Source organism: Novosphingobium sp. HNCC26BN242, assembly GCF_057180525.1.
The window spans coordinates 169,751-282,609 of record NZ_JBXUGM010000002.1 but is presented as its reverse complement, the minus strand read 5'-3'; the positions used below and the strand labels follow the sequence as shown (position 1 = coordinate 282,609).

Below are 112,859 nucleotides of genomic sequence, written 5' to 3'. Positions count from 1 at the left end.
CGTGTCATCGGGCGTGGCCATGCCGGTGGGGTTGAAGAAGTCCTCATACTGCCGAATGCGCTGGCGGCGCGCCGCATCACTTTCCCCCTTGGGCGCGATGCACCATGTGCGCATTTCGGTAAGGCCGGGGCCAAGCGGGCGGATCACGCGCAACTGGCTCGATGCGTTTTCCGCCACTTGCAGGTTGGGAAAGATCGTCAGGTTGCGCATATTGAACATCCAGTCGCGCTTGCCCTCACCGTGCCGCTGCGCCAGCACGGCAGCGCTTTCATAGAGCGGGATCGTGGGCGTGATGCCGAAGACGCCCCAGTTCAGCACGTGGCCGTTGGGAAACGAATAGCTGCCCCCGCCGATGCCTTGCGTCTCTTCCTTCCAGTAGTCGCTGTTCTCCCAGACAGAGGCGACCACCTCGCCGCTCGTCTCCTGCTGCCGCCGCTCCAGCACACGGATGTAGGACGGGTGCGCCGAGGTGAAGTGATAGGCGTCCGAACAGTTTTCCAACTGCAGCTTCCAGTTGGCCTGATAGGTGAACGTCACCTGCCCCGGCACCAGTTCGGCACCCTCCTCGCTCTGGTCTGCTACCAGATCGAGCAGCTTGGCCGCCTCGCCCAGATAGTTGGCCAGCGGCGGCACATCGGCAGACAGACTGCCGAACAGGAACCCGCGATAGTTTTCGAAGCACGGCACCGCAGCCAGCCCATGGTCCTGCTGGTCGAACGCGGCGCTGTAACACCCCGCCTTCTGCCACTTCACTGCCTTGCTGCGGCCCGCGCTGTCAAAGCTCCAGCTGTGATAAGGGCACACGTGCAGCCGCGCATTGCCCGCCTGCGTCTGCGCCAGCCGCGCGCCTTTGTGCGGGCAGGAATTGACGAAAGCGCGTAACTCGCCCTCGCCATCCCGCTGCACCAGAATGGGCACGCGCCCGGCAAATGTGGTGAAGAAATCGTGGAGGGCAGGGGCCTGTGCCTCCAGCCCCAGAAACACCCACCCACCTTCAAAAATCCGCGCCATCTCCGCCTCGAACACCTGTTCGTCTGTAAAGATCGCGCGGTTGACGCGGAAAATGCCCTCATCGGGCCTGTCGTCGACATAGGCCTTCACATCGATGCTCATGCCACCACCGCTTCCACCAGCGTTGGCCCGTCAGCGGCGAACGACCACTGTAGCGCGGCATCCAGCGATGCGGCATCCTCCGCCCGGCGTCCCACCACGCCATGCCCCGTCGCCAGCGCGCAGAAATCGAGTTCGGGGAACTGCGTGCCGACAAGGCTTTGCATCCCGAAGTGCCGACCGAAGCTGTGCAGGGCCTCGTACCGCCCGTTCTTCAGGATCACGAAGCTGACCGGCAGCCCCAGTTGCGCCGCCGCGTGCAGGCCCTGAATGGCATACATCGCCGATCCATCGCCCAGCACCGCCACCACCTTCTCATCGCGCCGAGCCAGCGCCATGCCAACCGCTGCAGGAAGTCCGTGCCCCAGCCCGCCGCTCGCCGTCGTATAAAATGTATCGCGCCCGATGATGGGCAAAAGGTCGTGCATCGCCCCCCGGCTCGAAGGCGCTTCTTCAACGATGATCGCGCCATGGGGGCGCAGCGTGGCAATCTGCTGCAGCACATAGGCATCGGTCATCACGCTGCCATCAAGCCGCGCCGGACGCGGGCAGGGCGCTGGGGCAATGCGCTCCACCGCCGGAGCCGGACCTTCCAGCAGCATGGCCAGTGCCGCATCGCAATTCGCCACGATGGCCGTGCCTGCCGGTGCCCATGCGGCGTGGACATGATTGTCACCGATCAGCCAGACTTCGGCATGTTCCGGCATGTGCGGCCCAGCTCCCTCCACGTGGTACAGGTTCATCGGTCCGCCCAGCGCCAGCACGAAGTCATGGGGCGAGAGCGCCGCAACAATCGCCTCACGCCCGGCCGTCAGAAAGCCTGCAAACAGTGGGTGGTCTTCAGGAAAGCTGCACCGCGCAGACATCGGCGCAACCCACACCGCCGCCTTGTGCCGCTCGGCCAGCGCAATCACCGCATCCCACGCCCCGTCGCGCGCCACGCCTGCCCCCACCACAATCGCGGGCGCACAAGCCTTGGCCAGCGCCGCGCTGCAGTCGTCAATCGCTGCGCGCTCAGGTACCCGCTGCGCATGGATGCGCCGCGCGGGGTGCGGATCACATGGCTGGTCCCAATCATCAATCGGGATGGAAACGAACGTCGGCCCATAGGGCGGCTCCATCGCCACGTGATAGGCGCGCGCGATGGCAGCTGGCACGTCCTGCGCGCGGGCTGGTTCGCAAGCCCACTTCACGAAAGGCCGGGGGAATTCGGTGGGCCGCTCGGCAAACAGGAACGGCTCATAGGGCAGGATCGAACGCGCCTGCTGCCCGGCGGTCACCACCAGTGGTGTCTGGTTCTTCCACGCAGTAAACAGGTTGCCCAGCGCATGACCCGCCCCCGCAGAGCTGTGCAGGTTGACCAGCGCGGCATTGCGCGTCCCTTGCGCAAAGCCATCGGCCATGCCCAGCACTACGCTTTCCTGAAGCCCCATTACATAGCGGAAGTCCTCAGGAAAGTCCCGGAACATCGGCAGTTCGGTCGATCCCGGATTGCCGAAAATCGTGGTCATGCCTAGCTCGCGCAGCAGCGCAACGGTGGCGTGGCGGACGGTCGGCATAGGTTCTCCCAAGTGTGTGCGCCGATTCCGGCGTCAGTCTGGCCTTCAGTGTGATGTTATGCTGCAATAGATGCAATTGCATATCCGGCTGAAAGCCATACACATATTGCATGGATCTGGACGAACGCCAGTTGCGCGCATTCCTCGCTGTGGCCGAAACCGGCAGCCTCGGCCGGGCCGCAACGCTGGTGCATCTCACCCAGCCCTCGCTCAGCCGCGTGATCCAGCGGATGGAGCAGGGTCTTGGCCATCCCCTGTTCGAACGGCAGAGCAAAGGCATGACGCTGACCGCTGCGGGCGAAGCGCTGTTGCCGCACGCGCGCCTGCTCCAGTCCGAAATGCTCGCTGCCCGCGCTGAGCTTGATGCCTTGCGCGGCCTGCGCCGGGGCACGGTGCGGGTTGGTGCAGTCGCTGCGGTGATGCGAACCTTGGTGGCCCAATCGCTAGGCAGGCTGCTGCAGGAGTTTCCGCAACTCACCGCCGAAGCGATAGAGGCGGTGGACGGCGAGCTGGGCGATGCGCTGACCGGACGGCGCATCGATCTTGCCGTTACCGCCAGCGAGCTTGATCCAGCAGGCGTCGAACTTATCGGCACATGCAATTACACCGACGATTTCGCGGTGTTCTGCGCCCGCACGCATACCTTGCCTCAGCAGCCCACGCTGGATGAACTCGCCGCGCAAGGTTGGGTCATGCCGGGCCGGGCCATGACCCCGCGCATCCAGTTCGAGACGGTTTGCGCGGGCTTAGGGTTGCCGCCCCCGGTGATCGCGGTGGAAACGTCCTCCGTCGAAACCATGATCGCCGTCAGCGCCAACAGTGACCTGCTGTGCTGGCTGCCCCAACCCCTGCTGGCTGCGCATCTGGCCAATGCCACCATGCGCAAGCTGGACGTGCCCGCCATGGAGCGGACGCGCCGCTTCCTGTTGTTCCGCAGGCGGTCCGGCCTGCTGCCGCGCGCTGCGCGCCAGTTTCTTCAGTTTTTTCCGCTGCAGCAAACCGCTGATCGGGGGAGTTGACGGCCGCCACAAATTGCAAGGACACTCGCGCACACACGTGAGAGGACTTGCGACATGGCAAAAGTGGTGGTTGTCGGTGCCGGAGCAATGGGGTGCCTGTTTGCGGCGCGATTGGCACTGGGCGGGCAGGATGTGATCGTGGTCGATGTCAGCGCGGATCGGCTGGACCTGATTAGCCGCGAAGGCATTCACTTGCACGACGATGACGGCAATCATGTGGCCCATGTCAGCGCGGCTTTGGCTGAGGATGTAACGGGTCCGGCCGATCTGGTCATCCTGATGACCAAGGGCATGCACAGCGCCTCCGCAATCCGGTCGGTTGCGCATCTAAACGATGGCCACTGTCTTGCGTTGACCTTGCAGAACGGCCTCGGCAATGTGGAAGCCATCGCTGATGTCTTTGAAGGCGAACGAATTCTATGGGGCGTCACCGATTTCCCGGCCGACCTTGAAGGCCCCAATCGCGTCGCGTCGCACGGGCAAGGGCACATTTGGCTGGGCGGCACGAATGAAGCGGCGCATGGCCATGCCGATGCCGTCGCCGCCCTGCTCAATGCCGGAGGGCTCAACGCTGCAGCCGAAGCGCAAGTGCAATCCGCTGTCTGGGAAAAGGTCGCCTTCAATGCCGCGCTCAATGCGCTTTCGACCATCACCGGCCTGCCTGTCGGCGGGCTCGACAGTGCCGAAGGACGCCGCATCGCCGCCCAAGTGATCGACGAAGCCATTGTCACTGCCACGGCGCTCGGCATCGCGATCGACCGCGACAGGCTTATGGCAAAGACAGATTTTGCCCTTGCCAATCATCGCACGCACAAACCGTCGATGCTGCAAGATCGCCTGGCGGGCCGTCTGACCGAGATCGAATCGATCAACGGCGCGATAGAGAAGCTCGCTGCAAAAGCAGGCGTGGAAGTCCCGACCATCCGTCTGCTGGCTGACCTTGTAAGAATGGGCGAACCGCTCTTATAGTCGGTCGCAGCAGGTTGGTATGAAATCCTCCGTCCGAGTTCCAGCTCAATGTTCGGCCACAGGGAGGATATGACGTTACTGATTGGGGAAAATGTATCGGATTTCCATATACTTGTTCTCGCCCAGTTGACCGGCTTTAATGAGATTGGTTTCGCAGAAGACCGGCTCGCCTGCGTTCCCCTAGGCACAGCGGATAGCCAAATATTCGCCAACAGAGCCTGTTGCGAACTCGATACAATAGCCACCCGATTGCGCGGCATATGCAATCATGGGCATGCCACTGGTATGAAATTCTGCGTATTTGCTTTCGTAACAGTGCTGATAGCCCCGTTGAGCAGCAGCCGCGCCGTCAGGCACGGCGAGGCCCCAAAAGGCTTCCGAAGCAGCGAACCCAGTCTTGCCAATCGACATTGGTGGGTCGCCTTTCCTGTTCCCGATGCGCGTTGTTGGGGTGCGCTCCAGTGGATTGATTTTGACCTTCGAGTCCCGCTGGTCGCGCTGTCGCGTTCGAATGTCAAAATCATAAAATCCAATAGGATCATATATTTTCTAGTGGTTCTTATGATTCTGACATTTGCGCCAACCCATCCCAACAGGGATGCAAATGTCAGAATCGAACCACTAGTGTAACAGTTTGAGGCTTTTGCGCGGTCCGCAAGTTGTCTGCGTCGATCAGCACCCGATGCGTTTCGTCACACAATTCTTTATGGCGATAGTGTCGTCAGATGCGGCTGGCGAAGTAGTCTGTGATGACTGTCTCGGTCATGCCGATACCGCGAAGGCAGAACCACGTGGCTTGACGGACAAGGTCGTCACTCTCGACACCATAGGGCTGCGCTGCTGGTGGCAGTGCGCCGATGGCCGCAATCATGGTGCCGACATGTTCAATGAACATTGCTGCAGCTGGTACGTCAAGCGCCTTACCGACAAGCCCGCCGTCAGCCCGGGCCGAAGCATAAGCCGCGTCCATCGAAGCTGCATTGCGGCGCTGGGACCGGCGGTAGATCAGGCTTGCATACGAACCGTCCCCAGCAAGACTCGCGAGCGTCATTCGGTGCGAATCATGGCGTTCAGGATCCTGTGCGTCGGTGACACTGGCTGCGATGAAAGTGTGTATGGCCTCTGCCAATCCCATCGAGCCAACCGCATGAATGCCCTGTTCCTGCCATCGCTCATCTTGTTCAAGGAACACCTGCCTAAGCACCGCGCGATAGAGCGACAGCTTACTTGGAAAATGACGATAAACCAGCGCCTCGGAGATATTCGCCTCGCGCGCGATCTGCAGGGTTTTTGCGCCATCATAGCCATGCCGTGAAAACACGCGCCGCGCCGCTGCAACGATTTGGGTGCGGCGTTCGGTGCCGGGTATGCGCGTCCTTGCCATGAATACTCACTCACTTTTACGAAACGGTCTGTCAACCGCGCAAAAGCAAGCCTTTGTGGACGAACCAGCGTACAAGCTTCACTTACTACCGGCTATTTATGGCCTGAATTGCTTGGGTGCGACACGCTGTTCTGTCGTCATCTGCGCCGCATATGAAAGCACGGTTCGGTCGTGCTTATGGCCAGCGTGTTACGCGCACAGCCCATAAGCACTGTGCCCACTTGCTTAGCATGGGATGGGGGGCCATGCCCGGTCGTGTCGCGATCACCGCAGGCCACAGTTCTTCCTCTCGCAACCGCTACGCGGCGGGCCGGATTGGGCGCAGCGCAGCGTTGCTCGTCAGTCTCAATGCCTCTGCATTGCTCCTTCCTGGTGCCTCGCCCTGATCCCAATTCGGCTCCGTTACGGTGGCGCGGATTGGTCGGAAAGCGCTCTCACTGAAATGTTGCGGCTGAAGGCTGGCCCGGCCCGCTGATGAGAGTTCAGGCAGCCATCTGCTCTTCGGGTTCAGGCGGAAAGATCGACGGCTGTCCGGGATCGTAAACACGTGTCAGAAGCCCGATGAACGCCGGGTCAGTAAGCGGATCGTTGGGCATTTGAAACGCTTCGCCACGCTTGCGCAGATCCGATACCATGATATCGAAAATCATCTGGTGCGTCAGGTCATCGGTATGATCCAGCCCGCGCTTCAATTCGGCCATGTCCATGTAGATATCCGCGCCCCAGTGGACGAGGAAGCGGAACTCTTCTTCCGGGATTTTCTGAATCACTTGCCCGTCAGTTGTGATCTGCCAACCACCTGCATTATCAGGATCGGCTTCCATCAGCGAATTGATAGCAAGCCCTTCCGGGCGGCGCATCGCGGCAGGACCGTTGGTCTGCGCGGTGTGATACATCTTCTCGTTCTCAACTACCACGGCGCGGCCCCACATCGGGGCTTGGATCTGCTGCGGTGCCTGGCGCGGGCCATCTGGCCAGTATGTAAAACCGCCTCCGGTGCGGCCTTTGTAATACCATGTGATCACCTGCGCTTTCTTGGCGCGCCAGTGTTCGAACAGGCCCGATTTGACCATGGTGTTCATGAGCCAGATCGGTGTGTCGCTCATCGAAACGCCGCGAAAGCGTGTGGCATCAACGTGCGGGCTGCCACCGCCTGAACATGGTCCCTGAATATTGAACAGCATGTTCTCTGCGGTAGCATACTTTGCGCCCCAGTAATTGCGCACAAGAGCCAGGAAGTTGCTGTTGAGGAAGCAGTCCTCGATCTCAGGATAAAATGGCGTCGCACCAATGCCGAAATAGCCCCGAAATACCGGCGAGAGGAACATATCCCAAGTAGGTATGAAACCTTCAGGGATCGAACCAGACGTAGTGGCGACGACTTCTTCCGGCGATTTGAAATGCTGTGCCAAGATCAATGACCAAGGACCATTGCGCCGCACGACGTCAAGCATCCGGGCGTGCTGATCGGGCGTGTAGGCATTCTCGATCACGCGCGGCGGAGCAATCGGACGGAACGTGGAATCGGCTGTCATGGCATCTCTCCGATGGGCACGCGCGACAGATTCGCCGCACCAGCAAATTTTGTATGTGTTTGCTTACTTATCGATGTCTTGGGCGTCAATGCCGTTCTGTTTCGCTGGGATTGGCACTGCCGCATGCGACAGCGCGCTGGAAATCCTTTAGGGTCTGGTCGTCGAGCTAACGTGATCGCCTCGTCAGGGAGCCTATCGCCGCGGCAGCAGAACTTCACTGCATCGCGCACGAGGTTTTCAGCGGGGCATCATACAGAGACCGTTCAACACCGTTCCGACATTTGCCATGAACAGCGAGGTGTTTTTGACCGAGATGTCACGGCCAACGTTCTCGCCGTCTGCCCGCGCACTTTGATGCGGGCAGGATCGTTCAGCCCATTTTGATCAGTCGATCAAACGATAGCTGCCCGGCTCGGGACGGCGCGTGGCATTGAAAAAGTCCACCAGCCGCCAAGGCCAGGACATGAAGACGCGGCCCTTCGAATTGTTATAGTACGAATTGGCACGAGGGTGCGTCCAGATCATCTTGGGCATACGTTCATCGACCTTGCGGTTCCAGGCGTCAAAGGCGTCTTGCTCCACCACTATGGCGCGTGCGCCGGATTCGGTGATCCGGTCGAGCGCCTCGATGATCCAGTTGACCTGCGCTTCAGAGATCAGGTTCTGGCCGGCGGCGTGGTTGGGCGCGCTGTTGGGGCCGACGGTGTGGAAATAGTTGGGATACCCCGGCACGCACATGCCCAGATAGCTGCGCGCGTCTTCGGTGCCCCATTCCGCGCCCAGATCGCGCCCGCCTTCACCCTTGATTTCAAGATTGCCGACCATCTGCGAGACATTAAAGCCCGTAGCGCAGATGATGACATCGCATTCGAAGACCGAACCGTCGGCCGCTTCGATCCCACCGGGCAGGACGCGCGCAATGGCCTGATCTTCGAGGTGGACATTGGGCCTGGCCAGCGCATCGTACCAGCCATTGTCAAGGATGATGCGCTTGGAGAAGATCGGGAAATCCGGCGTCAACTTCTCGATCAGGTCGGGCCGGTCGGCAAAGCGCTGCTGCATGTAAGATAGCGCATATTGCCGGGTCATCTCGTTGCCCTCGGACACGGCGAGCATGTTTTCAGACCAGGCAGGGTCCTTTACTACATTGGCGTACAAGCCATCAGCCGCTGCCCAATAGACACGGAACCTGAACCATTCCTTGAAGGCAGGAATGTGCGCCAACGCCCACTTCATTCCTTCGCTCACCTCATTGGCGATTTCTGGATTGTTGATGACCCAGTGTTTGGTCCGTTGATAGACGGTCAGCGCGGCAACGTCGGGTGCGATCGCGCCGCATAGTTGAGCAGAACTGGCACCAGTGCCAATTACGGCCACGCGCTTGCCCTTGATATCCAGATCAACAGGGTAGGCGGCGGTGTGGACGACCGGACCAGTGAAGTTTGCAAGGCCGGCTATGTCCGGCATTTTCGGGCGGTTAACCGGCCCGTGACCATTGATCACGGCATTGACGACCAGTGCCTCTGTGGAGCCATTGGCATTGCGCACGGTGACCGTCCACAGGCAGGTAGATTCGTCCCAGACCAGTGATTGCACTGTGGTGTTGAAACGCATGTCGCGGCGCAGGTCATGCTTATCGGCCACACCGGTCATGTAGCGCTGCATATCGGCACCATGTGGGTGATAGTGCCGCCAGTCCGGCCAGATTTCCCAACTGAAGCTGTAGAAATGGCTGGGCGTATCCACCCCGACGCCCGGATAGCGGTTTTCGTACCAGGTGCCGCCAACATCGGCATTCTTTTCGATCACAATGAAATCGTAGCCCGCCTCGCGCAGTTTGGTGGCGGCGGCCATCCCAGTCATCCCGGCACCGATTACCAGAATCTTGAAATCCTGCTTCGGGGCAGGGCGGTCTGGTAGCTTGCTGCGGTCGATCCACGGTCGAAAGCCGCACTGGTCATAGACCAACTCGACGAATTCATCGTCGACCCGCTCGCCGACGGAGACCGACATGATCCGCTGAACAAGTGCGTCAGGCGCTGTGTTACGTGCCAGTCCTTCGCCCGTGGTGAGCAAATGGCGCAGCTTTAGGCGCAATTCGTCGGCCAGGCTCTCAGGGATCTCGGTAGGTGGATAAGAATAGGCCGGTCGGATGTATTCAGCGAATTGTTCAAGAAAGTGGGCATCATGCGAAAGATAGGTATAGGCCGCAAGCAGAGTAGGTACATTGGCTTCATCAAGCGCACGGGCCAGTTCAGGCCCCGCGGCCGGCGGAGAGAACTCAATGCGGTCTGCAGCAAAAATCGAAGCCATTGCGGCGGTCTCCCGGTTAATTATAAGTGGGCACTTACATTATAAGTTTCGCGGAGGAAAGGCCTGCCAGACGAACAATACCGATTGCCGTCGGTTGAAGGTTGAGGCTTACCAAGCAAAAGTCTTAGAATCGTAGAACGCGGACGGCAGGAGCAATGGCCATTGGCGCCGCTACGGGCCGGGATGTTCTGCGGTTAAGTGGTCGAGCCCGATGGGCGCCTCCCTGGTGGTTCTTATGATTCTGACATTCGAACGCGAGTGCGCGGCCAGCGGGACTCGCCTGCGGGACTCGCCAGCAGGACTCGAATGTCAAAAGCAATCCACTAGCGCTTGCAAACGTGGACACTGCAGTGATGCGCGACAAAAATGCATCAAAGCATCAAAGCGATGCAGACGCGGCCTTATCGAACGAAGGCAGCGGAAAGTTATTGATGATCAGCACAAAATCAGTTGACCGGACCTATCATATAGTTGGCCATTGCCAACTTCAGGATGTGGTAATGACCGTCAATGTCATCTGGCTCCAAATGAACGTCACGGCGTCACGAGAGTTTGGTGCAGGACTGAAGTTCAATTGGTAAGCGACATAACTTCATCGCAAGATCAGGGGCTTTTTCAATGCAGCCCCTTTTGCGTGAGCTGCGCCCGATCGTGCCCCTGCTGCAGCGCTGCCACGGTTCGTCACGCTGAAGCTGGTCGCTGACCCAGATGGTTCGGGAGCACGCCGGGCAGATGCTTGATTGCCCGACGTGCGTTTGAACAACGCTTTATGCTTCGCGGATCGCAAGATGGCGCCTGAAGAAGCCAGCCATCAGATCAATTGCTTCGCGCGACTCCGGCATGGCCACACTGAACCAGAAACCGTGTGGCATTGCTTCGAATACGTGCAGTTCTGCCTCGCGCCCCGCTTTGTGAAGGGCGCGATGAAACATTGCAGCTGAACTCAGTACGGCATCACGCGTGCCAGTGACTAGCAGTGTCGGCGGAAAATCGGAAAGGTCCCCCTTGATCGGGGCCAGCAGCGGATTATTGCGATCAGCGTCACCGACAAATGCGCCACGCTCACTTTGTGGATCGTCAAGTTTCGCGCCAATGTGCCCGTAAAATCCTGAAAGCGTTAAATAATTGTAGGTATCGCCTAGTTGCGTGACATCGCCACCAGCGGTGAATACGCCGCAAGCCACTGGCAGCGGCAGGCCTTCGTGCTTGAAGCGCATGATTGCCATCGCGGTCAGAAATCCGCCCGCTGATGTGCCAAACACGATAATGTCAGCGGCAGAATGGGTCTTGAGCGCATCGCGATAGACCGCAACGATATCGTCCACCGCAGCAGGGAAAGGGTGCTCGGGTGCCAGCCGATAGTCGACGGCAATTACCTCGCAACCGGTCTCAGCCGCAATCGGGACTGCTTCAACCAAGGCATCGGACCCCATTACAAAGCCGCCGCCATGCAAGTTGATCAGCAGTTTGTCAGCATGGCGCACGCCACCCTTGGGCGTAATCCGATGGCATCGCACGCCCTCAATCGCGGTTTCCATCACATCACAAGGAAAAACCTCAAGCGCTTGCTGGTTCAGCCATTCGAACATTGGGGCCAACGGTTCGCGCATCAGCCACATAGGCACTGGCGGCGCATCTTGGGGCATCTGCTGGTTCGGATCAAAGCGCAGGTAGGCTTTGGCCTCCTCGCTGATGGTATCAGGCACGTCGAGCTTGACCCGTCCGATATCCACCACGCCATTTTCGACATTGTAACTACGCATGATATTCACGCCCTTTCAGAGATCCCCAAGCTCATATTGTCTGTGCCTATCTTGATATCGTGGACATCAATTTCTAAGACTGAACAGCTTGCTATTGCGCAATTAGTGCGGGATATTTTTACGATAATCAAGAATGGCTGTCGGCGTTATTGCGGGCCTTGCGAAGCCACAGGGCTTGAGGGTAACGCTTTGGCGATTTTTGCGACCGAAAGAATGGGAGAATATCAACATGACTGCACTTTCCAGCTTTACCAAGCTGATCTGCCGCGATGAAGAAGCAATGGCCGCTTACTATATCGCGGTTTACGGATACGGCGTGGTTCAACGCGTGGCGGGCGAAAGCGATGGCCAGCCATTCCGAGAGGTTATTCTGGCACCGGGCGGCGACTGGGCGCGCGGCTCATTGGTTATGTTCAATTTTACAGAACGCGATGCTCCGCGCGACCAGCAGGTGATTCTTGGCTTTGTTGTGGAAGATCTGGACGCCTTGGTCGCAACGATTACCGCAAACGGCGGCAAGATGGTCGGCCCCATCCGCGAAGAAGCTGAGCACGGCATACGCGTCGTTTTTTCGACCGACCCCGAGGGCGCTCTTTGTGAAAACGTCCAGATGCTAGTGCACTAAGCTACCCGCGCAAGGGGCGTTGACTCTATTATCGCTTGATAGTTAGTGAGCACTTATTTTGAGGCGCGGCCAGTATCTGGCAGCGCCTCTGACTTCATCGGAGAACTGGCCAATGGCACGCGATAACGACGTTTTTGCAGGTGGTGTTGCCGTCATTACAGGGGCCGGATCGGGCATTGGCGCGGGTCTGGCAAGGCGTGCAGGCGCACTTGGGATGACCGTGGTTGTCACCGATATCAACGAGACCGCAGCAGCCGAAACTGTCTGCGCAATCCAAGCCGCGGGCGGCAAGGCGGAGGCAGAAAAGGTTGATGTCTCCTTGCCCGAAGAATTGGACCGTCTGGCCGATCTGGTGTTCTCCCGCCACGGTGAAGTGCGGCTCCTGATTAACAACGCAGGCATCGAAACGGTTGGCTATACTTGGGAAGTGCCAACAGCGCGCTGGGAAGCCACGCTCAACATCAACGTCCACGGCGTTATCCACGGCGTGCGCGCCTTCGTGCCGCGCATCATCGCCAGTGGCAAGGAAGCTTGGATCGGCAATCTCTCCTCGGTCGGCGCGTTCGGGCAGATGCCGGGGCAGACCGCCTATACCGTGACTAAACATGCCGTGCAGGCGTTCAGCGAATGCCTCTACCTCGAAATGGAACTGAAGAACCTGCCGATCCATGTCTCGGCCATCGTGCCGGGCATGATGCGCACCAACATCTTCAATGCCGAAGCGGGCGAGGGCGAACCGGATAACGCCGCAAACCACCGTCGTGCTATGTTCGATATGATGCGCGACTACGGCATGGATCTCGATGAAGGTTGCCGACTGTTCCTTGAACAGATGGCCGAAAACAAGTTCTGGGTGCACAGCCAGCCCGAGATGAGCGAGCAGATCATCGGTGGACGGGTGCGGTTCCTGCAGGAACAAGTTCCGCCCATCATGCCCGACCTTGCCCGTCAGATCGCGGTTACCTGATCCGGCAGGAGAGGGACTGCACATCGGAGGCAAAGGGCGAGCGCAGTGACAACGGAGGAAGCCGCTTGTCCGCAGCGCATGCTTCGGTACCTCTTACCCAGTCCCGGCGGCATCGCGCAGGCTGCGATGTCACGATGTGCGGCAGTTCCACCCCGGCGTTTCTGCACGCCCATTCAAGCAGCGCCGCATAGCCTTTCGTCGCAAATTTGGGCACTGCCCCATCGAATTAGTGCCCGTCGATGTAGTTTGCGCCTTTCAGTACAACGTCTCTGCAATCACGCCGGCTTTGGCCAGGCGATGGATTTCATCCTGAGTCAGTCCCAACTTCTCTTTCAGAACCGCAAAAGTGTCTTCGCCCGAACGTGGAGGCGCATGGCGATAGGTCGCAGGCGAGGCCGAAAGCTGGGCCGGGAAGCCAAGCACCTTCACCGCTGTTCCGTCCGAACGCTCCATATCGTGGACAAGCCCGCGCGCCTTGATCTGTGGGTGTTCGAGCACGTCTGGAATCTCGTTCACTTTGCCACCGGGCAGCTTGGCTGCTTCCATAGCCGTGATCAGTTCATCCGATTTCCAGCGGGCGATAGCGGGCCGCATTTCGGCGAGCAGGGCTTCCCGGTTCACGCTGCGTCCCGCGCTGATGGCAAAGCGCTCATCATCGGCAAGCGCGGGTAGCCCGATCAATGCCATAAACGCCCGGAACTGGCGATCATTGCCCAGCGCCACAAGGATGCTGCCGTCGGAGCAGGCGAAATCCTGATAGGGCACAGTGTTGGGATGCTGGTTGCCCAACCGGCGCGGCACCATGCCGCCGTTCATCCAGTTCGAAGCCTGATTGGCCAGCAGCGCCACTTGCGTATCCAGCAGCGCAAGATCGATGCGCTGGCCTTCGCCCGTCGCGTGGCGATGGTTGAGCGCAGCCAGAACCGAGATCGATGCGTAAAGCCCGGTCGTAAGATCGCTGATCGGAATGCCGACCTTCATCGGCCCGCCGCCCGGTTCACCATCGGGCAGGCCGGTAACGCTCATCAATCCGCTCATGCCCTGCACAAGGAAATCATAACCGCCGTTGTCGCGCAGCGGGCCGGTCTGGCCGAAGCCGGTGATCGACAGGTAAATCAGGTCCGGCTTGATCGCGCGCAAGGAATCATAGTCCAGCCCGTACTTGACCAGCCCGCCCACGCGGAAATTCTCGATCACGATGTCCGCCTCAGCCACAAACTTGCGGATCAGCGCTGCGCCTTCGGGATCGGCCATGTTGATCGCCACCGAACGCTTGTTGCGGTTGGCGCAGAGGTAATAGGCCGAATCCCGGCTGCCATCGTCAAGGAACGGCGGCCCCCACTTGCGCGTGTCATCGCCTTGTCCTGGCTGCTCGATCTTGATCACTTCCGCGCCAAGATCACCCAGCACCTGCGAACACCACGGCCCTGCCAGCACGCGCGACAGGTCGAGCACCTTTATCCCGGTGAGCGGCCCGGTTGCGCCCGTTTCGCTCATTGGTCCTTGAACTCCGGCGCACGCTTTTCAAGGAAAGCGTCGATTGCTTCCTGGTGGTCCTGCGTGTGGTGTGCCAGCGCCTGATAAGCGGCGGACAGTTCCAGCAGCGGCGCCAGCTTCATGTCCTGCCCTTCGCGCAGCAGGCGCTTGGCCATGCGCGTGGCGTGGCCGGGGTTGGCGGCGATGGACTGCGCCACCTCGATTGCGCGCGGCAGCACCAGTTCAGGCGCGACGACTTCGCTGACAAGGCCATATTCCAGCGCCTTGGCCGCATCGATGGTATCGCCGGTCAGCGTCATCAGGCTGGCACGCGCCATGCCGATCACGCGCGGCAGCAACCATGCGCCGCCGTCGCCGGGCACGATGCCGAGCTTCACGAAGCTTTCGGCAAACAACGCCTTTTCCGATGCCACGCGAATATCGGCCATGCATGCAAGGTCAAGCCCCGCGCCGATGGCGGGACCGTTGACTGCCGCCACAACCGGCACTTCCAGTTCATAGAGCGCCGACGGGATCAACTGGATGCCGGTGCGATAGGCATTGCGCAGGGCGAACGGCGCGCCTCCGAACATGCCGGTCTTTTCCTGCATGTGCTTGACGTTGCCGCCCGCACAGAACGCCTTGCCCGCGCCGGTCATCACGACGGCTCGCACGCTCATGTCGCGCGTCGTGCGCGCGCAGAAATCGGCGATTTCCTCGCTATGTGCAGTTTCGGAAATGGCGTTGCGCGTGTCGGGGCGGTTGAGCGTGACGATCACGACGGGACCATCGCGTTCGATCAGCAGGAATGGGGTTTCGGCCATGGGCGCTTCCTCTGCGGTTATCGGGCTTTCTTGGATGAAACCGCTAGGGCAGACAGCCTGAAAGGGCTAATATTGATTTCTCCGCTTTCGATAGTGAGTGAATATCATGGACCTGCGCCAGCTTCGCTATTTCAGCGCGCTTGCCGAAACGCTGAACTTTCATCGCGCGGCAGAGCGCCTGCACATTTCGCAGCCGCCGCTGACCGTGGCGATCCGCAAGCTGGAGGAAGACCTCGGCGTCGCCTTGTTTGACCGCGATCCGCGCGGCGTGCGGTTGACAGCAGCCGGGCAGGCCGCGCTTGGCCCTGCGCGTGAGGCACTTGCAGCGGCAGAGCAAGTGCGTGAAGCAGTGCGCCAGGGTGCTGCAGGACTGCGCGGACGCCTATCAGTGGGCTTCATCGGCTCGGCCATTGGCGATCTGCTCCCTCGCATCGTCTCGCCCTTTCGCCTCGCCTTTCCACAGGTCGAATTGGCGCTTGAAGAGATGAACAGCGTTGAAATTGTCCGCGCCATTGCCGCGCGCCGTCTGGACATAGGGCTGGTTCGCCTGCCTGTGATGGATTCCAGCCCGGCCGCTATCGACGTGATAGAACGCGATGTGCTGGTCGCGGCGCTGCCGAAAGAAGACGTGCTTGCCCGCCGCAAAGCCATCCCGCTCAGCGCACTCGCGGATCGCTCCTTCATTATCTACAGCCCGGTCAGCGTACTGCACGCAACGATCCGGCTCGCCTGCCATCGCGCGGGATTTACGCCGTCCGTTGCGCAGGAGGCCGTGCAGGTGCAAACCATCCTTAGCCTTGTCCAAGCTGGGCTTGGCGTCGCGCTGATCCCTGCGCGCAGCGCCCGCTTTGCAGGGGCGGGGGTGCGCATCGTGACGCTCGATGATCCGGTGCCGATCGCAATGGGCATCGCCCGCGCTGGCGATGCCTCGGCTCTCGCTATGAATTTCGTCGCCACCGCGCTCAGCAGTTGTGACGGTTGATACTCAAAAGCTATCAAAAGAGACAAATTAAATATTTGAATCGGACGAGCCAAGCGCGCATCGCTCCACAAGTGAAAGGCAGGACATGCAGCCCGCCACCGGGAAAGGAGCCTGTCCCCCGTGTTCGATACCTTTACGCTTGCCCCCCTGCCGGCCGAGGACGAAGCCCTGCGACCCGCCATCCGCGCCTTTGTTGAGCGCCACATCGCGTCCATGCCACTCGATCGTCGTGCCCGCTCATGGCAAGGCTTCAGCGCTGATTTCAGCCGCGCACTGGGCGAGGCCGGGTTCCTGGGCCTTACCCTGCCCAAGGCCTATGGCGGGCACGAACAAGGCCCCTTCGCCCGCTTCGTCGTGGTCGAGGAATTGCTGAGCGCCGGTGCCCCCGTCGCCGCACACTGGATCGCCGACCGGCAAAGCGCGCCGCTGCTCCTGAACTTCGGCACAGAGGCACAGCGCCAGAAGCACATCCCCGCCATCTGCCGGGGCGAGCAGATATTCTGCATCGGCATGAGCGAACCGGGCGCTGGATCGGACCTTGCTGGCGTGCGCACCCGCGCTGACCGCACGGAGAACGGCTGGGTGGTCAATGGCCAGAAGATCTGGACCACCAATGCGATGCATTCGGACTACATGATCGCGTTGATCCGCACCTCGGGCACGTCGGCCGACCGTCAATCGGGCCTCTCGCAGCTGATCATCGATCTCAAAGCGCCCGGCGTCACCGTGCGGCCCATCGTCGATCTGACAGGCGACGCCCACTTTGCCGAAGTGTTCTTCGAAAACGTGGAACTGGGCGAAGACGCGCTGGTCGGCCAGGAGGGTGAGGGCTGGAAGCAGGTCGTCGCCGAACTCGCTTTCGAACGCTCCGGGCCGGAGCGCATCTATTCCAGCGTCGTGCTGCTCGATGCCTGGATCAGGCACATGCAGGCCGCAGGGCGCAACGATGCTGCGGCACTCGTTGGCCGCCTTACGGCAGAACTGGTCACGCTGCGCGCCATGTCCATTGCCTGCACGGCGCGGCTCGTGGCAGGCGAAAGCCCTGTCGTTGAGGCCAGCATCGTCAAGGATCGTGGCACTGGCTTCGAACAGGAACTGCCCGTGGTCATTGCCGATGATCTCGCCGCCCATCCTGATGAGCCAGTCAGCGAAGACCTCTATCGCACGCTGCTCTACGTTACCCATATCGCGCCCAGCTTCAGCCTGCGCGGCGGCACGCGCGAGATCCTGCGCGGGATCATCGCGCGCGGCATGGGCCTGCGGTGAAGGAAACAGAAATGGACATGAACGAACTTCTCGAACCCTTCATCCGTATGCTCGATGCGGCAGCGCCCGCTGCGGTCGTGCGCGCCATCGAAGCAGCCCAATCCGCCGCGCCGCTGTGGCAGGAATTCGCCGAATCCGGCTTCCTCGATGCGTTGGTGGCCGAAGAACACGGCGGTGCCGGTCTTTCGCTGGCCGATATCCAGCCACTGATCGAAGCGCTGGGCGCACGCGCCGTGCCGCTTCCGGTGGCCGAAACGATGGTCGCTCGCGCGCTGCTGGCACAAGCTGGTGTTGTCGCTCCCGAAGGACCGATCGTGCTCGTCACATCGCTGGCACAACCCGTGCCATGCGGGCTCGTGGCCGATCATGCGCTCGTCGATACCGGCGAAGCGCTGGTTCTGTGTGGCATCGCGGATATGTCACCCACCTCCACCGGCGTCGTCCATTCGCTTGCCGCGCGCCTGTCCGGCACGCCCCAAGGCACCACATTGCCACGTCCGGCCGCTGGGCTTCGCGCCATCGCCGCCGTGCTGCGCGCCAGCCTGATCGCCGGAGCCGCCGCGCGCCTGTGTGATGTGACCACGGCCTATGCCTCCGAACGTGTCCAGTTCGGCAAGCCCATTGGCCGTCAGCAGGCGCTCCAGCAGATGCTTGCGCTGATGGCTGAAGACATGATCGCCTGCCGCATCGCCGCACAGCTTGGCACCGCGCAAGGGATCGAAGTGCCGATGGCGGTTGCCGCCACGGCCAAGATCACAACGTCGTCCGCCGTCCCGCGTATCGCCGCCAGTGCCCATGCGGTGCACGGTGCCATCGGCATCAGCGAGGAATATGATCTGCAATTGCTGACCCGCCGCCTGCACGAATGGCGTATGGCCGATGGCTCGGAAGGGTACTGGTCACAGGTTCTCGGGTCCGCCCGGCTGGCTGGTGCGGAAAACAGCGTCGATTGGGTACGCCAATCTGTCTTTGCCTGAACTTGCAGCCGCGCCATTCACGGCGCGGCTGTTTTGGAGTCAGAGCTTGTCGGATAAGCGGTTTGGCCCCGTCACAGGACGGGTCTTACGACCGCCGGGCAGTTGCCGATCTTGTCATCTGACTCTAGCCCGAGATCGTATAGCCGCCGTCCACGGCCAGCGTCTGTCCGGTGATCCAGCTTGCTGCCGGACTGGCGAGGAAAGCGATCGCCTGCGCGATGTCATCCGGTTCACCCAATCGGCCCAGCGGTGTGCGGGCCAATGTGGGTGCGGTCCAAGCTTCTTGAGCGAATGTGCCTGCGGTCATGCCGCTGCGCGTAAGGCCCGCCGCCACCGCATTGGCGCGCACTCCGCGCTGCCCCCAGTGTGCCGCCATTGTACGGGTCAGGCCCACCAACCCGGTCTTGGCCGCGCCATATCCGGGCACGATGGGTATGCCGAAGAAACTGCTCATCGATGCAATGCTGATCACCGATCCGCCACCGGGCATATCGCTCGCCGCCAACAGATCGACTGTGCGCCGCGCCATGCGGAATGCGCCGTTCAGCAGCATGGCCACCGCGCGGTCAAACACATCGGGCTCCCATTCATCCAGTCCCAGCGAAGGTAATGCGATCCCGGCATTGTTCACCAGCACATCGAGCCGGGGCAGGGCGGCGGCCACCGCATCGATCTGCGCCTTGTCCTCGATCTCGAGCTGCAGGTAGCGATAGCCTGTCAGATCAGCATCGTATTCCCCGGCACAGCCGCGCGTGCCGGTGATCGTCACTACCGCTCCGGCATCGCGGAACAGCGCCGCACTGGCTGCGCCGATGCCGCTGGTGCCGCCGGTGACGAGGACGTGCGCGCCTGAAAAGTCGTGGCGAAGTCCCATTGTCATACCGCCTCCACGTCAACCCAGCGCTGCTGCGCATTCGAAAGACGCGCCGCATCAAGGATCGCCTGATTGGCCGCAGCATCACGGAAATCGCCTGCGCGATCCGGCAGCGGCGGGGCGTCGCCAGCAATCTTTGCGCTGATCTGGCCGAACAGTTTGGCATAAGGCGCGACATCGAAGCCCTGGCTGTGCCAACGGTCCATCTCGGTCTGCACCAGCTCGCTGATCGGGAAAGGCTCAGGCGCGGGGTTGACCAGTTCGGGCGGCATTTCCACCATGCGCGCGCCGTTTGTGTCCTGCACCCACACCTGCTCCGGCTCGCCGAAGGCTGCGCCCGATTGGATCCACGCCGCGCCGGTTGTTCCGGCCACTTTGGTGGACATCACGAACGGGCCGGGGAAGCACAAGGCCGCCTCCAGCAGCCCCATGCAGCCCGAAGCGGTGCGGAATTGCAGCGTGTAGTAATCGTCCGAAGTCTGAGTCGGTCGCCCCGGTGACAGCTTGCGCAGCACAGCGCTGACCGCCGCAAACTCGCCCACCGTCACCCGTGCCTGATCAATCATGTGCGTGCCGAATGCGCCAAGGAAGCCGCCCCCTTGCGCTGCATCCAGCCACCAGTCGGCCAGCGGCTCGTCTGCATCGCCTCCCGGCTGCTGGTAGATACGGTGGAACATCACCGGATCGCCAATCGCGCCCGATTGCACCACCCGTGTCAGCAGCGCCTGCGCTGAATCAAAACGGAATTCCGCGCCAAGCGCATGGACGACGCCAGCAGCTTCAGCCGCGGCCAGCATCTCGCGCGCCTGTGCCAGATCGCGGGCAAAGGGCTTTTCGCACATCACCGCACGACCTGCCGCAATGGCCTGCATCACCGGGGTATAGTGCGCGTGTGGAGGGGTCGCCACGGTGACAATCTTGATTGCGGGGTCATTCGCCAGCAGCCCCGCCAGATCGTTCGACGCCACCGGAATGCCCAGCGGGGCGCTACGCGCGCGGGTTTTTTCCAGATCGCGGCCCACGATGGCGCGCACTTCAAACCCCGCATCACGCAAGGCGCGCACATGGGTGAACAGGCCGAAGCCGGTGCCGACGACGACCGCGCCGATAGGAGTGCTGCTCATGCTGTGTCTCTCGCCTTGGCCAGAACGGCGCGCGCGGCGCTTGCCCAATCCTGCGCGACCTGCGCGATGGACTGGTCATTCTGACGTGTGTTGAAAACTTCGACGCCGAAGGGCGCGGTCGATCCGATCCGGTCGAGCGTCTGGATCAGCCCCACCAGATCGAACGCGCCTTCACCCGGCAGCAGGCGCGCGGTCATCAGTTCGGTCCACAAGTTCGCGCTGGCTTGCGCAGGCGCATCGCACAGTTGCACTGCATGGATGCGCTCGCCGGGAATGGCCGCGAGTTCTGCCAGCATTGATCCGCTACGGAACAGGTGCCACGCATCGATCGTCAAGCCACCGTTGTCGCGCCCTGCCTCGCGGACGATCCCCCATGCTTCGGTTAGTGTGCGAATGCCGCCCACGGGGATGAATTCTATATGCGCACGCAGGCCGTGTTCGGCGGCCATGTCGCATAGTTTGGCAAAGCCTTCCGCCGCATCATCGAGCGGCGCGGGCGTGGGCGAAAGGTCAATCGCGGCCACTGAACGCGCGCCGATCCGCGCAGCGGTGGCAATCACGCGCTCGGGCGTCAGGCCGCGCAAAAGTTGCGCCAAGTCGCTGTCATCGCCGCTGCGCTGGCGCTCTATCCAGCATGCGGTGCAGTCGATCTCGGCCACTGTCAGGCCCGCATCGGCAATCCGCATGACCAGATCGGCGGCGCTGTGGCCCTGTTCTTCGGCGGCCCAGACATCACTCGGTTGGAGCGCGATGGCGGAAAAACCGGCCGTAGCGGCAGGCGCAAGGCGTTCCAGCAGCGGCACGTGCGCCAGCGGTGCCGGGCAGAGGGAAAGGGCATTGTGCATGGCCATCAATCGACAAACTGACCGGTCAGCACAGCTTTTGCGGGATCGAGCGCGGCGAGGCCCTGCGTTTCCAGATCAGCCAGCGGCAATCGCCACAAAGTGACTGGCGCGGTGGCCTCGGTCAGCACAAAGCGCAGACCCCAGATGCCGCGTTCGTGGCCATAGCTGTTGATCCAGTTGCCGCCCGCGCCAGGATCACGCTCGGAAATCACTACGCGCACCCGGCCATCCGCTTCGGCGGCGTGGCGGTAGTTGCTGATCCAGCCATTGCCGTCCTCGAACGTGTCGAGGTTTTCCTGCCAGACGTTGCACAGCTGGAAGTTCCAGTATTCGCACGGCGGTGGCGTGAATTCGAGCACCAGTGCCTCATCCAGCTCCTTCTCCCAGCCGCCGAAAGCCATGTGGCGATCCGGCACGCCACCGTTGGAAAGATACTGCGCGCGGCTGTAATCCAGCCGGTTGAGCTTGGCCGAAAAGTTGCCCTGCGTGCCCTGCCACCAGTTGCGCACCAGTTCGGCATATCCCAACACGGCCTGCCCGGTCCATGCGAGGTTGTCTGCGATCAGCGAGGGCGTGACAGGTTCGGGCGGTGCGTTGTCCGCGCGCGCTATGGTCATGGCCGGGGCCTGTTCGTTTGTACGGTCGGACCAGACGAGGCGGATCAGGATGCAGTTGGTTGCGGGCGTCAGCTTCAGCCAGTTGCGCCCGCTACCGGGGTCGTTCTGCGACAGCACGACCTCGAACGTCCCATCATCGGCAAACGTCAACTGCCCTGAATGCAGAAAGCCGGTGGTCTTCAGGTTCGAAGGATCGAACGCCTTCAGCCCAGCAATGCCCTGCGCCGCCCAGTCCTGAGCACCCGGTGCATCAGGCGCAGGGCAGGTGCACAGTGCCATCACAAAATAGGGGAGTGTGCCGTGTGTGCCGGTGATCACATAATCGCGCGCCTCATCAAACTGGCACATCAGGTGATCCTGATCGACCGTCTGCACATTGATCGATTGCCGCCACACCATATCGCGCAGACGCGGGCGGGTGGGTTCGGCGTTCTCGATCAGGCGCTCCATGCTCGACCGGGCAAGGCGCGACATGAAGCGATACCATTCGGCGCGGTCCAGATCGGACAGCGGACCGTCAAAGCTCTCGATATGGCGGCCTGCCACTTTCAGCGTATCGCAAAAATCATCCCACGCCTGTCCAGAAAGCAGGCGTTCGCGCGCGGTGTCGTGCGCTGTCATCGTCAATTCTCCTGCTTCACGTGAAAGCGCTCGTAATAGAAGGCAAACCGCTGCCGCAGCGCGGCCACGTCCACTCCGAACACGCCTTCCAGATCGTAGACGACCTTGCCGTGCGCATGGCGCGGGTTCTCGGACAGGTATCCCAGCAGCTTGGCTTCGGTCTCAGGCGGCAGGTCCAGCCCGGCCAGCGCATAGACCTGTCGCGCTACGCCTTCCTGATCGCCCATGTATTCGTGGAACAGCACATCCAGCGACTGGTCCGGCCCGAAGGCATCGCGCTGCTCCACACATTCGCGCAGCAACCGCTCGATCCGGCCAGACCACAACGTAGCCAGCGCAGGCGGATCAACGGGATTGCGCCGCGTGCGGTCAGAATAGCCCAGCATTGTGGTGAGCGAGCGCAGCACGTCCACCGGATCACGGTGCGTGATGATCATGGTGGCGTCTGGGAATACCGCCTTGATCGCGGCGAGGTTTTCCATGTGCTGCGGCGATTTGAGCAGCCAGCGCCGCCGCCCTTGCTCACCGCGCTGCCACGCCAGCACCTGCAGCACCTTCTTTTCATAGGCGTAGGATGCAGTGCGATCATGCGTGAGGTAATGGTCGGTCCAGCGCGGCAGGCGTGCGGAAAACTCCCAGTTGTAGCAGTTCATGTCCATGAACAGCAGTTCGTTGTCCTCATGGATATCGTGCGCGGTCATCTCGTGCATCGCGGCCATGTGCGGCACCAGCGCGCCAAACGCGCCCCAATATGCGGCTGAGCGCGCAATGCGGGGGTCTTCTGCGCCCGGCGGAACCGCAGCGGACGGCACCGGCTCTTCCGATTCCCACAGCGTCAGCGCATTGAGTCGGTCATCGCGCGAAAGCCAGTTGACCAGATGTGTGGTGCCCGAACGCGGCAGCCCGGCGATGAATATCGGGCGATTGATGGGAATGTTGAGGATTTCGGGATGGCGCCCGATCAGATCCTCGATCCGCAGCCGGTTGGCCATGGCCCGCACCGCCTGCCGCAGCACGAAAACCTGCCCCCCGCGCGTCAGCCCCTCGTCCTCGTAAAGCGCTTCGAGGATCACCCCGAGCCGCGTTCGGAAACCGGTATCCTCTCCGAAGTTCGAGAGGCCGGTTTGCGCCATCGCTTGCGTCAGCACTTCGTCGGCGCTTATCGGGCAGGGGAAATCGGCAGGCCCTGCGCGCCATGCGGCAAGCGCGGGTGTCACCACCGGATCGGCCATGTCGTCGATTTCGATAAGTCTGGTCATGAGGCCTCCGGGAACGTGAGCATGACCTTGGCCGCGCGCGCGCCGTCGGCGGCCACGGCAAGCGCCTCGTGGAATCGGGAAAAGTCGAAGCTGTGGCTGATCAGCGCAGAAAGGTCCTGCGTCCTTTGCGCCAGCATCGCGATGGCCTCGCCGAACTCTGCAGCGCGGTTATCGGCGATCGAGCCTGCCACGGTGATCTCGTTGGCCATCATCCGCCACAGGTCGAGCGCCATCGGCTTGTGATGCAGCGCGATCACCGCGATCCTTGCGCGGTACTTCGCTACCGCCACAACTTTCGCTAGTGCGCCAGCCGAGCCTGCGCAATCGACGAACAGGTCAGTCTTGACGAAGGGACTGCCGAACCGCTCGCCCCGCCCGTGGAACTGCGCGAGCGCATCGGTCAGCGGCTCGTCGGCAACATTAACCGCAAGGCCTGCGCCCAGAGCGCGCGCCCGATCGAGCCGCTCAGGCACCCGGTCGAAGATTGCTATGTCCTTCGCGCCCAGATGCTGCGCCATGACCAGGGTGCACAGGCCGATGGGGCCTGCGCCGAGAATGGCGATCTTGTCCAAGGCACAAGCCCCGCCCACGCGCAACCCATGCAGGCCTACGGACAGTGGCTCTGCCAGCGCGGCATGGGCAAACGACAAGTGGTCAGGCAGCACAAACAGCGTCTCGCCGATTTCGGCTCCGGCCACGCGGATAAATGGTGCCATCGCCCCATCCGGCCCGCCGCCGCCGATGTAGGCGCGATCAGGATTGACCGCGACGCGCAGTCCCGGCGCAATGCCCTGCACATCGCTGCCCACTGACACCACGGTGCCGGCAAATTCGTGGCCGATCGGCAGAGGTGCGGCCAGAGGCTCAACGCCGCCAAGTCCGCCTTGCTCAATGTAGCCAAGATCACTGCCGCAAATACCACATGCGCCAATTCGCACCAGCGCATCGCCGGGGCCCACAGACGGCATCGGAACACTGTCTAAGCGCACGTCACCTGCACCATGCACGCGGGCGAGTTCGAGTGTGTCTGGCACGTCCAGCCGCGCGGTCATCCGCCTTGCCTCTCCACATTGCCCATCGGAATCGTGGGCCATGAGGAAAATTATACTACAAGGTATATTTAGCAAGTGCTATTTACGTAGCGCGCCTGCATGGGCACACACTGGGGCATGCACATGGGCAAACAGGGGCTGTGAAGGGAACACCGATGCATGACGCGGCAATGGGGCCGGGGCCTAATTCGCCAGCAGCCCGTGGGCGACCATCAGCCGAAGCCACCCGTATCAGGATGGCGCATCTTCTCTCAGTGGCACGCGGCATCTTCGTGAAGCGGGGCTATCGTGCCACAACGATGGACGAGGTTGCAGCTGCTACCGGGATTACGAAGCGCACACTCTATGCCTGGCATGCAGATAAGGAGTCGCTGTTTCGGGCCTGTGTCATGCTGGGGGCGGAGCGCTTTCCCCGGCTCAGTCCGCAACCCGGTGTCGATGCCACCACAGGGCTTGAACGGTACGTCGTGGAATTGCACACTGAACTGGTCCGCGAGGACAGTTACGGGATGGGAGCGCTGTTCCTGCGTGAGGCGGGTGATTATCCCGAGCTCGCCGGTTCCATCCAGCGCGGGCATTTCGATTTCCTGATCAATCCGCTGGCCGCGTTCCTGCGCAAACATGCGCTCGAAGAGGAGCAGAGTGTCGAGCGTACCATGCTGTTCGTGGCCATGGCGCTGATGCCTTTGCACAATACGATGCTCGTGGGCTTGCCGCTGCCGGGCGTTGATCAGATTGCGGCCCACGCGCGACGATGCGTTGCGATTTTCTTGAACGGAAGTGCGGCCAAAAGCGCATAGGCATTGCGCATCCCAACTGCGCCCCAGTGATGGCATGGCGGCGACACGGATTGCGGCGCGAAGACGCTGCGCCCCAAAGGCGATAATCTCGCTGACATGTCGAAAGAAAACTGGAGCGGGCGAAGGGATTCAAACCCTCGACCCCAACCTTGGCAAAATATTTCAGCCCCGTTTTTCGAACTTTCTCAAGTGCGATTGTCTCCGTTCATGATCCCCGCGAAACGCTTAAATCTGGAGACAAAGCACCCTCCTGAAATCTTTGTCCCCAAATGCAGGGTCAAATATGCCGTCAGCGAAGTTGAACAAGCGCAATGTGGACGCATTCGCGCCGCCTAAAGATAAACAGGCCGTCCTGTGGGACAGCGAAATTCGGGGTTTCGGCTTGCGGGCGCTTCCGTCGGGGCTCAGGACCTTCATCGTTCAGTATCGGAACATCGATGGGATCAAGCGGCGCATCAATTTTGGCCGCTACGATGGCTCGGCGCGCTGGCGTGCTGCCAATTCGGGTGGCGGCTACTAGATACAGATAGCCGCCAGTCAACCCGAGAGAAAACCATGTCCGACCTCGCTTCAAGGCAGTCGTCAAATTTTTCCGGCTTTAACAAGCCTGCGTTGAGCCTCCAGTTGGTCGACTCTGTTTGGATCAAACCCTTTAGTGGTTTGATTCTAACATTCGAACGCGAGAGCGCTGCCAGCGGGACTTGAATGTCAAAATCAATCCACTAGCCAGCGTGGAAGCTTCAGCTTTTCGACGTCCACAGCTACGTTGTCCTTGTCTATCTGTTGGCCATGACAACGCCGACTTTAAGAAATGACCAATATTCAAGACAAGATCCCGACGGCATCCTCCACGCGTTTCGAGCCTGCATCGGCTGAACATCCGGCTCCACTTCAGTTGTTGTCGACGGTCAATTTGGCACAAAGGCTCAATTGCTCAACAGTTGACTCGCTTTCAGGCCACTGTATGCCGACGAGATCAACGAGGAATACACGGTTTGCATGTGCGGGCCTGATGAAGGAAGGCGAACTGGAATGCGTACAGGGGAGGTGCTCGTTCTTACCACACGGCTTCGTAGGCTGACTTTGGCATTGGTGGCACTGGGTCTTGGTGCCTCGTTCGCCGATTATTCTTCACGAAGTTTGTTGGTGTTGCCTGAACAACCCAGGGCCGCCTTTGCGAGCGTGACAGAGCCCACTGGCACGTCCTATAGCGCTGGTTACCTTGTTGAAGCCGTCCCGGTGAATGCCACTGCCGTGCGACGAGCAAGGCGCTTGATCTCTGATACGAGTTCGCAGACCGCGCGAGTAGGCATACCGCTTAGCGCTGAGCCGTTATCAGCGGTCAGTGATATTGTAATTTCTGGTGCAGGCGCACCGATTCCCGAAATACGGTCGTTTCAGCCTCTGCCAGCAATTCCTTCAAACGTAGAGCCTGGAGCTTTTGCCGGCATAAACGGCAACCTTGGAACCGGAACCTCTCCCGAAACCCCACCTCCGGCCGTGCCTGAACCTCCGGCTTGGATCCTGGGCTTGTCCGGATTGGCCTTCGCGGCCGCCTTCAGGTATCGGACCAAGTTGACTGGCGGCCGCCGCGCCAAAGGCCTTGCCTGATCGGAATTGCCTTCTGGTCAGAATGAACGACGCTGGATGGTTAGTTTGTCCCCGTCGATCTCAATCCGGCCGAGTTGTGAGAGAGTGTTTAAGCCCATCAGCGCGATGGCTTGATCGTTTTCTTGTATAGCTACAGGAACGTCGGTCAACGCCATGCCTGCTGTCTCCAGTTTCGGCACATTGGCAAGCGTGACGTCTTGCATACCACCTACCGTCGTAACTTGCGCTTTTCCCTTGGCGGCAAGGCCGATGCGCGCTGCGGCAGACCGGGGCAGGATCAGCATATTTGTTCCGGTGTCGATCAGGAACGTAACCGAGACTCTGCCAATTCTGGCGGGGAGGTAAAAGAAGCCGTCAGCGCTTCTCGCCACTTCAATAACGCCTCCAACGCCTTCAACATTGTCAGAAATTCTGGCACCGTGTAAGATCCCAGATCCTTCCGTGCGACCATGTGCCACGTCGCTTGCTTGCGGGGCCAAGGTTGCACCTGCAGTCAAGACCGCGAGGGCCAAGGCGAATAAGGACGGGACGCTCGACATACTGTGCGAATGCCAGATGCCGGTTGTAGAAGCGTGCCGGATTATGATTAATGGGGCGGTAGGAACTGGCGCTAAAGAAGTGGTCTATGCGAAGTCAGGCGTTTGCATCAGGCGTTTGCGTCAGGCAGTTGCGGCGCATGACAGCCCGAAATCAGTTAAGTCAGGCCCCCCTTAGCTCCGAAATGGAACGACTGCTCCCTTGCTGTTGTCGGCCCATGCCTTGATCTGTCGGTCGAGCACCCGGTACCAGTGCAATTGTGCAAGACCCATTGCAATCAAGACCAGTGCGGCCAGTAAGAGGATGCGGGAGGTCTGGACATAAGGCATGCGCGCGCTTTCCAACGAAGCAACAAGCAGAACCGCGTTGTCCGAAACCCGAAACCCGGCATCCCGGTATAGTTGCAGCAGCGGTCCCGGGACTGGAACAGGGGCCGTGCTGCCCGTCAGCCTGATAGTGCGCGATGGCAAAGGCTTTTTCGTCTCTACTTCCAAGAAAAAGGCAATGGCCTCGTTCGGTGCGGATTGTAGTGGTGCGACATTGACTGTGCGGCTGAAGAACAACGAATTACTCTGATATCGCGCGACTCTGTCCAACCGCAACATGACTTCATCGAGCGCCATACGCTGCACAGTTGAGGGCTCGCTTGCGTCCGCTGCAAGATATTGCTGCATTGTCGGCACGAGTTGGATCGAATAGCCGTAGGCCAAGATGGCACATGCCACCATAATAATCGCAGCACCAACCGCAAAAAACTCACGATATGCCAACTTTGCCCGCATGAGCAAGGCCATGGGCTCAGCCTTCAGAAGTTGTTCCGTCCGAGACTTGGTTGACCGCTTAATCAGAACTATAACTAGCGGTGCTATTACTAGCATTACCGTGATGGCAATTGTTGCTGTGGAGTGGAATGTCCCGAAAGTATCGTATTGCCATTCTGCCAGCAGAGCCATGAGCCCATTGTAGCGGTAAAGTTGCCAAGACAGGCCGATTGAAACGACGACGGCAAGCAGGATTGCAACCGTCACGATCGTGTGTGTCCGCACTCCCTGACCCGCTCTGGCGGAATTGCCTTTGTTTGTCATTCCTGTCCCCTCACCTTGTCTGCCAGCTGTTATGCGCCTGGCCCCATGCCTTGTTCGTACTTTACCGCTCCCCTTGCGTGGCTCGCTTCGAGCAGTGAGCGTACTTGCTGATCGATCTGATCTTCAACCCACAAGGCCCGTGCCTGTTCTTCGTCGTCCTGGGGAGACAAGGGGGCCGGGCTTCTTGCAGCAATTCGGTACGGAACATCGTCAATCGTTACCGTCTTCCCTGGGATCGAAAGAATGTCCCAGTAAGTTTTGTCAAGTTGCGCGGTATCGATGAGCTTTTCTCCACTGTCGCCCAGCGGGGTTTCGGTCGGTACAAGCGTGATCAACTCTCGCTTCGCAAACAGCCACGGCCGTTGTTCGGCAAATCGGAAAAGGTCTTTCAGTCCGGGGCGCGGCAGCTTTCGAGCCATCCTGCGTTTGAGAGCGTCAACCAGCAATTCTTCCCGGGCTTTACGAAAATCAGCCAAGTAGCCCGGGTCGGCATCAACATTTTGCTTGTGTGCATTAGCTACCAACAGCTTTCTGTCGATGACCTTCTGCAAAACATCCTGGGTGGCGTCACCGAATTGTCGCTGCTCTGCGAGCAGGTCACGCCTCGTGACTTCAACGCCTTCCACTGTGGCCAAAACTTGGTCGTCAACGGCATTGGGATTGCATGCGGCCACCAAAAGGCCTGCCACAGGTGCAAAGAGTCGCAACCTCATTTCAAATGCGAGCCTCATCCTTCGCATGCTTTATGCCCCGAACACAAAGTTGGCTGCCCCGACTGTCATGCCTGATGCAAATTCCCGGGCGAAACTGCACAATTCATCCACCGCCCGCTCGCCTTCAAGTTCAGTGGTTGAAAGCCGGACCAGCAGCCCATCGGCTAGAGTGCCTGATAGGAAACTTCCGACGATCTTGGAACGGACCTGCCATTGCGTTTGCGGGAAGGAATCGCCGACCCTTGACCAGTAAAGCACAGTCTCTGTCCGCCTGCCGCGCTTCGCTATCAGGATGCGCGCAGGCACTGCTTTGCCAACAAGAATCAGATCGAAGTCAGCGATACTGATGATGGTAAATCCCGAAGAAGGATAGCATATTTGGGGGCTGTGTAACTGCAACGCATAGTCCTGAACAGCGCCATATGCCACAAGGCAGTAGAGTGAGCGACCTGCCGAGTTGCGATAGCCTTTCAGGATCTGCGCATTGTAAGTGGCGCTTTCGAGGCTGCTTTTCAGCGGCAGGATGAAATCGGAAAGCTCCACGTTCTCCCAACCCTTGACATGCTCCAGCGCCGCCTCGGTAAGCGCCAGACCACGCGTCGAGACAAGCCGTCTGTTCGGGCGAGTTAACGCGACCGCCCCGGTTCCTGTAGCAAGTGCTAAAGCCAGAATCAGATGCCTGCGATCGATCGGCTTCATTTCACTACTCTCAATGCAACTGAGATCGCCTTGTCGACTGTCAGGCTGAGCATTATGGCGAGAATGAAGCTGAACAGTCCTGACAAAGGATGGACGACAGAATGCAGCACCGTAGTTCCCTGACTATGAACTGCGATCGCCAACAGCGCCACGCGCAAAACATTGGCCAGAAATGCAATTGGTAGAGCTAAGACTAGCAGATAACCGATCCGGAACGGCTCGCTTCGGTGGACCCATCTGGCATATATGATCGTCACTGCAATAAGGCTCACCGTCGAACTCAGACCGGAACAGGCAAGCTCAACGGACATCTCGTACTGGTCAATGAACAACATGTTGTCACTATACGCTGCTTCCAATCCCGCGAATTGCAGCAACTCAGTCGCAATCCTCGCCAGGGCCGCACCCAACCATGCACCACCGGAATACGTCAGACTGTAAGGCAGTGGCACGACGAGTAGAAGATAAAGCAACGGGAACCAAAGCTTGCGTAGGACCCTTAAGCCATGGAGCCAGTAAATTCCCGAAACCAATACGATCCAGGCGGCAGCTACCGCAAGTGCAGTGAAGGCAATTCCGATGGCGATGGTGTAAAGTACACAGCCCAAAGTACAAAAAAGGGCAAAAGCGTAACCATTTCCCTCCTCTTCATACCGCTGATGCAACCGAATCTCATACCATAGCACGCCGAGGCCCATCATCAGCGTCAAGGGCCCTATACTGCCAGACTCCGTCTGCCAGGCAGTGCTGGCAAGAAGAGCAAGCATGGGAACGGTCCATGTCAAGGCCGAGACAAGCAAAATTGCCGCGGCGACAAGTCCTGGATGCGCTAAGCTGCTTTGAGACGATTGCTTAAGCGATTGCACAAGAATCTTCTACGCTCAACACAGTCCAAGTTCAATCCTGCCTGCAACCATGATTGGAGTGGAGCGTTAAAGCCGGTTGCGCACGGTTCTTCAGACCGCTTCGATCGTGCTTATCCTGGCGTTGAAACCTGGGGCGGGCAATGTGGATTCTGGGTTTGCTCCACGCTCATTGAATTAGAAGATTCCGCGTAGGGCGCGCCATTATTTCATCCGCCAGCGCGATCGCTGCCTTCCCGTAAAAGCTGGTCGTCACGAGTCATGGCCACAGCATCAACACGGCGATCCAGCATGGTTCATGTAGTTTGGATCTTATGACCAGCTTTCTCTAATATGCTCACCAGCGGAACGTCACGCGTTATTGTCCTACGGGCCATCTATACCAAGTTGCGAACTACATTTGCTTTTGGACGCTCGGCATTTGAGTCGCAGTGACTGGACATGTGAATCAAAACTGACCATCCACATCCTTCTCGCTGATCGACCGCTTCCGGCTAGATATGACGATCAACGCAGCCAATCTGAGCGACCGGGTCTGGTCGCGTGCTGTCTGAAGCGGACCGCAGCATCGTGGGACATTCCGTCTGATCTCTATTTCTATCGGCATTGGCTGGGGGCGCCGAAACCGGTCAGTCATGAAGTGGCGCCTATGTTTGTGACGAAGACCGGATTTGGGCCAATTGCCCACGCCATACTGAGCCACGCCACGCCACGCCACGCACCCGTGACCGTTGCTATTCGTCTTAAGGTAGTTTTGGGTTGTTGGGGCGCTTGCCGCGTTGGTATAAACGCTACGCCTTATCAACAACGCCCTGCTCTCGTCTGAATATCGCCAAGGCCAAGTCCCGTGCGGTCCGTGCCGCTCCCATCAAGGTGGCCGAACCCGGCCCGGTCCAATCGCCGAAACCTGCCAGCCAAAGCCGTGGCTCTTTGACGGAGCGATGGGCTTCAACCAGCACACGTCCGTCAGGCTCCAGGACATCAAGGGGGCCTAGATAATCCAGTGCGGGACGAAAGCCGGTACACCAGATTACGGCGTCAATGGCCATTTCCGAACCGTCTGCCCAGATGACACCGGTGCCGGTCATTCGATCAAATGGCCGCACAGATACCAAATCACCCCGCTCTCTTGCTGCTTTTACGGGCGGGACTTGGACAATATCACCAATGCCGCCAACGGGCGTGCTCTGGGGACCTGCTTTCATTCGCGCGACGGCGCGTTCGAACAGGACGCGGCCATCAACATCTTCGGGCAGGAACAACGGGTCTTGCGTGGTAACCCACAACGCCCGCGCCACCGGTGCAACTTCGGCCATGATCTGTGCGCCGCTGTTGCCGCCACCAACCACCAGCACGGTTTGGCCGGCAAAATCGTCAGGGCTGATATATTGTGCGGAATGGATCTGGGTGCCCTTGAACACATCGCGACCCACGATGTCGGGAATGTGCGGCTTGGACCATGTTCCTGTCGCACCTACGACTGCGCGTGCCGCAAATCGGCCTGTATCGGTCACAAGCTCCAGATGGTCATCTAAGCGCTCGACCGATTGCACCTGCACAGGTCGCTTGATTGGAAGGTCATAGCGCGCTTCATAGCGGGTCAGGTAATCGAGGACGTCGTCACGCGTGGGATAGCCCTCGTGCTGCGTGGGCGGCATCAACCATCCGGGCAGCGAACTGTAGCCAGCAGGGGAAAACAGCCGCAGCGAGTCCCACCCGTGTCGCCAAGCACCGCCGGGGCCGTGTTCAGCATCAAGGATCAAGAAATCCGCTTTGGCCCGACGCAGATAATAGCCAAGCGCCAGCGCCATCTGGCCTCCGCCGACGATAACGATGTCGTGCGATTCCATCGCTTATGCCTGAAGCCCTTGGGTAAGATTGTCTTGCTTGGCCAGTCGGCCTGCCTGAACCACTTTGTCTTCAATCATGATGCCTGAGGTTGATGCTGTGCCCGAGGTGGCGACCTTTGCATGATCGCTGATTTTTTTGATGGTGATTTCCAGTCCGAGCGTGCTGGCTCCAGCGTTCCCCACCTTTTCGCCACCGTCAGACAGCTTGCGACCCGTGCCGAGCACATCATTGATTTTCATGGTGTTATCTTTCCACATGACATTGAAAGGTTGCACACAAAGTCCACGGCGTGGATCGTGCATCTGATGCAATCTCGGCGATGAACCACTACCAGACCTCCCCAGCACTTGAAACAATCGGCGTTTCCGCTGTTTCTGTGCTCTGACCGGTCTACACAACGCCAGTTGCACAACGTGCCATACGAAAGGCAGTTTCAAGCGTTACACCTGTTATCACTGCCATGAGCGTCAGTGCGCGCAAATATGTGCCGAGCATCTGGAAAAAGGTATCAGGAACATCGACAACTGCAGCTCCTGCCATCGCAGCGCTTCTGAATATGATGACGGCCAAGGCTTAGGCGGCGGGTGTGGTGATGATTGATGTCCATAGCCGCACCGGCCTTAGTGCAGAGGCGGCACAGGCCAAGCTGGCAGCGGACGGTCCGAACGAATTGCCACGCGTGGGTCGGCGTTCGGTATGGCGCATTGCATTGGAGGTGGTGCGCGAGCCTATGCTGGCGTTGTTGCTGGTGGGCGGCATAGCTTATCTGCTGTTGGGTGATCTGGCCGAAGCGCTGATTCTGCTCGGCTTTGCCAGCTTTTCGATCATCGTTACCGTGGTGCAGGAAACGCGCACCGAACATGTGCTTGAAGCCTTGCGCGATTTGTCGGCCCCGCGCGCATTGGTGATCCGCGGTGGGTCGCATGTGCGCATTGCTGGCCGCGAGGTGGTTTGTGATGACCTGCTGGTGCTTGAACAGGGTGACCGGATCGCAGCCGATGCGCTGTTGATCGAAGCGACCGAGCTTGAGGCTGATGAATCGCTGTTGACGGGTGAATCGCTGCCAGTGGGCAAAGTGGCGTCTGCTGTCGAAACTGTGGATGAGGCTGCGCGTCCGGGCGGGGAGGGGTTACCTTACGTTTTTTCCGGTGCCCTGATAACCCGCGGCACCGGCATTGCGCGTGTTGTGGCCACGGGTCCGCGCAGCGAGATTGGCAAGATCGGACAATCGCTGGCGGCCCTTGATACCGAAGCCCCGCGTCTGCGGACCGAGACGATGCGGATTGTGCGCTGGTGTGCGATTGGCGGCGGTGCGGTCGCTTTAACCGTTGTGCTTTTATACGGCTTGTTGCGCGGTGGCTGGATCGAAGCCATCCTGGCAGGCATCGCTATCGGCATGTCGATGTTGCCCGAGGAGTTTCCGGTTGTCCTGACCGTGTTCCTTGCCATGGGCGCCTGGCGAATTGGCAAAGTGGGTGTGCTGACGCGGCGTGCATCAGCGATCGAAACGCTGGGTTCGGCAACCGTGCTGTGCACGGACAAAACAGGCACTCTGACCGAAAACCGGATGTCGCTAAGCAAAATATGGCTGCCTTCTGGCGAGACGTTCGAAATGGCAGCGGGCGTCGCTGTGCCCGATGCATTCCAGCCGCTTATCCAGACAGCGGCCCTTGCCAGCGCACCCGATCCCACTGATCCGATGGACATTGCGCTCCACGCAGCACGCGGGGCGGTGCCATCACCGGAATCGCCACAGGGCAGGCTGGTCCATGCCTATGGCCTTAGTCCCGATCTGTTGGCGATGTCGAACGTGTGGGAGATGGACGGCGCTTTGCAGATTGCGGCCAAGGGTGCGCCGGAGGCAATCGCAGAGTTGTGCAAACTGGAGCCTGCAGCATTCGCTGCAATGCGCGCCGCGGTCGATGCGATGGCGGTGCGCGGCATTCGCGTGCTGGCGGTTGCAAGAGCTGTTGCTAATGACCGGAACTGGCCGGATACCCAAACCGGCTTTGCCTATGAATTGGCAGGGTTGGTCGGTCTAGCTGATCCCTTGCGCGCCAGCGTGCTTGCAGCAGTGGCAGAGTGCCGTAGCGCTGGCATTCGGGTGGTGATGATAACCGGCGACTATGCTGCGACTGCGCGTTCTATCGCGACACAGGCAGGCATTGCCGAGGGAGACGTGCTGACTGGCGCAGACCTTGGCGGGCTTGATGATGACCGGTTGGCAGAGCGGCTGAAGACAGTCACGGTGTTCGCGCGGATCATGCCAGAACAGAAGCTGCGCATCGTCCAGGCGTTCAAGGCCGATGGCGAGGTTGTGGCGATGACAGGTGACGGCGTAAATGATGCGCCCTCGCTGAAAGCTGCGCACATCGGCATCGCTATGGGCAAGCGCGGCACCGACGTTTCGCGTGAGGCATCGGCGATGGTGCTGCTAGATGATGACTTCGGCTCAATTGTCCAGTCCGTGCGGTTGGGGCGGCGCATTTACGATAACATTCGCAAAGCGATGGCGTTTATTTTTGCGGTGCATGTGCCGATTGCGGGATTGGCGCTGCTGCCGTTGTTCTTCGGGTTGCCCATCCTGTTCGGGCCGATCCATATCGCTTTGCTGGAAATGGTCATCGATCCGGTTTGCGCATTGGTGTTCGAAGCCGAAAGCGATGAACGCGACATCATGCAGCGAAGTCCGCGTGATCCATCACAAGCGCTGTTTTCTTTGCCGATGATCGCATGGAGCGTATTTCAGGGCGGGCTTGCGTTTGCGATGCTGGCCGCCGTGTTCTTCTTCAAGACAAGGGCTGGCATGCCCGAAGTTGAACTGCGTGCGCTCATGTTCTTTGCCCTGATTGCGCAGATCGTCGCACTGATTCTGATCAACCGCTCATTCAGCGCGTCGCTGACCAAAGCGGTTATCCGGCGCAACGTTGCTTTGCGCTATGTTTTGGCCGCGATTGGTGCGGTGACCGCACTGATCCTGTTGCTGCCACAAGCGCAAGAGTTGCTGAAATTCGGATCGATCGATTGGGACGATATGGTGATGGCGCTGGGCCTCGGAGTGGGTCTGCTGGTGTTGCTGGAAGCTTGCAAACCCGTCATGCGCCGGATGTCTGTCAGCGCGGAACATATGCAAAAGGCTTAGGGTGTGGTTGGCGATCGGTGCTAATCAAATATATGATAAATCATCACTTCGCCAAAATTCCCCGCCAACTTCCAAATCGATTGAGAGAAAAATGGGTCGGATTTTGTGTGAGAGTTTGCGCAAGCACATCATGGGTGCTGATGAGGCTGCAACGCTGATTGCACCGGGAAGCACTATTGGCTTGAGCGGCTTTACCGGGTCGGGTTACCCCAAACTGGTGCCGATGGCGTTGGCTGCACGGATCGAGGCAGAGCACGCTGCGGGCAGGCCCTTTCAGGTGAGAGTCTGGACCGGTGCTTCAACCGGCCCGGAACTGGATGGCGCGCTGGCAAAAGCCAACGGCATCGAATTTCGCCTGCCGTACAATTCCGATCCAATCGCCCGTGAAAAGATCAATCGCGGCGAAATGGATTATTTCGACATGCATTTGAGCCAGGTCGCACCGATGGCTTGGCAGGGTTTTCTTGGACCGCTTGATACGGCAGTTGTTGAAGTGTCCGGCATCCGCGCCGATGGCTCTTTGATTCCGTCGTCATCCATCGGCAACAACAAGACATGGCTGGACCGCGCCGATCAGATCATCCTTGAGGTCAACCGATGGCAGAACCCTGCGTTGGAGGGGATGCACGACATCTATTACGGCACGGCCCTGCCGCCAAACCGCGTGCCCATTCCTTTGGTCCGTCCTGATGACCGGATTGGTGAAGCCTATTTTCGCGTAGACCCTGCCAAGATCGTTGCCATCGTCGAGACCGAAGCGCCGGATCGCAATCTGCCATTTGCCGCGCCCGATGGGGCCGCGCATGCAATTGCGGGCCACCTGATTGAATTCTTTCGCCACGAGGTTGGCAAAGGCCGGTTGCCGCCCTCGCTATTGCCGCTGCAATCGGGCGTCGGTAACATTGCCAATGCTGTCTTGACCGGTCTTGTCACCTCTCCGTTCGAGGCGATGACATCCTATACCGAGGTTATTCAGGACGGGATGCTGGACCTGCTCGATTCCGGCAAATTGCGCATGGCCTCTGCCACAGCATTTTCGCTGAGTCCCGAAGCAGCGGCGCGGCTGAATGCGGATTTGGGTGCTTACCGCAATCGCATGATCCTGCGCCCGCAAGAGATCAGCAATCATCCCGAGCTCATCCGGCGGCTTGGCTGTCTGGCCATGAACGGGCTGATTGAGGCTGACATCTATGGCAACGTCAATTCGACGCATATCATGGGTTCGCGGATTCAGAACGGCATTGGCGGCTCGGGCGATTTTGCGCGCAACGCCTATGTCTCGATCTTCATGACGCCCTCTACCGCGAAAGGGGGCAAGATTTCCGCCATCGTCCCGCAGGCCAGCCACGTCGATCACATATCGCAAGACGTGCAGGTGCTCGTCACGGAACAAGGCTTGGCCGATTTGCGCGGCCTAAGCCCCAAGCAGCGCGCAGCCGTGATTATCGAGAATTGCGCGCATCCCGATTACCGCCCCGCATTGGCCGACTATTATCGCCGTGCGCGGGGCGGGTCGTACGGGCAACAAACACCAACTTTGCCGGGCGAGGCGTTATCTTGGCATCAGCGCTTTATAGAAACCGGCACGATGCAATTCTAAACGCCACTTTATGCGTTCATCCGTATTTCATCGGCATGCTCTGGGTAGGGCGCTGTCATGCGTGGATTGGCTGGTTGTCCACCAAGCTTGTTGGCAAAGCCGTGATTGACATCGCGGTGATGCGCTTCATCGGCCTGAACCAGCAAAACAACATCGCGCAGGGTCGCATTGTCTGCCATTTTCCAATAATGCTTTGCAATGGCCGGAGCCGGAACATTTGGTGAGCGGCCTTCGTCAATTTCCTGCAGATACAGCGCATAACTGATCACGGCCTCTTCCTCGAAATACCCGACAACGCGATGCGCCGTGCGTGAAGAAACAAGATAGAGCACCGAAAACAGCGCCAGAAAGATCCATTGTACCGTCAGGATGACCAGTCGTTCGAACAGCGTGGGTTTTGCTATTTCGATGAAAGTCATCAGGTGCATGCGCTCATTCTCCGCCTCTTCCATCAAGGTGCGGATCCAGCCTTCATCGTCCTTCATGCTGCGCAAGCTGGTCAGATGCGTGAACATCGCCCCCACCATGCCCGGCACGGCAGCAACCGTTTCCAGAACGATGGCGCGATGGCCGTAGCGCTTGGCGAAAAATGTATCGGCGGTAAAACGAAGAAGCTTCGTGAAGCCCAGTGCAAACCGATCCGAAAAGCCATGGGGTGTATGATGAATGACGGGCTGGGCGGCACGTTCATCGGCCAATCCTTGCCGATCTGGAGTCAGGATGGTGTTAACCATGGTCGGTCCTTTCAGGACACTTGGGGAACCCGTCCAAACAAAGGCGGACGATGCTCTAAATCTTTGGAAAAAGAAGCCAGAACGGTATTGTTGTCTGGCGTTTTCGCGCGCGGAAGCAGTGCCGCGATGTCAAATGCTACTTGGTGCGAATACTAGTATTTACAAGGCGGTATGTTGGCTTTGCGCTCAACCGAGAGTAAATTGCCTGCACCAATTTTCACCGCGCCCAGTTGAAGTGTCATCAATCAAAACAGACCGTGGCTTCCGCCAACCGCACCGATCAGCGTGATTACCGCCAGCATAAGCAGGATGCGATGAACATGCTCCATGCGCTTGAAATCGGTTTGGGGTGTGATGGATGTTGCCATCCGGCGGTGCAGAAACAGCGGTTCCATGACGAACAGCATCAGCATGAAGATTGCCCACAGCCCCGCCATTGCGTGCATCCACCAGAATTGCGGATCGGCAAAGCGGCCCCACATGTCTGCCCGGTGAACCATCCAGAATCCGCTGGCCCCTGCGAGCAGAACCCAAAGCTTGGCCTGCGCGGCAAACAGACCTTCAATCGCATGGAATTTGCCCAACCATTCAGACGCGCGTTCATGGCGCCGGATGGTGGGCATGATCACCAGAGTCACAAACCCCACGCCGCCGATCCAGAACAGCACCGCCACCACGTGGACAATGCGCGCGATAGTAATGTCATCCATCAATATGCTCGTGCGCAGCGTTATCGTCGAGGTCTGGACGCGACCTGTAAAATTCCACCTGCATCGACATTTTGCCAAGTGGCACCACGTAATGCGTTTCCATCGGCGCAATGGGCGCAGGCCTATCCGGCGTGACCAGAACTTCGCGGCGTGGATCAGTGAAAATCAGGTGCACTTCACCGGTAAAGACACGCAACAGCCCCCAGGTCCCGTCCTTCGTTCGGTGATCGTTGCGCAATGCGTCCGGTAAGCTTTGCTCATCGAACACGGCTGAGGATGCATAAGGTGTTTGGGTCATTGCATTATCCCCTTGACTGTCGGTTTAACCGACCGTGAGTGCAAAGCTGCCAAACCGCCGCGTTCCAGCAGCACGCCTGTCAGCAGACTGTCTGCAATCCGTTGGGCGGATGCACGAAACCTGTCAGCGACAGCCGGGTTTGAAACATGGAGTGCAACGGTTTCGTCCCAAAGTGCTAGCCAACGCACGAAATGGGTCTGGTCCAAGATGCCGAGTGCAATGTGTTTCTGCATCGGCCTGCCGGTGAAGCGACCGGATTCGATCATGATCGAGGCCCAGAAATCCTTCATGTGCGGCAGATGCTGCGACCAATCGGCCACGTGTTCGGCAAAGATCGGGCCTAGAAGATCGTCCGATTTTATGCGCGCATAGAACGCATCGACCAGGAGACTGATGAGGGCATCGTCTAGTCCGGCTTGGTTGGCCGCAGCGCGTTTCTGTGCGCGAACCGACGCGGCATGGGGTGTGGGCGTCATTGGCCTATCACTTTAATTAGGTATTTCATTTGCATCTTTTAACGCCGCTGGAACTTTAAAGCAATATATTATATGCATCTTTAATGAGATTATCGCTCCACACCGATTACGCCTTGCGTACGCTGATGTATCTGGCGGCTCACGATGGCCAGCGGTCTATCGGCGAGATTGCTCGGGCTTATGGAATATCAAAAAACCATCTGATGAAAGTCGCCCAGCGCTTGGTGGCCGAGGGCTTTGTGGCGGCCGCGCGCGGACGCGCAGGCGGTCTGCAGCTCGCGCTGCCTGCCGATCAGATCAATGTCGGTCAGGTTGCTCGTAGGCTTGAGGAAACCGGCAGTTTCGTAGAGTGCTTTGATCCGCAAACCAATTCGTGCGTCATCACGCCCGCTTGCCAATTGCGCCACGTGCTGTCCGGCGGGGTCGAAGCTTTCTTCCGTCACCTGGATCGCTTCACGCTGGCCAACTTAATGAAAGAGACGGCCTCTTTCGGTAAACTTCTTATCGATGGCGTGCAGGAATAGCTGTGCCTGCTTTCGCTATCAGTAGGCTCCGGTCCGTCATGGTCGGTTTCTTGAGCGTATGGGCATCTCAGATATCCAAGCTGTTTTGCAACTGCACAGGCAACAGAGCGTACGGTTCATCCTGGATTTTATCACGGTAGCAGGCCGTGATCTGCGGTTTTGGCGCTTTCAGTCCCGCCGCAACATCCCAGCCATCCTGCTTCGGCATCACAATCTCTTTCTGTGTCCACCTTTCGATCAGATCTTTTCAATGACCGGAATTTGGGGGCAGAGATAACAGAATAGCCCTGGCTGGTCTTGATGATGACGATCACCGTCACCAGTATCCCGGAGGGGTTCCAGCCAAGCGATTGTGCGGTTGTCAGTGGCATGTTGCGGCTAGCGGGACCACCCCGCTCGACAGTCGCCTAGCCCAGGGATCAGCGGCTTAACGAGTGGTTGGTTCTGCGGAGGAGCGAGCGATCCGCCTACCGGTGCCTATGCCGAAGTAGCTCACTCGGGCCGAAAGGCTTGAGATCGGCGATCGATACGATCAGTCTAAGCTGAACTTGGGAGATCGCCTGACTGGCCCTGAGTTGGTTTCGCATTGGTGACAATGTGGTGACAACGGCGAGCGATTGGAGCTTTGTCACCAAGGCCTCGCGAGCTACGCGAGGTGCAATTGATTAGTTTTCTTGGGAAAACTGGAGCGGGCGAAGGGATTCGAACCCTCGACCCCAACCTTGGCAAGGTTGTGCTGAGCAGGCCCACCCGGTTCCCACTGGAAACTTTCGTGACAGCGTAAGTGCTTGCCTTTGCTGCCAATACTGGGCACGGTTCGTTCCTGCTGGTTCCGGGGAAGCCCCTGCATATCTGCTCCCCCGGTGCTCCCCCAGCTAGAGGAGGCCGGGATGGCACGAGGACAGAAGAAGGCGTTTACCGAGGAAGGGGTGGCGAAGATGTCTGCCCCGCGCGGCACCCGCCGCGAGATTGGCGACGCGATCCAGCGCGGCCTTGTGCTTCGCATTGGCGAGACGGGCGTGAAGTCGTGGTCGGTGATTTACAAAGTTCCCGGTGAGCGCGGCGTCAGCCCCACGGGTAGGCCTCTCAAAGGATCACAGAAGCGCATCACCATCGGGCAGTTCCCCATGTTAGGCGTCGCGGAGGCCCGAAGCGAAGCCAGCCGGATCATCGGGCAGGCATTGACCGGGCGCGATCCCCGGCCCGAACGCCGCGACACCAATCTGTTACGCCATACCAACAGCGTCGAGGCCGTGTCGAAGCGCATGATCGAGCTGGCGAAGAAGCAAGTGGAGACATGGCCGCGCATGGAGCAGGTTTTGCGCGACTACGTCTGGCCCTCTCTGGGCACTCGCCCTATTGCGGACGTGACACAGGCGAACATCCACAAGCTGTTGGATGACCTTGTGGCGGACGACAAGCACGGCACCGCCCGCGAGGTCCGCAAGATGATGTCGCGGCTGATGAACTACGCGACCGAGAAATCTTTGATTGGGGCGTCGCCGATGGCGGGTATGACGCGCCGCGATCTCACCCTTCAACCCAGCGAGCGGGCGCTGACCGACGAGGAAATCAAGGCCGTGTGGGCGGCCACCGACGAGATGGGCTACAGGACAAGTGCATTGTGTTTGCGGACGAGGCTTTCTTCGCCGGCAACCGCCAGCATGCCGCCACGCTCAAGACGCTCATCACCGACGACGAGATTTTCATTCATCCCAAGGGCGTCGATGGGTTCATGGCGAAGAAGCTGTTTCGGCTCATCATCGCCAGCAACGACGAGCATGTCGTCCGGGCGGAAGGCGACGACCGGCGCTACCTCGTGCTGAACGTGGACGCGGGCGCGCACAACCAGAGCGGCACCTATTTCGGTGCCATCGTGGACGAATGGCGCGACGGCGGGCGTTCAGCACTGTTCCGGTGGCTGCGCGGGGCGTATTGGCGGAAGATGCTGGAAACTGGCGCATGGGACGTGCGCGACCGGCCCAAGACGGCAGCTTTGCAGGAACAGAAGAACCACAGCCTGCCCCCGGCGATGCGGTTGGTCCACAATATGCTGCGCGACGGCGAGGTGCCGGGCCTGCATGACACCAATGATAAGGCGGGGGCGGTGTTCGTCGCGACGCGGGCGCTGGCAGAGGCCGGGCGGCTCGGAGAGGAACACGAGCGGGCGCTCGGTGATGCCTTGCGCGTGCTGGCGGGCGACGGGGCTGTGAGCGTCCGCGAATACCTTGGCGCGGGTTACGCCAAGCGCCAGTGGCGGGGCTATTGGCTTCCCGATTTGGGGACGTGCCGGGCGCGTTGGGCTGCACATCTTGGGCGCACAATGGAATGGCCGGGGTCGGTGGCGACTTGGGGGCTGGAAGATCGTCCAAGCCGCTATGACGACGAGCCAGAGCTTCCGGGGCAGCATGGGCGTCGCGGTTAAGTCGAGCCGACTTAGCAACCCGGCTTGAGGAAAAGCGTGCGGGAACGGTGGCTTACGGGCGAATAAGTCGGGAAGCCGGGTAAGTCGGGGGTTGGCACTTGTTCGGGGGAAATGCCCAGAGAGGGGCAGTTGGTGGCTTGGCATAGCTGTTCGGTTGTTACTCTGTTCTTCCCGACTTACCCGACTTAACCGACTTAGAGAGAAGAAAGAGAAGAGAAACTAAGGGCTTAGGGCAAGTCGGTTCGGCAAGCCGGGTTGGCAGTCGGGCGGCGTAGCCGACTTAGGGAGTGCCACCTCCCTCTGGGCAAAACCTCTGCCATCCCGCCCCTCCCGCCCTAAAAAAGGGCCGCAAGGCGGGACGTGTCCCGGCCTCGTGCCCACTAAAAGGGGCCGTGCTCCCCGAGTGCTCCCCCGGCGGTGTCAGTCGCGCCAATTTCCCCCGCTTATTCAGCGAGTAACCCCCCGAGCGCCTGCCCCTACGAGGGGTAAGGTCGAGGCATGGAAGCTACCGCCCTCATCACGCGCACCGGTCGCGGCAAGACGGCCCCGATCACCGTCACCCCGGCGGGGCTGGCGGTGATCGAGGAAATGGCCGCGCTCGGCAACGACCAGCGCACCATTGCCAAGCGGCTCGGCATGGACCGCAAGACCATGACCGATATGCGCCGTCGCATCCCCGAGGTTGACGATGCGTTCGAGCGCGGCCTTGCCGCCTTGGGCGATGAGCTGACACACCTCCTGCTTGGGCAGGCCCGCAAGGGCAACGTCGTTGCGGCCATCTACCTCACCAAGGCCCGGCTCGGCTGGCGCGAGGGCGACGCGCCGGACGCCCGGCCCAACATCACCATCAACCTGCCCGACAGCCAGACGCCCGAAGCCTATCTTCGCGCGATCCGCGTGACCGAGCTGCCCGCCGTTCCCGACGCCCCGGCGCTCCCCTCTCCGGGCACCATGCGATGAGCGGCATTTCCCCCACGCCATATCAAGCGACCGTGCTGGCGGTGCCCGAGAAGTGGAACTTGCTGCTGGCGGGCGGGCGCGGCGGTGGCAAGTCCACGGCGGCGCTGCTGCTGGTGCTGCGCCACGTCGAGAAGCATGGTGAGCGCGCCCGGCCCCTTATCGTCCGCGAAACGCACAAGGCTGTGCAGGAGCTGGAAGAGCAACTCGACGCCCTGTTGTCCACGGCCTACGGGCGCAGCGTTCGCCACAACCGGGCGGACCACACTTTCCGCCTGCCCAATGGCGCGATCATCGAATGCGGCCAGCTCGACGGCCCGAACGCCTACAAGAAGTTCCAGGGCCGCAGCTTCACTTTGCTCGCTGTGGATGAGTTCGGCTTGCTCCGTGACCGGCGCTGGGTAGACATGCTCAAGTCCAACCTTCGGGCGGAAGAGGGGATGCCCTTGCGGGAGGTCCGCACGGCCAACCCCGGCGGGCCACTGCACGCCCTCATCCATCACAACTACATCGCCCGCGCCCTCGCATGGCACCCCTATGAGGTGGACGGGGAGACGTGGGTGAATTGCCCTTCCACGCTGATCGACAATCCCCACCTCGATCAGCACGACTATCGCCGCCGCCTCATGGCCGCTTGCGGCAACGACGAAGAGCTGATGCGGGCATGGCTCAGCGGTGACTGGAACATTGCGCGCGGCGCGTTCTTCGGCGGAACGCTGGACGAACGGACGCACATGCTGCCCGTCGCATGGCCCTATCCCAACCCCAAGCGCGGCTGGCGTCCCTTTCTCGCGATGGATTGGGGCAGCGCCGCGCCGTCCGTTACCTATGTTTGCCTCAAGGCCCCCGGCGATATTGGTCCGTTCCCCAAGGACAGCCTGATCCTGTTGGACGAGCTGGCGACCGTAGAGCCGAACGACCCGAACGTCGGCCTCGGCTGGCCGCCGGGCAAGCTCGCGGAAGCAGTGCTGGAAATGTGCGGGCGTTGGGGCGTCCCGGCTGAGGGCGTCGGAGACGACGCGCGCGGGCTGGAAGATACCTTGCTCAACGTGCTTGGTCGGCATGGCGTCCACCTCCAGCGCCCGCGCAAGGAGCGCGTGGCGGGATGGGCCGCGATGCGTGAAAGGCTGCACAACACCAAGGAACGCAATGGCCGTCCCGGCATGTGGATCACCGCCCGTTGCCGCTATTTTTGGCAGACCGTCCCGTTCATCGAACGCGACCCGTCACGCCCCGAAGATGTGCTGACGACCGGCCCCGACCACGCCGCCGACGCCGCCAGATATGCCGTGATGCACGCCGCCGTCCGCGTTGGATATGGCCGCGTGACCGGCTGGTATTGAGAAGGAGAAGCCCATGACCACGCCGCTTGACGAAAGCACGCTCGTCCGCAGCGACGTGCCGCTGAATATGCACCCCGATGCCCTCCTGGGCTTCAATGCCACTCTCGAACAGCCCAACACTCTGGGCGTGTCCGTCGTGTCCGCCGGGCGGGAAGCGCTGCGCCTCTGCTACGACCTATTTGGGCGGATGAACGATGCCGAGCGCGACTTGCAGGCGGCGGCGGAACCAGCGGTGCGTCGCCAGCATCCCGCCGACCGGGGCGGGCGCACCGAAATCACCGGCAATGTCCGCATGGTCAACGGCAAGCCGACCCGGATTGTGAACACTGAGGACTTTGTCGCGGCGGCGGAACAGGCGTTCGCTCGCACGTCCCCGGCGGTGGACCGCCGCATGACGGAGTTGCAGGGCTATCGCGACGCGCTGGCGAAGCGCGTGGAAACGGCGCTCGACGCGCCCGCCCGGCGCACCCCGGAAGGGCTGGCGCTGGCGAGCGAGGTACGGTCGCACATCAAGGCGTTGAAGCGCCCGGACCAGCGGGCCAAGTTCGTCATGGACGCGTTGGAGGCGGGCGACCTGCCCACGGTTTCCGCCGTCCTTCACGCCCCACCCTTCCTGTCCGGCCTCGACGCTGGGATGCACGCGGTCATCCGAACGCGGGCGGCGGCGCGCTTCGCGCCCGTCGATAGCGCCCAGCTCGACGCAACCGACGTGACCATTGAGCACGTCGCGGCGGCGAGCAGCGCCATCGTCAAGCGATACGGCGGGGTGCTGGCGCTCCGCAATATGCCGGTCGTTCAGGCGGAAAAGTCCGTCAAGGCATTGCGGGAGGGCTGACCGATGGCATGGCCATACACCTACACCAAGATCAACACGTTCCGGCGGGGCGTCCTCATCGCATACACCGTCAAGGACGGCGTCCCCACTAAGGGCGAGGTCGAGCAGTATCTCGACCGGACGTGGATTGGCGGCTTCCTCCGTAAGAAGAAATATTGGCGGGCCAAGCGCCCGAGCGGGAAGGTCGTCGCCATCCGCGCGTGGACCAAGGAAAGCGCGGCGAAGAAGCTATGAGCGATGCGATCTCCCGCTTGCTGGCGGACGCCTATGTCGCCCGCCATGCGACGCCAGCCCCCGGCCATAGCCCAGCGCTCGAAGAGGCTGCGCGCTTCGCCGCCACTACCCGCGCGGCGGCATTGGAAAGGGTGCTGGCGGACTTGCGCCGGGGCGTCGAGCCGCGCGAGGCAGATATCGACCCCCTCTGGGCGGATCCGGCGGCACACCTGCGCTACCTCGACGCCCGCGACGAGGCCTTGGCGCTCCACGGCGGGCGGCTGCGCTGGGACCGTGGCCCGCGTCCCGGCGATACGGACGACGAGGCATGACGGCACAGCCCGCCTCCCCTCTGGGCAAAGGTCCACGCCTCCCCGGCGCTCAGCCGAGGCGGGGGCGATACGTGAAGGGAGGTCCGCCCGGCTCGACAACCCGGCCATGCCTCATGTGCAGCACGCCCTTTGCCAGCGAAGGGCCGGGGCATCGCTTGTGCAAATACTGCCGCCTCAGGGCGGCCGACATGAGTCCCTTCTCACCGTAAGCTAAAGCGAAGCCATTGCAGTCGATCGGGATTGCTGGCTACGATGTTCCCCCAACAGGGGGTACCGGTGTCGTTAGAACTGATTCTGCAAGGGCTGACTAAGCGGACACACGCCGAAGTTATCGGCGAAATGTTCGCGCAAGACGTCGAGCGCGCTATCGTAAGTGTTGCCTTCGTCTCGCAGGACGGCGTGGACCATATTGCGCCATTGCTGGCAGCCCACGCCAACAAGATCACGGTATACGCAGGCATCAGAAACGAAATAACTTCGGCCCAAGCTCTTAAGAGGCTACTGGAAATAGGGGTTTCACTATACGCGGTTGACACCGGAACGCGAATGCTGCTGTTCCACCCGAAATTATATTATGTGCGCACAGGCGCTTCGGCCAAGCTGTCCGTAGGCAGTGCAAATCTCACTTTAGGAGGTTTGAACAATAACATCGAAGCTGGTGTCTTAGTCGATCTGTCGTTTGACGATGCCCATGATGCAGCGTTCGTAGAAAACTTGGAGGCATCTTTTGACGGCCTGACAGGCGAACACCCTGAAAATGTATTTGTGATCGCGAACGAGGCGATGGTGAATGTACTGTTGGATGCAGGACGACTGATCGACGAACTGGCGGCACCGCCGCCACGCGCTGCTACAAAAGCGAAGGCAGGCAGCACAGACCCGACACCTCGCATGAAGATGCAGCCAAAGGCACTGCGAGGCAAAGCCAAGGCCAAAGGTCCGCCCGCAGCCCCAGCTCCGGTTGTTGCGCCTATCCAACCAGCGGCAGCGGCTCCCGTTGCAGCCTCGCCGGGGAATGCCGCTGGCGCTTCTACGACTATCGCTCCCGATTTGGAATTGGTCTGGGAAAGCAAACCCCTGAGCCGACGGTCACTTGGTATTCCCACCGGCCCGAACTCCAATCCGACCGGATCGACTACGCTTGGCTCCGGCACATTCGATGACATTGACCGGGTAACTTATTTCCGGGATGATCTATTTGGGCATCTCGCCTGGGCCTTGAACGGTACGATAGAAACTGCAGATCAACAGTTTGATCTCGTTATAAAAGGAGTTCTGGTCGGTACGTTTGACCTGACGCTGAGGCACAGTCTGACACGAGCGGCAGCGGCGGCGGCAGACCATAACTCCCCGACCAGCCTGAGCTGGAACGAGGCTCGTCCGCTTGTCGCGCGCGAGGATTTGCTTGAGCGGACAATGCGTATCTGGCGCTCAACCGCTGATCCGACAGAGTTCCAAGTCGAAATCGACTAGTTAGGCCTCAAGCGTATCCGTTGAAGTTCGATGTCTCCGATCCCGCAGCTTACGCCAACCTTCTAATGCACGGCCTTGCTTCGCCTTGGAGATGCCCAGCGCGCCGAGGACAATCTTCCCCTGCCGCTCCAACGTTTCGTGCGTCGGTCGAGTACGGATAGAGGCGTCCAAATCTCCTAGGTCGGGCGTGACCCCTTTGGGGAGAGGTATTATTAGCCGTTCGATTTCGGACGGGATAAGTTCGAGTACGCCGCCGCCGTAGTGTCTTCCTTCGAGTTCCGCACTTAGCGCCGTTAGCGGATTAATGAAGCATCCCACCAGCCGTTCGCCCTCGCCCTCGCGGGTACGGATGCGATAGGCTGTGTCCGTGGTGTAGGCCCCTATCTTATTGAGGATGAGGCGCGGTGTGTCGTGACACCGTTTGAGCATTCCGACTTCGGTCGAATAGACCGACGGCACTTTGTACCACGGGGCGCGGATACGGCATTTATATCTGGTGTGCAGATTTTCGGCCTCGCCACGCTCGATATATTGGCGTGCCCGGCTCGACATTTTATTGGGAGCGTCATCGAACCAGAGGAAGTTGGTTGGACTTCCCTTCTCCGCATTCGCGGCGTGTTGGCGTTCGTCATAGATCACGCCGGGGCAGTGTTCGCTACGGCCAAACATGGGATGAGCATATTTGGCTAGGTTATAGCTACTTACCGTCTCGTCGGGGACAAGGAAGAACTTATTCGCGCCCGTAACGATACCAACGTCAACGCGCGCGATATCATCGAAGCGATGAACGTCATTATGTGCTTCGAGTTCGTCGAACAGCTCGCGCGTCTCTAGATCGAGCAATGCCCGTGTCCATTTGCCTGCGACCGTCTTTCCGTTGATCGACTGCGGCTCTGCAAACACCTCAGCTGGGGGCCGACGAAGAAACTCCCGGCCTCGCACTGGCACCATGCCAAGGCCCTCGGCCTTCTGGCGAGCATTACCGCGCTTCTCGGCCATAAGGATCACAGCGCCTTGCAACGTACCATCGAACCACAGTTCCTCCGGGTCGATGATGACAAGCCGACGACACTCTTTGCCAAGATAGCTCCGCAGCGACTGGGCGTGGGTGACGTGGATGATCTCGGCCGGAACAACCATCGCCAACCGGCCACCCGGTCGAAGCAACGACATTGAGGCGAGGATGAACGGCACCCACGCATTTGTGTGCTTGGTGAACTTTAGCCCTAGCTCATCGAAGATTGTGGCGGCCCGCGTCTGAAATTCCGGCGGGAGAAACTGATAACGGACGAATGGCGGATTTCCTACTACCGCGTCGAAGCGTTCGCCGCCCCTTGCCATATTGTCTATGGCCCAGCCTAGGAAGTCTTCCGAACGAATGTCCGCATGGCGGAGGCCAAGCTCCTTGGCGCGTCGCGTCGCCTTGCCCGCTTCGTCATCGTTAAGTTCGAAGCCGGTAAGGTTCGCTTTCTGAAAGCCGCCAACATCGGCCATCGCCTGGAAGAAGATGCCATCGCCGCAGCTCGGCTCAAGGATCTTGCTTGGTTTAAGGTCGGCAACCCAACGGGAAATGAAGGACGCAAGATCGAGGGGGGTGTAGTAACCACCCCGTAGCTTCTGGGCCGTTTGATCCTCGATGAATTTCACGGCCACTCCCTTGACGTTACCCCATTTGGGGAATCTTAGAGTCTGCGATTCCGAGGGGCAAACTAATAATAAATTATGCTCCCCCGCCTGCTCCCCCAAAGCCCAGAAACAACGAAGGCTGCCTCTCGGCAGCCTCGCTAACCATCGGTAATTACACCGGAAAAACTGGAGCGGGCGAAGGGATTCGAACCCTCGACCCCAACCTTGGCAAGGTTGTGCTCTACCCCTGAGCTACGCCCGCTCGTGCGTTTCTGGCCGGGTGGGGAATGTCCCTTCCGGCTGGGGTGTGGGGGCCTCTAACCATGAGTCGGCATTAGCGCAACAGCAAAATTGCACCCGGTGCGAAGTCTTTGGGCCGTGGCGCGTTTCCTCTTGCCGATTGGGTGTGCGACACCACATTGTGCGGCAAATCCTGAAGTGCACCTAAAACACACCTAGATGCACCTGAACCTGTCGGAGACATACCTTGGCCAGCATGGGGCTTAGCCTGGACGAACAGAAAGCGGTTGATCGTTTTCGCACCAACGTGGTCGAACCGTCGATGACCAACCTGGTCATTCTCGATTTCTGGGCGGAGTGGTGCGGGCCTTGCAAAGCGCTCACTCCGGTGCTTGAAAAAGTGGCGGCCGAATATGCTGACAAGGGCGTCGTGCTCGCCAAGGTGAACGTCGATGAAGAACAGTTCATCGCCGCGCAGTTTCAGGTGCGCTCGATCCCGACCGTCTATGCCATGTTCCAGGGCCAGCCCGTGGCGGACCTGACGCCAGCGCGCGGCGAAACGCAGTTGAAGCAGTATCTGGACCAGTTGCTGGCCAAGCTGCCGATTCAGGTTGGTGAAGTTCAGCAGGACGTCACGCCGCTGCTGGCGATGGCCGAGGACGTTCTGGCTGAGGGCGATGGCGACCGCGCCGCCAGCATCTTTGCCCAAATTGTTGAAATCGCACCGGACAATTCGCTCGCCCATGCCGGGCTGGTGCGCGCGCTGCTTTTGGCAGGACACAAGGACGAAGCGCAGGGCGTGCTCGATTCGCTTAGCCCCGAAATGGTGGCCGATCCGGTGTTTGCGCAGGCGCGCTCTGCGCTTGCGCTGGCTCTTGACGCGCCGGAGGAAGCCGAGCTTGCCGCTTTGCGCGCCGCTGCGGCTGAACGTCCGGCCGACATGGACGCGCAACTGGCCTTTGCCAACGCGCTTTATGCAGCCGGCGACCGCGACGAAGCCGCGGCCAAGCTGCTGGCGATGATAGCGGCAGACCGGGCGTGGAACGATGGCGCGGCCAAAGCGCGTCTGCTGCAAATCTTTGAGGCAACGGGCCTCGAAGATCCATGGGTTGCCGCCGCCCGGCGCAAGCTTTCCACAGTACTGTTCGGATAAACGCGATGGCAGCAGCGACCAAACCAGTGCGCTTGTCGGTATTCCCGCTGACCGGAGCCGTGCTCTATCCGGGGCTGCAACTGCCGCTGCACATTTTCGAACCGCGCTATCGTGCGATGGTCAGCGATTCCTTGGCGCGTGACCGGCGCATTGCGATGATCCAGCCCCAATCGGCCGAACCGGGCGCGCCCTTGTTCAACATAGGCTGCGTGGGCAAGATCGTGGATGTCGAGGCGATGGAGGATGGCCGCTATAACTTGCTGCTGGAAGGCAAGTCCCGCTTTCGCGTGATCCGCGAACTGGAAGTGACCACGCTGTTCCGCCAGGTTGAAGCTGAACTGATCGAAGACGACATGACCGAGGCGTTGAGCGCGGTCGAGCGCGCGTCGTTCGAGCGTGAATCGCGCAAGTTTGCCGATGCCCAAGGCTATTCGGTGGATTGGGATTCGGTCGGGAGGCTGGATGACATGTCGCTGATCAATGGCGTATCACAGATCGCCCCGTTCGATGCGGCGGCCAAGCAGGCGCTGCTTGAGGCCAATTCTTTGGGCGCGCGGTGCGAGTTGCTGGTGCAGCTGATGCAGTTCTTCGGCAAGCGCGACAGCGATGATGGCGGGCGAGTGACGCTACAGTAGCTGCATGAACCGCCTCAAGCTGACGCTTGAAGTTTGCACCACCCACCACCCCGCACCCCCGGCCCGACCACCCGACAGGATACACTAGTGGGTGGTTGGGCCAGGTGTCCGGTGCGAGGGAGCGCTGGAACGGTGGTCCCGGTTAACGCATCAAAACTGCGCTCTGATCCCGTCGATCACGAACTGCGCCGCCAATGCTGCCAACAGCACGCCGAGCAGCCGCGTAATCACCGCTTCAACTTGCGAGCCCAGCGCTCGGATCAGCGGGCGGGCGGCGACCAGCGCGACAAAGCTCATCAACATCACGATGCCCAGCGCGCTCAGGATTACGGCGGTTTCCTCTATGCCTTTGGCTTTTGATGTCAGCAGCATGACCGAAGCAATCGAGCCGGGGCCAGCCAGCATCGGCATGGCCATCGGGAAGACCGACACGTCCTCTACTTGCGGTTGGGCAGTGCGCACCTTTTCTGCGCGTTCCTCACGCCGTTCGGTGCGCTTTTCGAACACCATGTCGAGCGCGATCAGGAACAGCATGATGCCGCCTGCTATGCGGAAGCTGTCGAGTTCGATGTGCAGCGCACCAAGCAGGTCTTCGCCGAACAGCGCAAACACCAGCAGAATGCCGGTGGCGATCAGGCAGGCGCGCACTGCCATGCTGAAGGCCTGCTTGGCCGTCGCGTTGCCGGTAAGGCTGGCATAGATCGGCGCGCAGCCGGGCGGATCGATCACCACGAACAGGGTGATGAAGGCGGAGATGAACAGCTCCCACATCGATCAGGCGCCAGTCCGGGCGAAGATGCGGTCGAACACGGGCTTCATCGTGCCGTCCTTCCAGATCCATACCTGATGATGGCGGGTGCCATCGGGCAATACGATGGAGCGCCATGCCAGCGAGCCATCGCGCGATTGGCCGATCCTGGCGTCTGCGCTTGCAGCGATCGTGGTGATGGGCAGTGGCCCTGCCAGCGGCATGAGCGGGGCGTCCTTCCCCCGCTCCTTGCGCTCGCGCTTGCTGCCCGGCGGCGGCGGTGCTTCGCCTTCGGGCCTGCGCCGCACCGGGCAATCTGCAACCGTGCCTTGCACCCAGTCGACTTCGGGCAGCGCTTTGGCCAGCGGCGCGCCATCGTCCAGCACCCACTTCCACGCCGCCTTGCCCTTGAACTGGCGTTCCCAAACGGTGATGTATTCACCGCTCCCCCCTTGAACGCCACCGCCCGGATAGCTGGCACCCCCGATGGTCAGCCCGGCTGATCCATCGCAACTGATCCACGCAGCGCGCGGTGCCCATTGATTTGGTTCGGCAGGGTCCTTGCGGTCTTTCAGCAGCGCCTTTGCCGGCACGCGCTTGCCATCGAACATTTCGGCCGTATCAGCAGCGGTTTCGCGAAACGCAGTCCATTGGCCCTTTTCGCGGGCAAGGCGGGCAAAAGCGATGTCGGCAGCGATCAGCGCGCTGGGATTGGCATAGGCCCGCTGCGGACGGCCTGCGCTGCCGTCTCCGGGCGGAGGAGGGCCGGGCTGAGCAAAGAGGGGCGTGGTGCAGAGGAGGAATGCAGGGAGGAGGATGCGCTTCATGGTGCCTAGTCTAACCGATGGGTCGCGCGCTGCCCACCCCGCTTACCCATCCATCATCATTCCTGCCTCAACCATTCGCCTGAGCTTTCAACTGATAGAGCAGGTCCAGCGCCTCACGCGGCGACAGCGCGTCGATGTCCAGCCCGTTCAGCCGTTCGCGCAAGGCGTCGACCTTCTCCTCCGCAGCCTCGATCGCGGCGGCGAACAGCGGAAGATCATTTAGTCCCGCCGCCAGCCCGCCGGTGGCCGCGCGGCCTTTTTCCAGCTTTTCCAGCACAGACTTTGCCCGCTTCAGCACTGGCGCAGGCACGCCTGCCAGCCGCGCCACAGCCAGGCCATAGGACTTGTCCGCCGGGCCTTCGGCCAGTTCGTGCAGCAGCACCAGATCGCCCTTCCACTCGCGCGCACGGACGTGGTGGAGCGACAGCGCTTCGCACGTCTCGGCCAGCCGGGCGAGTTCGTGATAGTGCGTGGCGAACAGGCAGCGGCACTGGTTGATCGAATGCACCGCCTCGGCCACCGCCCACGCCAGCGCGAGGCCATCATAGGTTGACGTCCCGCGCCCTACCTCGTCCAGAATCACAAAGCTGCGGTCGGTTGCTTGGCTCAGGATCGCAGCGGTTTCCACCATCTCGACCATGAAAGTCGACCGCCCTCGCGCCAGATTGTCCGATGCGCCCACGCGGCTGAACAGGCGGTCCACCAGCCCCACCTTTGCGGCCTGCGCAGGCACAAAGCCGCCCGCCTGCGCCAACAGCACGATCAGCGCGTTCTGGCGCAGAAAGGTGGATTTACCGCCCATGTTCGGCCCGCCAACCAGCCAGAGCCGTGATGATTTTGCGCCACCCTCTCCCGCTCGTCCTGAGCCTGTCGAAGGATGAGCGCTGCGCAACGGTGCTTCGACAGGCTCAGCATGAGCGGGTTTTGGAGTGTTGAGGTAGCAATCGTTGGCAACGAACCGCTCACCCTTAATCGCCAGCGCGGCCTCGACCACCGGATGCCGCCCGCCCACGATTTCAAGGCATGCCTCGTCCACCACCCGCGGCAAAGCCCAGCCGCCTTCAGCCGCCCGTTCAGCCTGCCCCGCCGTCACATCGATCCGCGCCAGCGCCGCTGCCGTGGCCGCAATAGCCTCCTTGGCCCGCACCGCATGGCCGACCAATTCCTCGAAATGCGCCTCTTCCGCCGCCAGCGCATGCCCGCCACTTTCGGCAATCCGGCTGGCTTCCTCGTGCAGCGCCAGCGCATTGAACCGCACCGCGCCCGCCATTGTCTGGCGGTGGGTAAAGCCCGTTTCCGGGGCCATCAGCCGGTCGGCGTGCTTGGCCGGAACTTCGATGAAATAGCCCAGCACCCCGTTGTGGCGGATTTTCAGCGCGGCGATGCCGGTTTCATCGCGGTACTTTGCCTCCAGCGCCGCAATCGCCCGGCGCGCATTGCCCGATACGCGGCGCAATTGATCCAGCCCCGCGTCATAGCCCTCGGCAATATAGCCCCCCTGCGACCGCTCGGTCGGCGGCGCGGGCACCAGGGCACGGGCATAGAGATCGGTCAGCGCGCCGTGGCCCGAAAGCGAAGGCAGCAGCGCCACCATCGGCTCGGGCTTGTCGGTGCGCGCGGCCAGCAAGTCATGCAACCGCCGCGCCTCGCTCAAACCATCGCGCAATTGCCCCAGATCACGCGGAGACCCACGCCCCGCCACCACGCGCCCCAGCGCACGGCCCACATCGGGTAACGCGCGCAACACGCCGCGAATATCGCCACGCAGCAGCGGATCGTCATGCAGCCAGCTGACCAATTCCAGCCGCCGGTTGATCGCCCGCGCATCGGTGAGGGGGGCCGACAAGTCCTCGGCCAGCAACCGCGCACCAGCGCCGGTCACGCAGCGGTCGATGGCTTCCACCAGCGAACCGCGCCGCGTGCCAGTGGAACTCATCAGGATTTCAAGGCTGGCCCGCGTTGCCTCATCCATCGCCATGTGCGTGCCCGCCTCGCGCACCACCGGGGGCAGCAGCAGCGGCAGGCTCCCGCGCCCGACGTGGTCGAGGTAGGAAATCAGCCCGCCCGCCGCCGCCAGCATCGCGCGGCTGAACTGGCCGAAGCCATCCAGCGTGGAAACGCCATGCAGCGCTTTCAGCCGTGCCTCGCCCTCGTCGCTGGAGAACGACCGATTCGGGCGGGAAACGCAATCAGCCGGAGCCAGATCCCATGAATCTGCCGCAACAATTTCACTCGCGCCCAGCCGCGCCAGCGCTGCTCCCATCTGGTCGGGCGCGCACTCTTCCAGCTCCATGCGACCTGTCGAAATGTCGCAGGCGGCAATCCCTGCCACCCCGCGCACATCGCACACCGCGGCCAGCACATTGGCGCGGCGCGGTTCGAGCAGAGCCTCCTCGGTCAGCGTGCCTGCCGTCACGAAGCGCACGATATCGCGCGCTACCAATGTCTTCGAACCCCCGCGTTTGCGGGCTTCTTCGGGCGTTTCTACTTGTTCGGCAATGGCCACGCGGCACCCGGCCTTGATCAGCCGCGCAAGGTATCCCTCCGCCGAATGCACTGGCACGCCACACATCGGGATCGGCACGCCCCCATGTTCGCCCCGGCTGGTCAGCGCAATGTCCAGCACTTGGGCGGCGATCTTTGCATCGTCAAAGAACAGCTCGAAGAAGTCGCCCATGCGGTAGAACAGCAGGCAGTCGGCGGCCTGCTCTTTAAGAGCAAGATATTGCGCCATCATCGGAGTTGGGGCATTAGGCGTCACGCGGAGGTGGCTAGACCAGCCGCGCGTGTTTCTCAAACCATCGTGGCTGGATATCCGCAACTGCGCGCCAAAGTGGCACAGCAAGGGCGGTCTTTGTGGGGTAAGCAGAGCTTGAAGCAAGTGGGCGAAAGCAACTGGCGCGATTCGGTCAAGACGCTGCTGGCGCGCGCCGGTGCGCTGCCGTGGCTGTCTGGTCCCGGCATTGCCCTAGGCATCCTGCTGGTGTGCCTGCCTTTTGCGCTGGTCGATGTGCCGCCCCTGATCGATATTCCCGGCCACATGGGCGCCGCTGCGATCGAGGCTGCCGGTCCCGGCAATCCGCTTGAGCAATACTTTACTTGGAAGTGGGTGTTCACGCTGAACATCGGCGGCGGCGTGCTGATGAAAGTGCTGGGCGCACAGTTCGGCATTCTGGCCGCCGGATGGTGGAGCACGGTGCTGGCCACCGGCCTGTTTGCAGGCGGCTGCCTGTGGACCATCCGCATGCTGAACCCCAAGGGCGGGCACGCAGCGGCATGGTCGCTGATGTTCGTGTTCAGCTTCCCGCTGCTCACCGGTTTCCTCAACTATATCCTCGCCACCGGTCTTGCGCTGACGGCGTTTGGTGCGTCGCTGTGGCTCGAAAAGAACCCGCGCGCCCGCGCTGCAATGCTGATCGTGGCGCAGCCCGTGGCCATGCTGTGCCATGCCATCGGCGGGCTGTTGCTGGCGCTGCTGGTGGGCGCGCATGCCTTTGGTCGCGCGATGGACGAACTGCCTGCAGGCTGGCGTTTCCGTGATTTTGCCAACCGCGAATGGCGTGCCACGCTTGACTGGAAGGCTATCGGGCTGCGCCTCTGGCAGGCCTGCTGGCCGCTGCTCGCCACGGTCATCACGATCCTGCTGTGGAAGGCGTTTTCGCCGCCGGTCAAATCGATGAATATCTGGCGCTGGGATCAAAAGGCGTGGTCGTTTGTGCTGACGCTGCGCGATCAGTCAAAGCTGCTGGATTTCACCACATCAATCATCGCCGGGTTGCTGGTGCTGGTCGGGCCATTCCTCGGCGCAAAGTGGCGCTGGCGGCAGGGCCTGCCCGCGCTCACGGTGTTTCTGCTGTTCCTTGCCATTCCCAGCGACATAAATGGCTCGTCCTTCGTCGATATCCGTCTGCTGCCGGTGGCCGCGATGCTCGGCCTCGGTCTGCAGGACTGGAGCGGCGCGCGCCGCGTGCAATGGGCAAAGGCGGTGGCCTATGTCGGCATGGCGCTGCTGGCGGTGCGGCTGGCGGTCACAGCGTGGAGCTTCAACGACTATGCCGTTGATTACAAAAAGCAGCTTTCGGCGCTGACGCACGTAGAGCCGGGCAGCCGCGTTCTGGCCTTTGTCGAACATTCCTGCATCGATGAATCGTGGCGCAACACCCGGCGCGATCACCTTGCCAGCCTTGCCAGCCTCTATCGGCAGGCGTGGGTCAACGATAACTGGGCGGTGCCGGGCCTGCACATGGTGGTGCCGCGCTTCCGTCCGGGCCGCAATTTCACCGCCGATCCATCCGAATTCGTCTGGTCGCGCCGCTGTGCGGGCGGTTGGCGGCGCAATGTCGACAGTGCGCTGAAGGCCGCCCCGATTGAGCGGGTCGATTACGTCTGGCTGATTGATACCGGCCTGCCGCGCCGCGCCGATCCGCGCCTGCAACTGGTGTGGCAGGAAGGCCGCAGCCTGCTGTTCAAGGTCCGCCGCTTGGGCATTCCCAGCCGGAAATTGCCAGAACTGTAAGCGCGCGCCACTGTAACGAAATGTCATGCCGCCGATCTGGCGTCTGCGCGCCTTGACGTAGCGGCAAAGTGCGGACAGGGCATATTGAACACGGCTGGTCAGTTACGGGGAAATTCATGTCCGAGGAAAGCAACGTCCGCTTTACTGAGCGCGAGGCGCTTTTCTACCACAACACCATCCGCCCCGGTAAGATCGAGATCATCGCGTCCAAGCCGATGGCAACGCAGCGTGACTTGTCGCTGGCCTATTCGCCGGGCGTGGCCGTGCCGGTCCGCGCGATCGCGGAAAACCCTGCCGATGCTTATGAATACACCGCCAAGGGCAATCTGGTCGCGGTAATTTCCAATGGCACCGCAATCCTTGGCCTTGGCAATCTGGGCGCGCTGGCGGCAAAGCCGGTGATGGAAGGCAAGGCGGTGCTGTTCAAGCGCTTTGCCGATGTAGATTCGATCGATATCGAACTGGCCACTGAAGACCCCGATGCCTTCATCGAAGCGGTCACGCTGATGGAGCCAACGTTCGGCGGCATCAACCTTGAAGATATCAAGGCACCCGAATGCTTCATCATCGAACAGACGCTGAAAGAGCGGCTGAAGATTCCGATCATGCACGATGACCAGCATGGCACCGCAATCATCTCTGCCGCTGGCCTGCTCAACGCCTGCTACCTGACCGGGCGCAAGCTCGAAGACGTGAAAGTCGTGGTCAATGGCGCAGGAGCGGCGGCGATTGCCTGCACCGCGCTGATCAAGGCTATGGGCGTGCGCCACAACAACGTGATCATGTGCGACCGTTCGGGCGTGATCTATCGCGGCCGTGAATCCGGCATGGACCAGTGGAAAAGCGCGCATGCCATCGATACCTCGGCCCGCAGCCTTGAAGATGCGCTCGATGGCGCAGATATCTTCCTCGGCCTGTCCGCCGCTGGCGCGCTGCGTCCCGATTGGGTCACGAAAATGGCCCCGCAGCCGATCATCTTTGCCATGGCCAATCCTGACCCGGAAATTACTCCGCCCGATGCCAAGGCGGTGCGCCCCGATTGCATCGTGGCCACGGGCCGTTCGGACTATCCAAATCAGGTCAACAACGTGCTCGGCTTCCCGTTCATCTTCCGTGGCGCGCTCGATGTACGGGCCACCACGATCAACGAGGAAATGAAGATTGCCGCCGCCGAAGCCATCGCCAAGCTGGCGCGTGAGCCGGTGCCCGAAGAAGTGGCCGCCGCCTATGGCATGAACCACACCTTCGGCCTTGATTACATCATCCCTGCACCGTTCGATCCGCGCCTGATGGAAGTCGTCTCCTCTGCCGTGGCGCAGGCGGCGATGGATTCTGGCGTGGCGCAAAAGCCGATCGAGGACATGGAGGCCTATCGCACCAGTCTCAAAGCGCGGCTCAACCCGACCACATCGGTCCTGACCAATGTGTTTGCCAAGGCCAAGGCCAACCCGAAGCGCGTGGTATTTGCCGAGGCGGAAAACGAAGTGGTGCTGCGCGCCGCGATCCAGTTCCGCGATTTCGGCTATGGCATTCCGGTGCTGGTGGGCCGCACGCAGGCGGTGCTGGATCGGTTGACCGAACTGGGCGTGGGCAATCCTGAATCCTACGAGATTCACAACTCGCTGGTCTCGCCACTGGTGCCCGATATGGTCACCTACCTCTATGAACGCCTGCAGCGCCGCGGCTATCTTGAGCGTGACGTGCGGCGCATGGTCAATCAGGACCGCAACGTGTTCGCCTCGCTGCTCGTGGCGCTGGGGCATGGCGATGCGCTGATCACCGGCATGACCCGCACCTTTGCGCAGTCGATCAAGGACGTGCGCCGGGTGCTGGACCCCAAGCCGGGGCATCTGCCGTTCGGCATCCATCTGATGGTGGCCAAGAATTACACGGTGTTCATCGCCGACACCACGATCAACGAGCGCCCCAGCGCCGAAGAACTGGCGCACATCGCGCGTGAAACCGCCGCCGTTGCCCGCCGCATGGGCCACGAACCGCGCGTGGCGTTCATCTCTTACGCCACCTTCGGCAATCCCAACGGGCGCTTCCTTGAGCCGATCCGGGGAGCCGTGTCGATCCTCGATGCCGACAATCCCGGCTTTGAGTATGAGGGCGAACTGGCCCCGGACGCGGCGCTGAATCCTAAGGTCATGGCCAACTATCCGTTCAGCCGCCTGTCCGGGCCTGCCAACGTTCTGATCATGCCGGGGCTTCAGTCGGCCAATATCTCGGCCAAGCTACTGCGCGAACTGGCGGGCAATGCCGTTATCGGCCCGATGCTGATCGGCATGGAAAAGCCTGTCCAGATTGCCCCGATGACCGCTCTGGCCCCCGATCTGCTGACGCTGGCTGTGCTGGCAGCCGCGGGGGTTGTCGGTTGAACTAGATACAAAGCTAGAGCGCCCCCGCGCAGGCGGGGGCCTCAGGCCGATTACGCAAATGTTCCGTAACAACACCGAGGCCCCCGCCTTCGCGGGGGCGCCGGGTTACTCAATGGTCTGCGCTTAAATCAACCCCGCCAGCGGGCTGGATGGATCGGCGTACTTGCGCGTCTGCATCCGCCCAGCCAGATAAGCATCGCGCCCGGCCTGCACGGCCAGTTTCATCGCGCGGGCCATGCGGATCGGGTCCTTGGCCTCGGCGATGGCGGTGTTCATCAGCACGCCATCGCAGCCCAGTTCCATCGCCACGGCAGCTTCCGATGCCGTGCCAACGCCTGCATCGACCAGCACCGGCACTTTGGCCCCTTCCACGATCAGGCGGATGGTCACGCGGTTCTGGATACCCAGCCCTGAGCCAATCGGCGCGCCCAGCGGCATGACGGCGACCGCGCCCACATCCTCAAGCTGCTTGGCCGCAATCGGATCGTCCACGCAGTAGACCATCGGAAGAAAGCCTTCCTTGGCAAGCACTTCGGTGGCGCGGATGGTTTCAACCATGTTGGGATAGAGCGTGCGCGCCTCGCCCAGAACTTCCAGCTTCACCAGATCCCAACCGCCCGCCTCACGCGCCAAGCGCAGCGTGCGGATCGCATCTTCGGCGGTGAAGCATCCGGCGGTGTTGGGCAGATACGTGATCTTCTTCGGGTCGATAAAATCCGTCAGCATCGGGGCCTTGGGGTCCGACACGTTGACGCGGCGCACGGCAACGGTCACGATTTCCGCACCCGAAGCTTCCACCGCAGCGGCATTCTGCGCGAAGTCCTTGTATTTCCCCGTCCCCACGATCAGGCGCGAGGTGAAGGTGCGGCCAGCAACGGTCCATGTATCTGAATTGTCGGTCACGTCAGTCTGTCCTCCACCCACGAAATGCACGATTTCCAGCACGTCCCCCTCGGCAATCTGCACATCGGCCAGAGTCGAACGGGGGACAATTTCGCCATTGCGCTCCACCGCGACCTTGGTGGGTTCAAGATCGAGACTACGCACCACATCGGCAATCGATCCGGGAGCGGCGCGGCGCGGTTCGCCATTGATGGTCAGGGATAGCATTGCAGTCATGCTGGACGCTTTAGCGATGCGTCAAAGGTGCGCAAGGCCGGGTTGTGTGCGCCTAGGTGCTTCTAGGTGCATCTAGGTGCACTTCAGGAATTGCAGCTGTTGGTGCGGATATTGATCAGGTGTGCCGCAGCCACCAGCACAACGCCGATGACGGTCAACACCACTTCCTCATCCCCGTGCCCCACGGCCAGCGCACCGCCCATCAGGGCAAGGCCGGTGCTGCCCACCATCAGCGGCAGAAACCGCCCGTGCCGCAATGCGCCAAGGCCGATGGTCAGCGCGCCGATCACCAGCGCCAGGGCAAGGCCCCAGCGGTGCCAGTCAGGATCGAGCAGCACGCCGCCACCAATGCCCAGCATGCCTACGAGGAACACGCCCGCCACGCAGTGAAGCAGGCAAAGGCCCGAAAGGACCACGCCGAACCGGTCAAGCCGGGCGCGAAAGGAGGGGAGTGCGTCGCTCATGTGAATTTGCATATATGTTATAGTATTACATCGCGCAAGGTAGGGTGCCGAACAATTTTGCCCAAACGTGCCGGTGCCTCATCCCGACAATCCCCCTTGCGATTTGTCAGCGCCGAGAGCAGGGCAAAGTCATGTCTGCAAGCGCCATTTCGCCGGACGTGCTGTCCGGCAGCCCAAAGCCGGTAAGCCCCTTGGCCGAAACCCGCACCAATGCGCTGGCGCTGGCGCGCTGGCTGTTTGTCGTCGCGCTGATGGTGGTGATGATCGTGGCGGTGGGCGGCATCACGCGGCTGACCGAATCGGGCGTTTCGATCACCGAATGGAAGCCGGTGACTGGCACGATCCCGCCGATCACCGATGCGCAGTGGGAGGCCGAATTCGCCGCCTATCGCGCCACGCCGCAGTATCAACTCATCAACGGTCCGGCGGGGATGACGCTGGAATCGTACAAATTCATCTTCTTCTGGGAATGGGTCCACCGCCTGATCGCGCGCACCATCGGTCTGGTCTTCGCGGTGCCGCTGGCGTGGTTCTGGATCAAAGGCCGCATTCCCGAAGGGTACAAGCCACGCCTGCTGGCGCTGCTGGCGCTTGGTGCTCTGCAGGGCACGGTGGGCTGGTGGATGGTCAAGTCTGGCATCGTGAATGATGTGAAAGTCAGCCATTTCCGCCTTGCCGCGCACCTGCTGGTGGCGCTGATCACGCTGGGTGGGTTGATCTGGACTGCACTCGATCTGGTGGCACTGGCCAAGGACAAACCCCGCGCGCGGCTGAAAGGGCTGGGTTTGTTGGCGCTGGGAATGCTGCTGGTGCAGCTTTTCTATGGCGCGCTGGTGGCGGGGATGCGCGCGGGCACTTCGGCAGGCGCAGGCTGGTTCAGAGCAGACGCCTGGCCGCTGATGCAGGGCAAAGTCTATCCCGATGGCGTCGACTGGGCGCTGGGCGCGGCCCATGCTTTCTTGTCTGACCCGTTCCTCGTCCACTTCATCCACCGCTGGTGGGCCTGGGGCGTGGTGGCGGTGCTGGTGGTGCTGGCGCGGCAATTGCGCAAGGATTACCGCGTGGCGTCGGTTGTGCTTCACACAGCATTCGGCACCCAAGTGTTGCTGGGCATTTTCACCGTGTATAGCGGCGTGGCGCTGTGGATAGCGGTGCTGCACCAGCTGGTCGGTGCGCTGCTGGTGGCCGCCACGGTGTGGTGCGCGCATCTGCTCGGTAGCCGGGAACAGGCATGACCTTTGATCCGCAAGTTTTCCTGCGCGATTGCTGGCAAAAAAGGCCGCTCCTGATCAGGGGGCTGTTCCCCGCGCTGGACAATCCCCTCGAACCTGACGAGCTGGCGGGTCTTGCGTGCGAAGAAGGTGTAGAGGCGCGGATTATCCGACATGCAGGCGCTGAGCTGGTCACCGAACACGGCCCTTTTGCCGAGCAGCGCTTTGGCACGCTTGGCCCGGAACCGTGGACGTTGCTGGTCAACGCGGTTGATCATCATGTGCCCGATGTGAGCGCGCTGATCGATACTTTCCGCTTCATCCCCAACTGGCGCATCGATGATGTGATGGTGAGCTATGCCACAGATCACGGTGGCGTGGGGCCACACTTCGATCAATATGACGTGTTTCTGATTCAAGGACTTGGGCGGCGGCTATGGCAGCTCGGCGAGGTGTGTGACGAGACGACTGCGCTGCTTCCCAACACGGATTTGCGCCTGTTGGCCAACTTTAAACCTGTGCAGGAATGGGTTTTGGAACCCGGCGACGTGCTCTACGTACCGCCCGGCATTGCCCACAATGGCGTGGCCGTGGGCGATGATTGCATGACCTATTCGGTCGGCTTTCGCGCGCCATCGCAGGACGAATTGATTGCGGGCTGGGCGGAACATCTGGTGGATGAATCCGGTTCCGACCGCCGCTATGCCGATCCTGCGTTGGCATTGCAGGCCAACCCCGGCGAGATCACTGCTCAGGCGATTGAAGACCTGCATGCGCTGGTCACCGAAAAGCTGATGGACCGCCAAGCCTTCGCGCGCTGGTTCGGCCAATACAGTTCCGCACCCAAGAATCCCGAAATCGACTGGTCGCCAGATGTTGCGATAACCGCCGTCGGCTTGCGTAAACTGGTGGCAGAACCCGCATCCGTGATCCGCAACCCGGCGAGCCGCTTCTCCTTCATGCGGGTTAGCGCGCAGTCGGTTGTTTTGTTTGTCGATGGCCGTTCGTTTGAATGCGCGGATGACTGCGCGATTTTTGCCGAACAGTTGTGCGGTTTCGATGCGATGGTGATTGATGCCTCAACCGTGGAATCGCCCGGAACGGTTGACGTGATTTTGGCGCTGCTGAACCTCGGCAGCATCGAAATCGAATAACAGTGCCAAAACGTGCGGGCATCATGAACCACTCACCCTGCGCCGGGCGACTGATCATTCAGGTGCGGATTTGATTTGGAAATCAGACGCTTTGGCTCATGACCTTTTTTCCGCGCGACGTGCCACGTCGCCTAATGACAAGGCGCGCCTTGTTCAGCGCTATCGGCACTTGACGGGGAAGGTGATGCCTGACTTTGCCAAAGATCAGAATATGCATTGGCCGGTGCAAAACGATCACTGCTTTCAAAGGATCGTTCTGGACAATGTCTGCGGCGGCGTATGGTACGAACACATCGCCCGGCCTGCGTACCAGAACATGAGCGCCGATCAGGCATACCGGGCCGTGAAGCTTTGCGAGGGCATTATTGCCGGGACGCTGGACCTGAAACGGCTCAACCAAAAGTCGATTGAATGGCGCGCAGATCCACGGGCAACCGCACCGAAGAATCCACATGCGCAGAATGGAGAATTGTTGTTGTGACTCGCCATGCCCAAGTCGAACTGCGCGACCTTATCATTCCGGCGGCTATTGGCACTTATGGCCCCAGCGATATTGTGCCCGATGCGCACATTTTGGATCTGACGCTGACTATCTCGCCCGACCTTGTGCAGATCGGGGCTGATGAGATGGCGCGCGTGTTCGATTACGATCCGTTGATCGCGCAAATTGTGGTGATTGCGCAAAGCCAGAAGTTCGAGACGCAAGAATACCTGATGACGCTGATTGCGAAGGCATATGCCGCTTACGCGCCAGTTATGGCGCTGGATATCTGCTTGAAGAAGCAGCCAGTTTTGGCAGGAACAGGGTCTTTGGGCGTGCGGCTGGTACTGGGGGCAGATGACTTGGCTACCATGCGGGAAGCGCTTTGAAGGCCGCGACGCTGCGCGCGCTTTATTTGTACGTTTCCCGCCGGTCGGAAAATTCGCGGACACGCCTGCGCCAAGCCCGGTAGCTGCCGGGCTTCAACTCCCGCCGCATCAGGTCTTTCACGGCATCGGGGCCAAGCCCATGAAGGGACTGGATATGGGCAAAGCTGGTGAAATCGCTCAGCGCCATTTCGATGATTTCGCTGATCGCGGCGCGATCCAAAGGCGGCTTGGTCATTCGCGCAGCGATAGGCAGGTTTCTGCGCCACCTGAACATGGGCTTTGTTCTGCGTTTCAGGTGCAATTGGATATACGGTATTATTTTACCTCTCCACAAACCCGCAGTTTGCTTGACTCTTCAGGCCATATGCAACAAAGGCGCGCTTCCTTCGTTGCGAGGCAAGCGGTTTTTCGCCCTGAATGACGCACACAAATCGCAACGAACCGAAATCCGAAGGAACCGAAGCGCCATGAAGGCACTGAGCAAGGTCACCCGGTCGATCAAACCGGCTGAGGTGGAAAAAAAGTGGCATCTGATCGATGCTGAAGGCATGGTTGTCGGCCGTCTCGCCGTCGTCATCGCCAATCATCTGCGCGGCAAGCACAAGCCGAGCTTCACCCCGCACGTCGATTGCGGTGATCACGTCGTCGTGATCAACGCCGACAAGGTCAAGTTCACCGGCAACAAGCTGAAGGACAAGATCTATTACAAGCACACTGGTTATGCCGGTGGCATCAAGGAAGTGACTGCGGACAAGATCCTCGGTGGCCGCTTCCCCGAGCGTGTGCTTGAAAAGGCGGTGGAACGCATGATCCCGCGCGGGCCGCTGGGCCGTGCGCAGATGCGCGCCCTTCACCTCTATGCCGGGACCGAACACCCGCATGGCGGCACGCAGCCGGTGGCGCTCGACGTCGCTTCGATGAACCGCAAGAACAAGGTGGGGGCGTAAACCATGTCCGAAACCGAAAACACCGTATCGAGCCTGGCTGATCTGAAGGATCTGACGGCTGCTGCTCCGGTTGCCGCTGCGGCGTCTGCCGAAGCGGGTGAAGTTGCCGCTCCGGTCATCCGCACCGGTCCTGCTGCCGTGATCCGTCCGCGCGAAATTGACGCGCAGGGCCGTTCGTATGCAACCGGCCGCCGCAAGGACGCCGTGGCCCGCGTGTGGTTGAAGCCCGGTTCGGGCAAGATCACCGTCAATGGCCGCGATCAGGAAGTGTACTTTGCACGCCCCACGCTGCGTCTGGTGATCAACCAGCCGTTCGCCGTGGCTGGCCGCGAAGAGCAGTACGACATCGTGTGCACCGTCAAGGGTGGTGGTCTTTCGGGCCAAGCCGGCGCTGTAAAGCACGGTATCGCCCAGGCCCTGTCGAAGTTCGAACCCGAACTGCGCAGCGCTGTTAAGGCCGCTGGCTTCCTAACGCGCGACCCGCGCGTTGTGGAACGCAAGAAGTACGGCAAGGCGAAGGCACGCAAGAGCTTCCAGTTCTCGAAGCGCTAATCGCTCTTCGGCTGCAAAGCGAAACGGAAACAAGGGGTTGGTCTTCGGACTGGCCCCTTTTTTCGTGGTCAATTTGCGGCCTAAACCGTAACCGCTCGTCCTGAGCCTGTCGAAGGACGCTGACCCTGTGCGGGATGCTTCGACAAGCTCAGCATGAGCGGGTTTAAGGGGCAGGAGTGACGAGGAGAGGCGATGACCGTCTTGCTTAACTGGGTTCCCGAAGTGCGGCCGCGCGCCGCAATCGGCGCAGTGCTGGGGATTGGGTTGGCTGCCTTGCTGGGGCACCTTGTTCCGGCTGGCGAAGGATTGCCGTGGATCATTGCCCCGGTTGGCGCATCGGCGGTGCTGGTGTTTGCCGTGCCTGCCAGCCCGCTGGCGCAACCTTGGCCAGTGGTGGGCGGCAATCTTGTTTCGGCGATGGTTGGCATAGCTGTTGGCAAAACTTGCGCGCTGGCTGGGTTGGGTGCGCCGGTGGCGGTGAGCGTGGCTGTGGGGTGCGCCATTGCGGTGATGGCGCTGGCCCGCTGCACCCATCCGCCGGGCGGAGCGGCGGCAATCATTGGCGCGCTGGCGGGATTTGCGCCCGATGCGCAATTGCCGGGGCCGCTGGTGCCGCTGGCGCTCAATGTGCTGGGTGTCGTGCTGATCGGCTGGATTTACAACACGGTGACCGGGCATCCTTGGCCACACCGCGCCATCGCACCGCCTGCACCAGCGCCGCTGCGCACCGTGACCTATGACCGCGCCGATCTTGATGCCGTGCTGGCCGACTGGGACGAGCGGCTCGACGTGGCAGCGGACGATCTGGATGCGCTGTTCCGCGCGGTGGAGCGGCGCGTGTTGCGGCGCGGCGATGAGGGTCGCTAGAGCAGTCAGAACAGGCTTGGCTGTTCCGGTTTGCGCGGCGGGGGTAGTTCCTCTTGGGTGTCGACCTCGTGCATCAGGGCGTCGGGGAAGGGTTGCTGCATCTGTGCGGCCAGATCGCCTTCTGCCGTGAGCCATTGGTGTGCGGCTTCATGGCTGGCTAGGATCACCGGCATAGCCTTTGGGTGGATGCGGCCCACCGTGGTGTTGGGGGCGCAGGTGAGGAAGGCATAGCGCGGGCCTTCTGCTGTGGAGCGCCATAGCCCGGCAAAGGCGAACAACGGCTGATCGTTCAGCGCGAACCAGTGTTTGCGCTTGCGACCGGTGGCAGGATCGGGCGTGGCGGACCATTCGGAAAACTCGGTCACCGGCACGAGGCAGCGGCGCGACGGGTCTTCCAATGCGCTGCGCCACATGGGTGAGGCGAGGTTGCGAATGTTGGTGACGGGGCGCTTGATATCGCCGAACGGGGGCCAGCCCCAGCGCATCAGCCCCAAGCGGCGTTGCTGGGCGCGGGCGATGAGTACGGGGGCTTCGGCATCAGGGTAAATATCGGTGAAGGCTGGCAGGTTCATCTGCGCATTGGCCACGGGGCCAAACATCTGCGCGATGGCTTGCACGTTGCTGGTCATGCGATACAAGTTGCACATAGCAACGATAATACCCGGAGAGCGCGTGATGGCCAGCCTGATCAGGCCCAATATCGAATGCAGCGATGCCGAATGGCAGGCGCGGCAGGAGCTCGCGGCGTGCTACCGCATCTATGACCACCTCGGCTGGTCGGAATCGATCTACAACCACATCTCGTTGAAAGTGCCCGACGAAGACGGGGCGTTCCTGATCAATCCGTTCGGGCTGCTCTATGGTGAGGTGACGGCGTCGAATCTGGTGAAGATCGATATCGATGGCAACAAGCTGGATAACAGCCCTTATCCGGTGAATCAGGCAGGCTTTACCCAGCATGCTTATTTCCACCGTCATCTGCCCTGGGCGCATGCGATCAGCCATGTTCACACTACGGCGACAATGGCGGTGTGCAGCTTGGAAGAAGGACTGATGCCGATCAACTTCTATGCCTGCAACTTCATCGGCCAGCTTGCCTATCACGATTTTGAAGGCGTGACGGTGCGGGCTGAGGAGGGTGAGCGGCTGCTGGCCAACCTTGGCAGCAAACGCATCCTGATGCTGAAGAACCACGGCCCGGTGGTGCTGGCGCAAACGCTGCCACAGATGTTCCTGATGCAATGGAGCCTGCAGCGCGCCTGCGAGATCCAGATGGCGACGCTGGCGATGGGGCGCCCGGCCATCCATGTGCCAGACGATGTGGTGGCGGTGCATCAGCGTGATCTGGGGCAGGTCACTGCCGGTGGTGCAGCTGGTGTGGCAGACTTTGCAGCGTGGACGCGGCGGATTGACCGGATTGATCGCAGTTGGCGGGATTGATTGCGCGGGGGGTGGCGGGCTAAGCCGCGTCCATGGCCCGCCTGACCGTGAACAACCAGCCCGTCGAGTACCGACTTGAGAACGATACGCCGCTACTGTGGGCGTTGCGCGATGCGGCGAACCTGACCGGCACAAAGTATGGCTGCGGCACCGGGGAGTGCGGCGCGTGCATGGTGATCGTTGATGGGCAGGCGATGGCCAGTTGCACGCTATCCTTGGGCGAGGCCGAGGGGCGCAATGTCACCACAATTGAGGGGCTTTCGGCTGACCGGTCGCATCCGGTGCAGCAGGCGCTGGTGGCCGAGCAGGCGATTCAGTGCGGGTTCTGCACGCCGGGCATCGTGATGGCGGCAGCCGCGCTGCTTTCGGCCAATGCCAGCCCGGCGGACGAGGACATCGCGCGGGCCATTACCAACATCTGCCGCTGCGGGGTCTATCCTCGCCTGACGCGGGCGATCCAGCGCGCGGCGCGGGTGATGCGGGGCGAAGAGACGATCAGCGCCGCACCGCCGCCTGCGATTGTGGCACCGGGGGCGGGTTAAGGTCCGGTTTGCGCCCCCTCCCGGGAGGAGGGGGTGGGAGGGGGCGCGGCGGGGGCTCGTGAGGTCAGAACTTGGCGCGGATCGTCAGGCGGGCGTTGAGTGGTTCGCCAGTGGAGATGTTGTTGTCGGTGTGCGCGGAGGGGAAATAGTCGGCGTCGGTCAGGTTCTCGACATTGAGTTGGACCGAGAGGTTTTCCGACAGATCATAGAACACGGCGGCATCCACGCGGGTGAAGGCAGGCAGCGTTACGCCGTTGCTGATCGTGGCAAAGCTGCTGGACTGGTGTGTCAGCCCAAGGCCAAGGCCGATCTTGTCGGTTACGTCATAGCGCGTCCATGCCGAGGCCTGATGGCGTGGAAGCTGCGCAAGGCGGCGGCCAGCGGGTGCGGCGGTGGTGGCTGAACGCACTTCGCCGTCCTGCAGCGTGTAGCCAAGGCTCATCTGCAATTCGGGCAATACGCGGCCTGCCAGCGAAAGCTCCACGCCCTTGGCGCGGGTCTTGCCCGACAGTTCTGGCAGCCCGGTGACGGGGTTGTTGAAGCGCGAATTGTCGCGGTCCAGCTGATAAACAGCGGCGGTGAAGGCAAGGGCGGGGTTCACATCCCACTTCACGCCCGCTTCGAGGTTTTCGAACTGTTCGGGGGCAAGCGTGGCCTGCGTGGCATCGAGCGCGCCAAACTGATCGCCCGATTGCGGCAGGAAGGTGCGGGTGAAGCTGCCGTAGAAGCTGACGTTCTGCTGCGGCTTCACGATCACGCCGAAGCGCGGCGACCACTTCTTGTCGGTGCGCGTGGCACCAACGTTGTTGATTGCGTTGCGTCCGGTGATGCGGAACTCGTCAAAGCGCACGCCTGCGACGACCTGTAGAAACTCGGTCAGCTCGATCTGGTCCTGCACATAGGCCGAGATCGTACGCACATCGGTGCGGCTGTTGGTAACGAACGCACCATAGGCGAGTGCGGGAACGGTTAGGCGCTTGGCCAGCGTCACGCTGCTGTTCGGCGTATTGCGGCGGGTGGCGTGCGTGTCCTGATCGGCGACTTCAAAACCTGCCAGTAGCGTGTGGCCGATGCCGCCGGTCTGCCCGGTCCATACGAGGTTTGCCTGCCCGATCCAGCTTCCGCGCACGGTGCCGCTGTCATATCCGGCAAGGGCGACGGTGTTGGTCGTGGTGTTCAGCGCGCCGCTGGCAAAGATGTTGCCGTAATACTTGTCGGTGTGGCTGTATTGGCCGAGCACGTTGAAGCTGAGGTTTTCGGCCAGATCGTGATCAAGCCGGGCCTGCGCGATGTGCGCCTGGACCGTGGCGATGTTCGTATCGGTGCGGCCAAAGAACGTGTCGTCAAAGCCAGTCAGCGGCTTGCCGTTCAGCGATGGTACGCCGCGATCGGTGATGCGGCGATCATCATCGTAGTTGTAGGACAGTTCGATCCGCGTCGCCTCACCCGGCTGCAATGCCAGCGTAGGGTTCACGCCGATGAAGCGGCCTTCGAAGTCCTGCCGGTGGTTGTCGAATTCCTCGTAAGTGGCGTTCAATCGTCCGCCTACGGTTTCGCTGAAAGGCTGGTTCCAGTCGGCGGCAAGCGCGAAGGCACCGAAGCTGTCGACATTGGCGCTGGCTTGGCCTTTGGTGCGGGTGAGGTCGGGCGTCTTGCTGACGCGGTTGATCACGCCGCCGCCACCGCCACGGCCAAACAGCAGCGCGTTGGCACCCTTCAGCACCTCGACGCGCTCGATATTGTAGAGCGAGCGGTAGTATTGCGTGTCATCACGCAGCCCGTCGAAATAGAAATCGGCGGTGGTGTTCTGGCCGCGAATGGTGATCTGATCGCGGTGGCCTTCGCCCTGGCCCAGCACGACGCCGGGGACATAGCGCAGTGCATCGCCAAGCTGGGTGATGCCCTGATCGTCGAGCTGTTCGCGCGTCAGCACGGTGATGGTTTGCGGCACATCGACCAGCGGGGTGGGGGTCTTCACCGCATTGGCATCGACCGGGCGATAACCATCGGCGGTGCCGGTGACGACGATGACGGTGTTTGCCTCGTCTAATGCAGCATCGGCCGGCACAACCTCTTCTGCCAAAACGCTGCAGGGTGCGAGCATGGTTCCGACGAGAAGCAGACGGGTAAGGCGGTTCACGATAATTCCCTGTTGGCACTTGCGAAATCGGCGATAATGACTTGCAGTCACTTCGCTTATTGCGAGTCAATTGCACTTGCAAGGGAAATTATGCGATTGGGTCGCAATAACATTGATGCAGATCAAATCGCTTTTGCGCGTTGCGTCGAGCAGCGTTGGCCGTAAGGCGGTAGCCTGCAAATTCCATGGAGAGCAGGCGATGAAGGCGACGATCTGGCACAACCCTGGTTGCGGCACCTCGCGCAACACGCTGGCGATGCTGCAGGATGCGGGCGCGGACGTGACGGTGGTAGAATACCTGAAGACCCCGCCGAGTGCCGAAAAGCTCGCGCAGCTTTACCGCGATGCCGGAATGACCCCACAGCAGGGCCTGCGCCTGCGCGGCACCGATGCCGAGGCGCGCGGGTTGCTGGCTGCCGATGATGCGACGGTGCTTGCCGCGATGGTGGCAGAACCCAAGCTGATCGAACGCCCGCTGGTAGAGACGGACAAGGGCGTGCGGCTGTGTCGTCCGAAGGAGAAGGTGCTGGAGATTTTGTAGGGAGCGCGTGGGGCAGAGGCACTGGCTCCCTCAACCTAGTCCAAAACCCTCGTCGCCCCGTGCTCGACACGGGGCTTGGCTAATTTTTGACGCCAACCTCCCGCGCTTCGCTTAGCGGCCCCGTCGATCAGGCCACCAACCAAGCGCCAAATCGCAAGAAAAGCCAAGCCCCGTGTCGAGCACGGGGCGACGGGTAGTTTTTTTGAGTCGGTTATTCGCAGGCTACCTCAAAGCAGCAGTAACAGGTCCTTGTCCAAACCAACGAAACCCGCCGCTGGTTAGGCGCGCAGCAAAGGTCCGCTATGCGCCTGCAATCGACAAAAGCTGCCTTTCGGGAAACGACCCCATAACCGCCATGACAGTCGCGCAGAATTCGACTAAGGCACCCCAATGCCAGCGACGGTCCAAAGAAGCGTTATGCATCATGGCAAGCGCCATAAATTCCGGGCTACAACCAAGAACGACAGTCCCGAAGCGTTCAAGGAAGCTCTTGATGATATAGACCGTCAGGTTGCTGCCTTTGTTGATGGTCATAAGCAGGGAGGGGCACGGCAAAAGTTCCAGCGGAAAAAGGGCGGCTAGCCACCCACTTCCCGCCATTCCATTGATTTCACGCGCACGCCAAAACCGGACGCTAAATCCGCCCGATGCAATTACCCACGTCTCAGATTGTCAGAAAAACAGGAACGGCTTGCCCGCCATGATCAGCGCGGCAGCGCAGCCCAGTACGATTGTCTTGCGCGCGAGGTTCTGCAGGGAGAGGTCTGCGAGGGGCGCTTGGATGAGGGCGATGGTGCGGGCCATTTGCGTGGCATGCGCGCTGAACTCTTAACTTTGCGTAAAGGCGAACGGCCCTTGCCCCGTTCGGCAGTGGAATAACACGACCGTCATCCTGAACTTGTTTCAGGGTCCATTTCTCCCCACGAACGGCAGTGCGTGTTGTTAGATGGATGCTGAAACAAGTTCAGCATGACGAATTTGAGAGTTACGTATGGGAGCGGGGTAATCGTCAAACGAGTTCAGGGTGACGGAGTAAGGGAGGCGGGGGTGCGGACGCGATAAGTGCCAAAGCGTCACCCCTCCAGCCATTCCAGCAGCGCGGCGAGGCAATCGTGGGCCAGAAGCTTTGAGCGTTCCGGGCTCCAGCCCTGTTCGGGGCAGGGCAGGTCGTCATTGTCCTTGAAGGGCATTTCCAGCGTCATCGCCACGCAGCCGAAGCGGTGGGCGACCTGATTGGTGGACATGGCGAGGTTCGCGCGGCCCGGGGCGGCGGTGGGATAGCCGCGTTTGGTCTGGAAATCGGGGGTGCGGCGTTCGAGGATCTGGCGGTAGCGGGTGTAGCTTTCGCCCAGCGTTTCGGTCCACGATGGGATGCCTTCGAAGCCGGCGATGAAGACATAGGGAATCGCTTCATCGCCATGCACGTCCATCGCGAAGTGGCAGCCGGTTTCGTCCATGGCGTTGCGAATCGCCAAGACCTCGGGTGAGCGTTCGGGCGTGGGTTCGTGCCATTCGCGGTTCAGGTTTACGCCAACGGCATTGGTGCGCAGGTGGCCGCGGCAGGAGCCATCAGGGTTGGCATTGGGCACCACGTGAAAGCGGCACAACTGGCGCAGGCGGCGCGCGTGGGGGTTGGCCGGATCGTTCAGCATTTCCAGCGCGCCTTCCATCCACCATTCGGCCATCGATTCGCCGGGGTGCTGGCGGGCATAGAGCCACACGTGCTTGTCACCCTCGCCCATTTCGAGGCAATCGATCGGCTGGCCTTCGATGCTGGTGCCAAGGCAGCGGTAGTCCACGCCCGGCTCAGCCGCCACTTGCGCCACCAGATCGTGATGCCGCTCCATCGAATAGGGAGCGAAATAGGCGAACCAGCAGGTGCCCGCGTCCGGCCTGTGGCGGATGGTCAGCGTGCCTTCTGCCTCAGCGGCATCATAGGTAGTGTGCGCGCGGCCCCAGAATTCGCGGTCTTCGGAAAATGCCGCGCGATAGGCTGGCCAGCCGCCGGGGTAGGCGGATTTGGCAAGGCCGGTGATTTTCAGCTCAAGTTCGCGCCCGCCCGCGCCATCGACGCGGAAATGGAACCACTGGAAGAAGTCCGAATCGCGATCCTTGCGGATCGAAAGGGTTGCGCTCGCGCCTGAAACAGAAAGCACTTCGATATTGCCGGAATCGAACGCGGCATTGATGCGGATATCACTCATCTAACGCTGATAGTCTCTCCCGAGGTGCCGGGGAAGCCCGAGAACAGCGCGCGGGCAAGGCGCGGTGCCGCTTCGCCGATCGCGGCCTCCTTGGCCTTGGCGCTTTCACGATTGTCGGCGCGGCCCTCCCACAGCGATTCGCCGGTTTTCTTGTCACGGATGCGGACCGACAGACGGGTTACGACGAAGTCCTTCGGGCCGCCGCCAAGGTTGAAGCCAAGGCCTAATCCCAGCCCACTGCCGAAGTTACCGGTCGATCCGCCCACGCCAACGCTGACCGGGCTGCGTGTGCGCTCACGCTTTTGCACTTCGCGTTCGACCAGCACTTCGGCCACGACATCGGTGGCACCGGGGGTGGCATAGCCAAAGCCCTGCGCGGCCAGTTCACGCTGCACGGCGGCGAGCCAGGTCTTGTCCTCAAGGCTTTTGGGATCGCTGGCGGGGGCGGCTTCTACCATGGCGGCGACACCCTTCAGCCGGGCCAGCGTTTCCGGTGTGTGGAAGCGCGTGACTTCAACCGGGGCCGGTTTGGCCAGCGCGGGGGTGATGGTCAGGGCCGATAGGGCGAGGGCAGCGGCGAGGCGTTTCATAGTGCAGCATCCATCTGTTTGATCCCAAGGTGGGCGCGTTTGGCCTGTGCTGCAATGTCAAACAGCACACTGTGTCAAACAGCACAATCAACCGCCGGTCTGCACCACCTGCGCTTCGGCAAAGCGTGCGAACAGGGCCGTGGCGAGTTTGGCGGCAATTGCGCCATTATCCAGCCCATCATCGTCTTCGCGCGTCAGTGCTTCGGCATGGCCTTCCCACAGCACGCGGTCGGTGGCCTTGTCGCGAATGCGCACGTCGAGCCGGGTGGCGACGATGGCCTTGCGCGGTTTGGACAGATCGATGTTCAGCGCCATCGCCTGATAGCTGCCACGGTTGGAGACGCCGACTTCCATCGCGCCTGACACCGGCTTGCGCTTCTGCTCTTCGGGCACGACGACCGAATGGGTGATGCCGATCTGCGCAATCTGCCCGCCTTCGGCTCCGCTGACGGCAGTATCATAGCCAAGCTTGGCCAGTTGATCGACGACGGCGGCTTCATAGACTGGCAGCTTCCATTCCACCTCCGCGCCATTGGCGGCGGCAACCGTGATCGGCCCTTTGCCCAAAAGCGGGGCGGCATCGGCGGATTGGAAGGCGGTAACCTCGACGCTTTTGGATGGCTGCGAGGACGGGCGCTGCGTGCTGCCGAATCGCTGGTCCATCATCCCGCCGCCCCAGCGCCCACCAACAGGTTGAGCGATGGCGGTGGCCGGGAGGGATAACGCTGCGAGGGTGCAGAAGAGCATTTTGGAGTTCATGTTTGTGCTTCCCACAGAAGGGCTGTCGCTGTCATGAACGCGCTTGGCGGCGAAATCCTGCGCGCAATCAGGGAAATGCAGCCAATGGCCTTTCGCAAGGTTGACTTGGGTGCGCACCGTCTTTAACGGCCACGCTTCAGTTTTCAGCCCGGTCAGCTTCGGGCAAAGGGATTCGACATGAAGATTCGCAACAGCCTGAAGTCGCTCAAGGACCGTCATCGCGATAACCGCGTGATCCGTCGCCGTGGCCGCGTCTATGTGATCAACAAGACCCAGAAGCGCTTCAAGGCGCGTCAGGGCTAATCTTTTTTGAGTTTCGGTGCAGTCCTGCGACGGCGGGGCTGCATCGGAAACACCGGCAGGCTTCCCAGTGAAGCGCGTTGCCCCCGCCCAACAGCGGGGGCGCTGTCGTTTGTGGGCCTTTGATGTCTGGAGTTGTGGCGGTGATCGAAGCGGTCGTCTGGGACATTGGCCGGGTGCTGGTCGAGTTCGACCTTACCGGCATCTACCGCGAAGCGATTCCCGATGCGGATGAGCGCGCGCGATTCGTTGCCGAAGTGGTGACCGAAGAGTGGCACGCGCAGCACGACGAGGGCGTGTCGTTTGCCGAAATGGTGGCGGCGCGCACGGCGGAATTTCCCGAACATGCCGCGCGAATCGCGCTCTATGCCGATAACTGGCTGGCCAGCCTGCCGGGACCGGTGGCGGGAACGCATGCGCTGATCGAGCGGCTGGCTGCGGGGGGTGTGCCGCAATATGCGATCACCAATTTTGGGGTCGATGCTTGGGGCCTGTTTCGCCCGACTTTTCCGGTGCTGGACCATATGCAGGACATTGTGGTGTCGGGCGTGGAGCGACTGATCAAGCCTGATCCGGCGATTTTCGATCTGGCGGCGGCGCGGTTTGGCCGTGCGCCTGAAACGATGCTGTTTATCGACGACAATGCCGCAAACATTGCCACGGCGCGGGCGCTGGGCTGGCACGTGCATCACTTTGTGCGCGATGCAGATGTGCTGGAAGCACGGTTGCAGGCGCTGGGGCTGCTCTAAGCTGGAAAGCGGACCGGCGAATCGCCACCTCGCCACGGAGCAAACTTTTGCATGATCGCGCCGAACAGTGCGGATTCGCAGTGGCCCGCCAGCCAATGATGGAGATGCGGCAGCGGCTGGGCTTCGAACCACGCCGGATCGACGGCGGCGAATTGGCGGACGAAGGGCATGATCGCCATATCGGCGAGGCCGCGCACCGGTCCGCACAATTGGCCATGCGCTGCCAGTCGCTCGTTCAGCGTGTACAAAAACGCCAAGCCGCTTTCACGATGCGCCAGCGAATCGCTGCCGTGGCGTTCGGGGTATTTGTAGCGGTCGAGATCGTGCTTGAACGGGCCGTCGTTGCGGGCGATCAGGGCGCTGTCGGTGCGCTTCAGCCAGTGTTCGGGGTCGTTCAGCGACAGCGCCCAGTGCATCACATCGAGGCTTTCGTCGATCACGCTGCCATTGGGCAGGACGAGGACCGGGACGGTGCCCTTTGGCGAAGCCTCTAGCATTTCGGGCGGCTTGGCGGCGAGTTTTACTTCGCGCAATTCCACTTGTGTTCCGCTGGTGGCCAGCGCCAATCGCGCGCGCATAGCATAGGGGCAGCGGCGGAAGCTGTAGAGGATCGGCAGGGCGCTCAGGCCGGAAGGCCGATCAGCGAGATTTGGCGACCGTAGCTGGCTTCCTTGCGATGCGTGGCGCGGCGGAACGAATAGAAGCGGTCCTCTTGGGCATAAGTGTCCTCGCCCAGCAGGCCGACTTGGGTAAGGCCCGCATCGCGCAGGCGCGAGGCGACGTAGCCTTCGAGGTCGAACCACGCGTGGCCTTCGCGACCTGCACGGAAAAAGCGTTCGTTTTCAGGGGCCTGTTGGATGAATCGGGCTTCGAAAGCGGTGTCCACTTCATAGCTTTTCTGCGCGATGCACGGGCCGACCACAGCGGCGATGTTCGCGCGGGTTGCGCCGAGCGCTTCCATCGCGGCGATGGTGGAATCGGTGACGCCGGTGAATGCGCCCTTCCAGCCTGCATGGGCAGCGCCGATCACGCCCGCGCTGGCATCGTGAAACAGCACCGGTGCGCAATCGGCGGTCAGGACGCCGAGGACGAGGCCGGGGCGGTTGGTGACCAGCGCATCGGCCCGGGGACGGTCGGCATCGGCCCACGGTTCGGTCACGGTGACCACATCGGGCGAATGGATCTGGTAGCAGGTCTGCAGGGTACCGCCCGGCAGCACCGCTTCCACTGCGCGGCGGCGGTTTTCGGCAGTCAGCGCTGGGTCATCCTCGCTGTAGCTGACGTTGAGGCCCGCCAGATCGCCCGTGCTGACACCGCCGCTGCGGCCTAGGAAGCCGTGCGCGGCCCCGGCCAGCAGCGGGTGAGTCAGCGCCTCGACACTCACGCTTCGAGGCTCTTGGTTACCTGTTCGCGCACGTCTTTGGACAATGACGGTTCGGCGGCGATCCGCTCCAGTTCCGCACGCATCAGGGCGGCGCGGGTGTCGTCCACTTTCTTCCAGCGGCCCAGCGGCGGCACGAAGCGGGCGGCGACATTGCCGTTGATCGGGTCGAGCTTCAGAATAAGGTCGGCGATCAGACGATAGCCTTCGCCTCCCGCCTTATGGAACCCTTGCGCATTGACCGCATAGGCCATCCACAGCGCGCGCACGCGGTTGGGGTTGGTGAGCGTGAAATCGGGGTGCGCGGCCAAGGCCTTGACGTGCTCGGTCACGTTGGGGTTGAGCGAACCTGCCTGCAGCGAGAACCACTTGTCGGTGACCAGCATGTTGCCTTCGAAGCGCGCGTGGAAATCGGCCAGAGCAACCTCGCGTTCGGGGCAATCGAGGCTGCACAAAACCATCAGCGCGCCCTGACGGTCGGTCATGTTGGTGGCGGCGTCATACTGCGCCTTGGCCCGGCGTGCGGCTTCGGCCGGATCGGCGGCGGCGAGATAGACGAGGGCCTGCGTCTTGCACTTGCGCGCGCCACGGGCGGCGGCTTCAAGGCTGTAGGGGACGGCAGAGCAACGATCGTGGAGCGCGAGCCATCTGTCTTTCAGCGTCTCGCCCAGCCAGCGTTTCAGCGCTTCGCGCTCGGCAAAGATGCGGGTGGGATCGGCGCGGGTCAGCTGTTCGGCAAGATAGGCTTCGCCGGGCAGAATCAGCAGTTCGCCGCGCATCAGATCATCGAGCGCGCTGTCATCCAGAATCGCACCCATCGCCGCGCTGATGGCGGCTTGCGAGGCTTCGCGGCCTTCGAGCGTGCCCGCCACTGCGCCCACCAGATGGCGCACGATCAACTGCTGCATCGCTTCGTAGCGCGCGAACGGGTCGTCATCGTGGCGGGCCAAGAACACGAGGTCATCGGTGGTCACAGGCGCGGTCACTTCGACCGGCGCGGAAAAGCCGCGGTTGATCGACAGGACCGGGAGCGAATCGAAGCCTTCGAAGGTAAACGTCTGCTGCGCCTGCGTCAGCACCAGCAGTTTCTCGCCGCGATGGGTGCCGGTGGTGCGATCAAACAGCGCGGTGCGCAGTGGGATGACCATCGGCTGCTTGACCATCTGGCCCGGCGTGGGGGCCATGCTCTGCGTCAAGGTGAGCGTCAGCGTGGTGCCGTCCAGCGCCATCGTGACGGTGACTTTGGGCGTTCCCGCCTGTTCGTACCAGCGGCGGAACTGGGTCAGGTCCAGCCCTGCGCCATCCTCAATCGCCTTGACGAAATCCTCGCAGGTAGCCGCTTCGCCATCATGCCGGTCGAAATAGAGCGTGGTGCCGTTCAGAAACCGCTCCATGCCTGCCAGCACGGTCATCATGCGGATGACCTCGGCGCCCTTGTTATAGACGGTGGCGGTGTAGAAGTTGCTGATTTCCTGATAGGAATCGGGGCGGATCGGGTGGGCGAGCGGGCCGGAATCCTCAGGGAACTGGGCCGCGCGCAGGATGCGCACATCCTCGATCCGCTTGACCGGGGGTGAGCCGCGATCGGCGCTGAACTGCTGGTCGCGCAGCACGGTAAAGCCTTCCTTGAGGCTCAGCTGGAACCAGTCACGGCAGGTGACGCGGTTGCCCGACCAGTTGTGGAAATATTCGTGCGCCACCACGCCTTCGATGGCGTCATAATCGCCGTCGGTGGCAGTTTCGGGGTCGGCCAGAATATAGCGCGTGTTGAAGACGTTGAGGCCCTTGTTCTCCATCGCGCCTGCGTTGAAATCGCTGACGGCCACGATATTGAAATCATCGAGATCGTATTCGCGGCCATAGACCTCCTCGTCCCACTGCATCGAGGCGATGAGCGAGTGCATGGCGTGGTCGGTGCGCGATTCGTCTCCCGGGCGGACGTAGATGGCAAGGTTCACCTTGCGCCCGCTCATGGTGGTGAAGGTGTCGCGATTGGCGATGAGTTCGCCGGCGACCAGCGCGAAGAGGTACGATGGCTTGGGCCAAGGATCGTGCCATTCTGCCCAGTGGGTTCCATCGGGGCCTTCGCCCGATGCGGTGGGGTTGCCGTTCGACAGCAGGACCGGGAACAGCGCCTTGTCCCCGCTCATGCGCACGGAATAGACCGAAAGCACATCGGGCCGATCGGGGAAGAAAGTGATGCGGCGGAAGCCTTCGGCCTCGCACTGGGTGCAGAGCAGTCCGTTCGAGGCATAGAGGCCGGACAGCTGGGTGTTGGCGGCAGGATCGATCAGCGTTTCGATGCCCACATCGTGCCCATCACCGGGAAGCGCGATCACCAGATCGGTGCCGTCCATGTGCCAGTCGTTGTGCGGGTGGCCATCGACCGTAACGGCTTTGGCTTCCAACCCGTCGCCATTGAGGCGCATCTGCGTGGCACCGCTGCCTGCCGGGTTTTTTACCACCTTCAGCGTGGCTAGAACGCGCGTGGCATTGAGCGACAACGCAAAATCCAGCGTGATTTCGGGCACCAGCCATTCGGGCGGGCGATAATCGGCGCGGTGGATCGAAACAGGGGCGATGACGGGCGTGCCGGAAAGATCGTTCATGTAGCCAACTTAGGAACCCGTGCACGATGCGGCAATCGCGGTTATAGGGAAAAGCATGGGAAACATGCTTATCTTCGGAATGGGCTACACCAGCCAAGTCATCGCAGCGCGGCTTCGGGCACAGGGCTGGACCGTGCGGGGCACAGGCCGCGCGGGCGACATCGCTTTTGATGACCGGGCGGCGGTGGAGGCGGCCTTGGCCAAGGCGACACATGTGCTGTCCTCGGTTCCTCCGGCCCGTGATGGCACTGATCCGGTGTTGCAGGCCTATGGCGCAGACATTGCGGCGGGGTGGCTGGCATGGGTCGGGTATTTGTCCTCAACCGGGGTCTATGGCGATGCCGGCGGGGCATGGGTGGATGAGACGGCGAGTGTCGGTACGGGCAGACGCTCTGCGCGGACGCAAGCCGATCTGGATTGGCAGGCGTTGTCCTATCGCACGCGCGTGTTCCGCTTGCCTGGTATCTACGGGCCGGGGCGCAGTGCGCTGGACCGGGTGCGGGAAGGCAAAGCACATCGCATTGCCATCCCCGATCAGGTGTTCAGCCGCGTGCATGTGGAGGACATCGCCAGCGGTGTGATCGCCGGGTTCGATGGGCCTTCGGGCGTTTACAATCTGGCGGACGATCTGCCGTGCAGCCAGAACGAGGTGATCGAAGAGGCGGCACGGCTGCTGGGGGTGGAGCCGCCACCCATGCAATCTTTGGAGGAGGCGAACCTTTCACCAATGGCGCTGGGCTTCTATGCCGAGAATCGCCGTGTGGCCAATGGCAAGGCCAAGCGCCTGCTGGGCTGGAAGCCCGCCTTTCCGACCTATCGCGAGGGGTTGCGCGCTCTTAACGCCAGCACGAGGCCGAACATCGCCAGCGCCGACCCCGCCAGCGCCAGCGCCGACCACTGGTAACCTTCGAACAGGGTGGAAAGCAGCATGGCCACGACCGGCACCAGCACTCCGTTATAGGCCCCGCGCCCTGCGCCAAGACGCTGGAGCAGCCGGAAATAGAGCGGGAAAGTGACGACTGAACCCATGATGCCAAGGTAGAGCACGCCGAATACATAGCCTGCGCGGAAATCGAACTGCGGCGGGCCTTCGACAGCCCATGCGAACGCAGCGTCGATCAGCGCGCCGAAGGCCATCGCATATGTCAGCATCGGGATCATCGGCACGCCGCGCGCCGCAGGGCTTGCCTGCAACACATTCGCTGATGATGCGCTGAACACCGCCGCAGCCATCAGGGCAATCCCGGTCAGCACTTGGCCCTCGGGCGGGGCCATGCGGTATTCGTGCAGCAAAAGCAGCGCGATGCCTGCGCCTGCCACGGCCGATCCGCCAAGGAAGCCGCGCGTGACGGGCTGCCTGAATGTGATCCACGCCAGCAACGTATTGGGGACCACCAGCAGAGCGAAGAATACGGCGACGATGCCCGATGTCAGATGCGATTCGGCGCGATAGACGAACTGGAAATTCAGCACGAACTGCGTCAGGCCCAGCAGTGCGGCGATCTTCAGGCCTGTGGCGGAAATGCGCAGCGATTCGCGCCGGATCAGCGCCAGCAGGCCCATGCCGATGGCAGCGGTGACGAAGCGCCATGTGACCGACCAACTGGGCGGAACGCTGCCGATCTGGTCCTTGATCACCAGCCAGGTCGATCCCCAGATCAGCGCGACGATCAGGAACGGCCCGGCCACGGACCACTGCCAGAACTTTGCCTGACCCGGCAGTTCTTGGGCCAACTCCTGCTCGCTCACAGCGCGGCAATCGCGCGGGCAAGCGCCGAGACATGCGCGGGATTGCTGTTCCATGCGGTAACGAAGCGGGCAGCGCCAGGAGCGCCAGCAGGCGCAGTCCAATCATAGAAATCAAAGCCTTGTGCGCGCAAGGCATCCTGTTCAGCCGGGGAGAGGATCATGAACAGCTCGTTCGCCTCAACCGGATGGAACAGCCTGTCTGCGCAAGCCCCGGCGATTTCGCGTGCGGCGGCATTGGCGGCGCGGGCGTTGTCCAGCCAAATGTCGCCCTCGATCATGGCCAGTACTTGCGCGGCCAGATAGCGGCCCTTGGACTGCAGGTGCCCGGCGCGCTTGCGGCGGTAGCGGACCACGTCGGCCAGTTCCATATCGAAGAATACCAGCGCTTCGGCGTTCATCCCGCCGTTCTTCACGCAACCAAACGTCAGCACATCGACGCCCGCCTGCGCAGTGACTTCAGCCGGGTGGCAGCCCAGATGCGCCACGGCATTGGCAAAGCGCGCGCCGTCCATGTGCAGGCCAAGGCCGCGGCCCTGTGCCAGCGAGCCGATGGCGGCGACTTCTTCTGGCGAGTAAGTGCGCCCGTATTCGGTGGCTTGGGTGATGGAAATGGCGTGGGGCTGCACCTGATGCACATCGTTGCGGATTGGGTCGATGACCGCGCTGACAGCTTCGGGCGTCAGCTTTGCCCCTTCGCCATCGGCCAGTATGAGCTTCGCCCCATGGGTGTAGAACCCCGGCGCGCCGCCTTCGTCCATCTCGATATGCGCCTCGCGGTGGCAGACCACGCCGCCGTGGGGCGGGACCATTGCCGCCAGCGCAAGGCAATTTGCCGCCGTGCCGGTGGCAACCCACAGCGCGGTGCATTCGGTCCCGAACAGCGTGGAAAAAGCATCGTCCATACGTGCAGATAACGCGTCGCCATCATAGCCTGCGTCGGGTGCATCGGCGGCGTGCATCGCCTCCCACACGCGGGGGTGGACGGCAGCGGCATTGTCAGAGAAGAACTTCATCGGAAACTGCCATGTGGCTCAGCGCGTTTCCGGTCAAGCAGTCACAAAAGCCCAAGGAACAAAGCATGCCGGATATCGTCATCACTCACCACGATCAGGGCACACGCGGGGAATATCACGCGCAAGTGGAAGGCAGCGAGGCGATTGGGCGGCTGACTTACCAGCGAAAGGGCGATGTGGTGGTGGCCGATCATACGCTGGTGCCGACGGAAATCGGCGGGCGCGGCGTGGCGGCAGAACTGGTCAAGGCGCTGATCGGCGATGCGCGCCAGTCCGGTTTCAAGATCGTGCCGCAGTGCAGCTATGTCGAAGCCGCGTTCCGGCGGCACCCGGAGTGGGCGGATTTGCGCGCATGACCTGTAGGGGGAAGGGAAATGGTGCTGCTGGGGAGGATTGAACTCCCGACCTCAGCCTTACCAAGGATGCGCTCTACCACTGAGCTACAGCAGCACACCATTTCCGCCTGGCCACACCTGTTCACCGGCAAACCGGCAGGGTGGGCAAGGGCGGGCTAATGACGGTGGGCGCGGGTAATGTCAAGCAACTGTTCCGGCGGCGCTTGCAGTTCGCAGGCAATCACTGCAATCAAGCGCGCCATGAGCGATACGAAACCAGCCATGACCCGTGAAGAGCGACTGGCTCAGCGGCTGCGTGAAAATCTGAAGCGTCGTAAAGCGCAGGCGCGCGCGATGGGGGCCGCAGCGCAAGGTGATAGCGAATCGCCAGATTTGCCGGAAACCGGGCTTTCCAATCCGGCCTCCTGACGCTAGGGCCCAAAGCCCAATAACCGTCTCCCAATTCAGTCAGCTACAGGATGCCCCGATGCCCCGCCTGATCCTGATTCGCCACGGCCAATCGCAGTGGAACCTCGAAAACCGCTTCACCGGCTGGTGGGACGTGGATGTGACCGAAAAGGGCGCTGCCGAAGCCTTTGCAGCGGGCAAGTTGCTGAAAGACAAGGGCGTATTGCCGACGCTCGCCTTCACCTCGCTGCAGACCCGCGCGATCAAGACGCTGAACCTGGCGCTGGAGGCGATGGGCCGCCTGTGGGTGCAAGTGGACAAGGACTGGCGGCTGAACGAGCGGCACTATGGGGGCCTCACCGGCCTCGACAAGGCCGAGACGGCGGCCAAGCATGGCGAAGATCAGGTGAAGATCTGGCGCCGCAGCTTTGACGTGCCGCCGCCGGTGCTGGAAGCGGGCAGCGAGTTCGATCTGGCGTCCGATCCGCGCTATGCCGGGATCGCGGTGCCCTCGACCGAGAGCCTCAAGGATACGATCGCGCGTGTGCTGCCGTGCTGGGAAGAGAAGATTGCCCCTGCGCTGCGTGCCGGGGAAACGGTGATCGTTTCGGCCCATGGCAACAGCTTGCGCGCGCTGGTGAAGCACCTGTCGGGCATTTCTGACGAGGACATCACCAGCCTCGAAATTCCCACCGGCCAGCCGATCATCTACGAACTCGACGATAATCTCGCCGAAGTGGAACGCTACTACCTTTCGGAGCGCTGAGCGTTTCGGCAAGCCTGAAAGGGGCAGGGAGAGATGACGGAAAAGCCGCAAGTTGCCATCGTCATGGGCAGCCAGTCTGACTGGGAAACGATAAAGAACGCCGCCGCCGTGCTGGAAAAGCTGGGCGTTGCGCATGAATGCCGCATCGTTTCGGCACACCGCACGCCGGACCGGCTGGTGAGCTTTGCCAAAGGCGCGCATCTGGAAGGCTTCAAAGTGGTGATCGCGGGCGCAGGCGGCGCGGCGCATCTGCCTGGCATGGTCGCATCGATGACGCATCTGCCGGTGCTGGGCGTGCCGGTGGAATCCAAGGCGCTGAAGGGCATGGATTCGCTGCTGTCGATCGTGCAGATGCCGGGCGGCATTCCGGTGGCTACGCTGGCCATCGGCGTTCCGGGCGCGACGAATGCGGGTATTCTGGCAGCATCGATTCTGGCGACATCCGATGATGCACTGGCGCAGCGTTTGATCGCCTTCCGCACCGCGCAGACCGAATCGGTGGCGGAGAAGCCGGTCTGATGCTTCGGGTGCTTCGACAAGCTCAGCATGAGCGGGGTACGGGTTTCGGCGCTCTGCCCCCAAGCCCGCTCGTCCTGAGCCTGTCGAAGGACGCCCGCAAGAGGAGAGGCAAATGATCCCTCCCGGCGAGACAATCGGCATTCTCGGCGGCGGCCAGCTTGGCCGGATGATCGCGCTGGCGGCAGCCAATCTGGGCTATCGCTGCCACGTTTACGCGCCCGAGGCTGATCCGATTGCCGCCGATGTCTGCGCGGCGTTTACGCAAGGCGCGTTCGATGATGAAGCGGCGCTGGCCGCTTTCGCGCAGCAATGCGCGGTGGTTACCTATGAGTTTGAGAATGTCGCCGCCGGGCCGCTTGCGGTGATTGCGCCACATGCCCGCCTGCACCCGCCTGCTCGCGCGCTGGAAGTGGCGCAGGATCGGGTGAATGAGAAGTCCTTCGTCGAGGCGCTGGGCGGACGGCCCGCGCCATGGGCGAAGGTCGATTCGATGGACGATTTGCGCGCTGCCATTGCGAAGATTGGCTCACCCGGCATCCTCAAGACACGGCGTGATGGCTATGATGGCAAGGGCCAGTGGCGGATCATGCAGCCTGCCGATGCCGATGCGATTGCCCTGCCGGACGTGCCGCTGATCTACGAAGGCTTTGTGACGTTTGAGGCCGAGTTCTCGGTCATCCTGGTGCGCACCAGCGCCGGTGAAGTGCGCTTCTGGGACTCTGCTGAAAACGTCCACAAGAATGGCATTCTCGACCGCTCCACGGTGCCTGCCGCGCCGGTGATTCTCGCACAAGTGGAAGAAGCGCGCGCGTTGGCCGCCAAGGTGGCCGGTGCGCTGGACTATGTCGGCGTGCTGACGTTCGAATTCTTTGCCACGGCAGAGGGCCCGGTGTTCAACGAAATGGCCCCGCGCGTCCACAATTCCGGGCACTGGAGCATCGAAGGCGCGCTCACCAGCCAGTTCGAGAACCACGTCCGCGCGATCTGCGGATTGCCGCTGGGCTCCACCGCGCTGGCGGCCAAGGGCGTGGTGATGGACAACCTAATCGGCGATGATGCGCACGATTGGCCCGCGATCCTGTCTGACCCGGCCAACCACCTGCACTTGTATGGCAAGGCGGCGGTGCGACCCGGGCGCAAGATGGGCCACGTGACGCGGCTGGTGCTGTGAGCGGCATTCGGAAAGGTCTGTTCCTGATCTATGCCCGCGCCACCAATGGCGTGATTGGCAAGGACAATGCCCTGCCGTGGCGGCTTCCGGCAGACCTGAGGCGGTTCAAGGCGCTGACCATGGACAAGCCCATGATCATGGGCCGCAAGACCTTTGAAAGCCTGCCCGGCCTGCTGCCCGGCCGCCGCCACATCGTGCTGACGCGCGATGCCGGGTGGAGCGCTGATGGAGCAGAGGTTGCCACCTCGGTGGAAGCCGCGCTTGCTATGGCCGGAGAGGGCGAGGTCGCAGTGGTCGGCGGGGCGGAAGTCTACCGCCTGTTCATGCCGCTGGCAGAACGGGTGGAACTGACCGAAGTTTACGGCGACTTTGACGGCGATACCGTGATGCCGCCGCTCGGCCCCGAATGGCGGGAGACGGCGCGCGAGGAGCATCCTGCCGATGGCGCGCGCCCGGCCCATGCTTTTGTCACGCTGCACCGGTCTTGACGCCGTGCCCGCCCGCACCGAAATACGGCTTGTGATGGGAGCACATGCATACCGGACGGGTGAAGCCCGGTGATCCGCCTGAGCAGTCTTGAACCCGTGCCCGAAGCCATGCGCGGTGGCATTGTGGCGCTGGGCAATTTTGATGGCTTTCATCTGGGGCATCAGGCCGTGGTGGGCGAGGCGATCCGCTGGGCACGTGCCGAAGGCCGCCCTGCCATCGTCGCCACGTTCGATCCGCATCCGGTGCGCCACTTCAAACCCGATGCTGCGCCGTTTCGGCTGACCACGCTCGATCAGCGGCAGGAGCTTTTCGCCGCCGCCGGGGCGGACGCCATGCTGGTGATCCACTTCGGCGCGGATGTTGCGGGCATGACCGCGCTCGAATGGATTGAGGCAGGGCTGGTCGGGCATCTGGGCGCGGTGGGCGTGGTGACGGGCGAGGACTTCACCTTTGGCAAGGGCCGCAGCGGCAACGCCGATGTGCTGCGCGATGATGGCCCCCGCTTCGGCCTGACCGCGCGCGCGGTGGGGCCGGTGACGCTGGAAGGCGAGGTTGTCTCGTCCAGCCGTATCCGCGATGCGCTGATTTCCGGCGATTGCGAAACTGCCACGCGCCTGTTGACCCGGCCCTTCGCGATGCGCGGGACGGTGCAGCATGGCGACAAGGTGGGCCGCACGATCAACTTCCCCACCGCCAATCTCGACATCGGCATGTACCTGCGCCCGCGCTATGGCATCTATGCGGTGACGGGGCGGTTGGCAGACGGGCGTTTGCTGAAAGGCGCAGCGAACCTAGGCATCCGGCCCACGTTCGATCCGCCCAAGGAATTGCTGGAGCCGCATTTCTTCGATTTTGCGGGCGATCTTTACGGGCAGGAAATCGAGGTGGCGTTTCACCACTTCCTGCGGCCCGAGGCGAAGTTTGACGGGCTCGATGCGCTGGTGGCGCAGATGGCGCTGGATTGCGACGAAGCGCGGCGATTGCTGGGTTGAGCAAGTTTCTGTTTCACGCAGAGACGCGGAGAAGAAAGTGGAGACGCTAAGATGTTGCTCGGGGCCGTAAGGCCCTTGGCGCCAGCACCTTCAAGGCAAACGCAACGTGCAGCTTGAGAGACGGCTTCGCCGCCAGCACGGTCCCTCTGCGTCTCACTTCCTTCTCTGCGTCTCTGCGTGAAACCGGCTACTTTTCCCCAAACGCAAACCCCGATCTCACAAGCCCAACCAGAAAAATTGCGCAAAGCCCGCCGCAGCGCTAAGGCCCGCCGGTCATGACCGAACCACGCGATTTCCGCCCGACCGTCTTCCTGCCGAAGACCGATTTCCCGATGAAAGCCGGCCTGCCCCAGAAGGAGCCGGTGATCCTGTCGCGCTGGCAGGACGAGGGCATTTACCAGAAGGTCCGCGAGAGCCGCAAAGGCCGCGAGAAGTTCATCCTCCATGACGGCCCGCCCTATGCCAATGGCGACATGCACATCGGCCATGCGCTGAACCATATCCTCAAGGACATGGTCTGCCGCACCCAGACGCTGCTGGGCAAGGACGCGCCCTATGTGCCCGGTTGGGACTGCCACGGCCTTCCGATCGAATGGAAGGTCGAGGAAGAATACCGCAAGAAAAAGAAGAACAAGGACGAGGTTCCGCCGAAGGAATTCCGCGCCGAATGCCGCGCCTATGCCCAGAAGTGGGTGGATGTGCAGCGCGAGCAATTGAAGCGCCTCGGCATCAATGGCGATTGGGACAACCCCTACCTGACGATGGATAGCCAAGCCGAGGGCACCATCGTGCGCGAACTGCTAAAGTTTGCCGAAAGTGGCCAGCTCTATCGCGGGGCCAAGCCGGTGATGTGGTCGCCGGTCGAAAAGACTGCGCTGGCCGAGGCTGAGGTCGAGTACGAGGACATCGTCTCGACGCAGATCGACGTGGCGTTTGAGATTGTTGAGTCGCCGATTGCTGAACTGGTCGGCGCGTATGCGGTGATCTGGACGACGACGCCTTGGACGATCCCGGTGAACCAAGCTTTGGCTTATGGGCCTGAGGTTGAGTATGTTTTGGTTCAGCACGGATTGAACCAACACAAGCGCGGCAGCTTCGATGAAAACAAGCCATTAGCGAAGTTCGAAGGCAAACGCTCGCTGGTCGCGGCTCCGCTAGTGATGGCGTTCATTGCGCGTTGGGGTAATGCTGTGACGGCGGCGCAAGCCGCTGACTCAGAGTACATGTTTACGCCGACAGCTGAATGGGAAGTTGTCGGTAAAGGCTCCGACCTCGCCGGAACCATCTGCCAGCACCCGATGGCCAACCTCTTCCGTCGCCCCGTGCTTGACACGGGGCTTGGCTCTTCTTCAATCGCCGCGCCGGAAGGGCAAAGCCAAGCCCCGGATCAAGTCCGGGGCGACGGGAATGTGGATGTGAACTCGCCCCTCGCGGAGTTTTTCCTGCGACCCCGCCCCATGCTCCCCGGCGATTTCGTCACGACCGACAGCGGCACCGGCCTTGTCCACATGGCGCCCGATCATGGCGAGGACGACTTTGCACTGTGCAAGGCGCACGGTATCGAGCCGGTCTTCGCGGTGCAGGGCGATGGCAAGTATCGTGAGGACTGGGGCTGGCTCGGCGGGCAGGGCTCGGTCATCAACCCCAAGTTCAACGCGCCCGATGGGCCGATCTGTTCGGACCTGCGCGAGGCGGGCGGGCTGCTCGCGGCCAGTGCCGACTACAAGCATTCCTACCCGCATTCGTGGCGTTCGAAGGCCAAGGTGATCTATCGTTGCACGCCGCAGTGGTTCGTGCCGATGGATCGTGCTGTTTCCCCTCCACCATCGGCTACGCCGACGGTCCCCCTCCCCGTTTATCCTGCGGAGAAACAGGGAGGATCAAATCCTCCCCATTTTGCGCAGCCAAAAGGGGAGGTGGCAGACGCGCCAGCGGCTGACGGAGGGGCCACTTTGCGCGACATCGCCGTTCAAGCCATCGCCAACACCCGCTTCGTCCCCGAAAAGGGCCGGAACCGCATCGGTGCGATGGTCGAAGGTCGCCCCGACTGGGTCCTGTCCCGCCAGCGCGCATGGGGTGTGCCGATCACGCTGTTCGTGGATCGCAAGACTGGGCAGTATCTCAACGATCCCGAAGTGAACGCCCGCATCGTTGCCGCTGTCATGGCAGGCGGCGTGGATGCGTGGGACGAGGAGCACGCGCAGGAGTACCTTGGCGAGAATTACAAGCTCGACGACTACGAGCGCGTCACCGACATTCTCGATGTGTGGTTCGATTCCGGCTCCACCCATGCTTTCGTGCTCGAATCGGGGCGCTGGCCCGATCTGCAGTGGCCTGCCAACCTCTATCTCGAAGGGTCTGACCAGCATCGCGGCTGGTTCCAGTCCTCGCTGCTCGAATCCTGCGCCACGCGCGGGCGTGCGCCTTATGATGCGGTGCTGACGCACGGGTTCACGATGGACCAGAAGGGCATGAAAATGTCCAAGTCGCTCGGCAACACGATCAGCCCGATCGATCTGATGCGCGATTATGGCGCGGATATCCTGCGGCTCTGGGCGCTCTCGGTCGATTTCACCGAGGACCACCGCATCGGCAAGGAAATCCTGCAGGGCGTTGCCGACCAGTACCGCAAGTTGCGCAATACCTATCGCTATCTGCTGGGCGCGCTGGAAGGCTTCAGCGAGGACGAGCGGCTGCCAGTGGCGGAGATGCCCGAGCTTGAGCAGTACATGCTGGGCCTGCTGGGCAAGCTGGACGCCACGCTGCGGCAGGCGGTCGATGACTTCGACTACAACACCTATGTCCGCGCGCTGACCGACTTCTGCAACGAGGACCTGTCGGCGTTCTTCTTCGATATCCGCAAGGACAGCCTCTATTGCGATGCGCCCTCGGATTTGAAGCGCCGCGCCTATCGCACCGTGCTCGACACGCTGTTCCACGCACTGGTCCGCTACGGCGCGCCGGTGCTGGTGTTCACGGCGGAAGAGGTATGGGCATCGCGCTATCCAGGTGCAGACAGCGTGCATCTGCTTGAATGGCCGGAATTGCCAGTTACTGAGCTTGACGAAACAAAGTGGGCTGAATTGCGCGCGCTGCGTCAGTCGGTGAATGAAGCTATCGAACCGCTGCGCCGTGAAAAGATCTTGGGATCGGGACTTGAGGCCAAAGTTGTCGTGGGCAACGACACGGCACATTCCTTCTCTTGGCCCGCTCTCACAGAGTTGTTCATCGTGGCGTCAGTTGAAAGAGAACATGGCAAGCGTGTGACCGTCACTCGCTCAACCGACCACAAGTGCGGCCGTTGCTGGCGCCTGCTTCCCGAAGTTGTGGAAGACGGCGCACTGTGCGCGCGGTGCGACGATGTGGTGGCGCAAATCGACGCAGAAGCCGCCGCCTGATGCTGACTCGCCTGCGTATCGAAGGCCTTGGCCTTGCGCTGCTGGTTGCAATGGTGGACCGCGCCGTGAAGGCCATCATGGTCGGCCCGCTGGCGCTGCGGGAACGCGGGTTGATCGAACTGCTGCCATTCTTCGATTTCCGGTATGCTGAGAATTACGGCGTATCGTTCGGCATGTTCAGCGCAACGTCGATGGAAATGCGCTATGGCCTGATCCTCGTTACCGGGCTCATCGCCACCGGCGTGTTGGTGTGGATGCTGCGCGAAAAGGCGCGCGGGGATATTGCAGGGCTGGCGCTCGTGCTGGGCGGAGCAGTCGGCAATATCTATGACCGGCTCGTGTTCGGGTACGTGATCGACTATGCCGATCTGAACATCGGCGCATGGCGGCCGTTCCAGATCTTCAATCTTGCCGACGTGGCGATCACGTTCGGTGTTCTGATACTGCTTGCCCGCTCGTTCAAATCGCGCGAAAAGCCTGAGACTAACGGCGATGATAGCGCCACGGAGAATGCATGATGCGTAAAGCTGCCACCCTTGGTCTTGTCGTTGGCGCGGCAATGCTCGTTTCAGCTTGCGGCAGCAGCAATTCGCTGTTCAACCGCGCGCGGCCTGATGAAATGGCCGTTACGCGCGCTGCGCCGCTGATCGTGCCGCCTGATTTTTCGCTGGTTCCGCCCAGCCCCGGCGCGCCACGTCCGCAGGATTCGGACACTGGCAAGCAGACGCTCGAAACGCTGTTCGGCGGCCCATCGGCCCGGTCGAGCGTTGAGACCGATGCACTCAACCGTTCTGGCACGGCTGCTGCTTCGATCCGCTCCACCGTGGGCGATCCTGAAACGCAGACGGTAGCCAAGGGTCAGGTCGTGCGCGATATTCTGGCCGCACCGGAAGGTGATGGGCAGGCGGCCTCGGCTTCGATTCCCAGCTGATTCAGGCGCATCAATGGTTTGAAAAGCCCCGCTTCGGCGGGGTTTTTTGCGCCGTCTTCAAACCCGCCAGTCGATGGCACCTCGCTCATGCGCTTCCAAAAAGGTATTGGAGCGGCTGAACGGGCGTGACCCGAAAAAGCCGTGATAGGCCGAAAGCGGGCTGGGGTGCGGGGCCTTCAGCACCAGATGCGGCCCATCGGCCAGACGGGCCACGCGCAAAGCCTTCTTCTTCGCATGGCTGCCCCACAGAATGAACACTGTAGGCTCATCCCGCGCGGCCACGGCGGTGATGGCGGCATCGGTGAATTGCTCCCACCCTTTGCCCTGATGCGATCCGGCCTTTGCCGCTTCGACCGTGAGCACGGTGTTCAGCAGCAGCACCCCTTGGCGTGCCCAGTGCGTAAGGTCTCCGTCGGCAGTGCGGGGCAGGCCAAGATCGGTTTCCCGTTCCTTGTAAATGTTGGCAAGACTCGGTGGAATTTTCACGCCTTGCTGGACTGAAAAGGCAAGGCCATGCGCCTGCCCGGCGCCGTGATAGGGGTCTTGCCCCAGAATCACCACGCGCACCTGATCGAGCGGAGTCAGTTCCAGCGCGGCAAAGCGTTGCTCTTGCGGGGGATAGATGACTTTCCCGGCCTGTTCCTCGCCCAGAAGCCATTCTTCAAGCGCGCCCAATGGTGCCGATTGCAGCACGGGTTCCATCGCTGGACGCCATGATGGCGGGAAGTTCACAGATTTCATCGCCACATCGCTTACGCACGCGTGCTGCGCCTCGCAAGGTGCGAAAGGCTGCAGCAAAGTGCGATGTGTGCTTGTGCAGCATTGGTATGTTCCCCTATGCTGCTACTGCGAAAAGGTCGTGCAACCGGCGCGACGGATTAGCTACGGATGGTGTGCGAATGAAGATCGCGATGGTAGGCTCGGGCTATGTCGGGCTGGTTTCAGGTGCCTGCTTTGCCGATTTCGGCCACGATGTCGTCTGCATCGACAAGGACGAGAGCAAGATCGCGCGCCTGCTTGATGGCGTGATGCCGATTTACGAGCCGGGCCTTGCCGAACTGGTGGCCGCCAATGTGAAAGCAGGGCGGCTTTCGTTCTCGACCGACCTTCCCAGCGCCATTGAAGGCGCGCAGGCGGTATTCATCGCCGTGGGCACGCCATCGCGGCGCGGTGATGGCCATGCCGATCTCAGCTATGTGCGCGCGGTGGCGCAGGAATTGGCCGAAAACATCCGCACGCCCACCGTGGTCGTCACCAAGTCTACCGTGCCGGTAGGTACGGGCGATGAGGTGGAGCGCATCATCCGCGATAGCGGCACGGGAGTTCAGTTCGCGGTCGTATCGAACCCAGAATTCCTGCGCGAAGGCGCGGCCATTGGCGATTTCAAGCGGCCTGACCGTATTGTGATCGGGGCCGAAGAGGAATGGGCGCAAGGCGTGATGAAGGAAGTCTACCGCCCGCTGTTTTTGAACAAGGCGCCGATCCTGTTCACCTCGCGCCGCAGCAGCGAATTGATCAAGTACGCCGCCAACGCTTTTCTTGCCACCAAGATCATGTTCATCAATGAGATGGCCGACCTCTGCGAAAAGGTGGGCGGCGATGTGCAGGATGTGGCGCGCGGTATCGGGCTGGATGGACGGATCGGATCTAAGTTCCTGCACGCAGGGCCGGGCTATGGCGGATCATGCTTTCCCAAGGACACGCTGGCGCTGCTCAAGACCGCAGAGGATTATGGCAGCCCGGTGCGGCTGGTCGAAGCGGTGGTCAAGGCCAACGACAGCCGCAAGCGCGCGATGGGCCGCAAGGTGATCGAAGCGCTGGGCGGCGATGCGCGGGGCAAGCGCGTGGCGCTGTTGGGGCTGACGTTCAAGCCCAACACCGATGACATGCGCGATGCGCCCTCGATCGCTATCGTGCAGACCCTGCTGGATGCAGGCGCGCAGGTTGTGGCCTATGACCCCGAAGGGATGGAGGCGGCCGCCGCGATCATGCCCGAAGTGCAGATGGTGAACAGCACCTACGCCGCGGTCGAAGGAGCCGATGCGGTAGCGCTCGTGACCGAATGGGACGCGTTTCGCGCGCTCGATTTCGCCCGTGTGAAAAGCCTGATGAATGCCCCGGTGCTGGTCGATCTGCGCAATGTCTATGACCCGGCAGAAGCACGCGCGGCAGGCTTTGCCTATAGCAGCGTCGGGCGGGTATAACGCAGGACCATTTGGGCGCGTTTTGCCGCAAGAAAAAGGGCCGCTCCATCGCTGGGGCGGCCCTTTCCTTTGGTCTTGAACGCTGTGATCAGCGAATGCGCACCGGGGTGTAGATCGGCGGCTGGCCGCGGCGCTGGATGCGCAGCAGCACCGCATCGCGGCCTTCGGTCTTGGCATTGCGGACGATCTTTTCAAGGTCTGCGACCGTTGCAACAGAGATATAGTTGGCCGACAGAACGATATCGCCGCGCTGAAGGCCCTTGGTCGCAGCGTCTGAAGATGGGCTGACTGCCGAGATTACGACGCCCTTTGTCTCTTCGCTGACGCCAAGCTGGCGGGCAATTTGGGTGTTGAGCGGGATCGCGGCAATGCCAAGGCTGCTCTGGAGCGCGCCTGGCCCTGCCTGCTGCGAATTGCTGCCGAAGCTGTCTTCATCCTGCGCGGCATCGGGATCGAAGCTTTGCTGCGCCAGCTCTTCTTCGGTCGGGCGTTTGCCGACCACGGCCTGCACGGTGAGGCGCTGACCATTGCGCAACAGTTCCACCGGAATACGCTTGCCGGGGGCCGTGTTGGCCACGATGAAAGACAGCGTCTGATCGGGCGTCACGTCCTTGCCATCAACCTTGACGACCACGTCACCCGGCTGGATGCCAGCCTTGGCAGCAGCCTGATTGGGTTCGACCGCCTGAATGAACTCGCCGCGCTTCTTGGGCAGGCCAAGCGATGCAGCCAGATCATCGGACAGGGCCTGAATGCGCACGCCAAGGTAGCCGCGTTCGATTGCTTGCCCAGCGCGCAGCTTTTCCACGATGGGTGCTGCGATTTCTGCCGGAATGGCAAAGCCGATGCCGACCGAACCGCCCGTGGGCGAGAAGATGGCATTGTTGATGCCAATCACGTTGCCCTGCATGTCAAACATCGGGCCGCCCGAATTGCCCCGGTTGATCGAAGCATCTGTCTGCAGATAGCGGTCATAGGCTGAACCTGACCCGGTGTTGCGATAGACCGCCGAGACGATGCCCTGCGTCACCGTGCCGCCAAGGCCGAACGGATTGCCGATGGCAATCACCCAGTCACCCACACGTGCCTGACGCGAATCGCCGAATTTCACGAACGGGAAGGGCTTGGAAGCTGAAATCTTCAACACAGCCAGATCCGATGCGGCATCCTTGCCGATCAGCTTGGCCGGGTATTCGGTGCCGTCAGGGGTGGTAACCGTGATCGATTCGACCTCGCCCTGCCCGTCAGCCGTGATCACATGATTGTTGGTCACCACATAACCATCGGCCGAGATGATGAAGCCCGAACCCAGCGACTGCGCCTCGCGCGTTTGCGGGCCGTTGCCCTGACCGCCGCCGAACAGATCGCCAAAGGGCGTTCCGGCAAACGGGTTGTTGTTCTGCACCTTCACCCGCTGACGGGTGGAAATGTTGACTACCGCCGGCTGCAATTGCTGCGTCAGATCGGCAAAGCTGGAAGGCGCGCCCGCGCGCGGCACGACCGTGCGCATTTCCGATTGTTCGTTTTGCGCAACTTGTGCGCCAGCGGGAAGGCCTGTCACCAGGGTCAGTGCGCTGCCTGCAAGCAGCAGCGCCGAAGTCACACCATAAGCGTATCGCACGTGGCCTGGTCCTCTTTGTCTCAAATGTGCGCCGGGGCGGCGCGGTGTGAGTCACTCAAATTTTGTCACTCAATGCCGATTCAGCCGCCTTGCGATGAACGAACTTTGAATGACGCAGTTCCCAATTGTTCAGCAAAGGGGCTGGTCGGCAATGGCTTTGTTCGCCGACTTCGCTTACTTGCCCTTGAACTGCTTCAAGTATTCATTGTCGGGCGAAAGCACGATCGATGTGCTTGAACCCTTCTGCGCAAACGTCGTGTCATAGCTCTGCATGGCGCGGTAGAAATCGTAGAAAGCCGGGTCCTTGTTGAAGGCATCGGCATAAGTCTTGGCGGCAGTGGCCTCGGCGGTTGCGCGGATGATCTGCGCTTGCTTCTGCCCTTGCGCCCTGATCGTGGCGGCTTCCTGCTGGCGCGCGGTGGCCATGCGGGTGAACGCGGATTCGAGCGGGGTGCCTTCGGGCAAGTCCGCGCGCTTGATACGCACGTCAATGATCTGCGCCCCATATTCGCGCGCTTCGCGGTCAAGCCCCTGGCGGATCTGCTCCATCGCGCGGCCACGGTCTGCGGTCAGCAGTGAATCAAACGTCCGCTTGCCCAGTTCCTGCCGCAACGCGGAATTGAGGATCGGCTGAAGCTGCACGGCCAGACGGTCTGTCGTGCCTGCAGTCTGCACCATCCGCACCGGATCGATGATGCGGAAGCGGGCGAAAGCGTCAACTTCAAGGCGGCGCTGGTCAGCGGACAGCACTTGCTGGCGCTCCATGTCCAGATCCAGGATGCGGCGGTCCACTTCGACCACCTGTTCCATGAACGGGATGCGCCAGATCACGCCCGCGCCAGTCTGGCCGAAATCGGCGTCCGGTTTGAAGCGATTGACCACGCGATCGGGCTGACCAAGCCGCACGATTACCGCCTGCGTCGTTTCATCCACCACCTTGAGGCAACTGGCCGCGGCCAGCAGCGCGACAACAGCGGCAATGATGATGGCTTTCTGATCCTGCCACAGCGTTTGCAAGGGGTTCATCTTATTGGCCTCCTGCAGCAACGGGGGCCGGCGCGGGTTCAGCGCGCTTCAGGCCGGGCAGCGGCAGATAAGTCTGCACACCCGGCGCTTCGAGCACGACCTTGTCGGTCTGGCTCAGCACGCGCTCCATGGTTTCGTAATACATACGGCGGCGGGTCACTTCCGGGGAAAGCTTGTACTGTTCATAGACTTTGTCGAAGGCGGTCGCTTCACCGCCTGCACGCGCGGTCAATTGTTGCGCCCAGGCTTGCGCCCGGTTCACTTCGCTCTGCGCATCCTGCTGGGCAGCCAGCACTTCCTTGAAGGCATCGACGACCTTGGTGGGCGGGTCGGTCTTCTTGATGTCAACGCCCTGGATCACCACGCCCGAGCGATAGGCATCGAGCACGTTCTGCATGCGATCACGCACGCTCTGTTCGATTTGCTGGCGGCCCGATCCCATCGCATCGTTCAGCGATACTTCGGCAATGGACTGGCGCATGGCGGCTTCGGCCAGTTCGCGCACGGTCTGCTGCGGTTCGGCCAGCTGGAACATGTATTGCTTGAGGTCCTTGATGTTCCAGCGGACCAGATAGGTGAGGTCGACGAGGTTCTGATCGCCTGTCAGCATGAGCTTTTCCCCATCACCTTCGGGGATCGATTCGCTGCGGACCGAGGTAACATCTTCGACCGCAACCGACTGGATCGGCCAGGGCAGCGTAAACGCGGTGCCTGAATCGAGCGTGCGGCTGTAGGCGCCGAATGTGGTGACCACGCCCTTTTCCTGGGGCGAGATCAGGTGGACCATCGATGTCGATAACCATAACACCACCACCACGGCGATGCCGATCGGAAGCCACGATTTACCATCCGGGCGTTGTGGCAGGCGGGGCATGGTCGGGCCGCGTCCACCACCACCGCCGCCGCCCTTGCGGTTGCGGAAGATGTCTTCGATGTTCGGGCCGCGGCGCTGGCCGGGTCCGCTGTTGCCAGCCGGCTTGCCCGATTGCGGGGGCAACCATGGATTGCGCGGGCCATCACCCTGCGGCGTGGAAGAAGGTGGGGCTTCAGGCGCGTCGCCTGCGTCCCTTTCGCCCGAAGGCGCAGCGTCACCGCCGCCCGAACCCCATGGGCTTTTCTTCCCAGTCATGAAGAGGCCCTTCTCCCGGCCAATACGCGCGAATATTCCAACCAGATCTGTCATGCATTCGTTATAGGAACGCTGGCTGCGAAAAACAGTGTCCATTCCCGAAAATTCATCTGCTAGGGGCGAAAGGGAAGGCTCTGGACAAGAGCATAACAGGGAAATGGCGTGAGCATCGAACAACAGGCGCTGCAAGATGCGCTTCATCAGGTGGCTGGAGACCGGCTGCAGACGCTGAAAGTGGCCGATAGCGTGGCTTCAGTCATGCTCGAAGTGGGCGGGCTGGAGAGGCTGGACCGTGACAAGCTGGAGATGGCCGTGCGCGATGCCGCGCGGAAGGCAGGCGTGGCCGATCTGAGGCTGGGCATGACCGCCGAACGCAAAGCGCGGCTGATCATCGCAGTGGGATCGGGCAAAGGCGGCGTTGGCAAATCCACGCTCTCGGCCAATCTGGCAGTCGCCATGGCGCGGCTGGGGCGCAAGGTCGGCCTGGTCGATGCCGATATCTATGGCCCATCTCAACCGCGCCTGTTGATGACCGAAGGTCGCAAGCCCGAGGCCGAGGGCAACAAGATGCACCCGATTCAAAGCCCGTGGGGCGTGCCGATGCTGTCGATGGGGCATCTAGTGCAGCCGGGGCAGGCAATTGCGTGGCGCGGCCCGATGGCGGGCAATGCGTTGGGCCAGCTGATCGATGCGCACTGGGGCGATACCGAAATTCTGGTCGTTGACCTGCCGCCGGGCACCGGTGACGTTCAATTGACGATGCTGGCCAAGCACAAGCCCGCAGGCGCCGTGATCGTCTCCACCCCGCAGGATCTGGCGCTAATGGATGCCACCCGCGCCATCGGCCTGTTCGAACAGGGCGGGGTGCCGCTGATCGGCATGGTTGAAAACATGGCAGGCTATATCTGCCCGCATTGTGGCGAGGAGAGCGATCCGTTCGGCGTGGGTGGGGCCGAAGCTGCGGCGAAGCTGATGAAGCTGCCCTTCCTTGGCCGCGTGCCCTTGGACATGGCGATCCGGCGCGAAAGCGATGCGGGCAATCCGCCGGCGGCTGGAGACACCCCGCAGGCCGAAGCGTTCCTTTCGATAGCGCGCGGCGTGCTCGCGTGGATTGACGGGAAGCGCTGAAGCCGATGCGCCTTACGCCCCTAAGACTTACCAGGCGAGGCTTGCTGGTGGGGGCAGGGGTAGGCGCTGGTGGCCTTGGCGCACTGCTCATCGCCTTCCCGCTGCTGCAGCGCCGCCACCCGGTGCCGCTCGTTGCGGGCAAGGACGAACATGTCGTCGATGCCTTCCTGAAGCTTGGCAAGGTGAAGGGCGGACCAGACGGCAAGGGCGACTGCATCCTGACCGTTGCCGTGCCCCTGTGCGAAATGGGACAGGGCGTCACCACGCTGGTCGCGCAGATCGTGGCGGATGAGGCAGGAGCGGACTGGCGCAAGGTGGCCGTAGAGGCCGCGCCGATCAGCCCTGCTTATGCAGACCCAATACTATCGGCCAAATGGGCAATCCTGTGGATGCCCGCCTTCGCCTCGCTGGGGGAGGATGCCAATGGCGCTTTGGCCCGGCTCCATGCCGAACGCGGCCCGTTGATGATCACCGCCGATGGCACCGCCCTTGCGGCCTTCGAAGCGCCTCTGCGCGAGGCGGGCGCGGCCTTGCGCGCCATGATGGCGCAGGCGGCGGCAGAAAAATGGGGCGTCGGCTGGGAGGAATGCGATACGAAGGACAGCTTCGTGACCCATGGCAAGAAACGTCTCTCCTTTGCCGAACTGCTCGATGCCGCGGTGGATTATGATCCGCCTGCTGTGCCGGTGCTTCGGGCAGAACCCCCGCGTGAGGCTCCCGGCCAGTTCCCCGAAGGCGCCCCTGCGCGCCACCCCCGGCTCGATCTACCCGCCAAAGTCGATGGGAGTTTTACATTCGCGGGCGATGTGCGGCTGCCGGGCATGGTCTTCGCTGCAATCGCTCATGGACCGCAAGGCGCGAGTGTGCTGTCGAGCTATGACAAGCAGGCCGCCGCAACGGTGCGCGGGCTGGTCACGGTGGTCAAAGCCAAGCGGTGGCTCGCGGCGGTTGCCACCGGCTGGCACGCGGCAGACAAGGCGGTGCGTGCGATGGAGCCACGCTTCCGCGCCGATGGCCCGATTGCTGATAGCGAAAAGGTGCTCGTCGCGCTCGACAAGGCGCTGACCAAGGGTGAGCCTGTGCGCCTGTTGGCAGAAGGCGATCCTGATGTGCTGCTGGCCAAGCCTGCGCTCTCGGTCCGCTATGATGTGGATGCGGCTTTCCACGCCCCGCTCGAAACCGCCAGCGCCACCGCGCGGATGCGGCATGGCCAGCTGGAACTGTGGATCGCCACCCAAGCCCCCGAACGCGCACGGCGCGCAGCGGCGCGGGCGGCAGGCGTCTCGCGCGGCGATGTGATCGTCTACCCGATGCATGCAGGCGGCAGCTTCGATGCGCGGCTCGATACGCACATCGCAGCTGAGGTTGCCGCGATCTGCAAGGTCGTGGGCAAGCCGGTGCAGCTTACTTATTCGCGCTGGCAGGAAGCGCTGGCAGGCATCCCCCGCACGCCGCTGTCAGCGCAACTGGACGGCGCGCTCAGCCCTGACAAGACTCGCGTGCTGGGCTGGCGCGCACGGCTGGCGGTTCCGGCAACGGCCATCGAATCCGGCGCGCGACTGCTCGATGGCTGGGGCGTGAAACAGGCGCTGGACCTGCAGGACCAGACCGATCCAATGGCCTGCGAAGGGGCGATGCCGCTTTATCGCATCCCGGAAAAGGCGGTGGATCAAGTGCCGCTCGCCCTGCGCCAGCCGACCGCGCGGTTCCGGGGGCAGGCGCATGGCTACACCGCGTTCTTCACCGAAAGCTTCATCGATGAACTCGCCGATGCGGCGGGCAAGGAGCCACTTTCGTTTCGCGTTGGCATGCTGGAGGGTGAGCCGCGCCTTGTCGCCTGCCTGCAAGGGGCGGGGCGGTTGGCGCAATGGGGCGGCGGGATTGAGGCTTCGGGCCAGGGCATTGCCTGCCACCAGATGGAACTGGTCACCGGCAGCGGCGTGGTGCGCAAAGGCCTGATCGCCGTCGTCGCCACCGCGCGGGCCGAAGCGGGCGTGGTGCGCGTGGAGCGGCTCAGCGCCTTTGTCGATATCGGGCGAATCGTGAACATGGCCCTTGCGCGCCAGCAGATCGAAGGGGGGCTGATGTTCGGTCTTGCCCATGCGGTCGGCGGGGCGAGTGGCTATGCCAAAGGACGGCCGCTTGCAGGCAGACTCTCCCAATTGGGGCTACCCCTGCTTGCCGATTGCCCCAAGGTTGATATTGCCTTTGCCGACAGCAAAGAGGACCCGTTCGATCCCGGCGATCTGGGCATGGTTGCCGTAGCGCCCGCTATCGCCAACGCCCTTTTTTCGGCTACGGGCGTGCGCTTCCGACGATTACCACTTATCTCCGAAGGCCTGTGAGCCTCAATTTCAAGGACCATGATGCAACGCCCTGCCGATCATCCCGTTGTGCTTACCGGCAAGATCGGCGTTCTCGTCGTCAACCTCGGCACCCCCGATGCGCCCGATGTGCCTGCGGTAAAGCGCTATCTGAAAGAGTTTCTGTCGGATCGCCGGGTGGTGGAAATCCCCCGTCTGATCTGGCAGCCGATCCTGCGCGGCATCATCCTCAACACCCGGCCCAAGAAATCCGCCCATGCCTATTCGCAGGTGTGGAGCAAGGACGGCTCGCCCCTTGCCGCCATCACCAAGGCACAGGCGCGCGCACTGCAAGAGCGGCTGGGCGATGCGGTGATCGTGCGCCACGCGATGCGGTATCAATCGCCGGCAGTGGCGGCAGAGCTTGATGCGCTGCTGGCAGCAGGGTGCGAACGCATCCTGATCGCGCCGCTCTATCCGCACTTTTCGGGCGCCACCACCGCCTCGGCGCTTGATGCCGTGGCCGATTGGATCAAGGCCCGCCGCCGCTTGCCCGCGCTGCGCACCCTGCCGCCCTATTTCGATGATCCTGCGCTGATCGGCGCGCTCCATGCGCAGATGTCGCGGGAACTGGCGGCGCTGTCGTTCACACCCGAATTGCTGCTGCTTAGCTACCACGGCATGCCCGAACGCACGCTGCTGCTGGGCGATCCATACCACTGCCACTGCCGCAAGACCTCGCGCTTGCTGGCCGAACGCTTTGCCGTCAGCCATCCCGGCCTGCGGCTGGAAACCACGTTCCAATCGCGCTTTGGCCGCGCCAAATGGCTGGAGCCGGCCACCGATACCGTGCTGCTGGAAGAAGCCGCCAAGGGCACGCGCCGCGTGGCGATCGCTGCGCCTGCATTCTCGGCCGACTGTCTCGAAACGCTGGAAGAATTGGCCATCCGGGGCAAGGAAGACTTTGAAGAGGCAGGCGGCACGCACTTTGCTGCGCTCACCTGCCTGAATGCCGGGCCTGAAGGCATGGACATGCTCGAAGCGCTGGTTCGGCGCGAACTCTCTGGCTGGATCTGAACTAGCCTCTTGGCCGCCGTTGACAGGCGTGTTAATTGACCGGTTAAAGCAAAAGCCGGGAGATAGCATGGCCAGTCTAGCGCCAGAAATCGACACGAACCTGCATACCGATCGGGCCAACCCGCACTGGGTGCGGCTGGGGGACGATAGCAAGCTGGATCACATCCCCGGCGAGGACGGCTGGCCGGTGCTTGGCACCACGATGATGCAACTCGCCGATCCCTTGGGTTTCCAAAAGCGCATGGTCGATACCTACGGCCCGGTGTTCCGCACCCGCAGCTTCGGGCGGCGCGGGGTAAATCTGGTCGGAGCTGACGCCAACGAACTGGTGCTGTTCGATCGTGAAAAGCTGTTCTCGAACGAACAGGGCTGGGGCCCGGTGCTCAACCTACTGTTCCCGCGCGGGCTGATGCTGATGGATTTCGAAGCGCACCGGGTGGACCGCCGCGCGCTGTCCATCGCCTTCAAGCCCGAACCGATGCGCGCCTATTGCTCGGTGCTAAACTCCGGCATCGCATCTGCAATGGCCACGTGGGCCAGAACTGCTGAAAAAGGCAATATGCAGTTCTATGATGCGATCAAGGCGCTGACACTCGATACCGCCGCCTCCAGCTTCCTCGGCCTGCCGCTGGGGCCAGAGGCGGACCGGCTGAACCAGGCCTTCGTCGATATGGTTCAGGCCTCGGTCGGCGTGGTGCGCAAACCGCTGCCGTTCACCAAGATGGGCAAGGGCGTGGCCGGACGGCGGCTGATGGTCGAATACTTCGGCAAGCTGGTGCGCGAACGCCGCGCCCATCCCGGGCAGGACATGTTCAGCCAGTTCGCGCTTGCCACCCGCGATGACGGCTCGCTGCTGCCTGAAGACGTCGTGGTCGATCACATGATCTTCCTGATGATGGCCGCGCACGATACGATCACGTCTTCGGCCACGGTGCTGTTCTGGCAGCTGGCGCGGAATCCCGAATGGCAGGACAAACTGCGCGCCGAAGCACGTGCGGTCACCGGAGGGGATGGCCTGCCGCTGGCGTACGAAGACCTTGGCCGGATGGAATTGACCGAGATGGCCTTCAAGGAAGCGCTGCGCTTCATGCCGCCTGTGCCCAACATGCCCCGCCGCGCACTGCGGGATTTCCGCTTCGGGGGCTATGACATACCGGCCGGAACGCCCATCGGCATCAGTCCGGCCGCCGTCCATGCCGATCCGGCGCATTGGGATGCGCCTGAAGTGTTCGATCCGATGCGCTTCACGCCCGAAAAGGTCGCCGCGCGCCACAAATATGCCTGGGTGCCGTTCGGCGGCGGCGCGCATATGTGCCTTGGCCTGCACTTTGCCTATATGCAGGTGAAGTTGCTGGCATGTCACATCCTGACCCGCTTCGAGATCGTCATGCAGACAGGGGCAGATCCGCAATGGCAGGCATGGCCAATCCCGAAGCCGCGCGACGGATTGAAAGTGGACTTGCGCCGAATCTGTTGACGATTCGGTGCGCCACCGCTAAGGGCCGCGCTTTCCGGCGGGACTTTCCGCCATCCTACCAGATTTCATGCGGCCGCCCCGTGCGCCCGCCAAGGCACGAGAAACAGGAAAACCATGGCCAACACGCCGCAAGCCCGCAAGCGTATCCGTCGCAATGATCGTCGCGCCGAAATCAACGGCAACCGCCTCTCGCGCATCCGCACTTTCGTCAAGAAGGTCGAATCGGCACTCGAAGGTGGCGACAAGTCGGCAGCGGCAGAAGCGCTCAAGGCTGCGCAGCCTGAACTGGCCCGTGGTGTTGCCCGCGGCGTGCTTCACAAGAACACCGTGGCGCGCAAGCTGTCGCGCCTGACAAAGCGCGTTTCCGCGCTCTGATTGCCCCACTGTGGGTGATCCTCAGGTCCAGATTGGATCTGATCGAATCGCTCCTGACCAACGTCTTTGGGCGTGATGGTGGTTATTTCAGCAGGAACATGGAACGTGGCCGGCGAATTCTTCGCTGGCCCTTTTCATTTCTGCGATCTGTTCATGTGACAATTCTGGATTGTTACAGTGTGCAGTCGCAGCAAGTCACGGAAACTACGCGATTCGCATGGCCTACGTGGAGAGCATAAGTAAAAATCCTGAAAATACAGTATGTTAATGCAGCTCTGCGGGTTAGCAGGAGTCAAGGGCATTTATTTCAGTTTTTTTGCGCTCCCCCCGCTTGCGCGATAGGCCCCTAGGCCAATAGACAGGCTCCACCGGCGGCGGGAATCACTGCCAATCGGTGTCACTGGACATTTTTCGAACAGGACCTGTCGCACACTGCGCGGCAGCTAGTGGTTATTTGTGCCTGAATGCCGCGAGAGGTGCTCAGGTCAGGAAGTCGGGGCAGCGAAGCGTGAAGGTGGACGATTTCGCAGGGGCAAGCGCAAGTGGCGCAGCGATCATTACTGATCGCAGTGGGGCAGGCAGGAAGGGACGTGACAGCAATATGATTGAGGACCAGGAAGCGCTGGATCTGGCAGCAGACTGGGCCGATATCAGCCAGGGTCTGAAAAAGGATCTCGGCTCGCAACTGCATGCGCAGTGGATCAAGCCAATTCAGCTTGGTGCCTTCTGCAAGGAAACAGGGACACTTGACCTGTTCCTGCCCACCGAATTCTCCGCCAATTGGGTTGCCGATCGCTTCGCTGATCGCCTCAGCTTGGCTTGGAAGATCGCACGCTCCGAAGTGCGCCAGGTGCGCATCACCGTGCATCCACGCCGGCGCTCGATGCCCGATATGCGCGTAGGAGGTGAAGTATCGGCCCCGGCCCGCGCGCCTACCTATCTCAACACCGGCCCGGCCATGATCGACACGGCCCAATCGGGCCTTGATCCGTCGCTGACATTTGCAGAGTTCGTGTCCGGCTCTGCCAACGTATTGGCACTCAACGCTGCCCAGCGCATGGCTGCGGTGGAAACGCCGCAGTTCTCGCCGCTCTATCTTAAAGGCTCGACCGGGCAGGGCAAAACGCACTTGCTCCACGCTATCGGCCACGCCTTTGCTGCCAACAAGCCCGGCGCGCGAATCTTCTACTGTTCAGCCGAACGCTTCATGATCGAATTCGTGCAGGCTATGCGCTCGAACGAGATGATCGAGTTCAAGTCGCGCCTGCGCGGGTTTGACATGCTGCTGGTCGATGACATCCAGTTCATCATCGGCAAAGCTTCGACGCAGGAGGAATTCCTTCACACGATCGATGCGCTGATGAGCGCGGGAAAGCGCCTGATCGTGGCGGCGGACCGCGCACCGCAGGCTCTGGACGGCGTCGAACAGCGCTTGCTTTCGCGCCTGTCGATGGGCCTTGTGGCCGATATCCAGCCCGCTGACATCGAACTGCGCCGCAAGATCCTCGAACATCGTCTTGCCCGCTTCAACAGCACGCAAGTGCCAGCAGACGTGATCGAATTCCTGGCCCGCACGATCAACCGCAATGTGCGCGAACTGGTGGGCGGCCTCAACAAGCTGATCGCTTATGCCCAGCTCACCGGCCAGCCAGTGTCGCTGCAACTGGCCGAGGAACAGCTGACCGATATCCTCTCGGCCAACCGCCGCCGCATCACCATTGATGAAATCCAGCGCACCGTCTGCCAGTTCTACCGCGTCGACCGCACCGAAATGGCTTCAAAGCGCCGCGCCCGTGCGGTTGTGCGTCCGCGTCAGGTGGCGATGTATCTCGCCAAGGTCCTGACCCCGCGCTCCTACCCGGAAATCGGGCGCAAGTTCGGTGGCCGCGATCACTCAACTGTAATCCACGCGGTGCGGTTGATCGAAGAACTGCGCACGCGCGATGCCGATATGGACGGCGATGTGCGCACCTTGCTGCGGCAGTTGGAAGACTGATTAAAGTCCAAAACGGTTCGCGCAGAGGCGCAGAGAAGAAATAGAGCCGCAGAGGAGTTGCGCCGGGCCGACAGGCCCCAGTGCCGACCAACGCTCAGTTCCAGAGCCGGGACAAAGATTTCCTTGCGGCTGTGCCGCCAGCACAACATTCCTCCGCGCCTCCCTTCTTCTCTGCGTCTCTGCGTGAACCCCTTCCTCTTTCCCGCCGCAGCCCCTACCTGCAAACCATGATCCCAGACCGCCTGAACCGCTTCGCCCGCCACATCGTCCTGCCAGAAGTCGGCGCGATGGGACAGGCAAGGCTTGCGGCATCACATGTCGTGCTGGTCGGCATGGGCGGCATCGGCTCACCCGCGGTGCAGTACCTTGCAGGCGCAGGCGTAGGGCACCTGACGCTGATCGATGACGATGTGGTCGAGGCGAGCAACCTGCAACGCCAGACGATCTATACGCAGGCCGATATCGGCAAGTCCAAGGCCGAGGCTGCAGCGGCTTGGGCGGCGGCGTTCGATCCTGCATTGGCGGTCACGGCCCATCTCACCCGGATCACGCGTGAGAACGCAGCAGAACTGATCGCCGGGGCCGATGTGGTGCTCGATGGCTCGGATAACTTCGCCACCCGCCTTGCTGTCTCGGACGCCTGCGTTGCGGCGGGCGTGCCGCTCACCAGCGCGGCACTGGGACGCTTTCAGGGGCAAGTCGCCAACTTTGCCGGACATCGCCCTGATCACGCCTGCTACCGCTGCTTCGTGGGCGACGCTTTCGATGCCGAAGATTGCGACACCTGTGCCGATCAGGGCGTGCTGGGCGCGATGGTGGGCATGGTCGGCGCATTCGGCGCGATGGCCGCGATGCGCGTGCTGCTGGAAGGCGTCTCGACCTTGGGCGATCCCCAATGGGGGCAGTTGCACATCCTCGACGGCCTCAAGCCATCGCTGCGCACGATGCGCATTGCCAAGGACCCAGAATGCAGTGGGTGCAACTCGGACGTCTGAGTTCCGATACCACTCCCCAGAAATCCGTTCGTGTCGAGCGAAGTCGAGACACTGTAGCGTCGGGCAAGCGTGTCTCGACTTCGCTCGACACGAACGGATCAAGGGAAATGAAAAAGGGCGCGAGGACCGCAGTCCCCGCGCCCTTTCTGTTTCGGCTAAAGCCCCCGCTTACGAAGCCAGCTTGCGCAGCACGTAGTGCAGGATGCCGCCGTTCATGAAGTATTCGACTTCATTGGCGGTATCGATGCGGCACAGTGCGGTGAAGGTCAGCTTGGTGCCATCGGGGCGGGTAACTTCCACTTCCACGTCCTGACGCGGCTGGAGGCCTGCCACACCCTTGATCGTGAACGTGTCGTCCCCGGTCAGGCCCAGCGAGGTGCGGTTCTGGCCTTCCTTGAACTGCAGCGGCAGCACGCCCATGCCGACCAGGTTCGAGCGGTGAATACGCTCGAAGCTTTCGACGATCACCGCGCGCACGCCCAGCAGGTTCGTGCCCTTGGCCGCCCAGTCACGGCTCGATCCGGTGCCATATTCCTTGCCTGCGATCACCACCGTCGGCGTGCCGTCGGCCTTGTGCTTCATCGCCACGTCGTAAACCGAACCAGCCTCGGCGCCATAGCGCGAGAAGCCGCCTTCGGTGCCGGGGACCATTTCGTTCTTGATGCGGATGTTGGCAAAGGTGCCGCGCATCATCACTTCGTGGTGGCCACGGCGCGCGCCGTAGGAGTTGAAGTCCGACTTGGCGACCTGATGCTCCATCAGCCACTTGCCGGCCGGGCTGTCAGCCTTGATCGACCCTGCCGGGCTGATGTGGTCGGTGGTGATCGAATCACCCAGGATCAGCAGCGGCTTGGCCTCGATGATGTCGTTCACCGGGGCCGGCGTCATGCTCATGCCTTCGAAGTACGGCGGGTTGGCGACATACGTCGATCCGGCGCGCCACGAATAGGTTTCGCTGCCCGTCACATTGATCGCCTGCCAGTGCGCATCGCCCTTGTAGACATCGGCATAGCGCGCCTGGAACATCGCGCGGTCCATGCAGCCCGCCATCGTGGTGGCAACTTCGCTGTTCGAAGGCCAGATGTCCTTCAGATAGACGTCAACGCCATCCTTGCTCACGCCGATCGGGGTGGTGGTGAAGTCTTCGATCACCGTGCCCTTGAGCGCATAGGCCACGACCAGCGGCGGCGAAGCGAGGAAGTTTGCGCGCACATCGGGTGAAACGCGCCCTTCGAAGTTGCGGTTGCCCGAGATCACCGCTGCGGCAACAAGGCCGTTGTCGTTGATCGCCTTGCTGATCGGTTCGGCCAGCGGGCCTGAATTGCCGATGCAGGTGGTGCAGCCATAGCCGACAAGGTTGAAGCCCACCGCATCCAGATGCTCCTGCAGCCCGGCGCGCACGAGGTAGTCGGTCACCACCTGCGATCCCGGTGCGAGCGAGGTCTTGACCCACGGCTTGGGCTTCAGGCCCAGTTCGTTGGCTTTCTTGGCCACGAGGCCCGCCGCCACCAGCACGCTGGGGTTCGATGTGTTGGTGCAACTGGTGATGGCCGCAATCGTCACGTCGCCATCGCCGATGTCGAAGTCCATGCCCGCCACCGGAACGCGCTGTTGCGCCTTCTTGTAGGTGTTGGCCATGTCGGCGTTGAACACGTCGTCCACTTCGGGAAGCGACACGCGGTCCTGCGGGCGCTTGGGTCCGGCGAGCGAAGGCACCACGGTGCCAAGGTCCAGTTCCAGCGTCGAGGAGAAGATCGGCTCAACCGCAGGGTCGATCCAGAAGCCCTGCTCCTTGGCATAAGCTTCGACCAGTGCAATCTGCGCTTCTTCGCGGCCGGTCAGGCGCAGGTAATCCAGCGTCTTGTCATCAATGCCGAAGAAGCCGCAGGTTGCGCCATATTCCGGGGCCATGTTGGCCAGCGTCGCACGGTCAGCAAGGCTCAGCGCAGCAAGACCGGGGCCGAAATATTCGACGAAACGGCCCACCACGCCATGCTTGCGCAACAGGTTGGTGCAGGTCAGCACGAGGTCGGTTGCAGTCACGCCTTCCTTCAGCTCACCGGTGAACTTGAAGCCTACCACTTCGGGGATCAGCATCGAAACCGGCTGGCCCAGCATCGCGGCCTCAGCCTCGATCCCGCCAACGCCCCAGCCCAACACGCCAAGGCCGTTGACCATCGTGGTGTGGCTGTCGGTGCCGACGCAGGTATCAGGATAAGCCACCGTCACGCCGTTCTGGTCGGTCGAACTCCACACTGTCTGCGCGATGTTCTCAAGGTTCACCTGATGGCAGATGCCGGTGCCCGGGGGCACAGCATAGAAATTGTTGAGGCTCTTCGATCCCCACTTGAGGAAGTCGTAGCGCTCCATGTTGCGCTCGTACTCGATCTCCATGTTCTGTTCGGCGGCCTTCGGGTGGCCGAATTCGTCGACCATCACCGAATGGTCGATGACGAGGTTGACCGGCACCAGCGGGTTGATACGCGAAGTATCTCCGCCCAGCGTGGCAATGGCATCGCGCATCGCGGCCAGATCGACCACGCAAGGCACGCCGGTGAAATCCTGCAGCAGCACGCGCGCGGGGCGATACTGGATTTCCTTGTTCGTGTCGGTCGGGTTCTTCTGCCAATCGATCACCGCCTTTACATCGTCGGTCGATACGGTGAAGCCGCCATCTTCAAAGCGCAGCAGGTTTTCCAGCAGCACCTTCATCGAGAAGGGCAGGCGCGAGATGTCGCCATATTGGGCTGCCGCTTTGGCAAGCGAATAGTAGGCAAAGTCCTTGCCGCCCACGCTCATCGTGCTGCGGGTGCCGAGTGTATCCTGTCCAACCTGAGTCATGGCTGTGCGTCTTCCCTCTGTGTCGCGGCCGCAATGCGGTTGCGCCACGCGGGGAAAAGCCTGGGCCAGAAACCCGGTGGCTGCGCGGCGGTTTACGGCCTGAAAGCCTGTGCGCGATGCGCGTAAACCGGCCATGCGTCAAGGGCGGGAAGCCCCCATTTTGCGCAGGTGCAGCACAATTTTCAGGTTCCCATCGCTTATTGAATTTCAATAGCAATAGTGCGTCGTCCGCGTTAGTGGGCAGGCGCTGCCGCACCCGCGCGCGTGGCATAAAGGCACCCAGCCACGATCAGCACCACCCCTGCCAGCATGGGTAGCGTTACCGGCTCGGCAAAGGCGATCCACCCCACAATCGCGGCCCATACGAACGCAGTATATTCCAGCGGCACCAACACTTGCGCCTCGGCCCGGCCATAGGCCCAGCTCAGCAACATGATAGAGACTGCCGACATTGCTGCCGATGCAATCAGCAACCACCACACTTCACCTGCGGGAAACGGCGCCAGCCACCACGCCCCAAGGCCCAGAAACCCGAACTGCACCAGCGCCTGAAAGAACGCCACCTCCTCGGGCCGTGCCAGCAGGGCCTGCTGGCGTTGCAACACCAGATTCCACGCATAGAGCACGGCGGAAATCAGCGTGGCAATCAGGCCCTTCAATGCTTCGGCATCGGCAGGGCCATCGAACTTGCTGCCCGCAATCACGCCCACGCCCGCCAGCGCCAACACCGATCCACCAATGGCGGCAGGCCGCACTTTCTCCCCCAGCAGCAGCGCCGCCAGATAGAGCGCGATCAGCGGCGCGATGAACGACAGCGCGATACCTTCGGCCAAAGGCAGCCGTACGATCCCATAAAAGAACAGCGTTGCCATGATGGAGGCGACCACACCGCGCAGCACATGCACTTTCAACGCGGCCTTTCCCGGCCAGCCTTGCCCGCGCACCAGCCAGATCGGGGCCATGATCACGGTTCCTGCCAGCCCGCGCCAGCACATCGCGGCATAAGCCCCCACTGCAATCGATGCGGCTTTCATTACCCCGTCCATCACCGAAAATAGCGCCAGGCCCGCCATGGCCGCCAGCACCGGTAACAACAACTTGGGAACTGGACCGGGCGGCTGACTGTTCATGAAAAAGGCCATAAGCAAACGGGTTGCCGTGCGAAACCGCATTTTCGCCCCGTGCCGGTTCATCATCACGATTCAGGCTGCAGAAAGGGACACTGCTTGATCATGCAGGCTACAATCGTGCCGGGCTTGATCGTTCAGGCGGCTTGGGGCAGGACCACAATGTACCATCGGCATGGGCCGTCCGAAATTTTTGCCGACCAGACCTTACAGGGAATCTGCAAACGTGAAGCGTGACATCGAAGGGGCCGGCCTTTCCGGCAAGTCGGGCATCGCTGTGATGATCGTCGCCTCCTTGCTGACCCCGGCCTCGGCCCTTGCGCAGCGTTCCGCGCCTGCCTCTGCCGCCCCGGTTGACCTGACAAAGCAGGTGCAGCCCAGCGTCCCCGCTGCTCCTGCCCCGCTTCCGCCCGAAGTTGCCGCACCTGTCGCACCCGAACCCGTGCCGCTGCCGCACTGGACGCAGGCCGATGCGCAGGCGCTGCTGGTGGCGATCAAGGGCATTGGTAAAGAAGGCCTGTTTCCAAAGGACTATCAGCCCGAGGCGCTGTCCGCCGCCATCGTCAAAGGTGAAAGCCCGGAACTGGATGAGACGGCCAACCGCCTGTTCAGCTGGTTGATCGAAGACTTGCGCGATGGCCGCACGCCCATGCCCGCGCGCGTGCAATGGTTCGCGGTCGATCCCGATCAAGACATGAACCCCACCCAGCTGATCATCGCATCGGCGCTGGAAAAGCATGATATCAAGGGCGCGCTTGATGCGCTGCTGCCCACCCACCCCGATTATGCCGCGCTCAAAGATGCTCTGCCCAAAGCCACCACGGCCAAGCAGTCCGCGCAAA

The 112,859-nt window shown here is 61.6% G+C and carries 107 protein-coding genes, 2 tRNA genes and 2 pseudogenes (2 of these 111 running past the window's edge); 57 read left to right on the top strand and 54 right to left on the bottom strand.

Going from position 1 to position 112,859, the window contains the following annotated elements:
* Positions 1–1,113, bottom strand: the 5' portion of a protein-coding gene (locus tag AC2A1F_RS08980) for an aromatic ring-hydroxylating oxygenase subunit alpha (RefSeq protein WP_484208423.1). The gene continues 225 nt to the left of window position 1, outside the view; the window shows 1,113 of its 1,338 coding nt (coding positions 1–1,113); the start codon lies at positions 1,111–1,113; its stop codon lies off the left edge, out of view.
* Positions 1,110–2,669, bottom strand: coding sequence for a benzoylformate decarboxylase (mdlC, locus tag AC2A1F_RS08975; protein WP_484208422.1), 1,560 nt, complete (start codon positions 2,667–2,669; stop codon positions 1,110–1,112). The genes AC2A1F_RS08980 and mdlC overlap by 4 nt, the downstream gene beginning before the upstream one ends.
* A gap of 110 nt (positions 2,670–2,779) precedes the next feature.
* Between mdlC and AC2A1F_RS08970 the strand changes: the two genes are divergently transcribed.
* Together AC2A1F_RS08970 and AC2A1F_RS08965 are read left to right on the top strand one after the other, a co-directional pair.
* Positions 2,780–3,688: a LysR family transcriptional regulator gene (locus AC2A1F_RS08970; RefSeq protein ID WP_484208421.1), complete on the top strand. Its 909-nt coding sequence runs from the start codon at positions 2,780–2,782 to the stop codon at positions 3,686–3,688.
* 54 nt (positions 3,689–3,742) lie between these two features.
* A complete protein-coding gene (locus AC2A1F_RS08965) occupies positions 3,743–4,657 on the top strand; it encodes a ketopantoate reductase family protein (RefSeq protein ID WP_484208420.1) in 915 nt (304 codons plus the stop codon).
* Positions 4,658–4,837: 180 nt separating this feature from the next.
* On the opposite strand, the gene AC2A1F_RS08960 is transcribed toward AC2A1F_RS08965, so the two are convergent.
* The 4 genes from AC2A1F_RS08960 to AC2A1F_RS08945 form a co-directional block, all read right to left on the bottom strand.
* Positions 4,838–5,068 carry a hypothetical protein gene (locus tag AC2A1F_RS08960; RefSeq protein ID WP_484208419.1) on the bottom strand — a complete coding sequence of 77 codons (231 nt, stop codon included), beginning with the start codon at positions 5,066–5,068 and terminating at the stop codon, positions 4,838–4,840.
* 310 nt (positions 5,069–5,378) lie between these two features.
* A complete protein-coding gene (locus AC2A1F_RS08955; RefSeq protein WP_484208418.1) occupies positions 5,379–6,041 on the bottom strand; it encodes a TetR/AcrR family transcriptional regulator in 663 nt (220 codons plus the stop codon).
* Between the two features lie 482 nt (positions 6,042–6,523).
* The gene (locus AC2A1F_RS08950) at positions 6,524–7,576 is read right to left on the bottom strand and encodes a hypothetical protein (protein WP_484208417.1); all 1,053 of its coding nucleotides are present in this window, start codon (positions 7,574–7,576) and stop codon (positions 6,524–6,526) included.
* 384 nt (positions 7,577–7,960) lie between these two features.
* Positions 7,961–9,889, bottom strand: coding sequence for a flavin-containing monooxygenase (locus AC2A1F_RS08945; RefSeq protein WP_484208416.1), 1,929 nt, complete (start codon positions 9,887–9,889; stop codon positions 7,961–7,963).
* A gap of 353 nt (positions 9,890–10,242) precedes the next feature.
* Between AC2A1F_RS08945 and AC2A1F_RS08940 the strand changes: the two genes are divergently transcribed.
* Positions 10,243–10,470, top strand: a complete 228-nt coding sequence (locus tag AC2A1F_RS08940; protein ID WP_484208415.1) for a hypothetical protein — start codon at positions 10,243–10,245, stop codon at positions 10,468–10,470.
* Between the two features lie 186 nt (positions 10,471–10,656).
* On the opposite strand, the gene AC2A1F_RS08935 is transcribed toward AC2A1F_RS08940, so the two are convergent.
* Positions 10,657–11,652, bottom strand: coding sequence for an alpha/beta hydrolase (locus AC2A1F_RS08935; RefSeq protein ID WP_484208414.1), 996 nt, complete (start codon positions 11,650–11,652; stop codon positions 10,657–10,659).
* 229 nt (positions 11,653–11,881) lie between these two features.
* Between AC2A1F_RS08935 and AC2A1F_RS08930 the strand changes: the two genes are divergently transcribed.
* Together AC2A1F_RS08930 and AC2A1F_RS08925 are read left to right on the top strand one after the other, a co-directional pair.
* Complete coding sequence (locus AC2A1F_RS08930) at positions 11,882–12,277, top strand: VOC family protein (protein WP_484208413.1); 396 nt, start codon at positions 11,882–11,884, stop codon at positions 12,275–12,277.
* Between the two features lie 112 nt (positions 12,278–12,389).
* Positions 12,390–13,244, top strand: a complete 855-nt coding sequence (locus AC2A1F_RS08925; RefSeq protein WP_484208412.1) for an SDR family NAD(P)-dependent oxidoreductase — start codon at positions 12,390–12,392, stop codon at positions 13,242–13,244.
* Between the two features lie 255 nt (positions 13,245–13,499).
* On the opposite strand, the gene AC2A1F_RS08920 is transcribed toward AC2A1F_RS08925, so the two are convergent.
* Both AC2A1F_RS08920 and AC2A1F_RS08915 read right to left on the bottom strand, forming a co-directional pair.
* The gene (locus AC2A1F_RS08920) at positions 13,500–14,741 is read right to left on the bottom strand and encodes a CaiB/BaiF CoA transferase family protein (protein ID WP_484208411.1); all 1,242 of its coding nucleotides are present in this window, start codon (positions 14,739–14,741) and stop codon (positions 13,500–13,502) included.
* Positions 14,738–15,544 carry a crotonase/enoyl-CoA hydratase family protein gene (locus AC2A1F_RS08915; protein ID WP_484208410.1) on the bottom strand — a complete coding sequence of 269 codons (807 nt, stop codon included), beginning with the start codon at positions 15,542–15,544 and terminating at the stop codon, positions 14,738–14,740. Before AC2A1F_RS08915 ends, AC2A1F_RS08920 begins: the two co-directional genes overlap by 4 nt.
* Positions 15,545–15,650: 106 nt before the next feature.
* On the opposite strand from AC2A1F_RS08915, the gene AC2A1F_RS08910 reads away from it, so the two are divergent.
* The 3 genes from AC2A1F_RS08910 (at position 15,651) to AC2A1F_RS08900 (ending at position 18,769) form a co-directional block, all read left to right on the top strand.
* The gene (locus tag AC2A1F_RS08910) at positions 15,651–16,526 is read left to right on the top strand and encodes a LysR substrate-binding domain-containing protein (RefSeq protein WP_484208409.1); all 876 of its coding nucleotides are present in this window, start codon (positions 15,651–15,653) and stop codon (positions 16,524–16,526) included.
* A 120-nt stretch (positions 16,527–16,646) separates the two neighbouring features.
* Positions 16,647–17,792, top strand: coding sequence for an acyl-CoA dehydrogenase family protein (locus AC2A1F_RS08905; protein WP_484208408.1), 1,146 nt, complete (start codon positions 16,647–16,649; stop codon positions 17,790–17,792).
* 17 nt (positions 17,793–17,809) lie between these two features.
* Positions 17,810–18,769 carry an acyl-CoA dehydrogenase family protein gene (locus AC2A1F_RS08900; RefSeq protein ID WP_484208407.1) on the top strand — a complete coding sequence of 320 codons (960 nt, stop codon included), beginning with the start codon at positions 17,810–17,812 and terminating at the stop codon, positions 18,767–18,769.
* A 124-nt stretch (positions 18,770–18,893) separates the two neighbouring features.
* Here the strand turns inward: AC2A1F_RS08900 and AC2A1F_RS08895 are convergent, their stop codons facing one another.
* The 6 genes from AC2A1F_RS08895 to AC2A1F_RS08870 are packed head-to-tail and all read right to left on the bottom strand — an operon-like array spanning position 18,894 to position 25,203.
* Positions 18,894–19,643 carry an SDR family NAD(P)-dependent oxidoreductase gene (locus tag AC2A1F_RS08895; protein ID WP_484209012.1) on the bottom strand — a complete coding sequence of 250 codons (750 nt, stop codon included), beginning with the start codon at positions 19,641–19,643 and terminating at the stop codon, positions 18,894–18,896.
* Positions 19,644–19,645: 2 nt separating this feature from the next.
* Positions 19,646–20,767 carry a Gfo/Idh/MocA family protein gene (locus AC2A1F_RS08890; protein WP_484208406.1) on the bottom strand — a complete coding sequence of 374 codons (1,122 nt, stop codon included), beginning with the start codon at positions 20,765–20,767 and terminating at the stop codon, positions 19,646–19,648.
* Positions 20,764–21,618, bottom strand: coding sequence for a sugar phosphate isomerase/epimerase family protein (locus AC2A1F_RS08885; protein ID WP_484208405.1), 855 nt, complete (start codon positions 21,616–21,618; stop codon positions 20,764–20,766). The genes AC2A1F_RS08890 and AC2A1F_RS08885 overlap by 4 nt, the downstream gene beginning before the upstream one ends.
* Positions 21,618–22,850: a DUF1214 domain-containing protein gene (locus AC2A1F_RS08880; RefSeq protein ID WP_484208404.1), complete on the bottom strand. Its 1,233-nt coding sequence runs from the start codon at positions 22,848–22,850 to the stop codon at positions 21,618–21,620. The genes AC2A1F_RS08885 and AC2A1F_RS08880 overlap by 1 nt, the downstream gene beginning before the upstream one ends.
* A 2-nt stretch (positions 22,851–22,852) precedes the next feature.
* Entirely contained in the window at positions 22,853–24,109 is a 1,257-nt protein-coding gene (locus AC2A1F_RS08875; protein WP_484208403.1) for a sulfotransferase family protein, read from the bottom strand.
* Positions 24,106–25,203 carry a zinc-dependent alcohol dehydrogenase gene (locus AC2A1F_RS08870; protein WP_484208402.1) on the bottom strand — a complete coding sequence of 366 codons (1,098 nt, stop codon included), beginning with the start codon at positions 25,201–25,203 and terminating at the stop codon, positions 24,106–24,108. Before AC2A1F_RS08870 ends, AC2A1F_RS08875 begins: the two co-directional genes overlap by 4 nt.
* 113 nt (positions 25,204–25,316) lie before the next feature.
* Between AC2A1F_RS08870 and AC2A1F_RS08865 the strand changes: the two genes are divergently transcribed.
* Both AC2A1F_RS08865 and AC2A1F_RS08860 read left to right on the top strand, forming a co-directional pair.
* Complete coding sequence (locus AC2A1F_RS08865) at positions 25,317–25,961, top strand: TetR/AcrR family transcriptional regulator (protein WP_484208401.1); 645 nt, start codon at positions 25,317–25,319, stop codon at positions 25,959–25,961.
* A 283-nt stretch (positions 25,962–26,244) separates the two neighbouring features.
* Positions 26,245–26,433, top strand: a pseudogene (locus AC2A1F_RS08860) (integrase arm-type DNA-binding domain-containing protein); the annotation flags it as partial.
* Positions 26,434–27,589: 1,156 nt separating this feature from the next.
* Here AC2A1F_RS08860 and AC2A1F_RS08855 read toward each other — a convergent pair.
* The 7 genes from AC2A1F_RS08855 to AC2A1F_RS08825 form a co-directional block, all read right to left on the bottom strand.
* Positions 27,590–28,030 (bottom strand): retropepsin-like aspartic protease family protein, encoded by a 441-nt coding sequence (locus AC2A1F_RS08855; RefSeq protein WP_484208400.1) that lies wholly within the window; start codon positions 28,028–28,030, stop codon positions 27,590–27,592.
* A gap of 252 nt (positions 28,031–28,282) precedes the next feature.
* A complete protein-coding gene (locus tag AC2A1F_RS08850) occupies positions 28,283–29,194 on the bottom strand; it encodes a hypothetical protein (RefSeq protein ID WP_484208399.1) in 912 nt (303 codons plus the stop codon).
* Between the two features lie 29 nt (positions 29,195–29,223).
* Complete coding sequence (locus tag AC2A1F_RS08845) at positions 29,224–29,883, bottom strand: hypothetical protein (RefSeq protein WP_484208398.1); 660 nt, start codon at positions 29,881–29,883, stop codon at positions 29,224–29,226.
* A gap of 54 nt (positions 29,884–29,937) precedes the next feature.
* Positions 29,938–30,606, bottom strand: coding sequence for an exosortase C-terminal domain/associated protein EpsI (locus AC2A1F_RS08840; protein WP_484208397.1), 669 nt, complete (start codon positions 30,604–30,606; stop codon positions 29,938–29,940).
* Positions 30,603–31,373, bottom strand: coding sequence for an exosortase/archaeosortase family protein (locus AC2A1F_RS08835; protein ID WP_484208396.1), 771 nt, complete (start codon positions 31,371–31,373; stop codon positions 30,603–30,605). The genes AC2A1F_RS08840 and AC2A1F_RS08835 overlap by 4 nt, the downstream gene beginning before the upstream one ends.
* A gap of 887 nt (positions 31,374–32,260) precedes the next feature.
* Positions 32,261–33,319 carry an ArsO family NAD(P)H-dependent flavin-containing monooxygenase gene (locus tag AC2A1F_RS08830; RefSeq protein WP_484208395.1) on the bottom strand — a complete coding sequence of 353 codons (1,059 nt, stop codon included), beginning with the start codon at positions 33,317–33,319 and terminating at the stop codon, positions 32,261–32,263.
* A 3-nt stretch (positions 33,320–33,322) separates the two neighbouring features.
* Entirely contained in the window at positions 33,323–33,622 is a 300-nt protein-coding gene (locus AC2A1F_RS08825; RefSeq protein ID WP_484208394.1) for a thioredoxin domain-containing protein, read from the bottom strand.
* 290 nt (positions 33,623–33,912) lie between these two features.
* Between AC2A1F_RS08825 and AC2A1F_RS08820 the strand changes: the two genes are divergently transcribed.
* A complete protein-coding gene (locus tag AC2A1F_RS08820; RefSeq protein ID WP_484208393.1) occupies positions 33,913–36,462 on the top strand; it encodes a cation-translocating P-type ATPase in 2,550 nt (849 codons plus the stop codon).
* Positions 36,463–36,553: 91 nt separating this feature from the next.
* Positions 36,554–38,062 (top strand): succinyl-CoA:acetate CoA-transferase ScpC, encoded by a 1,509-nt coding sequence (scpC, locus tag AC2A1F_RS08815; protein WP_484208392.1) that lies wholly within the window; start codon positions 36,554–36,556, stop codon positions 38,060–38,062.
* An 8-nt stretch (positions 38,063–38,070) separates the two neighbouring features.
* Here scpC and AC2A1F_RS08810 read toward each other — a convergent pair whose 3' ends face one another.
* The 4 genes from AC2A1F_RS08810 to AC2A1F_RS08795 form a co-directional block, all read right to left on the bottom strand.
* Positions 38,071–38,796, bottom strand: coding sequence for an alternative oxidase (locus AC2A1F_RS08810; protein ID WP_484208391.1), 726 nt, complete (start codon positions 38,794–38,796; stop codon positions 38,071–38,073).
* Positions 38,797–39,041: 245 nt separating this feature from the next.
* Positions 39,042–39,506, bottom strand: a complete 465-nt coding sequence (locus AC2A1F_RS08805) for a hypothetical protein (protein WP_484208390.1) — start codon at positions 39,504–39,506, stop codon at positions 39,042–39,044.
* Positions 39,499–39,804 carry a TehB-like domain-containing protein gene (locus AC2A1F_RS08800; RefSeq protein ID WP_484208389.1) on the bottom strand — a complete coding sequence of 102 codons (306 nt, stop codon included), beginning with the start codon at positions 39,802–39,804 and terminating at the stop codon, positions 39,499–39,501. Before AC2A1F_RS08800 ends, AC2A1F_RS08805 begins: the two co-directional genes overlap by 8 nt.
* Positions 39,801–40,280 (bottom strand): group III truncated hemoglobin, encoded by a 480-nt coding sequence (locus tag AC2A1F_RS08795; protein WP_484208388.1) that lies wholly within the window; start codon positions 40,278–40,280, stop codon positions 39,801–39,803. Before AC2A1F_RS08795 ends, AC2A1F_RS08800 begins: the two co-directional genes overlap by 4 nt.
* 83 nt (positions 40,281–40,363) lie before the next feature.
* Here AC2A1F_RS08795 and AC2A1F_RS08790 point away from each other — a divergent pair, with 83 nt between their 5' ends.
* Positions 40,364–40,804: an RrF2 family transcriptional regulator gene (locus AC2A1F_RS08790; protein ID WP_484208387.1), complete on the top strand. Its 441-nt coding sequence runs from the start codon at positions 40,364–40,366 to the stop codon at positions 40,802–40,804.
* 67 nt (positions 40,805–40,871) lie between these two features.
* On the opposite strand, the gene AC2A1F_RS08785 is transcribed toward AC2A1F_RS08790, so the two are convergent.
* Positions 40,872–41,012, bottom strand: a complete 141-nt coding sequence (locus AC2A1F_RS08785; protein ID WP_484208386.1) for a hypothetical protein — start codon at positions 41,010–41,012, stop codon at positions 40,872–40,874.
* A gap of 682 nt (positions 41,013–41,694) precedes the next feature.
* Here AC2A1F_RS08785 and AC2A1F_RS08780 point away from each other — a divergent pair.
* The 8 genes and pseudogenes from AC2A1F_RS08780 to AC2A1F_RS08745 form a co-directional block, all read left to right on the top strand.
* Positions 41,695–42,309 (top strand): annotated as a pseudogene (locus AC2A1F_RS08780) (integrase arm-type DNA-binding domain-containing protein); the annotation flags it as partial.
* 77 nt (positions 42,310–42,386) lie between these two features.
* On the top strand, positions 42,387–43,229 hold the full coding sequence (locus AC2A1F_RS08775) for a primase-helicase family protein (RefSeq protein ID WP_484208385.1): 843 nt from the start codon (positions 42,387–42,389) through the stop codon (positions 43,227–43,229).
* A gap of 498 nt (positions 43,230–43,727) precedes the next feature.
* Positions 43,728–44,189, top strand: coding sequence for a hypothetical protein (locus tag AC2A1F_RS08770; RefSeq protein WP_484208384.1), 462 nt, complete (start codon positions 43,728–43,730; stop codon positions 44,187–44,189).
* Positions 44,186–45,529 (top strand): terminase large subunit domain-containing protein, encoded by a 1,344-nt coding sequence (locus AC2A1F_RS08765; RefSeq protein WP_484208383.1) that lies wholly within the window; start codon positions 44,186–44,188, stop codon positions 45,527–45,529. Before AC2A1F_RS08770 ends, AC2A1F_RS08765 begins: the two co-directional genes overlap by 4 nt.
* 13 nt (positions 45,530–45,542) lie before the next feature.
* Positions 45,543–46,364, top strand: coding sequence for a hypothetical protein (locus tag AC2A1F_RS08760; RefSeq protein WP_484208382.1), 822 nt, complete (start codon positions 45,543–45,545; stop codon positions 46,362–46,364).
* A 3-nt stretch (positions 46,365–46,367) separates the two neighbouring features.
* Entirely contained in the window at positions 46,368–46,598 is a 231-nt protein-coding gene (locus AC2A1F_RS08755) for a hypothetical protein (protein WP_484208381.1), read from the top strand.
* Positions 46,565–46,909 carry a hypothetical protein gene (locus AC2A1F_RS08750; RefSeq protein ID WP_484208380.1) on the top strand — a complete coding sequence of 115 codons (345 nt, stop codon included), beginning with the start codon at positions 46,565–46,567 and terminating at the stop codon, positions 46,907–46,909. The genes AC2A1F_RS08755 and AC2A1F_RS08750 overlap by 34 nt, the downstream gene beginning before the upstream one ends.
* A gap of 276 nt (positions 46,910–47,185) precedes the next feature.
* Positions 47,186–48,382, top strand: coding sequence for a hypothetical protein (locus tag AC2A1F_RS08745; protein WP_484208379.1), 1,197 nt, complete (start codon positions 47,186–47,188; stop codon positions 48,380–48,382).
* Here the strand turns inward: AC2A1F_RS08745 and AC2A1F_RS08740 are convergent, their stop codons facing one another.
* Both AC2A1F_RS08740 and AC2A1F_RS08735 read right to left on the bottom strand, forming a co-directional pair.
* Complete coding sequence (locus tag AC2A1F_RS08740; protein WP_484208378.1) at positions 48,383–50,029, bottom strand: Eco57I restriction-modification methylase domain-containing protein; 1,647 nt, start codon at positions 50,027–50,029, stop codon at positions 48,383–48,385.
* Positions 50,030–50,195: 166 nt separating this feature from the next.
* Positions 50,196–50,270 (bottom strand) — tRNA-Gly (locus tag AC2A1F_RS08735).
* A gap of 234 nt (positions 50,271–50,504) precedes the next feature.
* Here AC2A1F_RS08735 and AC2A1F_RS08730 point away from each other — a divergent pair.
* Positions 50,505–51,401 carry a tetratricopeptide repeat protein gene (locus AC2A1F_RS08730; RefSeq protein WP_484208377.1) on the top strand — a complete coding sequence of 299 codons (897 nt, stop codon included), beginning with the start codon at positions 50,505–50,507 and terminating at the stop codon, positions 51,399–51,401.
* 5 nt (positions 51,402–51,406) lie between these two features.
* The gene (locus AC2A1F_RS08725) at positions 51,407–52,036 is read left to right on the top strand and encodes an LON peptidase substrate-binding domain-containing protein (protein ID WP_484208376.1); all 630 of its coding nucleotides are present in this window, start codon (positions 51,407–51,409) and stop codon (positions 52,034–52,036) included.
* A 150-nt stretch (positions 52,037–52,186) separates the two neighbouring features.
* Here the strand turns inward: AC2A1F_RS08725 and AC2A1F_RS08720 are convergent, their stop codons facing one another.
* The 3 genes from AC2A1F_RS08720 to mutS form a co-directional block, all read right to left on the bottom strand.
* Complete coding sequence (locus AC2A1F_RS08720; protein ID WP_484208375.1) at positions 52,187–52,807, bottom strand: MarC family protein; 621 nt, start codon at positions 52,805–52,807, stop codon at positions 52,187–52,189.
* 3 nt (positions 52,808–52,810) lie between these two features.
* Complete coding sequence (locus tag AC2A1F_RS08715) at positions 52,811–53,611, bottom strand: hypothetical protein (RefSeq protein ID WP_484208374.1); 801 nt, start codon at positions 53,609–53,611, stop codon at positions 52,811–52,813.
* A 67-nt stretch (positions 53,612–53,678) separates the two neighbouring features.
* Positions 53,679–56,348, bottom strand: a complete 2,670-nt coding sequence (gene mutS / locus AC2A1F_RS08710; RefSeq protein WP_484209011.1) for a DNA mismatch repair protein MutS — start codon at positions 56,346–56,348, stop codon at positions 53,679–53,681.
* 66 nt (positions 56,349–56,414) lie between these two features.
* Between mutS and AC2A1F_RS08705 the strand changes: the two genes are divergently transcribed.
* Both AC2A1F_RS08705 and AC2A1F_RS08700 read left to right on the top strand, forming a co-directional pair.
* A complete protein-coding gene (locus tag AC2A1F_RS08705) occupies positions 56,415–58,127 on the top strand; it encodes a hypothetical protein (RefSeq protein ID WP_484208373.1) in 1,713 nt (570 codons plus the stop codon).
* 116 nt (positions 58,128–58,243) lie between these two features.
* The gene (locus tag AC2A1F_RS08700; protein WP_484208372.1) at positions 58,244–60,508 is read left to right on the top strand and encodes an NADP-dependent malic enzyme; all 2,265 of its coding nucleotides are present in this window, start codon (positions 58,244–58,246) and stop codon (positions 60,506–60,508) included.
* 123 nt (positions 60,509–60,631) lie between these two features.
* On the opposite strand, the gene thiS is transcribed toward AC2A1F_RS08700, so the two are convergent.
* Both thiS and AC2A1F_RS08690 read right to left on the bottom strand, forming a co-directional pair.
* A complete protein-coding gene (gene thiS / locus AC2A1F_RS08695) occupies positions 60,632–61,627 on the bottom strand; it encodes a sulfur carrier protein ThiS (protein WP_484208371.1) in 996 nt (331 codons plus the stop codon).
* An 83-nt stretch (positions 61,628–61,710) separates the two neighbouring features.
* Positions 61,711–62,091, bottom strand: coding sequence for a MerC domain-containing protein (locus AC2A1F_RS08690; protein WP_484208370.1), 381 nt, complete (start codon positions 62,089–62,091; stop codon positions 61,711–61,713).
* Positions 62,092–62,222: 131 nt separating this feature from the next.
* Here AC2A1F_RS08690 and AC2A1F_RS08685 point away from each other — a divergent pair, with 131 nt between their 5' ends.
* The 4 genes from AC2A1F_RS08685 (at position 62,223) to AC2A1F_RS08670 (ending at position 65,326) form a co-directional block, all read left to right on the top strand.
* Positions 62,223–63,326, top strand: a complete 1,104-nt coding sequence (locus tag AC2A1F_RS08685; RefSeq protein ID WP_484208369.1) for a COX15/CtaA family protein — start codon at positions 62,223–62,225, stop codon at positions 63,324–63,326.
* Complete coding sequence (locus tag AC2A1F_RS08680) at positions 63,323–64,456, top strand: JmjC domain-containing protein (protein ID WP_484208368.1); 1,134 nt, start codon at positions 63,323–63,325, stop codon at positions 64,454–64,456. The genes AC2A1F_RS08685 and AC2A1F_RS08680 overlap by 4 nt, the downstream gene beginning before the upstream one ends.
* Before the next feature lie 184 nt (positions 64,457–64,640).
* On the top strand, positions 64,641–64,937 hold the full coding sequence (locus tag AC2A1F_RS08675; RefSeq protein ID WP_484208367.1) for a GCN5-related N-acetyltransferase: 297 nt from the start codon (positions 64,641–64,643) through the stop codon (positions 64,935–64,937).
* Complete coding sequence (locus tag AC2A1F_RS08670) at positions 64,934–65,326, top strand: dihydroneopterin aldolase (RefSeq protein WP_484208366.1); 393 nt, start codon at positions 64,934–64,936, stop codon at positions 65,324–65,326. The genes AC2A1F_RS08675 and AC2A1F_RS08670 overlap by 4 nt, the downstream gene beginning before the upstream one ends.
* Positions 65,327–65,348: 22 nt before the next feature.
* Here AC2A1F_RS08670 and AC2A1F_RS08665 read toward each other — a convergent pair whose 3' ends face one another.
* Entirely contained in the window at positions 65,349–65,561 is a 213-nt protein-coding gene (locus AC2A1F_RS08665) for a DUF2805 domain-containing protein (RefSeq protein WP_484208365.1), read from the bottom strand.
* Between the two features lie 232 nt (positions 65,562–65,793).
* On the opposite strand from AC2A1F_RS08665, the gene rplM reads away from it, so the two are divergent.
* The 3 genes from rplM (at position 65,794) to AC2A1F_RS08650 (ending at position 67,692) form a co-directional block, all read left to right on the top strand.
* Positions 65,794–66,273: a 50S ribosomal protein L13 gene (gene rplM, locus AC2A1F_RS08660; protein ID WP_484208364.1), complete on the top strand. Its 480-nt coding sequence runs from the start codon at positions 65,794–65,796 to the stop codon at positions 66,271–66,273.
* Positions 66,274–66,276: 3 nt separating this feature from the next.
* Positions 66,277–66,825: a 30S ribosomal protein S9 gene (gene rpsI / locus AC2A1F_RS08655; protein WP_484208363.1), complete on the top strand. Its 549-nt coding sequence runs from the start codon at positions 66,277–66,279 to the stop codon at positions 66,823–66,825.
* A gap of 192 nt (positions 66,826–67,017) precedes the next feature.
* Positions 67,018–67,692 carry an HPP family protein gene (locus AC2A1F_RS08650; RefSeq protein WP_484208362.1) on the top strand — a complete coding sequence of 225 codons (675 nt, stop codon included), beginning with the start codon at positions 67,018–67,020 and terminating at the stop codon, positions 67,690–67,692.
* A 5-nt stretch (positions 67,693–67,697) separates the two neighbouring features.
* On the opposite strand, the gene AC2A1F_RS08645 is transcribed toward AC2A1F_RS08650, so the two are convergent.
* A complete protein-coding gene (locus AC2A1F_RS08645; protein ID WP_484208361.1) occupies positions 67,698–68,339 on the bottom strand; it encodes an SOS response-associated peptidase in 642 nt (213 codons plus the stop codon).
* Positions 68,340–68,367: 28 nt separating this feature from the next.
* Between AC2A1F_RS08645 and AC2A1F_RS08640 the strand changes: the two genes are divergently transcribed.
* Both AC2A1F_RS08640 and AC2A1F_RS08635 read left to right on the top strand, forming a co-directional pair.
* Entirely contained in the window at positions 68,368–69,132 is a 765-nt protein-coding gene (locus AC2A1F_RS08640; RefSeq protein WP_484208360.1) for a class II aldolase/adducin family protein, read from the top strand.
* A gap of 32 nt (positions 69,133–69,164) precedes the next feature.
* Positions 69,165–69,674 (top strand): (2Fe-2S)-binding protein, encoded by a 510-nt coding sequence (locus tag AC2A1F_RS08635; protein WP_484208359.1) that lies wholly within the window; start codon positions 69,165–69,167, stop codon positions 69,672–69,674.
* 64 nt (positions 69,675–69,738) lie between these two features.
* On the opposite strand, the gene AC2A1F_RS08630 is transcribed toward AC2A1F_RS08635, so the two are convergent.
* Positions 69,739–71,814, bottom strand: coding sequence for a TonB-dependent receptor (locus AC2A1F_RS08630; protein WP_484208358.1), 2,076 nt, complete (start codon positions 71,812–71,814; stop codon positions 69,739–69,741).
* Positions 71,815–72,013: 199 nt separating this feature from the next.
* On the opposite strand from AC2A1F_RS08630, the gene arsC reads away from it, so the two are divergent.
* Entirely contained in the window at positions 72,014–72,355 is a 342-nt protein-coding gene (arsC, locus tag AC2A1F_RS08625) for an arsenate reductase (glutaredoxin) (RefSeq protein ID WP_484209010.1), read from the top strand.
* Between the two features lie 300 nt (positions 72,356–72,655).
* On the opposite strand, the gene AC2A1F_RS08620 is transcribed toward arsC, so the two are convergent.
* The 5 genes from AC2A1F_RS08620 to AC2A1F_RS08600 all read right to left on the bottom strand — a co-directional run bounded on the left by AC2A1F_RS08620 (position 72,656) and on the right by AC2A1F_RS08600 (position 75,908).
* Positions 72,656–72,889, bottom strand: coding sequence for a hypothetical protein (locus AC2A1F_RS08620; protein WP_484208357.1), 234 nt, complete (start codon positions 72,887–72,889; stop codon positions 72,656–72,658).
* 138 nt (positions 72,890–73,027) lie between these two features.
* Positions 73,028–73,159 (bottom strand): hypothetical protein, encoded by a 132-nt coding sequence (locus AC2A1F_RS08615; RefSeq protein WP_292629392.1) that lies wholly within the window; start codon positions 73,157–73,159, stop codon positions 73,028–73,030.
* A 269-nt stretch (positions 73,160–73,428) separates the two neighbouring features.
* Complete coding sequence (locus AC2A1F_RS08610) at positions 73,429–74,559, bottom strand: M14 family metallopeptidase (RefSeq protein ID WP_484208356.1); 1,131 nt, start codon at positions 74,557–74,559, stop codon at positions 73,429–73,431.
* Positions 74,556–75,149, bottom strand: a complete 594-nt coding sequence (locus AC2A1F_RS08605) for a DUF4136 domain-containing protein (protein WP_484208355.1) — start codon at positions 75,147–75,149, stop codon at positions 74,556–74,558. The genes AC2A1F_RS08610 and AC2A1F_RS08605 overlap by 4 nt, the downstream gene beginning before the upstream one ends.
* A gap of 87 nt (positions 75,150–75,236) precedes the next feature.
* Positions 75,237–75,908 (bottom strand): DUF4136 domain-containing protein, encoded by a 672-nt coding sequence (locus AC2A1F_RS08600; RefSeq protein WP_484208354.1) that lies wholly within the window; start codon positions 75,906–75,908, stop codon positions 75,237–75,239.
* Positions 75,909–76,085: 177 nt separating this feature from the next.
* Here AC2A1F_RS08600 and ykgO point away from each other — a divergent pair, with 177 nt between their 5' ends.
* Both ykgO and AC2A1F_RS08590 read left to right on the top strand, forming a co-directional pair.
* A complete protein-coding gene (ykgO, locus tag AC2A1F_RS08595; RefSeq protein WP_011446910.1) occupies positions 76,086–76,211 on the top strand; it encodes a type B 50S ribosomal protein L36 in 126 nt (41 codons plus the stop codon).
* A 122-nt stretch (positions 76,212–76,333) separates the two neighbouring features.
* Positions 76,334–76,957 carry an HAD family hydrolase gene (locus AC2A1F_RS08590; protein ID WP_484208353.1) on the top strand — a complete coding sequence of 208 codons (624 nt, stop codon included), beginning with the start codon at positions 76,334–76,336 and terminating at the stop codon, positions 76,955–76,957.
* On the opposite strand, the gene AC2A1F_RS08585 is transcribed toward AC2A1F_RS08590, so the two are convergent.
* The 3 genes from AC2A1F_RS08585 to pepN are packed head-to-tail and all read right to left on the bottom strand — an operon-like array spanning position 76,954 to position 80,947.
* Positions 76,954–77,583, bottom strand: coding sequence for a glutathione S-transferase (locus tag AC2A1F_RS08585; protein WP_484209009.1), 630 nt, complete (start codon positions 77,581–77,583; stop codon positions 76,954–76,956). The two genes, AC2A1F_RS08590 and AC2A1F_RS08585, sit on opposite strands and share 4 nt — an antisense overlap.
* On the bottom strand, positions 77,580–78,341 hold the full coding sequence (pgeF, locus tag AC2A1F_RS08580) for a peptidoglycan editing factor PgeF (protein ID WP_484208352.1): 762 nt from the start codon (positions 78,339–78,341) through the stop codon (positions 77,580–77,582). The genes AC2A1F_RS08585 and pgeF overlap by 4 nt, the downstream gene beginning before the upstream one ends.
* Complete coding sequence (pepN, locus tag AC2A1F_RS08575) at positions 78,338–80,947, bottom strand: aminopeptidase N (protein ID WP_484208351.1); 2,610 nt, start codon at positions 80,945–80,947, stop codon at positions 78,338–78,340. Before pepN ends, pgeF begins: the two co-directional genes overlap by 4 nt.
* Before the next feature lie 55 nt (positions 80,948–81,002).
* Between pepN and AC2A1F_RS08570 the strand changes: the two genes are divergently transcribed.
* Positions 81,003–81,851, top strand: coding sequence for a Rossmann-fold NAD(P)-binding domain-containing protein (locus AC2A1F_RS08570; protein ID WP_484208350.1), 849 nt, complete (start codon positions 81,003–81,005; stop codon positions 81,849–81,851).
* Here the strand turns inward: AC2A1F_RS08570 and AC2A1F_RS08565 are convergent.
* On the bottom strand, positions 81,761–82,681 hold the full coding sequence (locus AC2A1F_RS08565) for a DMT family transporter (RefSeq protein WP_484208349.1): 921 nt from the start codon (positions 82,679–82,681) through the stop codon (positions 81,761–81,763). The two genes, AC2A1F_RS08570 and AC2A1F_RS08565, sit on opposite strands and share 91 nt — an antisense overlap.
* An 11-nt stretch (positions 82,682–82,692) precedes the next feature.
* The gene (locus AC2A1F_RS08560) at positions 82,693–83,709 is read right to left on the bottom strand and encodes a threonine aldolase family protein (RefSeq protein WP_484208348.1); all 1,017 of its coding nucleotides are present in this window, start codon (positions 83,707–83,709) and stop codon (positions 82,693–82,695) included.
* Positions 83,710–83,774: 65 nt separating this feature from the next.
* On the opposite strand from AC2A1F_RS08560, the gene AC2A1F_RS08555 reads away from it, so the two are divergent.
* A complete protein-coding gene (locus tag AC2A1F_RS08555) occupies positions 83,775–84,065 on the top strand; it encodes a GNAT family N-acetyltransferase (protein WP_484208347.1) in 291 nt (96 codons plus the stop codon).
* 19 nt (positions 84,066–84,084) lie between these two features.
* On the opposite strand, the gene AC2A1F_RS08550 is transcribed toward AC2A1F_RS08555, so the two are convergent.
* Positions 84,085–84,159: transfer RNA gene (locus tag AC2A1F_RS08550), tRNA-Thr, on the bottom strand.
* A 146-nt stretch (positions 84,160–84,305) separates the two neighbouring features.
* On the opposite strand from AC2A1F_RS08550, the gene AC2A1F_RS08545 reads away from it, so the two are divergent.
* The 9 genes from AC2A1F_RS08545 to AC2A1F_RS08505 all read left to right on the top strand — a co-directional run bounded on the left by AC2A1F_RS08545 (position 84,306) and on the right by AC2A1F_RS08505 (position 92,718).
* Positions 84,306–84,473, top strand: coding sequence for a hypothetical protein (locus AC2A1F_RS08545; RefSeq protein WP_292629381.1), 168 nt, complete (start codon positions 84,306–84,308; stop codon positions 84,471–84,473).
* Between the two features lie 58 nt (positions 84,474–84,531).
* The gene (gene gpmA / locus AC2A1F_RS08540; RefSeq protein WP_484208346.1) at positions 84,532–85,218 is read left to right on the top strand and encodes a 2,3-diphosphoglycerate-dependent phosphoglycerate mutase; all 687 of its coding nucleotides are present in this window, start codon (positions 84,532–84,534) and stop codon (positions 85,216–85,218) included.
* Positions 85,219–85,251: 33 nt separating this feature from the next.
* A complete protein-coding gene (gene purE, locus AC2A1F_RS08535) occupies positions 85,252–85,737 on the top strand; it encodes a 5-(carboxyamino)imidazole ribonucleotide mutase (protein ID WP_484208345.1) in 486 nt (161 codons plus the stop codon).
* A 112-nt stretch (positions 85,738–85,849) separates the two neighbouring features.
* On the top strand, positions 85,850–86,908 hold the full coding sequence (locus tag AC2A1F_RS08530) for a 5-(carboxyamino)imidazole ribonucleotide synthase (protein ID WP_484208344.1): 1,059 nt from the start codon (positions 85,850–85,852) through the stop codon (positions 86,906–86,908).
* A gap of 5 nt (positions 86,909–86,913) precedes the next feature.
* The gene (locus AC2A1F_RS08525; protein ID WP_484209008.1) at positions 86,914–87,396 is read left to right on the top strand and encodes a dihydrofolate reductase; all 483 of its coding nucleotides are present in this window, start codon (positions 86,914–86,916) and stop codon (positions 87,394–87,396) included.
* 69 nt (positions 87,397–87,465) lie between these two features.
* Positions 87,466–88,389: a bifunctional riboflavin kinase/FAD synthetase gene (locus AC2A1F_RS08520; RefSeq protein ID WP_484208343.1), complete on the top strand. Its 924-nt coding sequence runs from the start codon at positions 87,466–87,468 to the stop codon at positions 88,387–88,389.
* Between the two features lie 275 nt (positions 88,390–88,664).
* Positions 88,665–91,787, top strand: coding sequence for an isoleucine--tRNA ligase (locus AC2A1F_RS08515; RefSeq protein WP_484208342.1), 3,123 nt, complete (start codon positions 88,665–88,667; stop codon positions 91,785–91,787).
* Positions 91,787–92,305 (top strand): signal peptidase II, encoded by a 519-nt coding sequence (lspA, locus tag AC2A1F_RS08510; RefSeq protein ID WP_484208341.1) that lies wholly within the window; start codon positions 91,787–91,789, stop codon positions 92,303–92,305. Before AC2A1F_RS08515 ends, lspA begins: the two co-directional genes overlap by 1 nt.
* Positions 92,305–92,718: a DUF3035 domain-containing protein gene (locus AC2A1F_RS08505; protein ID WP_484209007.1), complete on the top strand. Its 414-nt coding sequence runs from the start codon at positions 92,305–92,307 to the stop codon at positions 92,716–92,718. Before lspA ends, AC2A1F_RS08505 begins: the two co-directional genes overlap by 1 nt.
* Positions 92,719–92,775: 57 nt before the next feature.
* Here the strand turns inward: AC2A1F_RS08505 and ung are convergent, their stop codons facing one another.
* Entirely contained in the window at positions 92,776–93,459 is a 684-nt protein-coding gene (ung, locus tag AC2A1F_RS08500) for a uracil-DNA glycosylase (RefSeq protein ID WP_484208340.1), read from the bottom strand.
* A gap of 158 nt (positions 93,460–93,617) precedes the next feature.
* Between ung and AC2A1F_RS08495 the strand changes: the two genes are divergently transcribed.
* Positions 93,618–94,922: a UDP-glucose dehydrogenase family protein gene (locus tag AC2A1F_RS08495; protein WP_484208339.1), complete on the top strand. Its 1,305-nt coding sequence runs from the start codon at positions 93,618–93,620 to the stop codon at positions 94,920–94,922.
* An 88-nt stretch (positions 94,923–95,010) separates the two neighbouring features.
* Here AC2A1F_RS08495 and AC2A1F_RS08490 read toward each other — a convergent pair whose 3' ends face one another.
* The 3 genes from AC2A1F_RS08490 to hflK all read right to left on the bottom strand — a co-directional run bounded on the left by AC2A1F_RS08490 (position 95,011) and on the right by hflK (position 98,698).
* A complete protein-coding gene (locus AC2A1F_RS08490; RefSeq protein WP_484208338.1) occupies positions 95,011–96,543 on the bottom strand; it encodes a Do family serine endopeptidase in 1,533 nt (510 codons plus the stop codon).
* 174 nt (positions 96,544–96,717) lie between these two features.
* The gene (gene hflC, locus AC2A1F_RS08485; RefSeq protein WP_484209006.1) at positions 96,718–97,560 is read right to left on the bottom strand and encodes a protease modulator HflC; all 843 of its coding nucleotides are present in this window, start codon (positions 97,558–97,560) and stop codon (positions 96,718–96,720) included.
* 10 nt (positions 97,561–97,570) lie between these two features.
* Complete coding sequence (hflK, locus tag AC2A1F_RS08480) at positions 97,571–98,698, bottom strand: protease modulator HflK (protein ID WP_484208337.1); 1,128 nt, start codon at positions 98,696–98,698, stop codon at positions 97,571–97,573.
* A 360-nt stretch (positions 98,699–99,058) separates the two neighbouring features.
* Between hflK and AC2A1F_RS08475 the strand changes: the two genes are divergently transcribed.
* From AC2A1F_RS08475 to AC2A1F_RS08445, 7 genes are all read left to right on the top strand, one after another.
* Entirely contained in the window at positions 99,059–99,826 is a 768-nt protein-coding gene (locus tag AC2A1F_RS08475; RefSeq protein WP_484209005.1) for an Mrp/NBP35 family ATP-binding protein, read from the top strand.
* Between the two features lie 47 nt (positions 99,827–99,873).
* Entirely contained in the window at positions 99,874–102,171 is a 2,298-nt protein-coding gene (locus AC2A1F_RS08470; RefSeq protein ID WP_484209004.1) for a molybdopterin cofactor-binding domain-containing protein, read from the top strand.
* Between the two features lie 21 nt (positions 102,172–102,192).
* Positions 102,193–103,206 (top strand): ferrochelatase, encoded by a 1,014-nt coding sequence (gene hemH, locus AC2A1F_RS08465; protein WP_484209003.1) that lies wholly within the window; start codon positions 102,193–102,195, stop codon positions 103,204–103,206.
* 67 nt (positions 103,207–103,273) lie between these two features.
* Entirely contained in the window at positions 103,274–104,683 is a 1,410-nt protein-coding gene (locus AC2A1F_RS08460; RefSeq protein WP_484208336.1) for a cytochrome P450, read from the top strand.
* A 114-nt stretch (positions 104,684–104,797) separates the two neighbouring features.
* Entirely contained in the window at positions 104,798–105,058 is a 261-nt protein-coding gene (rpsT, locus tag AC2A1F_RS08455) for a 30S ribosomal protein S20 (RefSeq protein WP_484208335.1), read from the top strand.
* A 601-nt stretch (positions 105,059–105,659) separates the two neighbouring features.
* Positions 105,660–107,054, top strand: coding sequence for a chromosomal replication initiator protein DnaA (gene dnaA, locus AC2A1F_RS08450; RefSeq protein WP_484208334.1), 1,395 nt, complete (start codon positions 105,660–105,662; stop codon positions 107,052–107,054).
* A gap of 227 nt (positions 107,055–107,281) precedes the next feature.
* Positions 107,282–108,049: a HesA/MoeB/ThiF family protein gene (locus AC2A1F_RS08445; protein WP_484208333.1), complete on the top strand. Its 768-nt coding sequence runs from the start codon at positions 107,282–107,284 to the stop codon at positions 108,047–108,049.
* Between the two features lie 168 nt (positions 108,050–108,217).
* On the opposite strand, the gene acnA is transcribed toward AC2A1F_RS08445, so the two are convergent.
* Together acnA and AC2A1F_RS08435 are read right to left on the bottom strand one after the other, a co-directional pair.
* The gene (gene acnA / locus AC2A1F_RS08440; RefSeq protein ID WP_484209002.1) at positions 108,218–110,890 is read right to left on the bottom strand and encodes an aconitate hydratase AcnA; all 2,673 of its coding nucleotides are present in this window, start codon (positions 110,888–110,890) and stop codon (positions 108,218–108,220) included.
* Between the two features lie 233 nt (positions 110,891–111,123).
* Entirely contained in the window at positions 111,124–112,020 is an 897-nt protein-coding gene (locus AC2A1F_RS08435; RefSeq protein WP_484208332.1) for a DMT family transporter, read from the bottom strand.
* A 277-nt stretch (positions 112,021–112,297) separates the two neighbouring features.
* Between AC2A1F_RS08435 and AC2A1F_RS08430 the strand changes: the two genes are divergently transcribed.
* Positions 112,298–112,859, top strand: the 5' portion of a protein-coding gene (locus AC2A1F_RS08430; protein ID WP_484209001.1) for a L,D-transpeptidase family protein. It continues 767 nt past the right edge of the window; 562 of the gene's 1,329 nt are visible here — the first part of the coding sequence; its start codon is at positions 112,298–112,300; its stop codon lies beyond the right edge, outside the window.

Coding starts and splice junctions, on each gene's coding strand:
- mdlC (WP_484208422.1), bottom strand. CDS start 2,669: ATGCCGACCGTCCGCCACGCCACCGTTGCGCTGCTGCGCGAGCTAGGC.
- AC2A1F_RS08970 (WP_484208421.1), top strand. CDS start 2,780: ATGGATCTGGACGAACGCCAGTTGCGCGCATTCCTCGCTGTGGCCGAA.
- AC2A1F_RS08965 (WP_484208420.1), top strand. CDS start 3,743: ATGGCAAAAGTGGTGGTTGTCGGTGCCGGAGCAATGGGGTGCCTGTTT.
- AC2A1F_RS08960 (WP_484208419.1), bottom strand. CDS start 5,068: ATGTCGATTGGCAAGACTGGGTTCGCTGCTTCGGAAGCCTTTTGGGGC.
- AC2A1F_RS08955 (WP_484208418.1), bottom strand. CDS start 6,041: ATGGCAAGGACGCGCATACCCGGCACCGAACGCCGCACCCAAATCGTT.
- AC2A1F_RS08950 (WP_484208417.1), bottom strand. CDS start 7,576: ATGACAGCCGATTCCACGTTCCGTCCGATTGCTCCGCCGCGCGTGATC.
- AC2A1F_RS08945 (WP_484208416.1), bottom strand. CDS start 9,889: ATGGCTTCGATTTTTGCTGCAGACCGCATTGAGTTCTCTCCGCCGGCC.
- AC2A1F_RS08940 (WP_484208415.1), top strand. CDS start 10,243: ATGCGCGACAAAAATGCATCAAAGCATCAAAGCGATGCAGACGCGGCC.
- AC2A1F_RS08935 (WP_484208414.1), bottom strand. CDS start 11,652: ATGCGTAGTTACAATGTCGAAAATGGCGTGGTGGATATCGGACGGGTC.
- AC2A1F_RS08930 (WP_484208413.1), top strand. CDS start 11,882: ATGACTGCACTTTCCAGCTTTACCAAGCTGATCTGCCGCGATGAAGAA.
- AC2A1F_RS08925 (WP_484208412.1), top strand. CDS start 12,390: ATGGCACGCGATAACGACGTTTTTGCAGGTGGTGTTGCCGTCATTACA.
- AC2A1F_RS08920 (WP_484208411.1), bottom strand. CDS start 14,741: ATGAGCGAAACGGGCGCAACCGGGCCGCTCACCGGGATAAAGGTGCTC.
- AC2A1F_RS08915 (WP_484208410.1), bottom strand. CDS start 15,544: ATGGCCGAAACCCCATTCCTGCTGATCGAACGCGATGGTCCCGTCGTG.
- AC2A1F_RS08910 (WP_484208409.1), top strand. CDS start 15,651: ATGGACCTGCGCCAGCTTCGCTATTTCAGCGCGCTTGCCGAAACGCTG.
- AC2A1F_RS08900 (WP_484208407.1), top strand. CDS start 17,810: ATGAACGAACTTCTCGAACCCTTCATCCGTATGCTCGATGCGGCAGCG.
- AC2A1F_RS08895 (WP_484209012.1), bottom strand. CDS start 19,643: ATGGGACTTCGCCACGACTTTTCAGGCGCGCACGTCCTCGTCACCGGC.
- AC2A1F_RS08890 (WP_484208406.1), bottom strand. CDS start 20,767: ATGAGCAGCACTCCTATCGGCGCGGTCGTCGTCGGCACCGGCTTCGGC.
- AC2A1F_RS08885 (WP_484208405.1), bottom strand. CDS start 21,618: ATGGCCATGCACAATGCCCTTTCCCTCTGCCCGGCACCGCTGGCGCAC.
- AC2A1F_RS08880 (WP_484208404.1), bottom strand. CDS start 22,850: ATGACAGCGCACGACACCGCGCGCGAACGCCTGCTTTCTGGACAGGCG.
- AC2A1F_RS08875 (WP_484208403.1), bottom strand. CDS start 24,109: ATGACCAGACTTATCGAAATCGACGACATGGCCGATCCGGTGGTGACA.
- AC2A1F_RS08870 (WP_484208402.1), bottom strand. CDS start 25,203: ATGGCCCACGATTCCGATGGGCAATGTGGAGAGGCAAGGCGGATGACC.
- AC2A1F_RS08865 (WP_484208401.1), top strand. CDS start 25,317: ATGCATGACGCGGCAATGGGGCCGGGGCCTAATTCGCCAGCAGCCCGT.
- AC2A1F_RS08850 (WP_484208399.1), bottom strand. CDS start 29,194: ATGACAAACAAAGGCAATTCCGCCAGAGCGGGTCAGGGAGTGCGGACA.
- AC2A1F_RS08840 (WP_484208397.1), bottom strand. CDS start 30,606: ATGAAGCCGATCGATCGCAGGCATCTGATTCTGGCTTTAGCACTTGCT.
- AC2A1F_RS08835 (WP_484208396.1), bottom strand. CDS start 31,373: ATGCTTGCTCTTCTTGCCAGCACTGCCTGGCAGACGGAGTCTGGCAGT.
- AC2A1F_RS08830 (WP_484208395.1), bottom strand. CDS start 33,319: ATGGAATCGCACGACATCGTTATCGTCGGCGGAGGCCAGATGGCGCTG.
- AC2A1F_RS08825 (WP_484208394.1), bottom strand. CDS start 33,622: ATGCACGATCCACGCCGTGGACTTTGTGTGCAACCTTTCAATGTCATG.
- AC2A1F_RS08820 (WP_484208393.1), top strand. CDS start 33,913: ATGATTGATGTCCATAGCCGCACCGGCCTTAGTGCAGAGGCGGCACAG.
- scpC (WP_484208392.1), top strand. CDS start 36,554: ATGGGTCGGATTTTGTGTGAGAGTTTGCGCAAGCACATCATGGGTGCT.
- AC2A1F_RS08810 (WP_484208391.1), bottom strand. CDS start 38,796: ATGGTTAACACCATCCTGACTCCAGATCGGCAAGGATTGGCCGATGAA.
- AC2A1F_RS08805 (WP_484208390.1), bottom strand. CDS start 39,506: ATGGATGACATTACTATCGCGCGCATTGTCCACGTGGTGGCGGTGCTG.
- AC2A1F_RS08800 (WP_484208389.1), bottom strand. CDS start 39,804: ATGACCCAAACACCTTATGCATCCTCAGCCGTGTTCGATGAGCAAAGC.
- AC2A1F_RS08795 (WP_484208388.1), bottom strand. CDS start 40,280: ATGACGCCCACACCCCATGCCGCGTCGGTTCGCGCACAGAAACGCGCT.
- AC2A1F_RS08790 (WP_484208387.1), top strand. CDS start 40,364: ATGAGATTATCGCTCCACACCGATTACGCCTTGCGTACGCTGATGTAT.
- AC2A1F_RS08785 (WP_484208386.1), bottom strand. CDS start 41,012: ATGCCGAAGCAGGATGGCTGGGATGTTGCGGCGGGACTGAAAGCGCCA.
- AC2A1F_RS08770 (WP_484208384.1), top strand. CDS start 43,728: ATGGAAGCTACCGCCCTCATCACGCGCACCGGTCGCGGCAAGACGGCC.
- AC2A1F_RS08765 (WP_484208383.1), top strand. CDS start 44,186: ATGAGCGGCATTTCCCCCACGCCATATCAAGCGACCGTGCTGGCGGTG.
- AC2A1F_RS08760 (WP_484208382.1), top strand. CDS start 45,543: ATGACCACGCCGCTTGACGAAAGCACGCTCGTCCGCAGCGACGTGCCG.
- AC2A1F_RS08755 (WP_484208381.1), top strand. CDS start 46,368: ATGGCATGGCCATACACCTACACCAAGATCAACACGTTCCGGCGGGGC.
- AC2A1F_RS08730 (WP_484208377.1), top strand. CDS start 50,505: ATGGGGCTTAGCCTGGACGAACAGAAAGCGGTTGATCGTTTTCGCACC.
- AC2A1F_RS08725 (WP_484208376.1), top strand. CDS start 51,407: ATGGCAGCAGCGACCAAACCAGTGCGCTTGTCGGTATTCCCGCTGACC.
- AC2A1F_RS08720 (WP_484208375.1), bottom strand. CDS start 52,807: ATGTGGGAGCTGTTCATCTCCGCCTTCATCACCCTGTTCGTGGTGATC.
- AC2A1F_RS08715 (WP_484208374.1), bottom strand. CDS start 53,611: ATGAAGCGCATCCTCCTCCCTGCATTCCTCCTCTGCACCACGCCCCTC.
- mutS (WP_484209011.1), bottom strand. CDS start 56,348: ATGATGGCGCAATATCTTGCTCTTAAAGAGCAGGCCGCCGACTGCCTG.
- AC2A1F_RS08700 (WP_484208372.1), top strand. CDS start 58,244: ATGTCCGAGGAAAGCAACGTCCGCTTTACTGAGCGCGAGGCGCTTTTC.
- thiS (WP_484208371.1), bottom strand. CDS start 61,627: ATGACTGCAATGCTATCCCTGACCATCAATGGCGAACCGCGCCGCGCC.
- AC2A1F_RS08690 (WP_484208370.1), bottom strand. CDS start 62,091: ATGAGCGACGCACTCCCCTCCTTTCGCGCCCGGCTTGACCGGTTCGGC.
- AC2A1F_RS08685 (WP_484208369.1), top strand. CDS start 62,223: ATGTCTGCAAGCGCCATTTCGCCGGACGTGCTGTCCGGCAGCCCAAAG.
- AC2A1F_RS08680 (WP_484208368.1), top strand. CDS start 63,323: ATGACCTTTGATCCGCAAGTTTTCCTGCGCGATTGCTGGCAAAAAAGG.
- AC2A1F_RS08675 (WP_484208367.1), top strand. CDS start 64,641: ATGCCTGACTTTGCCAAAGATCAGAATATGCATTGGCCGGTGCAAAAC.
- AC2A1F_RS08665 (WP_484208365.1), bottom strand. CDS start 65,561: ATGACCAAGCCGCCTTTGGATCGCGCCGCGATCAGCGAAATCATCGAA.
- rplM (WP_484208364.1), top strand. CDS start 65,794: ATGAAGGCACTGAGCAAGGTCACCCGGTCGATCAAACCGGCTGAGGTG.
- rpsI (WP_484208363.1), top strand. CDS start 66,277: ATGTCCGAAACCGAAAACACCGTATCGAGCCTGGCTGATCTGAAGGAT.
- AC2A1F_RS08650 (WP_484208362.1), top strand. CDS start 67,018: ATGACCGTCTTGCTTAACTGGGTTCCCGAAGTGCGGCCGCGCGCCGCA.
- AC2A1F_RS08645 (WP_484208361.1), bottom strand. CDS start 68,339: ATGTGCAACTTGTATCGCATGACCAGCAACGTGCAAGCCATCGCGCAG.
- AC2A1F_RS08640 (WP_484208360.1), top strand. CDS start 68,368: ATGGCCAGCCTGATCAGGCCCAATATCGAATGCAGCGATGCCGAATGG.
- AC2A1F_RS08635 (WP_484208359.1), top strand. CDS start 69,165: ATGGCCCGCCTGACCGTGAACAACCAGCCCGTCGAGTACCGACTTGAG.
- arsC (WP_484209010.1), top strand. CDS start 72,014: ATGAAGGCGACGATCTGGCACAACCCTGGTTGCGGCACCTCGCGCAAC.
- AC2A1F_RS08620 (WP_484208357.1), bottom strand. CDS start 72,889: ATGACCATCAACAAAGGCAGCAACCTGACGGTCTATATCATCAAGAGC.
- AC2A1F_RS08615 (WP_292629392.1), bottom strand. CDS start 73,159: ATGGCCCGCACCATCGCCCTCATCCAAGCGCCCCTCGCAGACCTCTCC.
- AC2A1F_RS08610 (WP_484208356.1), bottom strand. CDS start 74,559: ATGAGTGATATCCGCATCAATGCCGCGTTCGATTCCGGCAATATCGAA.
- AC2A1F_RS08605 (WP_484208355.1), bottom strand. CDS start 75,149: ATGAAACGCCTCGCCGCTGCCCTCGCCCTATCGGCCCTGACCATCACC.
- AC2A1F_RS08600 (WP_484208354.1), bottom strand. CDS start 75,908: ATGAACTCCAAAATGCTCTTCTGCACCCTCGCAGCGTTATCCCTCCCG.
- ykgO (WP_011446910.1), top strand. CDS start 76,086: ATGAAGATTCGCAACAGCCTGAAGTCGCTCAAGGACCGTCATCGCGAT.
- AC2A1F_RS08590 (WP_484208353.1), top strand. CDS start 76,334: ATGTCTGGAGTTGTGGCGGTGATCGAAGCGGTCGTCTGGGACATTGGC.
- pepN (WP_484208351.1), bottom strand. CDS start 80,947: ATGAACGATCTTTCCGGCACGCCCGTCATCGCCCCTGTTTCGATCCAC.
- AC2A1F_RS08570 (WP_484208350.1), top strand. CDS start 81,003: ATGGGAAACATGCTTATCTTCGGAATGGGCTACACCAGCCAAGTCATC.
- AC2A1F_RS08560 (WP_484208348.1), bottom strand. CDS start 83,709: ATGAAGTTCTTCTCTGACAATGCCGCTGCCGTCCACCCCCGCGTGTGG.
- AC2A1F_RS08555 (WP_484208347.1), top strand. CDS start 83,775: ATGCCGGATATCGTCATCACTCACCACGATCAGGGCACACGCGGGGAA.
- AC2A1F_RS08545 (WP_292629381.1), top strand. CDS start 84,306: ATGAGCGATACGAAACCAGCCATGACCCGTGAAGAGCGACTGGCTCAG.
- gpmA (WP_484208346.1), top strand. CDS start 84,532: ATGCCCCGCCTGATCCTGATTCGCCACGGCCAATCGCAGTGGAACCTC.
- purE (WP_484208345.1), top strand. CDS start 85,252: ATGACGGAAAAGCCGCAAGTTGCCATCGTCATGGGCAGCCAGTCTGAC.
- AC2A1F_RS08530 (WP_484208344.1), top strand. CDS start 85,850: ATGATCCCTCCCGGCGAGACAATCGGCATTCTCGGCGGCGGCCAGCTT.
- AC2A1F_RS08515 (WP_484208342.1), top strand. CDS start 88,665: ATGACCGAACCACGCGATTTCCGCCCGACCGTCTTCCTGCCGAAGACC.
- lspA (WP_484208341.1), top strand. CDS start 91,787: ATGCTGACTCGCCTGCGTATCGAAGGCCTTGGCCTTGCGCTGCTGGTT.
- AC2A1F_RS08505 (WP_484209007.1), top strand. CDS start 92,305: ATGCGTAAAGCTGCCACCCTTGGTCTTGTCGTTGGCGCGGCAATGCTC.
- ung (WP_484208340.1), bottom strand. CDS start 93,459: ATGAAATCTGTGAACTTCCCGCCATCATGGCGTCCAGCGATGGAACCC.
- AC2A1F_RS08495 (WP_484208339.1), top strand. CDS start 93,618: ATGAAGATCGCGATGGTAGGCTCGGGCTATGTCGGGCTGGTTTCAGGT.
- hflK (WP_484208337.1), bottom strand. CDS start 98,698: ATGACTGGGAAGAAAAGCCCATGGGGTTCGGGCGGCGGTGACGCTGCG.
- AC2A1F_RS08475 (WP_484209005.1), top strand. CDS start 99,059: ATGACCGCCGAACGCAAAGCGCGGCTGATCATCGCAGTGGGATCGGGC.
- hemH (WP_484209003.1), top strand. CDS start 102,193: ATGCAACGCCCTGCCGATCATCCCGTTGTGCTTACCGGCAAGATCGGC.
- AC2A1F_RS08460 (WP_484208336.1), top strand. CDS start 103,274: ATGGCCAGTCTAGCGCCAGAAATCGACACGAACCTGCATACCGATCGG.
- rpsT (WP_484208335.1), top strand. CDS start 104,798: ATGGCCAACACGCCGCAAGCCCGCAAGCGTATCCGTCGCAATGATCGT.
- dnaA (WP_484208334.1), top strand. CDS start 105,660: ATGATTGAGGACCAGGAAGCGCTGGATCTGGCAGCAGACTGGGCCGAT.
- AC2A1F_RS08445 (WP_484208333.1), top strand. CDS start 107,282: ATGATCCCAGACCGCCTGAACCGCTTCGCCCGCCACATCGTCCTGCCA.
- acnA (WP_484209002.1), bottom strand. CDS start 110,890: ATGACTCAGGTTGGACAGGATACACTCGGCACCCGCAGCACGATGAGC.
- AC2A1F_RS08435 (WP_484208332.1), bottom strand. CDS start 112,020: ATGAACAGTCAGCCGCCCGGTCCAGTTCCCAAGTTGTTGTTACCGGTG.